This window comes from Mycobacterium sp. IDUB_36 (genome assembly GCF_055419225.1).
Map to the genome: position 1 here is coordinate 2893683 of NZ_JBVAXH010000001.1, position 111900 is coordinate 3005582.

Here is a 111900-nt window from a genome sequence, read left to right on the forward strand (position 1 = left end):
CACAGACCGCGATAGCGCTCGGCGACTTCGTCAAGATGGGCTTCGAACAGGACGTCGCGATCTGGAAGAACAAAACGCGGATCGACAATCCGCTGCTGTGCGAGGAAGACGGCCCGGTGTATCAGCTTCGACGCTGGTACGAGCAGTTCTACGTCGACGTTGCGGATGTGACGGCGGACATGGTGGACCGTTTCGAGCATGAACTGGACACCAGTTGCCCGCGGGCCGAATGGCTGGAGATCGTCGAGAAGAACATGGCCGACCGATCGGTGGCGGGGACTGTCTGATGACGGTCCGGGTCGATGAGCGACTATCCCAGTGCCCGCTGGTACCGGTGGCCTGTCGTCGCTGTGGAAGCGATGTGCTGGTTCGAAAGAGCAGCTGGAACCAGACCAGCGTGCAATGGAACGCCGAGGCGTCGGCTCGATGCCTGGAGCGCAACAGTAGTCAGAACCTCCCCGCAGACTCGGGGCGCGGCGTGTTCATGGCCTGCTCGGCGTTGACCGAGTCGATTGTCGAAGCAGTACGCGACGGCGACCTGTCCGTGGTCGATGAGACCTTTGACTCGGCAACGTAACTGAGTCACACGCGATCAGGTCAACTGGAAGGAGCTGATCGGTGCCTCGGCCGGATACGTCGACGGTCCGCCGATGTCGTAGGCGGAATTGAGCGCGGCGATGAACACCGGATCGTGCAGCGGCTCACTCGGAATGTCGAGCTTCATCCCCTGAGAGTTGACGTCGTCGACCATGATGTCTATCGCCTTGTCGACGGTCAGGTCGTCGGAGTTCTCCATGTTCCTCTTCAGCTCGTCGAAGTCGGCGAAGACGTCCGCTGACCAGTGCACCAGGAACCGCAGCTGGTCGGTGTGGTGGCGGGCGATGACCTCGTCGCCGGTGGTCAAAAGCCAGTGGTCGCGGTCGCTGGGGTCGCCGGCGAATACCGTGTCGAATCCCAAATTGACTGGAATCTGTTGCTCCAGAGGCCCATTGGCCTCACCGCGGTGCACCATCATCTCGTTCTGCACTACGACGCCGCGGTTGTTGATCGGCGGAAGGACACGTTCGGGAGCCTCGAGCGGTCCGCACGGCCAGTAGGTGAATCCGCTGCCGGCGTCGAGGGAGAACCAGGTGATCACCTGGGCCATTTTGACCAGGTAGTCGTTGAACAAACCGGACTTGCCCATCACACTGGTCAGCCAGGTCGGGGCGTTCTCATGCCGTACGCCGCGGAAGCTCGGCGAATCCAGATGACCTGGATCACGATTCGCACACGGCCCGTTGATGTTGAACAACATCATCTGCGGCTTGGCATACTCGGCGCCCCAATAGCTCTTGGCCATCTCCACGAACCGTGCGTTGTAGAAGCAGTCGTGCAGTTGCGGATAGAGCACCGTGCCGTAGTTGGCGAGGTAACCGCGGAAGGTGGGGGTGAGGAACAGGTCGAGCGAAGGGGTGAACCCCTCGGGGAAGGCGCCGCTCATCGTGGCCATCAATTCATCGGCCGACGCGAAGTGCTGCGCGATGATCAATTTCCACGGGCCGTCGGTGCGCACGACATCGAGCAGACGCTCGCGCTGATCGTCGGTATAGACATTGTCGATCTCGCGTGGCGGAGCGGCCGGTCGCAGTACGTCGGAAAGTTCCGTCCGGCGTTCATCGGTGAGCATTGGCCATCTCCCTCTAGCAGTGTGGGTTGCCGTGATTGTGCGCAGACTCACCGCGCGGTGGCTGCTCCGTGTCCGGTGATCGGGACGTTGAATCGTGTTGTCCCAGCGAACCTCGCGCGAAGCTGCGCGCCGACCTCGGCGATGGCCAGTCTGCCGCGCGCGGTCGCGTCGGGCCGCATCAGAAATCCGTGGTAGACGCCGGGGTAGCGGGTGAGAGTGGTCTGCACACCGGCGTCGCGGAGGCGAAGTGCGTAGCGCTCACCCCAGTCACGAATCGGATCGCATTCCGCGGTCACCACGATCGCCGGTGGTAGGTCGCACAAGTTCTCGGCATAGGCGGGAACCAGATACGGGTCCCGTACCGGTCCGGCGTCGCCGTCCACGAGTTCGTGCATGTAGTCGATGTCGTCGCGGCCGAGCATCGGTGCGTCGGACATGGTGGTGATCGAGGGCACGGTCATATCGCGATCCAGGCCGGGGTACAGCAGCACCTGCCCGCAGATCGTGGGACCGCCCCTGTCGCGCGCGGCCAGTGCGACGCCGGCTGCCAGTGCCCCACCTGCACTGTCGCCGATCACCGCGAGACGTTCCGGGTCGACGCCGATGTCGTCGGCACTCCGCGACACCCACCCCACCGCAGCGAGGGCGTCGTCGAATTGTCCGGGCGGGGGGACCTCCGGCGCCAACCGGTACGCCACGGCGACCACCGTGGCGGCCGACGTCGACGCCAGCGCGCGGGCAAGTGGCTCGAACGAATGGTTCGAGCCCATGACGAGGCCCCCACCGTGGAAGTACACCAGTACGGGCTGCACGGAATCAGTTGTCGGACGGTAGATCCGAACATTCAGAGTGCCACCCGGCCCCGGTATTGCGGCGTCTGTGACGGCGGCCATCTCGGGCATGTCGTCGGGTAGCGGGGCGGTTTCGACAGCAGCGCGCACCGCCCCCAAGCCTCGCTGCCGCATCGGCGCAACGTCGCCGAATGACGCGACGCGTACAGCGGCATCGGGGTCCAGCGCGGGGGTGGCCATCAGATCGTCGGGGCTCGCTGGGCGGCAAGGATATTCGCCCGGTCTGCCATCGCGGCACCAACCGAATCCTGCGTCAGAAGGTAGAAGTTCCCGGCGGCGGACTGCTCGAACACGGTCTTCGCGGCAGCCAGCGGGTCCATCGCCGTGGCCTTGATGCGCAACATCGCCGAACGCTGCGCGTCCGCAGCGGCGACGTCACCGCTGTCGACCCCGCCCGCACGTTCGAAGATGTTCGACACCACAGCGCCGGGCAGCACCGCCTGGACGTGGATGTGATGGGCATGGCCCGCGGACTGGACATCCAAATGCAGGCATTCAGTCAACGCCAGCACCGCGTGCTTACTCATGATGTAAGGCGCCTGCAGTGGAATTGCCACCACCCCGCCGACGGACGACAGGTTCCAGACCCACGCCGGCGCGTCGCTGTACATCATCCTCGGCATGAAGGCCCGTACACCGTGAAATACGCCGCTGACGTTGACATCGACCACCCGTTGCCAATTGGCGATCGGCGTGTCCCACAGATATCCGAACTGTTCGATTCCGGCGTTGTTGACCAGAAGGCGTACCGCACCGAACCGGCGGTAGGTGTCCTCGGCGAGGCTTTCGACGGCGCGGGCGTCCCGGACGTCACACACGATGTGGTGCGCGGCGCCATCCGCCGCGGATATCTCGTCGCGCAGCCGCTCTATCGCTTCGGCGTCGATGTCGGCCAGCACGACCGTCATTCCGAGGTCACTCGCGTATCGGGCTATGCCCGCACCGATCCCGGCCCCTGCCCCAGTGATGACAGCGACACCGCCGGAGAATGTGTCCCGCGCGCTCACGACCCCGTAGCAGTGTCGACGGTGAGCTCAGACAGCTGAACCGAATTCCGGGTGTCCAGAACGACTTCCATGTCGGTGAAGACCAGGCCTGACGCGCCGCGCCGAACACCCACATCGACTACTCCGCTTGACACAGCGAATGGCACGAAGCCGGCAATCTGGTTCACCAGAATGTAGAACCGCGCCGTGGTGGTCACGCCGTCGCTGCCGGTGCGGTGCACATTCGTAGCGTGATGGCGCAACGGATAGGGGCTCTGCTTGCGATGGGAGATCAGCCACGTCATCACCGCGTCACGTCCGTCCAGGTCGGGAGACATGAGCTCCTCGAATGGACTGGCGCCGCTGTCACTTCGCGTCAGGTAGTGCACGTCCTCGGCGTAGGTCGCCGCCAAGTCGTCGTAGTGGGCCTCGTCGTAGTGGTACCAGAAGCCGGCGATGAATTCCTGGAGCTCCGATAATGTGATGTCGTTCGGCATGCCGTGAGTCAACTCTGGTGTCAGGTGGGTTGCTGCGCAGTTGTCCGATCAGTGGAACACTGCCTGCCGTCATCGGTGTGCCGCCTCCCACTGAGTAGACAACTCGACGCCGGATGCGGCCACCGAACTCGATACTCGACGGCATGACCTCAGCCACGGGATCACTGTCGACACCGAGCCCGACTGACGTTGACGAACTTCGAGACAACCTGCGGCAGGCCGACCCCGGGGTCCTGACCGCGGTGCTGGCTCAGCTGACCGGCGATCCCGGGGTGATCGACACCTTTGCGCCCAACATTTCACACGTCCCCGATACGCCGGAGCGTGCCGGTGTGACTGATCCCGACACCGCTGCCGCATTGATCGACGACATCGTCGATGCGCTGGGCCGGCCCCGGAACGGTGACGCGGTGCCCGCCTGCGACCGAGACTTCTTCGCACGGCTGTTGCCGATCGCGCTGGGTTCACCCGTCGATGACGAGCAGGTGGACCTGTTACTCGAGCAGGGCGGATTCCAGCGCTCACAGCCGACCCTGCCACGGTGCGTCCCGATCCCTGACAGCGTCGAGATCGCCGTTGTCGGAGCAGGTATCGCGGGAATCAGCGTCGCGGTGGCGGCCGCTGCAGAAGGTGTGCGGTTTACGCTCTTCGACCGCAACGCGGAGGTGGGTGGGACCTGGTACACGACGGTGTATCCCGGTATCGGTGTCGACACTCCGTCGGCGTATTACTCGCTGTCGTGTGAGCTGAACCCGGACTGGACCAGTTACTACCCACAGGGAGCGGAGTATCAGCGCTACCTGATCAAGCTGGCGGACAAGCACCGGCTGCGCGACCACACCCGATTCCACACCGAGGTAGAAGCGTTGTGGTGGGACGAGGGCCGCAACCAATGGCAGCTCCATACGGTCGATGCCGACGGCCGGCGTGATATCCACTACGCCACGGTGGTGGTGACCGCGGCGGGTTATCTGAACCGGCCGCGCTGGCCCGACCTCAAGGGTCGGGAAACGTTCGCGGGCAAGAGCATTCACTCGGCCCGGTGGGATTCTGCGGTGGATCTCACCGGCAAGAAGGTGGCGGTCATCGGCGCCGGCTGCACCGCGGTCCAGATCGTCGACGCCTGCGCCGACCAGGTCGATCACCTGACCGTGTTCCAGCGCCAACCACATTGGGTCGCGCCGAGAAAGCGACTCACCGACGACGTGCCGGCACACAAGCGATACCTGGGCAGGCATCTGCCGTACTACGCCAAGTGGAACCGGTTGAAATCCTATTGGGGCACAGCGGATAACAACTACCCGGTCATCTTGCAGGACCCGGACTGGGCCAAAGACCACCTGTCGATCTCGGCGGCCAACGACGTCCTGCTGCAGATGTGTCTGGATTACATCGACCGCACATTCGGGAAGGGCACCGAACTCGCGATGAAGGTGACCCCGGACTTCGCGCCTTATGGCAAGCGGATCATCCGCGATCCGGGCGGCTACTACGCGGCTTTGACGCGCGACCACGTCGACGTCGAGGCCAGCGAACCAGCCGAGGTGAACGCGAAAGGCATTGTCACCCAGTCCGGTCGGCAGGTCGACCTCGATGTCATCGTCTACGCGACCGGCTACCACCTGGACTTCCTCTCCACGATCGACATCCGCGGCCGCAACGGCAGAAAGCTGGTCGACGAATGGGGCGACAGCCCGCGGTCCTACCGAGGTGGGACGGTTCCCGGCTTCCCCAATCTGTTCACCATGTCCGCGCCGAACTACAGTCCCGGCCACGGCGCGGGCGCGAACTTCTCGATGGAGGTGCTTGCTCATTACATCCTCGAGTGCCTCCAATTGATGGCGATGCGCGGCGCCGCCACGATGGAGGTCACTCGGCGGGCGTACGAGAAATACGTCGCGGAGATCGACGAGGCGATGAGCGGCACGGTGTGGTGCCATACGCCGAGTGCTCACACCTACTACCGGTCCGGATCGGGCCGGGTCGTCGTTGCGACCCCGTATCGACTGGTCGACTTGTGGCAGCAGCATCGTGCGCCGATCGAAGAGGACTTCACCCTGCGATGAGTCAATTACTCGCCGGAAGAACAGCTTTGGTGACCGGTAGCAGCCGTGGCATCGGGCGCGCGATCGCCCAACGTCTAGCGGCAGCGGGTGCAACCGTCGCGGTCACAGCGCGGGCACACCGACCTTCACCGTCCATGCGGGCCGGTGAAGCTTCCGAAATACCGGGCACCATCGACGAAACGATCGCGTTGATCGAGAACGCCGGCGGCTCGGCATTCGGACTCGTCGCCGACCTGGAGGATGGCGGAGCGCGCAACGGGCTGATCGATGCCGCGGTGGCCGCCACCGGTCGTCTCGACATCCTGGTCAACAACGCCGGCTTCGCCGATTACTCGAGCATCGAAGACATGTCGATGGAGACCTTCGACCGGACCGTAGAGCACTATCTGCGTACCCCCTTCGCCCTCACCAAGGCCGCCCTGCCATACATGCGCGAACAGCGTGCCGGTTGGATCGTCAACATCGGATCCGTCACCGGCGTAACCCCAATTCGGCCGTACCGCACGTACAACAAGACTGCGGGCGATGTGGTCTACGCGTCGTGCAAAGCGGCGCTGCACCGCTTCACTCAGGGAGTCGCCGCCGAGTTGGTCGACGACAACATCGCGGTGAACTGTGTCGGCCCGTCGACGGCCGTCCGCACTCCCGGTGCGACGCAACTGATCCCCGACGATTTTCCCACCGAGCCGGTGGAGTACCTCGCCGAGACGGTGCTCGCGATGTGTCATCTACCGGCTGCGCAGCGCACCGGTTTGGTCGCGTTCAGCCTGCACTATCCGTGGTCGCAGCAATTGCCGGTGCACAGCCTCGACGGCGCGCTGGTGCTCGAACCGTTGCAACCGCCGGCCGGTGTAAACCCGAATGTGTTGGCCGCCGGCATGTGAAGTAACGCGGTCATGGCCGGGTCGACCCCGACTCGATCTGACAGAAGCTGTGACACAGACGATCTCGGACGATCACATCGGGGCACTCTGGATCGAACCAGCGGTCCACCACCGACCAGTGGATCGGATGCATCAGATATGGGCCGGTGAGCCCGTCGACGTCGCTGAATTCCTGTTCGAAGACATGCGTCCACTGCGAATCCCCGATCGCCTCGTCGACACGGCTGAGCTGCCATGCCCTGATCGCCGGGATATATCGGGTCATCGAGCGCAACTCGTCTTCGAAGCGCGTCACGGTGTCCACCGCGGTTTCCGGCGGAACTCGCAGCAACAGGGTGCGGTACACGATGCCGTCGCCGCGACGCGTGACGCTTCCCGGATAGCTGGCCCCGTTGATTCTGGTGATTGACGGCTCAGATAGCGCATCGGTGAAAGATCCTGCACTGGTCAGCCATTCATCTCTGGAGTCGAATCTCAGGTGAATCAGGATGTCGCCACCGTTGCGTGAGCCCGGCAGCGTCGGCTCGACGAGATGGAAGCGCGCACCGATTACCCCGGCCCTCGTTCGGACCAACGCCAACATCCGGTCACGCTCGTGGGCGGCGACGTCCAGAAGTCGGGTGACGCTATACATCGCAGAGGCTGTCGACGTCGCCGGCCGCGGCAGCGAATGAGCGGGTCCGCTCGACCACGAGTTCGTCTATCCGCGACCACCATTCGCCCAGAGTCCGGTCTGATCTGCCCTTCCACGTCATCTCCCACCATGCCTGCGGACTGGGCAGAGTCCAGGTGATCGTGACGGTGTTCGACAGTTCCTCGGACCAGATCGGCGGACTGACGAGGATGTCGCGCAACGTCATGCCGCGGTCACGGGCGCCCGGCGCGTACTCGGCGAGATAGGTGTCGACGATCGTTCTGGCACAGCCGGGCTTGGTCACCATCCTGTCGATGACGAAGATCGGTCTGTCGGTCACGATTCACCCAGCAGCCGGGACAATTCCGCGCAGGCCTGCTGTCGGGCTTGCTGCGCGATGCCGAGCGTGGGCATCGTCATGAATCCGTGAATGCCGCCGTCGAAGAAGCATCGTGCGGTGGTCACCCCCGCGGCGTCGAGAGCCTCGGCGAAAGCGATGCCTTCGTCACGCAACGGGTCGTGGCCGGCGATGACGACGACTGCGGGAGGTAGACCCGTCAAATGCGCACGGAGCGGCGACGCGTACGGGTGCTCCCGGTCGGCGGCAGCAGGTACGTACTGATCCCAATACCAGCGCATCGCCGGTTCGGGGTTGTAGAAACCCTCGCCGAACAACCGATACGACTCGGTGTCGAAGTCGGCAGCGATCACCGGGTAAAGCAGCATCTGCGCCGTGACCGGACGAGTTTCGCGGTCGCGCGCCATCAACGCGGTGACGGCGGCCAGATTCCCTCCCGCGCTGTCACCGCCCACCGCAATGCGCCGCGCGTCACCCCCGAGGTTCTCCGCCTGATCCGCCGCCCACTGCGTCGCGGCGTACACATCCTCGGCAGCCGCCGGCCACTGATGTTCCGGAGCCAGCCGGTAGTCCACTGAAACCACCACTGCCGGAACACGATTGGCGATATCGCGGCAGAGGCCGTCGTGGCTGTCCAGGTCGCAGAAAACGAAGCCGCCGCCGTGGGCGTACACGAGGATCGGCAGGTGGCCGCCGTGTGCTGGCCGGTAGACCCGCACTGGGATACCGCCGGCCGGCCCCGGAACGGTCGTGTTGCGGACATCGGCCACCGGCTCGGGTTCACGGGCCGGCACGAACCGCGACTTGATGGTCGCCCGTGCCTGGGCGCCGGTCATGGTGTGAATCGGCGGGAACCCGGCGTCCAGCGCCTCGATCAGCGGGGCGAGTTGCGGGTCGAGGCTCACGCGTATTGCAAGGCCGGTGGTGCTGCTGCGGGACGATGGGGAAGCAGTGGTCGCGCCGGCTGCAGCGTTGGCGCGACCCGCCGTGGGCCGTCCTCGACATTCCGCCAGATGTTCATCGCCATCATCCGGACCGGCGCGACGAGCCGTTGGTCGAACATCATGCGGTTCATCGGTCCGCACACCGATACCGCTGCGGCCGCCGCCTCACCAGGATGGCCGATAGGAGCTGCAACGCAACCGAATCCGAGAAGGGACTCCTCGCGCTCGAATGCGACACCGTGCGCTCGTACCTTGGTCAGTTCGGCGTCCAGCTGCGAACTGCCGGATATCGAATATCTCGTCATCCGGGCGCGCAGATCCACCCCGGAATCGTCGCAGAACGCCAGCATCGCCTTGCCGACGGCAGTGCAGTGCGCAGGCTGACGGCCACCGACCCGGGTGGGGATCGCGGATGCCAGCCGATCGCCCACCTTCTCGAGATAGACGACGTCCGGCCCATCCAAGATCGCGAGATGGACGACAAGCCCAGTGGCACGGTGTAACTCACCCAACAGCGGCCGGGCCGCCCGCGCCAGACGATCCTGGTGCACAGCGAGCGAGCCCAACTCCACCAACCGCATCCCAAGTTCATAGTCCCGTCCGCTGCGACGCAACCAGCGTAGTTGGACCAGACGCTCGAGCATGCGATGCGCCGACGAACGTGGCAGCCCGGTGCGGCGTACGAGTTGGGCCAAGGTGAGGCGTCCGGGGCCGTCGAAGGCATCGAGGACCAGCGAGATCCGGTCGATGACGGCGCTCGGAGTGGCTGTCTCGGTGGCTGCACCACCGCTGACGATCTCGGGCATGGAGTCTCCGACCCTCGTATGACTACAAAGCATATGACTATTAGTCATATAAGTTGTAGCACGGCAGTGTGGCCGCTGTCACTAAAGACGGGCGGTGTTGACAGCAACGGCGACGTCGTCCCAGGTCAGCCTTTGGCTGCGGACCGCCCTGCGCGACGGCCATAGAAGCTGCCGTCTCCCAGCGATACGCCACTGGCGTAACCCCAGGCGGCGAGCCCGGCGGTCGAACGCCCCGCGGCGAACAACCCGGGAATGGGATCTCCGCTGACGTGCAGTACCTCGGCATCCAACGTGGTTGCCAGCCCGCCCAGGGTGAAACCGCCGGTGTTTTCCCGCAAATCGATGGCGCCGACCGGTGAGCCGATCGGTTTGATCCACTGAGACTTCTTGTGCAGCAACGGGTCTTCGCCCCGCTCGGCACCCTCGTTATAGGCGGCCACGGTCGCTTGCAGCGAACCCGGCGCCAAACCGATCTCGCGTTCCAGGTCGGCGATCGTGTCAGCGACCCACGTCGCTTCGCGCAGCATCAGTTTCGGCGACCACGAGGCCAGGGCTTGGTCTTGGGCGTCGCTGTCGATGATCAGGTAGGCGGTGTTGTCCTGGTGATACAGCGTGAGTTGCCCGATTCGGCCGGGGTAGGTGTCTTCCGCGACGTAGCGCTGGCCGCGGCCGTTGACCAGGATGCCGCGCACCAGTTGTTGGGGGTCGACGAAGATCGCGACCTCGGTGGCGTCCATGTGGGCCAGATCGGCTCCAAGTGCCTGCGCCATCCGGATCGCCTGCCCGTCGTGCTGCTCGATGGATGCCGCCGGACGTCCGGCGATGCGCGGGGCGAACCGCGCGACCATCGCGTCGTTGTAGGCGAAGCTGCCCGTCGCCAGTACCACGCCGGTGCGGGCCCGCACGGTCATCTCGACTCCGTACCGGCGTGCTCGCAGTCCGACGACCCGGCCGTCGGCTTCGACAATCAACGCTTGCACCCGAACGTCGTAGAGTGCGCGGGTTCCGGCTGCCGTCGCCGTCTCGACGAGCGGCTTCATCAACATGAACCCCGCACTGGCCTCGCCCTGCTTTTTGTTCTGCATCTGTGGCACGTGCCCGCGTGGGGCCGGAGTCGCAATTGTGTTGAACGGATAGGAGTTTTCGCCGCCGCTGTACATCAGCCCCTGGTCGCCCATCGGCTCCCAACCCGGCTCGGCGAAGAACTCGGGCTTGAACGGCACGCCGCATCCGACCAGCCAATCGAAGTGCGCGACGCTGCCGGTGCAGTAGTCGGCAATTCGTTGCTCGTCGGCGCCAGGTCCCATTGCGACGTTCAGGAATGCCGCCATGTTGTCGACGGAATCAGTGAAGCCGCAGGCGGTTTGCAGCGCAGTGCCGCCACCCAGATAGATGAAGCCGCCCGCCATCGATGCCGCCCCACCCCATGACCCGGTGCGCTCCAGCACCAGAACGTCGGCACCGGATCGCGCCGCCTCGACGGCCGCCGCTGCCCCGGCCACGCCGAACCCCGCGATGACGACGTCGGCCTCGTGGTCCCAGGAACTGATCGACGAGACCGGGATCGGCGTGACGTCGGTGTCGACATTCATGGCCGCATGGCTGCCGGCATCTCGCCGACCCACTGATGGCCCCAGTAGCTATCGACGGTGATTTCCTCTGCGGTGTAGAAGGTTTCGTCGACACGCAGGCCATCGGTACCGAATTCGATGTCCCAGTCGCCTGGTGCACGGACGTAGAACGACACCATCTTGTCGTTGGTGTGGCGTCCGAGTGTGGACGACAACTGGAACCCCTCGGCATTGACGCGATCCAATGCCTGACCCACCGCGTCCAGAGCATCCACCTCGACCATGATGTGGACCAGGCGGGGGTCGCGTTGATGGGCGGCGGGCACAATGGCGAGGCTGTGATGACGTTCGTTGATCCCGAGGAAGCGCACCCGCACCGGGCCGTATTCCTTGGGCAGCGGAACGCGAAATGCGCCACGTGACCGGAAACCCAGCACGTCGGTGTAGAACTCGAAGACGCCGTCGGGATCGGTCGCGGGTAGGACGACATGACCCAGGCCCTGAGCGCCGGTCACAAATGATGCGCCGAACGGCGTGACGATCGGGCTGTGATCGAGCACGGCACCGTGAAACACCTCCAGCGCCGTGCCGGCCGGGTCTTCGAAGGCGATCACCTCTTCGACGCGACGGGACTCGGCCTCGTCGGCCGACAGTTTCTTGAAGGGCACCCCGGCGCCGTCCAAGGCTGCGACGACCCGGTGCAGTGCGGGTCGATCGCGCACCTCCCAACCAACGGTGAGTACCCGGTCGGTGTCGCCCGGCACCACGATCATCCGCGCGGCCCGTTCATCCATTCGCAGATACAGCGCCGACGAATCAGGTCCTTTGCCTTCGGCGAAACCGAGCACGCCGAAGGCGAACTGACGCCACCGATCGATGTCGTTGGTGGAGATGGTGACGTAGCCGAGGCTCTTCAGATCGCTCACGATCAGTTTTCCTAGATCAGCGCCCGCAGCGGGCCCTCGGGTGGTTCGACACCGAGCGAACTGAGCGCTGCCGCGTGATAGGTGGTGCCCGGCACGTGAATTGCGTGCATCTGGCCGACATGCACGTCCCGCCAGTAACGCTGCAGCGGCTTGTCCATCCGCGCGGCGTTGCCACCGGACCGCGCAAAGATCTCGTCGACGGCGGACACCGCGCGCCATACGGCGCGGACCTGGGTGCGCCGGCCGGCGGCGCGATCGGCGAAGGACACCTCTTTGCCCGCGGCCACCATGTCGTAAATCCGGTCGGCGTTGGCGAGTAGTTCCTGGCGGGCCGCGTTGATATCGGCCGCGGCCTCGCCGACCGCGTGCATGACGTAGGGGTCGTCCTTGATGGCGGTGCCGGTGGCACCCACCCGTGCCCGCTGATAGTCCAGATGCGCGGCGAGCGCGCCCTCGGCGATGCCGATGGTCGCCGCGGAAATCCCGAGTGGGAACATCGTCGACCACGGCATCAGGTACAGCGGCTCGGTCATGCCGGCCTCGCGTTGTGCGGTGCCGTCCATCACCTTCGACGCATCCATCGTCCGGTAGGCGGGTACGAACGCATCTTTGACGGCGACATCCTTGGACCCGGTGCCGCGCAGCCCCACCACATTCCAGGAGTCGTCGATGATCTCGTAGTCCTTGCGCGGCAGGATCATGTGCAGCATCTGCGGGGGCATCAGCGGGACGCCCTTCTCGTCGCCGAGCATCGCGCCCAAGATGATCCAGTCGCAGTGATCGGTGCCGGAGCTGAATTGCCAGCGGCCGTTGAAGACATAGCCGCCGTCGACGGGCCGCGCAACACCTTGCGGCGCGTAGGGCGAGGCCATCCAGGTGTCGACGTCGTCCGCCCAGATCTCGGCGGAGACTTTCGGATCGGCGTAGGCCAGCTGATAGGGATGCACACCCACGACACCGACGATCCAACCGGCAGCTGGATCGAGTGCCGCGGTGGCCATCGTCGTCTCGGCGAATTCTCGCGGGTGGACCTCGAAGCCTTGGTATTGCTTGGTTTGCAGCAACCGGATCACACCCGCCGACTTCATCATCTTGACGGTGTCGTCGGTGAGTCGTCCGATCTGCTCGGCATTGGCGCCCTGTTCGCGCATCTGGTCGGCCAAGTCCATCACTCGGTCGAGTACACGTTCGCTCATGTTGTCGTCCTCCGGTACGTAGGCTTACTGATGGTCTACCGCAGTGCGCGCCTTGTTCGCGGCCAATCCCGATGAGCGGGCGCAAACCTCTGCCGTCGAATGCGGTGTCCAATGACCGGGAAACCACGGTGGCCTCAGTAGTGCCTTACCTACAGTGCTCCTTGTGACGGTTGACGAACCTCTGGACGCAGCGGTGGTGGGCGCCGGGTTCGCCGGTCTGTACGCGCTGCACAAACTCCGCTCGCAAGGGTTGTCGGTCCGGTTACTCGAGGCCGCGCCCGATCTCGGCGGCACCTGGTACTACAACCGTTATCCGGGGGCGCGCTGCGATGTGGAGAGCGTGGACTATTCGTATTCGTTCTCCGACGAGCTCCAGCAGGAATGGAATTGGACGGAGAAATACGCCGGCCAGGCAGAGATCCTGCGCTACCTGAACTGGGTTGCCGACAAGCTGGACCTCCGCCGCGACATCACGGTGAACGCCCGGGTGGTGTCGGCGGTATTCGACGAGTCGGCGATGCGGTGGACAGTGACCACCGCCGACGGGGACGTGCTGACGGCACGCTTCTGTGTGATGGCGACCGGCTCGCTGTCGGCTGCGCTGACCCCGGACTTTCCGGGGCTGGCGGAGTTCAGCGGCGAGATCTACCACACGGCGCACTGGCCGCACGAACCTGTCGACTTCACCGGTAAGCGGGTCGCCGTCATCGGAACGGGATCGTCTGGCATTCAATCGATTCCGATCATCGCCGAACAGGCGGCCCAGCTCTACGTCTTTCAGCGGACCGCGAACTACAGTGTCCCGGCCGGCAACCGTCCGCTGTCGGCCGAGGATCTGGACGCGGTCAAGGCGACTTACCCCGAACGACGGCGATTGTCCTGGCGCAGCGGCGGTGGCTCACCGCACGTCACGGCGCCCCGCGCAACGCTCGAATACGACATGCGGGAGCGCCGTGCCGCCTTCGAAAAGCGTTGGCAGCTCGGCGGTGTGCTGTACTCAAAGACCTTCCCCGATCAGTTGACCGACCTGGCGGCCAACGAGGAAGCGCGCCGGTTCTACGAGGAGAAGGTCCGCTCGGTCATCGAGGATCCGGCCCTGGCCGACCTGTTGATCCCGACCGATCATCCGATTGGCACCAAGCGTATTTGCACCGACAGCAACTACTTTCAGACCTTCAACCGGCCCAATGTCAGTCTGGTGAGCGTCCGCGCCACGCCCATCGAACGCATCGATGCGGCCGGTATTCGCACCGCCGATGCACACTACGACGTCGATTCCATTGTCCTGGCCACCGGTTTCGACGCGATGACCGGCGCACTGGCCCAAATTGACATCGTCGGTCGTGGCGGCTCGACACTGCGGGCCGACTGGGAACATGGCCCACGCACCTATCTCGGACTGGGCGTCGACCGATTCCCCAACCTCTTCGTGATCTCCGGGCCCGGTGCGCCGGCCGTGTTGGCCAATATGGTGCTGCACGCCGAGGCGCAGGTGAATTGGATCGCCGGTGCCATCCAGTACCTCAAGGACCACGACTACGTCGCGATGGAACCGACCACAGACGCGGTAGACGGTTGGGCCGCGGAACTTGCGCGCCGGGCCGAGGAATCGTTGTTCACCAAAGCCAATTCGTGGTACATGGGAGCTAACGTTCCGGGTAAGCCGAGAGTGTTCATGTTGTTCATCGGTGGCTTCGCCGCGTACAACGACATCTGCGCCGAGGTCGCGGACTCCGGCTACAAAGGATTCGCCCTGGTCAAGCCTGATGGCAGAAAGTGATTGCGATGCAGAGTAATTCAGGTCAGCTGGCCGGCAAGGTCACGCTGATCAGCGGCGGGGCGGGCGGGCTGGGCGCCGCGTTCGCCCGGCTGATCCTCGAGCGCGGCGGCAGCGTGGTGCTTGCCGACCTGCTCGACGACGAGGGCGCCGCACTGGCCGCCGAACTCGGCCCTCAGGCCCGCTACATCCACCTCGATGTCACCGACGCCGAGCACTGGGAGGCGGCCGTGCGATTCACCCTCGAGGAGTTCGGTTCGCTGACCGGGTTGGTCAACAACGCCGGAGTATCGACCGGGCAACTGCTGGAGTTCGAGCCGCTCGCACACTTCCGCAAGGTGGTGGACATCAACCTGACGGGGGTGTTCAACGGCCTGCAGTCGGTCATCAAGCCGATGCGCGACGGTGGTGGCGGATCGGTCGTCAACATCTCCTCTGCGGCAGGCATGTTCGGCCTGGCCTTCACCGCGGGCTACGGCGCGTCGAAATGGGGTGTACGTGGATTGTCGAAGATCGCCGCTGTCGAATTGGCGCCGGACCGCATCCGGGTGAACTCCGTACACCCCGGCATGGTGTACACCCCGATGACCGTCGACATCGGCATCCAACCCGGCGAGGGTAACTACCCCAACACCCCGATGGGACGGATCGCGGAACCAGGCGACATCACCGGCGCCGTCGGCTTCCTGCTGTCGGATGACGCCGCCTACGTGACCGGCGCCGAGATCGCCGTCGACGGTGGTTGGACCACTGGTCCGACGATGAAATATGTCATGGGACAGTGACCTTGGACAGGAGTGCTCAGATGAATCGACTATCGGGTAACCGGATCCTGGTGACCGGCGCGGCCTCGGGAATCGGTCAGGCGACCGCGCTGCGTCTGCTGGACGAAGGTGCCGCGGTCGTCGGCGCTGACGTTGCCGCCGACGGCCTGGAGAAGACCCGCGCCCGAGCCGCGGAGGCCGGTACCGAAGAGCGGCTGACCACGCTCGAGATGAACATCAGCGACGAGGGTTCGGTGGTCGAGGGTGTGCGCTCGGCGGTCGGCACACTGGGAGGTCTGGACTCGGTGGTGAACGCCGCCGGCATCCTGCGCGCCGTGCACACCGAACAGATGGCGCTGGAGCAGTGGAACCAGATCATCGGGATCAATCTGACCGGAACCTTTCTGGTGGTCCGGGAGGCCATCCCGAGCCTGCTGCAGAACTCGCGCAGCGCGATCGTCAACTTCAGTTCCACGTCTGCGTCGTTTGCCCACCCCTACATGGCGGCCTACGCGGCTAGCAAGGGTGGCGTCCAATCCTTCACGCACGCACTGGCACTGGAGTATGCGAGCAAAGGGCTCCGCGCGGTCTGCGTGTGCCCGGGGAGTATCAAGTCCGGAATCACCGATGCCACCGGCGGATACATCCCCAAGGATGCGGATTGGGGTCTTTTCACCCGGTTGATGCCGATTCTGCCGACCACGGAGGAATCCAGTGGCACCGGCATGGCTGCCCCGTCCGCGGTGGCCGGGGTGATCGCGATGCTGGTGTCCGACGACGGTGCGTTCATCACCGGCACCGAAATCCGCATCGACGGTGGAACCCACGCGTGAGCCTGACGTACGAGGACACCCTTCGCGAGATCAGCACCGGCGCCGGCGTTCTGCGCTATCACGAGGCCGGCCCGAGTGAGGGTCCAACGTTGTTGCTGTTGCACGGCTCGGGCCCGGGTGTCACGGGCTGGCGGAATTTTCGCGGCGTGCTGGACACCTTCGCCCGGTCCTTCCGCTGTCTGATTCTGGAATTCCCCGGCTTCGGTGTCAGCGACGACTTCGGCGGTCACCCGATGATCACCGCGCTGGATGCCGTGGTGCGGTTCGTCGATGCACTTGGATTGAAAACCGTTGACATCGTGGGTAACTCGATGGGTGGTGGCGTTGGGATCAACTATGCGATCGCCTACCCGGAGCGGGTGCGCCGGCTGGTCACCATCGGCGGTATCGGCCGCAACATCCTGACCCCTGGTCCCGCCGAAGGCATTCGGTTACTGCAGGAGTTCACCGACAACCCCAGTCGTGAGGGGCTAATTCGCTGGTTGCATTCGATGGTCCATGACCCGGCGATCGTGACCGAGGAGCTCATCGAGGAGCGGTGGACTCACGCCACCGACCCGGCGACGTTGGCCGGCGCGCGCCGGATGTACGGCAAGAAGGCGTTCGCGCAGATGATGGAGGCTATGGAGTCGTCCAAAGGTCCGCAACCGTGGGCCGTGATGCACCGGGTCCAGGCGCCGACGCTGATTACCTGGGGCCGGGACGACCGAGTCAGTCCGCTGGACATGGCGCTGCTACCGATGCGGACCATCCCCAACGCCGAGTTGCACGTCTTTCCCAACTGCGGTCACTGGGCGATGATCGAGGCCAAAGAGGCTTTCGAAAGCACGGTGTCGGCGTTTCTGCTGCGAGAAAGCGTCAGTTGACGCAGGGGACTCCACCACCACCGATCGGCACGCCTCGATCGGGTGTCGGATCAGTGGTGGTAGTGGTGGTCGCGGACTTCCACCCGTAGTTGCCGTAAATCGATGCCGGCGTGGTGGGTTCGGTCGTGGACTCGTCCTGGCTGGGAAGCGAGAAGCTGTCGTCGACGACCACTTGGACGTGCCCGAATTGCAGTGTGCGATTTGGCTTGTCGGGTGCATCGATGCCGAGCATAGTGGCCAGTTCGTGTGCGTCTGTGTCCGCGCCCGGCGCGTATTCGATTGTGGTCGTAGTGGGTTCACCACGCACCCGGTCGCGTACCGAGCCGGTGTTGTAGCCGTCGTGCTTGAGCGTGCGCGCCAGCTTGCTGGCCAGGCCACCGACGCTGCTGGCGTTCACCACGTCGACGACGGTCGATGGATCAGGCATGCCGCCGACGGTCGTCGACGCCGTCGATGATGTCCCGAAGGCCGATGCCACTTCCGCTTTGATCGCGGCGGGATCGACGATGTTGACGTCCTGGCCGTTGATGTTGTCGTAACGCACCACCGGCAGCGTCCGGTACTCGACTGATCCACCGGCGAGCGCGCCCATTTTGCGGAACATGTCCTCGTCCCAACCGGCCGACAGCACAACGTCTTTGCGTGCCACCGCCATCAAGCCTTTCAGCTTGCCGAGGTTGGTGAAGGTGCCGGTGTCCTGGAGTTGGTGCATGACCGAGGAGAGGAAGGCCTGCTGGCGGTGTGTCCGATCGAGGTCGCCGTTCTCCAGGCCGTGGCGCTGCCGGACGAACGCCAGCGCCTGTGCGGCATCCAGAGTCTGCGGACCGGCCGGGAAGTCGGCGCCGGAGTACTCGTCGTACACAGCGTGTTTCAGGCAGACGTCCACTCCGCCGAGGCTGCTGGCCAGGTCGTAGAAGCCGGCCAGGTTGACTTCGGCGAAGTAGTCGATCGGTGCGCCGGTCAACTGCCGCACTGCCTTCAGCGTCGCCGTGCGGGCGGCCTCGCGGCCCTTGGTCTCCAGCTGCTTCTGGTCGCCGATGCCCTTGTTGATCATTTTCTGTTCGACGTACTGCTTGGTGAGCCCGTACGCCTCTTTGATCTTGATGTGGTTGTAGCCGGGGACTCCGCTGAAGGACACCCAGTCGTCGCGGGGGATGGAGAACGCGGACACTTTGTTGTCGGGTCCGATGTGCGCCAGGATCAGCGTGTTGGTGTTGTAGCCGCCGTCGTCGGAATCACCGGCGTGCAGATGCTTGAGCAGACTCCAGGGCAGGTCGTCACCGTTCTGGTCTTTGCGGGAGTCGAGTCCGATCAAAAGGATGTTCATTCCGTCGCCGCTGGACTTCGGATCCTCGGGGCTCAGCGCCTGCGACACGGTGATGCCGCTGAGCACCCCGTGCGCCATCCAGTAGCCGGACCCGGTTGCCAGCAGGGCCGCGGCAGCGACCACCGCGCCGACCGCATGGACCAGCGTGCGGCGCCGGGATCTCGGCGTCGCAAGCTGGCGATGCTTGGGGTTGGACTGCTGCAGTGCTCCCACCAGAATCTCGACTGTCTCAGGGGCCGCGCCGGACCGGGATGAGTGTGCTCAGGCGCTGATTGGTACTTAGCGTCTAGTATGCGGCAGCTTGCTGAGGATCATCCTGTGAGCCAGGTAACCGCAGACGACTCACAGCAGCGTCAAAAAGCCGCTGATCAGCGGCGATAGCTGGAAATAGCATTGCTGGGCAACCGTACCAATTGTGGCCAAATCGTGCCGTCAGAGCTCGAGAATGACCCCATCGGCGGCCGGCAGGGTGGCGTCGAAGTGGGCCTGAGCCGCTTCGGCGGTGCGTTCGGCCACCCCGGGCAGGGGATGGTTATGGGTGATCAGCAGGCGTTCCACACCGGCCTGAGCAGCGATCGTCCCCGCCTCCTCGCCAGAGGTGTGACCCCGCTCAGCCGCAGTGGGCTCCCACGCCTCGTGCAGCAGTGTTGCCACACCCGTCACATGCCGAACGGTCGCTGGGTCGAACTCGGTGTCGGTGCAGTAGGCGAAGCGGTCACCGACCCGCAACCCGGCCGATGGCAGTGGATGGCGGGTCTGCTCCCACGTCTGGATTTCATGTCCGGCGAAACTCAGCGTGTCCCAACCCAACTCAGCCCAGCGGGCTGAGGCGAGCGGGGACGTGGTCTGGAACGGAGAGGCCAGAAGCTGCCCCTCCACGATCGAGCGGGTGGGCCGGCCGTAGGCCATCGAACCCGGGCCGGCAATGGTGAGGTCGCGGCCGCCCAGCGACCGTGCGCTGACGAAACCCAGCCCGGTCACGTGGTCGAGATGAAAGTGGCTCAGCACCACCGTCACCGACTCGATGCCGTTGAGCAGAGACGGGTTGATGTGCAAGGCGCCGAAACCGGTTCCGGCGTCGAGGATCAAAGCCTCGGTTCCAGAGGTGATCAGGTAGCAGCTGGTCTGGCGGGAGCTGGTGGGAATCCAGCCACCGCTGCAGAGCACCGTCATCCGCATGACGAGAAATCTACGTCGCCAGCGATTGCCTCAGAGCGGCGACGGTCCCCAAGTCGGCCAGCGCGGCCACTCCGCGCCGAACTCCTTCCAGGGCAATGCCTTCGTCCTGCATGCCACCCATTCCGGCGGTGATCACCGGCGCCACGTAGGCGTACAGCGCGCCCTGTCGGTAGCGCAGCCAGAGTTCGTCCGCGTCGAGCTCCGGGCCGTCGGCGGCGGCCAGCGCGGACCGGTAGACGGCGAGCAACTCGCGTTCGCAGGATTGCCGCTCGGCGGTGGTCATGCCCGTGACCAGCGTGTAGGACAGCTCGCGGCCGGGGTGTCCGCGCCGCATCGCCTGCCAGTCGAGCAGTCCGGCTGCACCGTTGCGGAAGTAGACGTTGCCCGGGTGTGCGTCGCCGTGCATTACGGTATTCGGTTGCCCGTCAATCAGTTTCGCAACACTTCGGTAGTTGTCGATGATGAACCGACCGCCTTCGACCGCAATGTCGGTTCGCGCCGACAGCCGACGTGCCGAAGTGTTCAGCAGCGGCGCCGTCAGCAACGAGGTGTGATCGCCGGACGCGGAATACAACCATCGACTTGCGTTGGCAGGCAGGCGTTCCCAGAACTTCGCGTGCAACGCGGCCAGCAATTCGACGATCCCGGCCGCCTGGTCCTTGTCGAGGGGATGCAGCGTGTCGGGAAAGACGCAAGGGTCGACCGCGAGGTCTTCCAGCACCAGGACGAAGCGACCGGTCAGCGGGTCGAAGGCCGATCCGTACGACGCGGGCAGGCCGGTGAGTTGGGGCGCGAGTTCGCGATAGAACATCACCTCGGTCGCGGGCCAGCCGGCCGAGTTCGCCCATCAGCCGGGTGGCAACGGTCTCGGCGGGCATCTTGACGAACACCGAGTCCGGAACGCCGTCGCCGGTCAGTGCCAGCCTGGCGCGCGACGACGTGCCGGCGTCGCCGTCGATGACGGACACCGAGTCGACCCGTCGCCCCATGATCGCGGAGAGTGCCCGGGCGTCGAGTTCGTCGATCGATCGCGGCAGCGGGCGCAGCCCGCCGACGACGGCGTCTGTCGTGACGCGCTGCACGCCGCGGGCCAGATGTGTTGCCAGACCCAGGACCGACGCGACGTTGCTCACCGCTGCATCGTTACAAAAAGCGGGACTTCTGTAAAGTTATCGCGGAGTGCCCGGATTCAGATGATCGGTGCCCGGACCCGGTGTCGGGCTGGACCCGGCAGGCGCGGGACTCACCGGCTTGGTCGGACTGGTCGGGCTGGTCGGACTTGTGGGGCTGGTCGGACTTGTAGGGCTGGTCGGACTGGTCGGACTTGTGGGGCTGGTCGGGCCGGCGGCTCCCGGCGCCGGTTCGGCGCCCGGTGGGGTGGCTCCCAGTCCAGGGCCTACGCCACACCAGTCCTGTACATCCTGTGTGTACTGCTCGAGCGGCGGCGGGCAACGGTAACCGAACGGGAAGTTGGCGCCGGCGTTGAGCAGATCGCAGGGAATCAGGACCTGCTTGCCCTTCTTCGTGTTCGACACGCACTTCACCGGTTGGCCCGGCGGCACCGATGGATCGGCGAGAGCCGGGACCGGAAGTGTCGCCGCTGCCAACACAGTGCCGAGCGCCAAGGCGAGACGGCGGTAGATCATGAGTACTCCTCTTGCGCCTTCGACTCGCGCCTCGGGCGGTTTCAACGAGGGCCCACTGCGGTGGCGTCACCCCATCGTAGAATTGCCGTGGCTCGTCGAGCCAAGCGCCGCCGCGTTAGCTCAGTTGGTAGAGCATCGCTCTTGTAAAGCGAGGGTCGAGAGTTCGAGTCTCTCACGCGGCTCCACTGTGTCCGTACCGACGAATGCGTCATCACACGTCCACTCGCTGTCCCGGTGCGGAGTTGCTTTCGCAGGCGGGCCGCCCGAACAGGGCGAGAAATCGCGGCAGCGGCCGCTACTACCGGCGGCAGCGATACGCGCAAGGCCAGTCGTACTGACGCTCCCGCCGCCCGGCGGGCCTAACGGCTCACTCGTCTTGGGCTGAGGGGTCGTGGTCGATTACCCGCTGCGACCGCACCGTTCGCGACGTGCCCGGCCGCCGCGGGCGCCGGCCGGGTAACGGAATCCGGTCGGCGATGTTGCTCAGCGGATTGACCACCAAGGTCAGCGACATCACCGCATCCTGCAGTGTCGCGATAGCCGGTTCGAGGGCTTCCATCCCGGGCGCGAGACGAGCCAGCGTGTCGGCAACGTCGGCCAGCTGCTCGAGCGGTCCGTTGCGCGCGGTCAGCTTGTCGATCAGACCGCCTTCGGACAGCAAGCGATCCGCCAGCCCGTCTTCGGCGAGCACGCGGTCGATCAGCCCGTCGTTGGCGGTCAGCTGATCGACCAAACCGCCGGGCTTCAGCGCCCGCTCGAGCCCGCCACCTTCGGCGGTCAGCCGGTCGAGCAGTCCGCCGTCCGCTGTCAGCATGTCGACCACCCCGCCGGGACGAAGTAGTCGATCGATCGGGCCGTCGTTGGCGATCGCCCGTCCGAGTGGTGCATCGTCGTCCAACAGGCGGGCCAGTCGGTTGGCCCGCGCCATCGCATCGTCGATACCGAGCAGGTGCGCGAACTGGTTGCCCCCGCCGGTCGGGCCGGTGTCGCCCAGGCTGCGGTGGGCCATTCCGAGCGCGGTGGTCGCAATGCCCACCCCGGCATCGGCGGCGGCGAGTCCGACCCGCACGGGCGCGGTGGCGAGGCTGATCAGACTCTTGCCGACGTTCATCCCCAGAGTGTATTCAGCCGGGGTCGAATCCCGTGGTCGTTGGCCGTGATCAGGCTTACAACGAACTCACAGCTTGGGCACAGCCGGTTTGCAGACATTCTTCAGCTACATGAGAGGAAATTGACTTCATGTCAGCAGCGATGCAAGAAGCAGCACCGGAGGCACGTGTCCTCGTCGTCGACGACGAGGACAATATCGTCGAGCTACTGTCGGTCAGCCTCAAATTCCAGGGCTTCGAAGTCCACACCGCCACCGACGGAGCGTCGGCTCTGGATCTGGCGCGTGACGTCAAACCTGACGCGGTGATCCTCGACGTGATGATGCCCGGCATGGACGGCTTCGGCGTGCTGCGCCGTCTGCGCGCCGACGGTATCGACGCGCCGGCGTTGTTCCTCACCGCCCGAGACTCCTTGCAGGACAAAATCGCCGGTCTGACCCTGGGCGGCGACGACTACGTCACAAAGCCGTTCAGCCTGGAAGAGGTGGTCGCACGACTGCGGGTTATTTTGCGGCGCACCGGAAAAGGCGTGAACGACAACCACAACGCGCGACTCACCTTCGCCGACATCGAGATCGACGAGGACACCCACGAAGTGTGGAAAGCCGGTGAAGCGGTCTCGTTGTCGCCGACAGAGTTCACCCTGCTGCGTTATTTCGTGATCAACGCCGGCACCGTTCTGAGCAAGCCGAAGATCCTGGATCACGTGTGGCGCTACGACTTCGGCGGCGACGTCAACGTGGTCGAGTCCTACGTGTCTTACCTGCGCCGCAAGATCGACACCGGCGAGAAGAGGCTGCTGCACACCCTGCGCGGCGTCGGCTACGTCCTGCGGGAGCCTCGCTAATCGCATGGCACGCCATTTCCGGATCGAGTTGCCGCTGCGCGTTGCGCTGGTGGCCGCCACCTTGTTGTTGGTCGCCTGCGGCCTGACCGCGTCCGGCATCGCGGTGACCTCGATCCTGCGCCAGCACCTGATCCAACGGGCCGACCAGACGCTGGAGGAGGCGTCGCGCGGCTGGGCGCAGGCGCCGAAGGGCGCGCTGAAGGTGCCGCACGACGCCAACCTCGACCGCCCGCCGTCGAACTTCTACGTCCGCAGCCTCACCGCGGATGGGCGCGGCCGAACGATCATCAACGACCGCCACGCCGAACCTGTGCTGCCGGCCAGCAACGACGTCGGACCCGAGCCGACGACGGTCGGATCCGTGGACAACTCCGGCGTGCAATGGCGGGTGGTGTCGATGCGCGGCCCCAACCGACTGGTCACCGTCGCCTATGACCTCTCCGAGATCCAGCACATCGTCCGGTCGTTGGCCTGGTTGCAGCTCGGCATCGGGGTGGCGGTGCTGCTGGTACTCGGTCTGGCCGGATCGTGGGTGGTCACCCGAAGCTTGCGACCACTGATGGAAGTCGAGCAGACGGCAGCGGCCATCGCCGCGGGTCAGCTGGATCGTCGTGTGCCCGAGCGTGATTCACGTACTGAAGTCGGACGGCTCTCGGCGGCGCTGAACGGCATGCTCGCCCAGATCCAACGGGCGGTGGCCGCGTCGGAGGCGTCGGCGGAGAAGGCGGTCAACTCCGAAGACCGCATGCGCCGGTTCATCACCGACGCCAGCCACGAATTGCGGACCCCGTTGACCACGATGCGTGGGTTCGCCGAGTTGTACCGGCAGGGTGCCGCGCGCGACATGGAGATGGTGATGTCGCGGATCGAGAGCGAGTCGCGCCGGATGGGTCTGCTCATCGACGACCTGCTGTTGCTGGCCCGACTCGACGCCCAACGGCCCATCGAGCGCAAACGGGTGGACCTGCTGGCGCTGGCCACCGATGCCGTGCATGACGCGAAGGCCGTCTCGCCCGGCCGGGTGATCGCCATCGACGTGATGGACGGGCCCGGTACCCCGCAGGTGCTCGGCGACGAAGCCCGGCTGCGCCAGGTGGTCGGCAACCTGATGACCAACGCCCTGCAGCACACGCCGGACACCGCCGAGATCACCGTGCGGGTAGGCACCACCCCCGAGGACGCCATCCTCGAGGTCGTCGACAAAGGACCCGGGATGAGCAAGGAGGACGCGCTGCGGGTCTTCGAGCGGTTCTATCGCACCGACTCCTCGCGCACCCGAAGCAGCGGCGGCACCGGGCTGGGGCTGTCGATCGTGGACTCGCTGGTGCACGCCCACGGCGGGACGGTGAACGTCACCACGGCGCCCGGACAGGGCTGCCGATTCTTCGTCAGTTTGCCGCGGGTAGCGGAAGTACCCGCCGTGGCCGCCGCGGCCAGGACGTAGATGACGACGCCCGGCGGAGAAGACTCGGTACCCGCGATCGCGGCGCTGTTCGAGGCCGAACGCACTGAGGTGCAAAGCATTCTGGGCCATGCCTTGTCGCTGATCAGCATTCTGGTGGCCTATTCGACCGTGGTCGGCGCCGCCTGGGTGACCAGGCCGGACACCGTCCCGCATGCTTTGGTTCCGGTGGTCCCGAAACCGGTGTGGCTGGTGATCGCTTGGCAGTCGCAGCTCAACAGTCGGCTCTTCGCTCACAATCAAGCGGTCGTGGTGCTCGAACAGCGGCTGCTCGATCACGTACCGAGCATCACCTACCCGACCAGGCTGTGGCTCGGCCATACCAGCGGACGGCTGGTGACTGAGGTCCCAATACTGTTGCGCGGAAAGCGATATGCGATGGCCGCGGCGTCCGTCATCACCTATGGAGGGCTGCTCTGCATCGTGCTGGCTTTGACGGTGGCGAGCGTGGTGGTGCCGATCTTCGTCAACCACGACTGGCAGCAACTCGCCGCGGCCATGGCCGTCGTCTACGCGGTCGTCCTACTCCTGCTGGCGGCCTCGTACAAAGCGACGTTCGGGATCTCCATCGACACGATGGACGAGGGGGCGAGTTCCGCCCACCGGTCGTTTCCTGATCTGTTCAAGACCCGGCATGGTCACCGGGGCACCAACTGATCAGCCCGTCGTCAACTCGACCAGCGCTTGGGTGATTTTCGACTGCGCTTCGTCGAGTGACTCCGGGGATGGGTTGCGGTCGACATTGGCAAACCCGAAGTCGCTGAGGCTCTTTGCCGGGAAGACGTGGACGTGCAGGTGCGGCACCTCGAGGCCGGCAATGATCACCCCGGCGCGTTCGGCGTCGAACGCCCTGGTGACCGCCTTGCCGATCAACTGAGCGACCGACATGACGTGGCCGAAGGTGGCTGGGTCGATGTTCTGCCACTGGTCGATCTCTGCCCGCGGCACCACCAGCGTGTGTCCCTGGGTCATCGGCTCGATGGTCAGGAAGGCGACGACCTCGTCGTCTTCGTACACGAACCGCCCGGGAATGTCGCCGTTGATGATCTTGGTGAAAACTGTGCTCATGGCTCCAGCATATGAGCCGTCGGCTGCTGCTCAGCCGGCTCCACCGTCGAACATCGCGGAGATCTCGTTCACGGTCCACGGCGGCGAGTCGTGATGATCGCGGTAGCCGACCAGTGTCGCGGTCGATTTCGGGAATTGGCCGATGAAACCGCCTGATGCAGCGAGTATTTCGCCGGTGAGATGCTCGGACAGGTCGCTGGCGAGATACACATAGGTCGGCGCGGCGTAGTCGGGTGCCGCGACATCGAGCGATCCGTGCATGGACACGTCGTCCAGCAGCCCCCGCCGGTTCAGCGCGGTGATGTGAGCGACGTAGTCCGCCCCGGTGGACAATCGCGTCCTGGCGCCGGGGCACACCACGTTGGCGCGCACCCGGTGCTCTTTCAACTCGGCGGCGATCGCCAGGGTGAGGCTGTTGACCGCGCCCTTGCCGGCCGGGTAACCGGTGCCGCCGTAGTCGCCGAGGAACGCGAACGAACTGCTGTTGACGATGCTTCCGCCACCCTGTGCCACCATTCGTGGTGCCGCGGCGCGGCAGGTCGCGAACACCGTGCCCAGGTGCGCGTCCATCAGGTCGGCGAACTGCACCGCGTCGATGTCGAGGATGGACGAGCCCGGTGGTTCGGCGATGCCGGCGCAGTTGATCAGGATGTGGATGCCGCCGAACTCGTCAATGCAGTTGTCCACCAACGACTCCGCGGCCTGCGGATCCGATGGCGAGCCGGGATGTGCGACGGCCAGGCCACCCGCGGCCGTGATCGCGCCGGCGGTGGATTCTGCAGCGTCGGCGTCCCGGCCGTTGACCACCACTCCGGCGCCATGCTGCGCGAGCAAGGCCGCGACGGCCGCGCCGATGCCCCGCGACCCGCCGACCACGACCGCGCCGCGGCCGGCGAGCAGAGGGTTCACTACTCCTGACCGAAGGTCATCATCTCGAGGTTCCAGTAGCCGCGCATGTTGGCGATCAGACCCGCGTCGTCGACGCGGTAGGTGAACACGCCTCGCACGCTGCTGGTGATCCCGTTGTCGAACTTGCTGTCCAGCACCAAGATATGCGCGACTTCGTTGGGGTCGCTGGACGGGAACGTCTCTTCGCAGGTGATCCGCAGATTGTTGGCGGCGATGTTGGTGTCGTAGAACTCCGCGACGCCGTCCTTGCCCCGCACACCGGTGCCCTCGGGGTTGGTCACCGACTTGCCGATCGGGTCTTCGACCACTACGTCGTCGGCCATCAACGCCAGCCAGCCCTCCCGGTCGTGGGCCTGCACGCAGCGCCACGACGATTGGGAAGCGGCCAGTGCGGGAGACTTCTCCGCAGTTTCGGCGGACATGACGGTTACCGGTCGGCGTCGGTGAAGCGGATGACGCCGCGAATGTTCTTGCCCTCCAACATGTCCTTGTACCCGTCGTTGATCTGCTCCAGCTTGTACTGGCGGGTGATCATGTCGTCGAGGTTCAGCTTGCCTGCCTTGTACATCGCCAGCAGCTGCGGGATGTCGAACTGCGGGTTACCGCCACCGAAGATGGTGCCCTGCAGGTTCTTCTGCATCAGAGTCAGCATCGCCAGGTTCAGGTTGACGTTGTTGTCCACCAGGCTGCCGATGGCGGTCAGCACGCAGGTGCCGCCCTTCTGCGTCAGGATCAGGTAGTTGTCGACATCGGCGCCGTGCAGTTCGCCGACCGTGACGATCACCTTGTGGGCCATCAGGCCGTAGGTCACTTCCATGATTCCGCCCATGGCGGCGAAGATGTCGGGGTAGACGTGCGTCGCGCCGAACTTCAGAGCCTGGTCACGCTTCCACTCGACCGGGTCGATCGCGAAGATGTAGCGCGCACCGGCTGTGACGGCGCCTTGCAGTGCCGCCATGCCGACACCACCGACGCCGACGATCGCGACGTCCTGGCCCGGGCGAATGTCAGCGGTGCGAACCGCCGAGCCGTAGCCGGTGGTGACACCGCAGCCGACCAGGGCGGCAACCTCGAACGGCACCGTCGGGTCGATCTTCACCACGGAACTCTTGTGTACGACCATCCAGGGCGAGAAGGTGCCCAGCAGGGTCATCGGGAAGACGTCTTTGCCCTTGGCCTGAATGCGGAAGGTGCCGTCGGATACCGCGGCACCGTTGAGCAGACCGGCGCCCAGGTCGCACAGGTTGCGCATGCCGGCCTGGCAGGTCGGACAGTGACCACACGACGGGATGAACGACAGCACGACGTGATCGCCGACGGCGATGTCCTCGACGCCCGGGCCCACCTCGGTCACGATGCCGGCGCCTTCGTGACCACCGAGAACCGGGAAGCCGCCCATCGGGATGCCGCCGGTGACCAGGTGGTGGTCGGAGTGGCACATGCCCGCCGCTTCCATCTGGATTTTGACTTCATCCTTCTGCGGGTCGCCGATCTCAATTTCCTCGATCGACCAGGGCTGATTGAACTCCCAGATCAGCGCGCCTTTGGTCTTCATCGTGAACCTGCTTTCGTCGTTGAAACGTCGGTTGAGAACGGCCCAGCTCCACGCAAGCAACCGCTTGGTTGAGTGTAGGTCAGCGGGTGATCCTGGTCACCAGGGGAGCCGAGTGTGGCTCACCAGATGGGGACCGGTGCCTGGCCCAGCGGGTAATAACCAGGCAATTTCTCGCCGGCAACGCTGCGTTCGATCCGTTTCTGCATGCCGTCGCTGAGGTCGCCGGACTCGATCAGGTTGCCGAACATCTTCGCGACGTGGCCGAAGTCGAAGAAGTCGCGTTGCCATTCGATGAGCCCGTCGTCGTCGAGCCGGAACCAGCTGCCCCCGATGCCGTAGATCTCGTCCTGGCTGCCGTCGGTCTTGTTGACGATCTGCTTCCAGAAGCCGACGATCTCGCCCTGCTTCTCGTCGATGAGCACCTTCTGGTACTCGTACACCCAGTTCTCCAGACCTTCCATTTCCAGGCCCAGCGCGATGTCGCGGATCTCGTCGACTCCGACGCACATCACGTCTTCCTTGGGTCCGATGTTCCAGCCGTAGGTGGCCTCAGGGGCGTAGAAGTCACCGAGCGGCCGCCAGTCGCCGGCTTTTTCGCAGTCCTTGTTGGCCTGCAGCCAGCTGTCGACCCAGGCTTCGAGTTTCTCCCGTGAGTGTGACGTCGTGGACATAGTGAGCCGTCTCCTTAATCTTCTTTGATCAAAAGGGCTTGAGTGGGGCACATATCGACCGCTCGCTCGACTTCATCGCGGGCGTCGTCACCGGGTTCGGCCTCCAGGACCTCGACCTTGCCGCGTTTGGGCACCCGGAAGTGATCGGGTGCCTCCAGTTCGCACATCGCATGGCCCTGGCACAGATCCAGGTCGACTTCGACGCGAAAACCCATCGGACGCCTTACGCCTGACGCCTGCGGTAACGAACCTTGGCCGGGCTCGCCAGCTGCACGACCATCTTGGAGTGGTCGTTGTGGTAACTGTCGGCGGGCTGCGCCATCTCGAAATCGTATTCCCGCAGCAGCACCGAGAAGATCGCTTTGATCTGCATCTGCGCGAAAGCCGCACCCACGCAACGATGCCGGCCGGCGCCGAACGGAATCCAGGTCCACCGGTTGACGGTGTCGGCCTGCTCGGGCTTGTTGTAGCGGTCCGGCTTGAACGCATCGGGGTCCGGGAAGTCCTCGGCGATCCGGTTGGAGATCGCCGGCGATGCGGCCACGAAGTCACCGTCGTGGATCGGGAAGCCGGCGACCTCGAACTCGCCCTTGGCGACCCGCATCAAGATGATCAGCGGCGGGTGTAGTCGCAAGGTCTCCTTGACCACGTTGTCCAGCTTCGGAATCGACCGCAGCGCATGGAAACTCACCTCTTGGCCGTCGGCGTACAGCTCCTCGAGTTCGGCGAGCACCTCGGCGTAGACGTCGGTGTGGCGGATCAACTCGATCAGCGTCCACGCCGACGTGCCGGAGCTGGTGTGGTGGCCGGCGAACATCAGCGAGATGAACATGCCGGTGACCTCGTCGGCCGAGAAACGCGGTTCGCCCTGCTCGTCTTTGATCGACACCAACACGTCGAGCATGTCGCGGTCGGCCTTGTCGGCCGGCGGGTTCGCGATGCGGTGATTCATGATCTCCTGCACCAGTGCAACAAGTTTCACCCGCGCCTCGTCGCGACGCTGGAAGCTTTCGATGGGCAGGTACGGATCGACGTAGCACAGCGGATCGGTGCCGCGCTCCAATTCGTGGTAGTACTCGGCGAACCGGTGATCGAGTTGCTCGCGGAACTTCAGGCCGATCAGGCAGGCCGTCGAGGTGTAGATGGTCAACTCGGAGAAGAAGTCGAGCAGTTCGATCTCGCCCTCGTCACCCCAGTCGGCGATCATCTTCCGGACTTCACCCTCGATGGTGGCGGCGTGGCCCTTCATCTGCTCGCCGCGCAGCGCGGAGTTGTGCAACATCTCCTTGCGCCGTTCGGGACTGGCGTCGAACACCACGCCCTCACCGAAAATCGGTGTCATGAACGGGTATGCCTCGGCCTGGTCGAGATCTTCGTCGGCGGCCCGGAAGAAGAACTCGTTGGCCTCGGCTCCGGACAGCAGGATGACGTGCTTGTCGACGAGCTGGAACCACCCGACGTCGCCGCACTCGTCGCGGATCCGCTGCATCAACCCGATCGGGTCGGTCCGGAACTCCTCGAGGTGCCCGTGTTCTTCCTCGCCGCCGGACACCCGTGGCACGAGCGTGGTTGACGTCATTGTGCTGGCATCCCTTCGTCGCCGAGGGCGAGTTTCTGCCGGTCGGTTTTATCGGCCAACGGAGCCTCGGGCTGGAGTTCCATGTTTGCGATGAAGCCGCCGCGTGGTGTCTCGGCGACAAACGTGATGGCGCGCCCCAAATCTGCTGCGCGCAGGAAGTAGTCGTGGCGGGCCTGGCCCCACTTCGCCCAATCATCGAGTGCCGGGCCGATCTTCTCGGCGGGCAGGCTCCAGCCCATCGAGGTCTTGGTCGGGCCGGGGTGCACGATCGACGCCCGCACACCGGTGCCCTCGAGTTCCATCTGGAAGTTGTTGACCATCGCCAACAGGGCGGCCTTGGCAGCGCCGTAGGCGCCCATGTGCGGCCGCTGGCGCAGCGCCACGTCGGAGCCGACGAAGATCAGGTCGCCCCGCTGCCGATCGATCATTCCCGGTAGCACCGCCGCGGCCATCCGGTTGGCGCCGACGAGATGAATCTGCAGCTGCGATTCGAACTCGTCGGTGCTGATCTCGGCGAGCTTTCCGAAGTAGGTGTCACCGGCACCGGCCACCAGCACCTCGATGTCGCCCAGCGCTTCGACCGACTGCGCGACAAAGGTTTTCACCGAGTTCGGGTCGGTCACGTCGAGGTGGAAGCCGACCGCCTCGCCGCCGTCGGCGTTGATCTTGCCGACGATGTCGTCGAGCTTCTCGACCCGGCGGGCGCCGAGGGCGACCGGGAAGCCGTGGGCCGCGAGCTCGATGGCGGTGGCCTCGCCGATGCCGGAGGAGGCGCCTGCCACGATTGCTGGGCGGCGTTCGGGCAGTGGTTCAAAGCGGGGCATTCAGCGGACCTCCACGGTCATGGGTAGGTGGGCGAAGCCGCGGACGTTGCTGGAGTGGACGCGGACCGAGTTGGCCTCGTCGACTTCGTAACCGCGGATGCGGGTGAACAATTCGGTGAGAGCGACTCTGGCTTCCATTCGGGCCAGGTGGGCGCCGAGGCAGAAGTGCGCACCGCTGCCGAAACTCAACAACTTCGAACCGATGTCGCGCCCGATGATGAAGTCGTCGGGTTTGTCGAAAACGCGTTCGTCGCGGTGCCCCGATCCGGGCAGCAGCAGCAGAACGTCGCCGTCGGGAATGGTGGTGTCGTACAGGGTGAGCTCACCGGCGACCGAGCGGGCCAAGATCTGGCTGGAGGTGTCGTAACGCAGGGTCTCCTCGACCCACAGCGGTACCCGCGACAAGTCGTCGTAGACCGGTTTCAACTGATCCGGATTGTGGTGACCCCAAAATGCGGCGTTGGCAAGCAATTTGGTGGTGGTCTCGTTGCCGGCGATCACCATCAGGAACATGAAGCCCAGCACCTCGTCATCGGTCAGCCGGTCGCCGTCGATCTCGGCTTCCAGCAGGGCCGAGGTCAGATCGTCGGTCAGCTTCGTGCGCCGCTCGGCCACCATCGTCTGGTAGTAGACAATCAGATTCAGCGAGGCTTCGATGGCTTCCGGCGGGACGTCGGTGACACCGTCCGCCCGGTGCATCACGCCGTCGGCCCAGGCCCGAACCTGATCGCGGTCCGCGTCGGGAACACCCATCAACTCGGAGATCACGTCCATCGGCAGCTTGCCGGCGAACTCGTCGACGTAGTCCACCGCGACACCGGAAGCGGCCTTTTCCAACATGACGTCGAGGTGCTGGACCGCGATCTCGGTGACACGCGGCTCGAGTTCGCGAATACGCCTGGGCGTGAAGCCTTTTGACACCAGGGTCCGCAGCCGCAGGTGCGACGGGTCGTCCATGGCCAGGAACGACATGGTTTTGGAAGCGTGCGGCCCGCGCGACGCCGGGTCGAGCGAGACGCCGTATTTGTTGGACAGCGTGGTGCTGTTGCGGAAGCCCTGGTGCACGTCGGTGTGTCGGGACAGCGCCCAGAAGCCGAGTTCCTCGTTGCGATACAGCGGCGCCTCGTCGCGCAGTTGCTGGTAGTACGGATATGGATCTTCGTGGAAGTCGTAGTCGTACGGGTCGAGCAGTGGCTTGTCGATCTGAGCGGTCATCGGGCTTCCGTCTTGAGGAGGAGTCCGACCGCGTAGGCGAGATGGTCGGCGATCTGGTGGTAGGTGTAGGCGCCGCTGGCGGCGTTGACCAGCGCGCCGAAGAACGTCATCTCGAGCACCGACACGATGCGGGGCTCGGAGTCGGGCCCGATGGCCGAGGTGATGCGCCGGTGGATTTCGGCGCCGATGCGGTCACGCACGGCCCGCACGGCCGGGTCGCCACCGCCGCCGAGCAGTGCGGTGGTGCACGCGGCCGCCACTTCGGGTTCGTCCGCGACGACCAGGGCCAGGGCGCGCAGGGCTTTGTCGACCCGGGTCGGCATCGGCTCGTTCACATCGGTGAAGAACGGCACCTGGCGAACCAGATCGAGGTAGACCTCGGCGATCAGGTGGTTCTTCGAGGAGAAGTAGGTGTACGCCGTTGCCGGTGCGACCTTGGCGCGGGCTGCGACCGCCCGCACGGTCAGGTCTGCGTAAGAGGTCTCTCGCAGGACCTCGACCCCCGCCGTCAGCACTCTGCGGAAGGTCTCTTCTTGTCGACGGTTGCGTGGCGCGTCACTGGCCGGCGCGCTATTCGGTGGAGTGATGGTGACCACTGGGTCGCTGGACACTTGTCCAAGTTAGCCGATGGTCGCGACATCGTGCAAGACCCGGTCGCAAAATACCTGTTGAAGTGCGGTATTTTGCCGGTTGTGGGTGCAGGGTCTTGCGGACATCGGGGCGCGAGAGCTATGTTCGACGAGATTATTCCGGACATGTGTCCACTCAACGAGGCGCGGAGGCAGAGATGGCATTGTTGGCCGACGGCGTGAGCTCGCTACTCATCGACGGCAAGCTGAGGAGTGGCAGTCAGGGCACCTTCTCCACGATCAACCCGGCCACCGAGGAAGTCCTGGGTGCCGCGGCCGACGCCGGCACCGATGACATGGACAGCGCCATCGAGGCCGCCCGGCGTGCCTTCGACGACACGGACTGGTCGCGCAACACCGAGTTGCGGGTCCGCTGCGTGCGCCAGTTGCAGGCGGCCATGCAGCAGCACCTCGAGGAACTGCGCGACCTGACCATCGCCGAAGTCGGCGCTCCCCGGATGCTCACCGGTATCGCGCAGCTCGAAATTCCGGTGAACGACCTGTCGTTCGCGGCCGATACCGCCGAGTCCTACCAGTACACACAGGATCTCGGCGAGGCGAAGCCGATGGGTATCCCCACCCGCCGCACCATTGCCCGCGAGGCGGTCGGCGTGGTCGGCGCGATCACGCCGTGGAACTTTCCCCACCAGATCAACCTCGCCAAGATCGGGCCCGCACTGGCCGCCGGAAACACTGTCGTGCTCAAGCCCGCACCCGACACCCCTTGGGCCGCAGCGGTGCTCGGCGAGCTCATCACCGAGCACACCGACTTCCCGGCCGGCGTGATCAACATCGTCACGTCGAGTGACCACGGCGTCGGCGCGCTGTTGGCCAAAGATCAACGGGTTGATATGGTTTCGTTCACCGGATCGACTGCGACCGGTCGGGCTGTGATGGCCGACGGTGCCGCGACCATCAAGAGGGTCTTCCTCGAACTCGGCGGAAAGTCCGCGTTCATCGTGCTCGAAGATGCCGACCTGGGCGGCGCGGTGAGCATGGCCGGGTTCTCGGTGTGCATGCACGCCGGGCAGGGCTGCGCCATCACCACCCGGTTGCTGGTGCCGCGGGCTCAGTACGACGAAGCTGTCTCGATAGCGGCGGCGACCGTGGGCGGCATCAAGGCCGGCGACCCTACCGATGCCGGAACCATTTGCGGTCCGGTGATTTCGGCGCGTCAGCGCGATCGGATTCAGGGCTACCTCGACTCGGCCGTCGCCGAGGGCGGGACGTTCGCCTGCGGCGGAGGGCGGCCGGCCGACCGTGACGTCGGGTTCTTCATCGAGCCGACCGTGATCGCCGGTCTGGACAATGACGCGCGCTGCGCGCAAGAGGAGATCTTCGGTCCCGTGCTGACGGTGATCCCCTACGACGGCGACGACGAAGCGGTGCGTATCGCAAACGATTCACCATATGGCTTGTCGGGCACCGTGTTTGGTACCGACCCGGATCGGGCGGCCGGAGTCGCCGCGCGGATCCGGGCAGGCACGATCAACGTCAACGGAGGCGTCTGGTACTCCGCTGATCTGCCCTTCGGTGGCTACAAGCAGTCCGGCAATGGCCGTGAGATGGGCCTGGCCGGCTTCGAGGAATACCTGGAAACCAAAACCATTGCGACAGCGGTCTAGCCGGAGGAGTCAGCGAGCATGCGATTCGAAAACAAGGTCGCCATCGTCACCGGATCGGGTGGCGGCATCGGCCAGGCGTACGCCGAGGCGCTGGCCCGGGAAGGTGCGGCCGTCGTCGTGGCCGACATCAATACCGAGGGAGCCGAGAAGGTCGCCGACGGAATCAAGGGCGAGGGCGGCACCGCGCTCGCCCTGCCCGTCGACGTGTCAGACCCGGTGTCCGCCAAGGAGATGGCCGACCGCACGCTGGCCGAATTCGGCGGCATCGACTATCTGGTCAACAACGCCGCGATTTTCGGCGGCATGAAACTCGACTTTCTGATCACCGTCGATCCCGAGTACTACAAGAAGTTCATGAGCGTGAACCTCGATGGCGCGCTGTGGTGTACCCGCGCGGTCTACAAGAAGATGGCCAAGCGGGGCGGCGGCGCGATCGTCAACCAATCCTCTACGGCGGCATGGCTGTATTCGAACTTCTACGGTCTGGCCAAGGTCGGCGTCAACGGCCTCACCCAGCAGCTGGCCACCGAGCTCGGCGGCCAGAACATCCGCATCAACGCGATCGCGCCGGGCCCGATCGACACCGAGGCCAACCGCACCACCACTCCGCAGGAGATGGTCGCCGACATCGTCAAGGGGATCCCGTTGTCGCGGATGGGGCAGCCGGAGGATCTCGTCGGCATGTGCCTGTTCCTGCTGTCGGACGAGGCGTCCTGGATCACCGGTCAGATCTTCAACGTCGACGGCGGACAGATCTTCCGGTCATGAGTGAGGGCATCAAGCTCGGCTACATCGGCCTGGGCAACATGGGCGCGCCGATGGCCACCAGAATGACCGAATGGGCCGGCGGCATCACGGTTTACGACATTCGGGCGGAGGCGATGACGTCACTGGCCGAAAAAGGTGCGAGGCTGGCCGACAGTGTGGCCGACGTGGCAGCTGCCGACATCATCCATGTCACCGTGCTCGACGACGCCCAGGTGCGCGAGGTCGTCGGCGAATTGGCCGAGCATGCCAAGCCTGAGACGGTCATCGCGATCCACTCGACCATCAAAGACACCACCGCCGCCGAACTGGCCGGCGAGCTGAAGCAACAGGGCATCCACATCGTCGACGCTCCGGTCAGTGGTGGCGCAGCGGCGGCGGCGGAAGGCAAGCTCGCCACCATGGTGGGCGCCGACCGGGAAGTCTACGAGCGGATCAAGCCGGCCTTCAAGCATTGGGCGGCGATGGTGGTCCACGCCGGCGAGCCGGGTGCGGGTACTCGAATGAAGTTGGCCCGCAACATGTTGACGTTCACGTCCTACGTCGCGGCATGTGAGGCGATGAAGCTCGCCGAGGCGGCCGGCCTGGACCTGCAGGCGCTGGGCCGGGTCGTGCGGCACACCGACGCGCTGACCAGTGGACCGGGCGCGATCATGGTGCGCGACAACATGAAAGACCTCGATCCGGACAACTTCCTGTACCAATCCTTCACCCACGCCCGCGGGCTGGGAGAGAAGGATCTGAGCCTGGCGCTGGCCCTGGGTGAATCAGTCTCGGTCGACCTGCCGCTCGCTCAGTTGGCCCATCAGGGGCTGGCGGCGGGACTCGGGGTGCCGCACACAGAGAAAGAGGCCTGATGGACGAGTTGCGTAGCAAGGGCCTGGCGAAGATGAACGAGGTCTACGGCTGGGAGATGCCCAACATCGAGGGCGACGCCTACTTCGACCTGACCGTCGACCACCTGTTCGGCAGCATCTGGACCCGACCGGGATTGTCGATGCGCGACAAGCGGATCATGACGCTCACCGCCGTCACCGCGGTCGGCAACCGCGACCTCGCCGAGATCCAGATCAACGCGGCGCTGCTCAACGAAGAGCTCAACGAGACCGAGCTCAAGGAGATGGCGGTCTTCCTGACCCACTACCTCGGCTTCCCGTTGGGCTCCGCGCTCAACGGCGCCGTCGACAGCGTGGTGGCCAAGCGCAAGAAGGCCGCCGCCAAAGGTGCGGGCGAGGACAAGAAGGCCAATGTCGAGGGCGCTCTGAAGATGCACTCCGGCGAGTAGCCCGTCGATCTCAGTACGGCTGAACGCCTTCGGGTATCACGTAGTCCGAAATCGGTGCCGTAACCCCGTTGACGGTCGTACCGCCGTTGAGAATGCCCGGGGCCATCTCCAGCATGTTGTTCGGAAATCCGAATTCCGGTTTGGTGAGTGCGTCCAGCCGGGCGAGTTCTTCCGCGGTGAGGTGGACGTCCACGGCGCGAATGTTGTCCTCGAGCTGTGAGAGGCGGCGCGCTCCGATGATCACCGACGACACGCCGGCCTGCGCCCGCACCCACGCCAAGGCCACGCTGGCGACATTGGTGTCGTGCGCCCGGGCGATGACGTCCAATTCGTCGATCACCGCGTAGGTCTCGTCGTTGAGGAAGGCGTCGACCATTGCGCCGCGGTCAGCGCTGTGTTCGCCGCGGTTGGCTCGGGTGTACTTGCCGCTGAGCACCCCGCTCTTCAGCGGCGACCACGGCGTGATGCCGAGGCCGAATTCATTCGCCATCGGAACCAGCTCCTGTTCGATGGTGCGCTCCAGCAACGAGTACTCGACCTGCAGGCCGATAAAGCTGGACCAGCCGTGAAAACGCGCAATCAGGTTGGCCTGCACGATCTTCCACGCCGGGGTGTCCGATACGCCGATGTAGCGTACTTTGCCCGACGCGACGAGGTGGTCGAGCGCGGCCATCGTTTCCTCGATGGGGGTGTTGACGTCCCAGATGTGCAGCCAGTACAGGTCGATGTAGTCGGTCTGCAACCGGCGTAACGAGTTCTCGCAGGCGTTGATCAATGACTTGCGGCCCGAGCCGCCACCGTTCGGGTCGCCCGGATAGAGGTTGCCGCTGAACTTCGTCGCCAAGACCATGCGGTCGCGGCGCGCGGCGTGGCGGCCGATGTGATCGCCGACGATTTTCTCGGAATGGCTCCGGGTGTAGAAGTTGGCGGTGTCGATGAAGTTTCCACCGAGTTCGGTGTACCGGTCGATGATCTGTTGGGACTCCTCGACACTGGTGCCCCAGCCGAGGTCTTCGCCGAAAGTCATCGCGCCCAGAGACAGCGGGCTGACGCGCAGGCCAGAACGTCCAAGAGTGGTGTATTGATCCAGAGGCATGACGGAGGCTTTCTGGTAAGTTGTTCGACTATGCGTTTGTTCAATTTCAAACTAGTTTATATCTGAATGATCTGGCAAGTCGATGTCTGACGCGGTCAAGATCTGGTCCCTCAATTACCGGCTGCTGTTGTCGGTGATCTCCTGCGCGGAGGCGAAGATCTGCGCGTTGGGTCTGGAGGCCAAAGAGCTTTTCCTGCTGGCCGAGATCGACGAGCATCGGTATCCGGCTGAACTGGCGGTGACGCTGAGCATGCCCAAGGCGACCGTCACGTCATACCTCAAGCGACTGGAGGCGGCTGGTTTCGTGCGCCGCGAGATCGATCCCTGCGACCTTCGGCGTCACCGCCTGCTGCTCACCCCCGACGGGAGCCGGGTCGCGGCGGACGGGCTGGCGCTGCTGTCGGGTGAGTTCGAGAAACGCCTCACGCGGCTCACCGTCGCGCAGCGCAAAGAATTCAGAAGCCTGCTGGAACGAATTGTCTGAACACCTCTACTAGAGTGACTTTCCGTGCGCGTTCTGGTGATCGGTTCCGGTGCCCGCGAACATGCTCTGCTGCTCGCATTGCGGGCTGACCCGCAGGTCGAGGCGTTGGCCATCGCCCCCGGTAACGCCGGCACCGCTGCCATAGCCGACCAGCACGACGTCGACGTCTCCTCCGGTGCCGACGTCGTTGCACTGGCCCGGAAGACCCGCGCCGATCTTGTGGTGATCGGTCCTGAGGTCCCGTTGGTCCTCGGCGTGGCCGACGCGGTGCGCGCCGCCGGGATCGCCTGCTTCGGGCCCAGTAAGGAAGCGGCGCAGATCGAGGGATCGAAAGCCTTCGCCAAGGATGTGATGGCGGCCGCCGGGGTCCGCACCGCGTCCAGTGAGATCGTCGACAGCCCAGCGGGTTTGGATGCGGCTCTGGACCGGTTCGGTCCGGGCGCCGGCGACCCGGCCTGGGTGGTGAAGGACGACAGACTGGCTGCGGGCAAGGGGGTGGTGGTCACGGCGGACCGTGACACCGCGCGTGCTCATGCCGCGGGCCTGCTCGAATCCGGCCACCCGGTGCTGCTCGAATCGTTCCTGGACGGCCCGGAGGTGTCGCTGTTCTGCGTCGTCGACGGCGAGACCGTGGTGCCGCTCCTGCCGGCCCAAGACTTCAAAAGGGTCGGCGACGGCGACGCCGGCGCCAACACCGGCGGCATGGGTGCCTACGCCCCCCTGGCGTGGCTGCCGGACGACACCTATCGTGCGATCGTCAGCACGATCGTGGAACCCGTTGCGGCCGAACTGGTGCGGCGCGGCAGCTCGTTCTCGGGTCTGCTGTATGCCGGACTGGCGATCACGTCCAAGGGGCCTGCGGTCATCGAATTCAATTGCCGCTTCGGCGATCCGGAGACGCAGTCGGTGCTGGCCTTGCTCGAGTCGCCGCTCGGGCAGCTGCTCAACGCGGCGGCCACCGGCACGCTGGCGAGCCTCGGTGCGTTGCAGTGGCGGGACGGCGCGGCGGTGACGGTGGTGGTGGCGGCCGAAAACTACCCGGGCAAGCCGCGAGTGGGCGACGTGATCGTCGGCTCGGAGGCCGCCGGCGTCTTGCACGCTGGGACTGCCCACAACGACGACGGCGCGATCGTGTCGGCGGGTGGCCGGGTGCTCTCCGTGGTCGGCACCGGCCCGGATCTATCCTCCGCGCGCGCGGCGGCATACGGTATCGTCGACTCGATTCGATTGCCCGGCAGCCATTTTCGCACCGACATCGGCTTGGCCGCCGCCGAAGACAAGATTCGCGTCTAGATGCCGGCGGCCTGGCCGTCGCGCCGGGGGTCGCTGACCGCAAGGTAGCCGTCGTCGAGTCGCCAGATCGCCTGGCAACTGCCGAACTGGTTGTAGTCGTCGGTGGTGATCAGTTCATGGCCGCGCTGCCGCAGCCCGTCCAGGGTCGACGGCGGAAAGCCCGCCTCGCAGCACACCTGAAGACCCTGTGCCCAGCGGAACCGTGGACCGTCACACGCCGCCTGTGGGTTCTGACCGTGGTCGACGACCCGCGCCACCACCTGTACGTGACCCTGTGGCTGCATCGGGCCACCCATCACCCCGAAGCTCATCACCGGAGCGCCGTCCCTGGCCAGAAAGCCAGGAATGATGGTGTGATACGGGCGTTTGTTAGGGCCTACCCGGTTCGGATGATCCTGTTGGACAACGAAATCCGCGCCGCGATTCTGCAGCGCGATTCCGGTGCCGGGCACCACCACGCCCGAGCCGAATCCCATGTAGTTCGACTGAATCATCGACACCATGACGCCCGAGGCGTCCGCGGCGGTGAGGTAGACCGTGCCCCCGCGTGGCGTCCCGGCGGACGCCGGCCTGGCGCGGTCCGGATCGATCAACGCGGCGCGCTCGCCCAGGTAGTCCTTGTCGAGCAGGGCGTCCGGATCGACTGCCATGTGATCGAGGTCCGCGACGTAGGCTTGCGCGTCGGCGAACGCGAGCTTCACCGCCTCGATCTGTAGATGTACGCTTTCGGCGGAATCGACTGTCCGCGAAGCCATGTCGAATTGCTCCAGGATTCCGAGCGCGATCAGCGCGACGATGCCCTGACCGTTGGGCGGTATCTCGTGCACGGTGTAGTCGCGGTAGTCGCCGGCGATGGTGCCCACCCAGTCGGCGCGGTGCGCGGCGAGGTCGTCGGCCCGCATCGCCCCGCCATTGGCGGTCGAGTGGGCCTCGATTCGGGCTGCGAGCTCGCCACGGTAGAACGACTCGCCGCTGGTCGCGGCGATCATCTCGAGCGTGCCGGCGTGCCCGGGCAGTCGGACCAGTTCGCCGGGACGCGGTGCCCGGCCCGCGGGCATGAATGTCTCGGCGAACCCGGGCTGCGACTCGAACAGGGGCACCTGAGCCGCCCACTGTTGCGCGATCGTCGGTGAAAGCAGAAAACCGTTGCGAGCGTAGGAGATCGCCGGCTCGAACAGCCGCTCGAAAGGCAGCTTGCCGAATTTGGCGTGCAGCTCGACCCAGGCTGACACCGCGCCGGGGACGGTGACGGAGTTCCATCCGAACGGGGGCACGCCGTCGCCGCCGAAGTACTCCGGCGTCCAGGCCGCGGGGGAGCGGCCCGACGCATTCAGCCCGTGCAACTGACGTCCGTCCCACACAATCGCGAAGGCATCCGAGCCGATGCCGTTGGAGACCGGCTCGACCACCGTCAAGGCGATCGCGGTCGCGATGGCCGCGTCGACCGCGCTACCGCCCTCGGCGAGCATCCGTAGGCCGGCCTGTGCGGCGAGCGGCTGCGAGGTACAGACCGCGCTGCCCGCCAGGACCGGTTTTCGCGGCCAGGCGTAGGGAAGCTCCCACCCGAACGGCTGCACCCGAACAGTGTTTCAGCGCGAACGGAGGTCGGCAAACCACCCGATATCGTCGGAGCAACGGTAGCTGATACGATTTACGCTTTGAGTCATATTTGTAACCCCCGCACGCAGCCGAACCGAAGGTTGATTCCATGCCCAAGCCCGTCATCGTCAGCGCAGTACGGACCGCCATCGGGACGTCGTTCAAGGGCTCGCTGGTCAACACCACACCCGAGTTCCTGGCGACCACGATCCTGCAGGAGGCGGTCCGCCGGTCCGGCGTCGAGGTCGCGGACATCGACGACGTGATCTTCGCTGAATCGCACTACGGCGGAGGCGACATGGCCCGCTACGCCGCCGTGGCGTCGGGTATGACCTCGGTTCCCGGGCAGGCCGTCAACCGGCACTGCGCGGGCAGCCTCACCGCAGTCGCCAACGCGGCCGCGCAGATCGGCGCCGGCGCGGAGAAGGTCGTCGTCGGCGGCGGTGTGCAGTCGTTGTCGATGACGCCGCTGATGAACTGGCGCATTCCCGGTCCGACGCTGGAGTTCGAGGAGCGGTGGATTCCGCCGACCCACGTGGAGACGCCGGACGCGCCGGGTCGCGACATGTCGATCACCGTCGGCTGGAACACCGCGCAAGCGGTCGGGATCACCCGTGAGGAAATGGACGCCTGGGCCTACCGGTCGCACCAGCGCGCGATCGGCGCCATCGACAGCGGCGCGTTCGTCGACGAGATCGTCCCGCTGAAAATCAAGGGACTCGACGACGCCCTGGTCGAATTCAGCGTCGACGAGCATCCACGCCGCGGAACCAGCTTGGAGAAGCTTGCATCGCTGAAGGTGCTGCACCCGGAGATCGAGGGATTCTCGATCACCGCCGGTAACAGCAGCGGCACCAATGATGCCGCCGCCGCACTGACGCTGGCCGATGACGGCTACGCCGGTTCGCACGGGCTGAAGGTGCTGGGCTCGGTCAAGGCTTGGGCGTCGGCCGCCGTCGAACCGCGGGACACCGGCCTGGGTGCGGTGAAGGTGATCGGCAAGGTGCTGGAGCGGGCCGGCCTGTCGCCCGGTGACGTGACCCTGTGGGAGATCAACGAAGCGTTCGCGTCAGTGCCGATCGCCGCGTGCCGTGAATACGGTCTCGACGAAGAGCGGGTCAACTTCTACGGCAGCGGCTGCAGCCTCGGTCACCCGATCGCGGCCAGCGGCGCCCGGATGCTGACCACACTGGTCCACGAACTGGGCCGGCGCGGTGGCGGCATCGGCGTGGCGGCGATGTGCGCGGGCGGCGGCCAGGGTGGCGCCGTCGTCATCGAGGTCTAGCGCGGGAATCAGCCCGGACGACGGTGCGGGCCGCTGAGAAAACCAGTGGTCAGCGTGCCTCGAGCAGCCGACTGGCGTGATCGAGGATGCAATTCAGGCCGAACTCGAAGTTGATGTCGTTGGTGGCCCCCATGTGGTGACCGTCCTGCGTCAGCTGCGAGATCAGCGGCATGGTCTCCGGGTTGATCGCCAGATCTCTTCTGCGCTGGTCGCTTTCGGCACCGCCGGACTTCTCCCGCAGCCGTTCCAGGACCGCGGCACCCTGGGTGTGAATGGCGATGCTGGCGTAGGTGTCGAAAGCGTCTTCCGGAGACAGACCCGCCTCCACCATCGTGGCGATGACCTTCTCCAGCTTTTCGTAGGCTGCCAGCGTGGCCTCTCGGCCGAAGGTGCCGCGGATCAGGATCAGATCGCACAGGATCGGGTTGTCGCGGAAGGTCTGGCGAACTTTGCGCGCGTGGTCGCGCAACGAATCCCGCCAATTTCGGCTTTCCACGAACGGTGTGGCGAAGTCGTACTGACCCAGCGCGCGGTCCGTCATCGCGTCCAGCAGGTCGTCCTTTTTCCGGAAATACCAGTAGATGCTGGTCACACCGACGTCGAGGTGCTTGGCCAACAGCGGCATGCTCAAACCGTCGACGGAGACTTCGCCGGCCACCTTGAACGCGCCTCTGATGATCTCGTCGACGCTGATGGATCCGCGTTCACGCCGCTGTCGCTTGTCCGCGATGGCCTGCCTCGCCAATTCGGGTTACCTCCATGAGCTGTGGCCATGCATTTACGGCCGGTTATCGTAACAAATATCGTAAGGCTTTTGGTAGGCCCCGCGGTCGCGCACGGTGGGTGAGCTACGCCGTCAGCAGCGGTGCCATCCAGGTCAGTTCGGCAGGCAGTTGCGAGCTCCAGAACGACGGGTCGTGACCGCCGGCTGAGAAACCGCCCGCCGGTGGACGCGGTAGTTGGGCGACGAACTGCTTGGTCGCGCTGTAGAACGGATCGCTGTTTCCGCAGTCGACCCGTACCGGGATGGAGCCCAGGGCGGGCATTCCGAAGACCGAATTGGCCGCGAAATCCTCGGGACCGTCGAACGCACCCGGGGCGGCCGCTCCCGACGACATCCACAACGCCGGGCTCACCGCGCAGATCGCCGCCGTCCGGCCCGGACCGAGCCGGCCGCCGAGCAGCAGCGCGCCGTAGCCGCCCATCGACCAGCCGAGAAAGCCGAGCCGGGAGGTGTCCAGCCCTTGTCCGGCCAGCAGCGGGATGAGCTCGTTGATCACCATCGCGCCGGAGTCTTCACCGGAAGCTCGCTTGTGCCAATAACTTCCGCCACCGTCGACCGCGACGACGGCGAACGGCGGCAGCCCGGCGGCGACCGCCTGAGCCAGTCCTTGCTCGACGCCGCCCTCCATCACGGTGGCAGCGCTACTTCCCTTGCCGTGCAGCGCGATCACCGGTCGCAGTGGCTTGGTCTGGCCCGGTGGGCGGGCGATCGCCCAGTTGGTGGATACGCCACCGCGCGCGGCCGACACGAACGAACCGGTCGCCATCGTCGGCGCCGCGGCCGGCTCGAGCGGGGGCCGCGGGGCCAGCGGAACTCCCGTGCCGGTCATCACGACCGGTGTCGCGACCGGAGTGCGGACGGGCAGCAACCTGTCCACCGCGTACGCCCCGAGCGCTCCCGCGGCGGCGCCGGTGCCCAGACGCAGCACAGCGCGACGACTCATCTCCGGCATGCCGGCCATCATAAAGCGACGCCCGTGCGTCCCCGGCCTGCAGCGCGACAGGGGTGGTTTGGCCGAAAGCCCGATGCGGCACCATTCCGGCTGGCACCATGACCAAGGTGACAGCAGCAGTGGCTCCCGAGGGGGCTTACGCTCCCGGGGTAGCCGTCGCTGCCGCGCCGAACGTCGCCGCCGCGCCGGCTGTCGCGGCCGCGACCAACGTCGCCGCCTCCGCATCGGTCGCACCGCGGACGATCGTCGCTCCCAAAGGTGCGGTCACCCCCAAGGGGGAACGCCGTCGGCATGCGCTGGTCAGTGCTGCGGCCGAGTTGCTGTGCGAGGGCGGATTCGAAGCGGTCCGGCACCGCGCAGTGGCCCGCCGCGCCGGGCTGCCCCTGGCCTCGACCACGTACTACTTCTCCAGCCTGGACGATCTGATCGCCAGCGCCGTCGCGCACATCGGGATGCTGGAGGTCGCACAACTGCGGGCTCAGGTGGCCCCGTTGTCGCGCCGCCGTCGCAGCGCCGAGACGACCGCCGACCTGTTGGTCGAACTGCTCGTCGGCAGCGAATCCGAGCCGCAGCTGACCGAGCAATTGATATCGCGCTACGAGCGACACATCGCCTGTGCCCGGTTGCCCGGGTTGCGCGAGATCCAGCGCCGGAACATGCGTCAGCGGGTCGACGCGGTCGCCGACGTCATCGATCGCTGCGGACGATCGGTGCGCCCGGAGGTGGTCTCTGCGCTGATCTGCACGGTCGACGGGGCAGTGGTGTCGGCGTTGGTCGACGAGCTGCAAGACCCGCGCGCGGTTGCGCGGGCCACCGTGATCGACGTCATCGATTCGGTGGCGCCGTTCGACCGCCGGCCCGTGCAGATCTGACCTGTCGGAATTGAATAGCCTGTAGCACAGCAGGTTTCAGTGCTGCGGTTGTTACCCGTCCAGCTGTCGTCGGATTTCGTCCAGACCGCGCTGGGCTTGGTCGAGCAGCGTGGCAACCTGGGCGACGCGGGCGCGTAGGTCTTCGGCGTCGGTCCGTGGTGCGGGCCGCCGGCGGCGGGCGGGGGTGGCGTCGGGCGGCAGCGTCGGTGTGACGATGTAGCCGCTCGCATAGTCGCCGTAGATGGTCACGTCCTCGGGACGGTGATACCAGTACAGCCCCACGTAGGCGCAGAGCACGGCATCGACGGGATCCTCGTCGCGGTCGAGCTGGACCAAGCGGGTCGCGGCCTCGACCCGCTTGCGCAGCTCCACCCAGGACATGCTGTGGTTCACCCGCAACCGTGGCGTCGCGTTGTCGAGCCCCTCGATCAGGGTCATCAACCGCAGCAGCTCGTGCTGACGTGTCTCGAAAGATCCCTTCTTGTACTTCAGGGTCTTGTCCAGACCGAACAACGCGATGGTGGCCGGATGCGGATACACCTCGATCGCCCGGCGCGACGAACTCGACGCCGGGTTCATGTCGAGCGTCAACGCGGTCGCGATCCGGGCGGCACGCGGACGGGCCAGGGCTGGGTTCGTGGTGTTGGCAGGATGGGCGCCCGCCTCGAAGGCGTGGAAGTCGCGGTTGAGCGCCGCCTCGCACGGCCGCGACCCAGTCGGGTTGTTCACCACCAACGGCGCGTCGATGGAGACCAGGCAGTCGTCGCTGACGTACGGCTCGATCGCGGCCTCGATGCCGGCATCGTCGTGGGCAGCGCCGACGTGCAGCAGCCGGCCGTCGGCGCCGACGACCGCGACACCGGTGTTGTTCTTCTCGCCCCACGCGAGGTCGAGCCCGACAAAGTGCATGACGTCACTGTGCCCGATCTTCGCGCCATTAAGCTGTGTGTTTGTGACAATCCCGAACGTGCTGGCCAACCGCTACGCCAGCGCCGAGATGGTGGCGATCTGGTCGCCGGAGGCCAAGATCGTGGCCGAGCGGCGGCTGTGGCTCGCCGTGCTGCGCGCGCAGGCCGAGCTGGGGGTGCAGGTTCCCGAAGCGGCCATCGCCGACTACGAGCGGGTGCTCGATGACGTCGACCTGGCGTCGATTGCGGCCCGGGAGCGGGTGACGCGCCACGACGTGAAGGCCCGCATCGAAGAGTTCAACGCGCTGGCCGGTCACGAGCACGTGCACAAGGGCATGACCAGTCGCGACCTGACCGAGAACGTCGAGCAGCTGCAGGTGCGCCGTTCCATGGAGCTGGTGTTCGCCCACGGGGTGGCGGTCGTCGCCCGACTGGCCGAGCGGGCCGCGACCTACCGCGATCTGGTGATGGCCGGTCGCAGCCACAACGTAGCTGCGCAGGCCACCACGCTGGGCAAGCGGTTCGCCTCGGCGGCGCAGGAGACGCTGGTTGCGCTGACCAGGCTGCGCGAGCTGATCGACCGCTACCCGCTGCGCGGCATCAAGGGCCCGATGGGCACCGCACAGGACATGCTCGACCTGCTCGGCGGTGACGCGGCGAAGCTGGCCCGGTTGGAGGGCCGCATCGCCGAATTCCTGGGATTCGCGACAGTTTTGACCAGCGTCGGGCAGGTGTACCCGCGGTCCCTCGACCACGACGTCGTGTCGGCGCTGGTGCAGTTGGGCGCGGGGCCGTCGTCGCTGGCGCACACCATCCGGCTGATGGCGGGCCACGACCTGGTCACCGAGGGCTTCGCGCCGGGGCAGGTCGGCTCGTCGGCGATGCCGCACAAGATGAACACCCGCAGTTGCGAGCGGGTCAACGGGCTGCAGGTCATCCTGCGCGGCTATGGGTCGATGGCCGCAGAACTGGCCGGTGCGCAGTGGAACGAGGGCGACGTGTTCTGCTCGGTGGTGCGCCGAGTGACGTTGCCGGACAGCTTCTTTGCCATCGATGGACAGATCGAGACGATGCTGACCGTGCTCGACGAGTTCGGCGCCTACCCCGCGGTGATCCAGCGCGAGCTGGATCGCTACCTGCCGTTCCTGGCCACCACCAAGGTGTTGATGGCCGCGGTGCGCGCCGGTGTGGGCCGGGAGACCGCGCACGAGGTGATCAAGGAACACGCGGTCGCCGCGGCGCTGGCCATGCGCGAGCAGGGTGTCGACCCGAACCTGCTGGGCCGGCTGGCCGACGATCCGCGACTCCCGTTGGACCGCAACGCGATCGACGCCGCGCTGGCCGACCGCAACGCGTTCATCGGCGCGGCCGGCGATCAGGTCGACGCCGTGATCGCGGAGGTCGACGAGTTGGTGGCCCGTTATCCCGATGCGGCGAAATACACACCGGACGCCATTCTGTGACGCTCGCGGAGGTCGACTTCACCGATCTGGACAATTTCGCCAGCGGCTTCCCCCACGACCTTTTCGCGATCCATCGGCGCGACGCGCCCGTGTACTGGCATCACCCGACCGAACACACCCCCGACGGCGAGGGCTTCTGGTCTATTGCGTCCTACGCGGAAACGCTTGCAGTGCTGAAAGATCCGGTGACATTCTCGTCGGTCACCGGAGGTACGCGGCCCTTCGGCGGGACGCTGCTGCAAGACCTTTCGATCGCGGGCCAGGTGCTCAACATGATGGACGATCCGCGGCACTCGCAGATACGGCGGCTGGTCAGTTCAGGCCTGACGCCGCGAATGATCTCCGTTGTCGAAGACGACCTGCGGTTGCGGACCCGTCGCCTCCTGGACGCGGTGGTGGCCGGCGAGCCGTTCGATTTTCTGGTCGACATCGCCGCCGAGCTGCCGATGCAGATGATCTGCATCCTGCTGGGAGTCCCTGAATCCGAACGGCATTGGCTGTTCGAGGCGATCGAGCCGCAGTTCGACTTCGGCGGAGCGCGCACAGCGGCACTGTCGCAGTTGTCGGCCGAGGAGGCCGGCTCGCGGATGTACAACTACGGCCAGGAGTTGATTGCCGCGAAGCGCGCGGAGCCGACCGACGACATGTTGTCCGTGGTCGCCAATGCCACCATCGACGACGTGGACGGGCCGGCCATGTCCGACCTGGAGCTCTACCTGTTCTTCAGCCTGCTGTTCAGCGCCGGTGCCGAGACGACCCGCAACGCGGTCGCCGGCGGGTTGCTGGCGCTTGCTCAGCACCCGGAGCAATTGCGTTCGCTGCGTGCAGATTTGGCGGCTTTGCCGACTGCCGTTGAGGAGATGGTTCGCTGGACGTCACCGTCGCCGTCCAAGCGACGAACGGCGACGCGGGACGTCGCGCTCGGTGGGGTGGGTATCGCCGCGGGCCAGAAGGTGCAGATCTGGGAGGGCTCAGCCAACCGCGACGCGAGCGTGTTCGACGACGCCGATACCTTCGACGTCACGCGAAAGCCCAACCCGCACCTCGGTTTCGGGCAGGGAGTGCATTACTGCCTGGGTGCCAACCTGGCTCGGCTGGAACTGCGGGTGCTCTTCGAAGAACTGCTGACCCGCTTCGGTGACGTGCAGGTGGTGCGCGACGTCGAATGGACGCGCAGCAACCGGCACACCGGTATCCGGCACCTCGTCGTCGAACTGCGCTAGCGCATCCGGACGGCCATTCCCGCCGAACGTAATTCGATGGCGGCCAACCCGTGGATGGCGTGCGGGTCTCCGGCTCGCCACGCCCCGACCGGGTCGGGGCTCACGGCGGTGAGTCGGTTGAGCGGCCGGTTGGCCAACGCGCGCAACGCCAACAATTGGGCACCGGCCGGGGTGGCGGCCAGCGCGCCCACCGTCAACTTGCGCCGGACGAAGCGGATCCGGAGCACCAACCACGGCACGACCACTCCCAGCGTCGGCGGCGCCGCGACCGCCAGCCCCAGCACGACGGCCAGCCAGGACGCGGTGGTGTCCAGGCTGTGGCCGGCGCCGGCGATGTCGAGCGCGGCCCTGCTGGCCGCGGTCAGCGGCTCACTGACCGCCCTGCCGACCAACGGGATGTGGTCGGCGCTGTGGCCGGCCGACTTCAGGCTGTCGGCGACACCGTCGGCGCCACCCTGGACCTGCCGGCCCACCTCGGCGATCGTCGAGACCGCGGTGTGCACGGCGAGGCCGACGAACACCCACACGAAACTCCAGATCACGACAATGGTGTCGAAGAAGAGTTGCGCCGCGAGCCGGCCCGGAGTGTTGGCGTAGGGGACAAACCGCGATTTCATATCCCGATCGTGCCCGCTTGAGGCCGTTGCGGTCGAGGCGCACGAAGCGTGTCACGTCGCTTTGCGGCGGCCCAGGCCCTTGGTCGCTCCTATCGCACTAGTGAGGATCAGCCTTGGAAGTCTTGCGCACGGCCGCGACCAGAATCCCGAGAACACCGATCACCGGGATGGTGATCTTCCAGACCGTCAGCACGAGCATCGGTCCCCAGAGCGTCAGATCCAGAATGAAGAGGCGGACGTAATCACCTGCTGGGGTGGGCTCGGTATCGGCATGAGTGGCGATGGCACCGGTGTAGAGCCCTAATCCTGTCGGCACCGATACCGCCGCAGCGACAGCCAGTGTGGCCCAGAAGACCCGCCAGACGGAGGGCTTGACGAAATAGAGTCGATTCATCGCCCCGTTCCTACGGTCGGGATGCCGCCTTGGAACGGGTCGCTCAGTCGGGTTGTATGACTGACAAACGGGTCGTCGAAGAACGGTAAGGCGTTGTAGGGCAAAGCGTTCTCCAGCTCCCTTCCAGCCAGGAACATCAGGACGGACGGCCGGAATTGTGGCGTCGCCAACCCAATGGTGACGCATAAGGTTGGTGGCCGGCCCCCACTCACCGCCAGTGCTCGCGGGGTTCCATTGCAGCTGTGCGGTTGGCGCCCCGTCACGGTATTGATAGCTCTCCATGCTGGGGTAGACAGTCGCATTCCCTCCGAGGGCTACCGTTCCGTCAGCTTGCGGGCTGAGGGTAATGCGCCCATTAACCGTCATTCGCGAATCTGTAGCTAATGGCATCTCGGCCACGTCTGCAACTCGTTCAACCGCGATCAGGTGATCGAGGTTTGCAGCCAACTAGTTAGGCTGTCCCGATGGGTCGTCCCGCGCTGTCCGACTACCAGCACCTGGCCAGTGGCAAAGTTCGCGAGCTGTACCGCATCGACGACGACCACCTGTTGTTCGTCGCAACCGATCGGATTTCGGCATTCGACTACGTGCTCGACAGCCTGATTCCCGACAAGGGCCGGATCCTGACCGCGATGAGCGTCTTCTTCTTCGGGCTCGTCGATGCACCCAACCACCTGGCCGGGCCACCCGACGACCCGCGCATCCCCGACGACGTGCTGGGCCGGGCGCTGGTGGTCCAACAGCTCGAGATGGTTCCGGTCGAATGTGTGGCCCGGGGATACCTGACCGGCTCGGGACTGCTCGACTACCAGGCTAGCGGCTCGGTAGGCGGCATCACGCTGCCGCCTGGACTCGTGGAGGCCAGCAGGTTCGCCACACCGTTGTTCACTCCGGCGACGAAAGCCGAACTGGGAGAACACGATGAGAACATCGCATTTGCTCAGGTGATCGAACTGGTCGGCGGAGTCCGTGCCAATCAACTACGTGACCGGACGCTGCAGACTTACGTACAGGCTGCCGATCACGCGCTGACCAAAGGAATCATCATCGCCGACACCAAATTCGAGTTCGGCGCCGACGCCAACGGCAATCTCGTGCTGGCCGACGAGGTCTTCACCCCGGACTCATCTCGGTACTGGCCGGCGGCCGAATACAAGGTCGGCGAGGTGCAGAACAGCTTCGACAAGCAGTTCGTCCGTAACTGGCTGATCGGCCCCGAGTCGGGTTGGGATCGCCACGGATCCAAGCCGCCGCCACCGCTGCCGGACGGCATCATCGACGCCACCCGTGCCCGTTACGTCGAGGCTTACGAACGCATTTCCGGACTGAGCTTCAACGACTGGATCGGTCCGGCCGCATGAGTTCTCGCAACGAACCGCCGGTCGCCAAACGAGTCGACTCGCGGCGGGAATTTCACGGTGACGTGTTCATCGATCCTTACGAATGGCTGCGGGACAAGTCCAGCCCCGAAGTCCTAGGGTACTTGGAGGCCGAGAACGACTACGCCGAACAGTCGACCGCTGCCCTCGAACCGTTGCGGCAGAAGATCTTCGACGAGATCAAAGCCCGCACCAAGGAAACCGACCTGTCCGTGCCGGTCCGGCGCGGCGAGTGGTGGTATTACGCCCGCAGCTTCGAAGGCAAACAATACGGCGTCCAATGCCGCTGTGCGGTAGCCGATCCGACCGACTGGAACCCGCCGGTTCTCGACGAGAACACCGAGATTCCCGGTGAGCAGGTCCTGCTGGACGAGAACGTCGAGTCCGAAGGGCACGACTTCTTCTCGCTCGGCGCGGCCAGCATCAGCCCAGACGGAAACGTGCTCGCCTACTCGGTCGATGTGGTCGGTGACGAGCGATATACATTGCGGTTCAGGGACCTTCGCACCGGTGAGCAGTATCCCGATGAGATCGTCGGCATCAGCGCGGGAGCCACCTGGGGCACCGACAACAGGACCATCTACTACACCACTGTCGACGAAGCGTGGCGCCCAGATACGGTGTGGCGCCACCGGCTGGCGTCGGGCCTTCCGGCCGAGAAGGTCTACCACGAAGCCGACGAGAAATACTGGCTCGGTGTGGGGCGGACCCGCAGCGACAAGTACGTACTGATCGCGTCGGGCTCGGCGATCACCTCGGAAGTCCGCTACGGCGACGCCGCCGATCCGGACGCCGAGTTCGTCAGCGTGTTGCCCCGACGGGAAGGCATCGAGTATTCGGTGGAGCATGCCGTCGTCGGCGGGCAGGACCGATTCCTGATTCTGCACAACGACGACGCGGTGAACTTCACCCTGGTGGATGCACCGGTCGACAACCCGACCGATCAGCGCACCCTGATCGAACACCGTGACGATGTGCGGCTGGACGGCGTCGACGCGTTCGCCGGCCACCTGGTGGTCAGCTATCGCGGGGAAGCTCTACCCCGAATCCAGTTGTGGCCCATCGGTGATGGCGATTACGGCCAACCCAGCGAGATCGCGTTCGACTCCGAACTGATGTCGGCCGGATTGGGGGCCAACCCGAACTGGGACTCACCCCGGTTGCGCATCGGTGCCGGGTCGTTCGTCATTCCGGTCCGGATCTACGACCTCGACCTCGGGACCGGTGAGCGCACTCTGCTGCGTGAGCAGCCGGTGCTGGGTGACTACCGCCCTGAGGATTACGTCGAGCGCCGTGAATGGGCGAACGCTGCGGACGGAACCAAAATCCCGATTTCGGTGGTGCACCGGGCCGGTATCGAATTTCCGGCGCCGGCACTGGTTTACGGCTACGGGGCTTACGAAATCTGCGAGGATCCCCGCTTCTCCATCGCACGGCTGTCGTTGCTCGACCGAGGCATGATCTTCGCCGTCGCCCATGTGCGTGGCGGCGGCGAGATGGGCCGACTCTGGTATGAGCACGGCAAGCTTTTCGAGAAGATCAACACCTTCACCGACTTCATCGCCGTCGGGCAGCATCTCGTCGACACCGGACAGACCCGACCAGAACAACTGGTGGCCTTGGGCGGAAGCGCCGGCGGCCTGCTGATGGGCGCGGTAGCCAACATGGCGCCTGACCTCTTCGCCGGCATCCTTGCGCAAGTACCGTTCGTCGATCCGCTGACGACGATCCTGGACCCGTCGCTGCCGCTGACCGTGACCGAATGGGACGAGTGGGGAAATCCGCTGAGCAACCGGGACGTCTACCAGTACATGAAGTCGTATTCGCCGTACGAAAATGTCGCCGAGCAGAAGTATCCGGCGATTCTGGCGATGACGTCATTGCACGACACCAGGGTCTACTACGTCGAGCCCGCCAAATGGGTTGCCGCACTGCGGCGCGCGAACACAGGCGGCAGCCCGGTGCTGCTGAAGACGCAGATGACTGCGGGCCACGGTGGTATCAGTGGACGTTACGAGCGTTGGAAAGAGACCGCCTACCAATACGCCTGGCTCTTGGCGGCCGCCGATCGCGAGCATTACGGCCGCGGCGAGGTCGGCGATCTCCTCAGCGGCGCGCCGGGGTAGCCGGGTCGTCGTCGACGCCGGCGGGTCGGGCTCCGGCATCGAATGTGCAGCTTAGGTATGCGGAAGCTGCGAGTCGACCGCGACAACCCGCACAGTGGGAGTTCGACGAGTGACGCGTTACACCGGCACCGTCGATTGCGCGCGGCCGGCCGGTGGCGGTTTGTTCGGCAGAAACGCCACCGGCACGAGCGTCAGCGCGACGATCACGATCGACACCATCAGGACGAGGGTGTAGGAGTGGGTGAGGTCGTGCATCAGCCGGGCGGTGAACTCGGCCGAGACCTCGTGGTGCGACGGAATCGGCACGCCGTGCTTGGCGAACTTGCCCCGTAGGATTCCGAGTTTCTCTGCAGCGCCGATGGTTTCGCTGCGGTTGAACTGGCTCGTCAGGATCACCGAGATCAGCGCCGTGCCGATCGCGACGGCGACATGCTGGTTGACGCTGAGCAACGTCGAGCCGCGCGCCACCTCGCGCGGCGCCAGCGTCTGTACCGCCGCCCCGGACAGCGGGGTCAACGTGCACCCGAGGCCGATGCCGGTCGTCACCAGTCCCACCATCAGAATCGGTAGGTAGTCGGCCTGTTGCCATGCGCCGTAAGTGAATACGCTCAATCCGAGCGTGATCAACGCGATCCCGACCAGCAGCACATTGCGAGGTCCGCGCTTGTCCATCAAGGTGCCGGCCAGCGGCATGGTGAGCATCGCACCGAACCCTTGCGGGATCAGCTGCAGGCCGGATTGCAGGGGCGTCTCGTGCAGCAGTTGTTGAAGGTAACTCGGGATGACGAGAAAGGCGCCGAAAAACCCTACCGAGAACGCCATCATCGCGGTGTTGGACAACGTCACCGCACGATTTTTGAACAGTGCGAGGTCGATCAGCGGATGCTCGGTGCCGCGCAGCGCATGCAGGACGAACGCTGCGATCAACAGCGCGCCGATCAACCCGGGTATCCACACCTGGCTGTCGGTGAAGCTGTCGTGCCGCGGCACCGACGAGATCCCGAACAGCAGGGCCGCCAATCCCGGTGACAGCAGCAGCATTCCGACGAAGTCGAATGCCTCTGACGGTTGCGGCCGATCCTTCGGGAATATTGATGCCGCGAGCACCAGCAGCAGGGCGCCGACCGGCAGATTGATGCGGAAGATCCATTCCCAGCTGTAGGCGCTGATCAGCCAACCGCCCAGCACCGGGCCGCCCATCGGAGCCAGCAGCATCGGAATCCCCAACACGGCCATCAGCCTGCCGAGGCGCCGTGGGCCGGCTTCGCGAGTCAGGATGATCAGTGTCAGCGGCACCAGCATTCCGCCGCCGAGTCCTTGAATGACACGAAATGCGATGAGCTGGCTGATATTCGATGCCATCGAGCACAGCAGCGATGCCAGGGTGAACCACAACGCCGCACCCATGAACAGCCGCTTGGTGCCGAATCGGTCGGCCGCCCAGCCCGCCAGCGGGATCACGGTGGCCTGGCCGAGCGTGTAGCCGGTGATCGTCCACGCGACGACCGCCTGGGTCGACCCGAACTCCGCGATGAAGGTCCGCTGGGCGACGCTGACAACGGTTCCGTCCAAGATCGCCATCACCGAGGCGAGAATGCAGACCGCGGCTATCCGCAACAGTCTCGCGTCGAGGGAGTTGGGGTAGTCGACCTCGGCTGCGGAGTCCGTCGGCAGTGCCGCGCTTGAAACCATGACCGCCAGCGTAGCGAGATAAAAGCTAGCTGATCAAATAAACTTCCCGCGGTGCGATGCAGGTAGCCTCCGACTATGACTGTGACCGACATCGCTCTGACCGGGCTCGACGGCGAATCTCTGTCGTTGGCCGACTACAGCGACCGTGCTGTGCTGGTCGTCAACGTGGCATCGAAATGCGGCCTGACGCCCCAGTACGCCGCCCTGGAGCAACTGGCCCGTGACTACGCGGAACGCGGGCTCACCGTGGTTGGGGTTCCGTGCAACCAGTTCATGGGCCAGGAGCCCGGCACCGCCGAGGAGATTCAGACGTTCTGCTCCACCACGTACGGGGTGACGTTTCCGCTGTTGGAGAAATCCGAGGTCAACGGGCCTGGCCGGCATCCGCTGTACGCCGAACTGACCAAGACGCCCGACGCTGCCGCTGAGGCCGGCGACGTGCAGTGGAACTTCGAGAAATTCCTGATCGCGCCCGGTGGAGCGGTGGTCAACCGGTTTCGGCCGCAGACCGTTCCCGACGCACCCGAGGTGATCGAGGCCGTCGAGGCGGTCCTGCCGAACTAGCTGGTCGCGGCGTCGAACTGACGCTTGCTGTCCGCGTGTACGTCACTGTCTGGACACCTGTGATCGTCAAACTCGTGGTGTGTCTGGGAAGTTGATCGTCTCGGTCTCCGGGATCAGCGATCGCACGTTGGACGACGTCGCCGAGTTCTGCAAGAAGATGGACGCCCGCGCGGTGCCGGTGTCGCTGCTCGTCGCACCGCGGCTGAAGGGCGGCTACCGGCTCGATCAGGATCCGGCGACAGTGGAGTGGCTCTCCGGCCGGCGATCCGCCGGCGACGCCATCGTGCTGAACGGCTACGACGACGCCGCCACCAAGAAGCGCCGCGGTGAATTCGCCACGCTCCCCGCGCACGAGGCCAATCTGCGGCTGATGGCCGCCGACCGGGTGCTCGAACACCTCGGTCTGCGAACCCGGCTGTTCGCCGCCCCACGGTGGATCGCGTCGCCTGGAACGGTGACCGCTCTGCCGCGCAACGGATTCCGGCTACTCGCCGACTTGCACGAGATCACCGACCTGGTTCGTCACACGTCCGCGCGGGCACGGGTGCTGGGCATCGGCGAGGGTTTCCTGTCCGAGCCGTGGTGGTGCCGGATGCTGGTGCTGTCGGCCGAGCGGGTGGCGCGCCGCGACGGTGTCGTCCGGGTCGCGGTGGGTGCCGGTCATCTCCGCAAACCAGGCCCGCTGCAGGCGATGCTGGACGCGGTCGACATCGCGCGGCTGCAGGGCTGCGAACCCGCCGTCTACCAATGGCTGGCCGATCAGGCGATTCTCGACGCCGCCTGACCGTCGTGGTCGCTACTGTGTAGCGCCATGAGCGATACCCAAGCTGATGTCATCGTCGTCGGGGCGGGCCTGGCCGGCCTGGTAGCCGCCTGCGAGGTGGCCGAGCGTGGCAAGCGGGTATTGATCGTCGACCAGGAGAACCGCGCCAACCTCGGCGGTCAGGCGTTCTGGTCGTTCGGCGGACTGTTCTTCGTCGACAGTCCCGAACAGCGTCGGCTCGGTGTCCGCGACAGCCACGAACTCGCGCTGCAGGACTGGCTCGGCACGGCAGCGTTCGATCGCCAAGAAGACTATTGGCCCAGGCAATGGGCGCATGCCTACGTCGATTTCGCGGCCGGCGAGAAGCGGAGCTGGCTACGCGACCGCGGCCTGAAGATCTTCCCGTTGGTGGGCTGGGCCGAGCGCGGCGGTTATGGCGCTCAGGGACACGGCAATTCGGTGCCGCGCTTCCACATCACCTGGGGAACCGGGCCGGCCATCGTCGACATCTTCGCCCGCCGACTGGTCGACCACCCGAACGTGCGGTTCGCCTACCGGCACCAGGTCGACGAGCTCATCGTCGACGGCGCTACGGTGACCGGAGTGCGCGGCAGTGTGCTCGAGCCGTCGTCCGAGCCGCGCGGCGTCACGTCGTCACGAAAAGCGGTTGCCGAGTTCGAGTTTCACGCCCAAGCCGTGATCGTGACCAGCGGGGGCATCGGCGGTAACCACGACATGGTGCGAGCCAACTGGCCCACCCGGATGGGTCGGGTGCCCGAGCGGATGCTCGCCGGTGTACCCGCCCACGTCGACGGCCGGATGATCGCGATCACCGAGAAGGCCGGCGCCCGGGTGATAAATCCGGACCGGATGTGGCACTACACCGAAGGCATCACCAACTATGACCCGATCTGGCCGATGCACGGCATCCGGATCATTCCGGGCCCGTCGTCGCTGTGGCTGGACGCCACCGGCAAGCGGCTGCCGGTGCCGCTGTATCCCGGTTTCGACACCCTGGGAACGCTGGAGTACATCGCGAAATCTGGGCACGACTACACCTGGTTTGTGTTGAACGCCAGAATCATCGGCAAGGAGTTCGGGCTGTCCGGGCAGGAGCAGAATCCCGACCTGACCAGTCGCAGCGTGCGTCAACTGGTGAAATCGCGGGCCGGATCGGGTGCGCCGGGGCCGGTGCAGGCGTTCATGGATCGCGGTGTCGACTTCGTGACCGGAAAGTCGTTGCGCGAGTTGGTTTCTGCCATGAATGCGGTGCCAGATGTAGCACCGCTGGAGTACGCGACCGTTGCCGACGAGGTCACCGCCCGCGATCGCGAAGTGGTGAACAAGTTCACCAAGGACGGTCAGATCACCGCGATCCGGGCGGCCCGCGAATTCCTGGGCGACAAGCTGGGCCGGGTGGTCGCGCCGCACCCTCTGCTGGATCCCAAGGCCGGTCCGCTGATCGCGGTGAAGTTGCACATCCTGACCCGAAAGACGTTGGGCGGACTGGAGACTGATCTGGACTCTCGCGTGCTCGGCACCGACGGTACCCCGCTGAACGGGTTGTACGCGGCCGGCGAGGTGGCCGGCTTCGGCGGCGGCGGAGTGCACGGCTATCGCGCGCTGGAGGGCACCTTCCTGGGCGGCTGCATCTTCTCCGGGCGCGCGGCCGGCCGCGGCGCCGTCGGCGACATCGGCTGACTGCCGCTCGAGACCGCGCCCAGCGCAGCCTCGCCGCACGAGCCTAGAAGGCGACGCCGGTCTCCTCCGGCAGGACCTGGAAGTCGGTGTCCGTCATCTCAGTGAGCCGGCCGTAGTAGATGCCGCGTGCCTCGGGCGCGACGACAGCTTGGTGGATGGGAATCGCGCGGGCCGGCGCAACCGCCCGCAGATAGTCGACGGCCTCGGAGATCTTCATCCAGGGCGCCGCGGCCGGGGTGGCCAGCACGTCGATCGGCTCGCCCGGAACGAACAGTGCATCGCCGGGATGCATGAAACGTCCTGATTGCCCGCCCTCGTCGATCACGTACGAAATGTTGTCGATCACAGGGATTTCCGGGTGGATGACGGCATGCTTGCCGCCGAGTGCGCGGATGGTCAGCTCACCGACCGACAGCTCGTCGCCGACGTGCACGGCCTGGCACGGCGCGGACAACTGCGCGGTGGTCTGCGGGTCGGCGTAGAGCGCGACACCTGGGTTGCCGTCGAGCAGAGCAGGCAGCCGCTCCTCGTCCACATGGTCGGGGTGCTGATGGGTGATCACGATCGCGGAGAGGCCGGTGATGCCCTCGAAGCCGTGCGAGAAGCTTCCCGGGTCGAACAGCACGGTGGTGTGACCGAAGTCGGCAAGAACGCAGGAATGACCGAAATGCGTGAGTTGCATGTCTACGATTGTGCGCTCATGGGGTGCACGCGCATGCGCCTAGTCTTCGCGACGGTGCTGATCGCAGGCGGCCTACTGGTCACATGGGTGTCGTGGGCCCCGGCGCGGGCGGACCCGGAGAGCTGCCCACCGACCTGCGATCAGATTCCCGCCACCGCCTGGATCGCGCGGGAGGCGATACCGCTCTACTCGACCTACCACTGGCCGGCGCCGGCCGGGCCGGGCGCGCCCGCGATGGTCATGACGGGCGCGGCGACGCCCCGGTTCCGATTCGAGGACGTGTGCGCGACGCCGTCCTTTCCGCAGGACACCCGTAACTCCGCGGTCGCCGGCCGGGTGATCGTCGACAAGCCGGCAGGTCAATGGCAGTTACGAGCCGAAATCCTGCATTGGCGCGGGGACACCGCCCGCGGCGGTCCGGTGGCGATGTCGGTATTCGACCTCGTCGCACCCGCGCTGCGCGCCTGCCAACTGGGCGCGGCCACCGAATCGCCGTCGTTGACCGTCGACGAGCCGACTCGGTTGGCGGCCGTGATCAGCGGACCGGTGATCCTGCATACCTACTTCGTGGCGCATCCGGAAAGCAGCACGATCAGCGAGCTGACCCTGTGGGGCGCGGATCCAGTCCAGCCGCCCTGGCCGATCATCTCGGACGCCCAGGTGCTGGACGCCATGACATCGCCGGTCTGCGCGGCCTATATCGGCTCGTGCTAGCACGACGGTCGCGGTCCCGACCGGTACAGTTGGCGCCGAGCAGCCAAGACAGTCGTGAGGAGTGCCGGTGGCCCGGGTGGTTGTGCACGTAATGCCGAAGGGCGAGATTCTCGACCCGCAGGGTCAGGCAATCGTCGGCGCACTCGGCCGGCTCGGCCATGGCGGTATCTCAAACGTCCGGCAGGGCAAGCGCTTTGAGCTCGAGGTCGATGACAGCGTCGACGACTCGGCACTGGCCGAGATCGCCGAGTCGCTGTTGGCCAACACGGTGATCGAGGACTGGACAGTCAGCCGGGAGTCGCAGTGACCCCGCGCGTCGGCGTCATCACCTTCCCCGGGACGCTCGACGACGTGGACGCGGCCCGCGCGGCGCGCGCCGTCGGCGCCGAATCGGTCAATCTGTGGCACGCCGACGCCGACCTCAAGGGCGTCGACGCAGTGGTGGTGCCCGGCGGCTTCTCCTACGGCGACTACCTGCGCTGCGGCGCGATCGCGAAGTTCGCTCCGGTGATGGGCGAGGTCATCGCCGCGGCCGGCCGGGGATTGCCGGTTCTGGGTATCTGCAACGGTTTTCAGGTGCTCTGCGAGGCCGGCCTGCTACCCGGAGCGTTGACCCGCAACGCCGGTCTTCATTTCATCTGCCGCGACGTGTGGCTGCGGGTCGAATCGACGTCGACGGCCTGGACCTCGCGTTACGAGCCCGGTGCAGAACTGCTGATTCCGCTGAAGTCCGGCGAGGGCCGATACGTGGCCTCCGACGCGGTGCTCGACGAACTGGAAGGCGAGGGTCGTGTGGTGTTTCGCTACCACGACAACGCCAACGGTTCGCTGCGCGACATCGCCGGAATCAGTTCGGCCGACGGCCGCGTCGTCGGGTTGATGCCGCACCCCGAGCACGCCACCGAGGCGTTGACCGGACCGTCCGACGATGGTCTGGGCTTGTTCTACTCGGCGCTCGACGCCGTTCTGACCGCCTAGCGAAGCGCGTGTTCGGCCAGCAGGCCGGCGGCCTCGTCGCGGGTGGAAAGACCTGCGACGCGGTGTAATTCGGTGAAAGCCTCGCCCAGTGCCTCGGTGGCCTCGTGCGGGTCGTCGAAGGTCGCGTCGTCGGTCAGCACCGCGATACCGAGCTGGTCGACATAGCTCCACACGGTGATGTTCACCGGGGCGCCCGGGGACAGCACACCGGTCGAGTAGATCTCGCTGACCGGCGCGCCGGCAAAGTGACCCCGTTCCCGGGGCCCCGGCACGCTGGAGACGGCGACGTTCATCATCTTGTTGGGCGCATCGCGGTGGCCGAGCCACCGGAATGCCGCGGGGGCGATCGCGGTCGGAAGGTAGCCCATCAGCTGTCCGTAGAGCCGTGGGCCGAGGATCTCGTGGTCTTCCTTGGCGATCTTGGTGGCCAGCGCCACCAGTTGGGCCCGCTCTGCCGGGTCGGCGACGTGCACCGGGAGCGAGATCGACAGGCCGCTGATCTCGTTGCCGGTGACGCGACCGGACTTGTCGGTCGCGGTGGGCACCGATGCGATGATCGGCCGGTCGGCCTCGCCGTCGTAGCGCAGCAGCAGCTGCCGCAAGCCACCCGCAGCGGTCGCCAGTACGACGTCGTTGAGCGTGATACCCAAACTCTTCGCGGTCGCCTTGACGTCGGCCAGCCGCAACGCCGTGGTGGCGAACCGGCGTTGCGGTGTCACCACGTGGTTGAGGAACGTCGGCGGTGCGTCGAACGCGTCGGCGAGGTCGGGATGATCGCCGCGTTCCCGGGTGCGGCGGCGCACGCGACTGAAACCTTTCGCGGCGTCGCCGATCAGTCCGGGCAGATCGACGATCTGCCGGACGTGGTCTCGGCCGGCGGCCAGCAGCAGACCGGCGGTCGTCGGGCTGACGCCGGCTTCGTCGTTGTCGCGTTCGTCAGTCGGTGCGTCCTTGAGGTCCATCGCGCGGGCGAGCAGGTTGACCGACGCGACACCGTCGGCCAGGGCGTGGTGGATCTTGCCGATCAGTGCGAACCGGCCGCCGGCCAGTCCTTCGGCGACATGGAACTCCCACAGCGGCCGGCTGCGATCCAGGGGTGTGGAGGCCACCTCGCCGATGACCGCGTCGAGCTCGCGGCGGCCTCCGGGTGCGGGCACCTGCACCCGGTGCAGATGGTAGTCGAGGTCGACGTCGCAGTTCTCCAGCCACATCGGGTGGTGCAGCCGCCAGGGAATGTCAATCAGCTTGTAGCGCAATGGTTCCAGCAGGTGCAGGCGCCGCAGTAGATGGCGCCGGAAGGCCTCGAAGCTGAAGTCTGTGTCGCCGCTCGCGGGGTCGACGATCGCCACCTTCAGCGTGTGCGTGTGAAGGTTGGGCGTCTCGCTGTAGAGCAGCATGGCGTCCATGCCGTTGAGTCTTCTCACGCCCACCTCCGTGTCGACGTGTTCATGCAAGCACCTGAACCGGTGCCGTTGATCGGAATGGTCGATTCAGCCCAGGATGGGGAACCGGCGCTGCTTGGCCAGCCGGTCCAAGGCGCTCTGCATGACCGAGCGGACGTACTCGTCCACCTCGCCGATGTCAGGGTCCGTGCCGAACTGCTCGGTGATGTCGATCGGCTCGAGGACCTCGGTGACGATTTTCGACGGCAGCGGAAGGTTGGGCGGAAAGATCATGCTCAGACCGAACGGGAAGCCGATGCTGAACGGCAGAATGTCGACCCGCGCCTTGGTGATTCCCAGCTTCTTGGCCAGCCAATTGCCGCGGGTCAAAAACAGCTGGGTCTCCTGGGCGCCGATCGACACGGTCGGCACGATCGGCACGCCGGCCTCGATCGCAGTGCGGACGTAACCGGTTCGACCGTTGAAGTCGATGGTGTTCTCGAATGTCGGCCGGTAGGAGTCGTAGTCTCCGCCTGGGAACACCAGCACCACCGCACCCGAATGCAGTGCTACCGAGGCATTTTCGCGGCTGGCCTCGATGACGCCGAGCCGCCGGAGCACGCCGTCCAACGGGCCGATGAAGATCCCGTAATGGCCGAGCGTGTAGACGGGGCGGTCGTAGCCGAACTCCTTGTAGAAAGCCGGCGAGAACACGAAGACGTCGGGGGTCAGCATCCCGCCGGAGTGATTGGACACCACCAGCGCCCCGCCCGTCGCCGGGATGTTGTCGATGTTGCGCACTTCGGCGCGGTGGTACTGCTTGATCAGCGGACCGACGGTGTTGGCGACCTGCTTGGTGAACTCCGGGTCCCACTTGGCCGTCTCGCGGTTTTTCGGCGCCTTTGCCATGTGAGAACCTCTGGGTTGCAGATCGACGTTACGAGCATGTTACTCTTGCTTTTGGAGAATGTCATATCCGTTTGCTGTGGCCAACGCCGATCCGAGGGACGATGACCGAGAAGGTACTTGTCACAGGGGGTTTCGGTCTGGTCGGATCGCAGACCGTGCGGCGACTCGTCGCTGATGGCCATCAGGTGGTCACGACCGATCTCGGTACGCCCGAGCAGCGCGAGGCGGCCACAGCACTGCCGGCGGGCGCCGAAGCGTACTGGGCCAACCTGACAGATCAGGGCGAGGTCGAACGGCTCATCTCCGACGTGGCACCGACGGCGATCGTGCACTTGGCCGCGCTGATCATTCCGGCGATCTTTCGCAACCGCGAACTCGGCCGCAAGGTGAACGTCGATGCCACCGCTGCACTGATACGCGCCGCGCGGTCGCATGCCAGTCCGCCGCGCTTCGTGCTGGCCTCCAGCAACGCGGTGTACGGGTCGCGCAATCCGCATCGACACCCCGAACGACTGACGTCCGAGTCGCCATTGCGGGCGTCTGATATTTACGGCGCCCACAAGATCGAGGCCGAAAACCTGCTCTGTGCTTCGGGTTTGGAGTGGGTGATCCTGCGTCTCGGCGGGGTGATCAGTATCGAGCCCGGCGCGATGCCGTTCAGCACCGATGCGCTGTTCTTCGAGAGCGCGCTGCCGGCCGACGGGCGCATCCACACCGTCGACGTCCGGGACGTGGCGTCCGCATTCGCGGCGGCAACCACCGCCGACGTCGTCGGCGAGACACTGCTGGTCGCCGGTGACGACTCACACCTGCTTCGGCAGAAAGACATCGGCCCGGCGCTGGCCGCGGCGCGCGGGCTGTCGAATGTCCTGCCCGCCGGCCGCCCCGGCGATCCCGACAGTGACGAAAACTGGTTCGCCACAGACTGGTTGGACACCACCCGTGCCCAGCAGGCGTTGTCGTTCCAGAGTCACTCGTGGCCCGAGATGCTTGCCGAGGCGCGCGCATCCATCGGGTGGCAGCGTTACCCGATGGCCTTGATTTCACCGATCGCGCGGCTGGTCCTCAAGCGCCGAGCCGCCTACCGCGACGCGCCGGGCCGCTACGCCGACCCGTGGGGCGCGATAAGGTCCCGATTGGGCGAACCCGGACCCGACTAAGTCCCCGTCGAATCCCGATAGGCTTCAAGGAGTCTCAGCCACACTTCGCTGATCGTCGGGAAGCACGGCACCGCGTGCCAGAGTCGCTCGACCGGCACTTGGCCGGCAATGGCGATTGTGGCTGAATGCAACAACTCCGAGACTCCGGGGCCGACGAATGTAGCGCCCAGCACGTGGCCGCGGTCGGCGTCGACCACCATCCGGGCCCGCCCTACGTATCCGTCCGCATAGAGTTCGGCTCCCTTCACGGCATCGCCGATTTCCACGTCCGCGGTGCGCACGCGGTACCCGGCCTCTTCAGCGTCCTGTCTGGTGAAACCGACCGCTGCCGCTTCAGGGTCGGTGAAGAACACCTGCGGGACGGCGTAGTGGTCGGCCGTCGTCGCGTGCGTCCCCCACGGGCCGGTCTGCAGTGGCCTGCCCGCTGCTCGCGCCGCAATCGCCGACCCGGCGATCCGCGCCTGGTACTTGCCTTCGTGGGTCAGCAGTGCCCGATGATTGGCGTCACCGGCCGCATACAACCAGCCGTCCTCGACGCCGCGGACCCGGCAGGTGTCGTCGACATCGAGCCAACTGCCCGGGGTGAGACCGACTGTCTCCAAACCGATGTCCACGCTCCGCGGTGCGCGGCCGGTGGCGAAGAGCACTTCGTCGACGTCGAGTGAGCTGCCGTCGTCCAGCTTCACGGTCACCGGCCCGTCTGCAGAGGGGCGGCGGAGTCCGGTCACCGAGACGTTCTTACGTACATCGACTCCCGACTTGCGCAACCCGGCCTCGACGAGCTCTCCGACGAACGGTTCCATCCGGGGTAGCAGGGCCGAACCTCGAACCAGCAAGGTCACCGAGGAGCCCAATCCATGCCAAGCAGTTGCCAATTCGACGCCGACTCCGCCGGCACCGACAACGGCGAGACGGCGCGGAACAGACCCGCTGTCGGTGCCCTCGCGGTTGGTCCACGGCCGTGCCTCGGCGATACCGGGCAGGTCCGGAAGGGCAGCGCCGCTGCCCGTGCAGATCACGACGGCGTGCCGGGCGACGAGCACGGATGATTCGCCGTTCTCAGTCGTCACCACGATGCGGCGAGGTCCGTCCAGCCGGCCGTGACCGCGCACCAGGGTCGCGCCGATCCCGGTAATCCATTCGGCCTGGCCCGCGTCATCCCAGTTGCTGACGTAACGATCACGGCGACCGAAGACGCCTGACGCGTCGATCGAACCTGTGACCGCCTCGCGCGCGCCATCGATGCGAGCTGCATCGGCCAAGGCGATCACCGGACGCAACAGCGCTTTGCTCGGGACGCATCCCCAGTAGGAGCATTCACCGCCGACCAGCTCGCGTTCGACCAGCACGACGCTGAGGCCACCCGCTCGGGCGCGCTCGGCAGCGTTCTGCCCAACCGGCCCGGCGCCCAGCACGACGACGTCGTAAATCTGCTCCGCGCTCATGTGGCCCTCTCTCTCGGTACTGCAACAGGGTACGCTAAATGGGTTACACAACCCATAATTTTCGGTGCCACCGGCGTCACCCGGCTTCCTCGAGATCGAGCAACGCACGTTTGGCGGCCGGGCCGCCACGGTAATTGCCCGTCGTGCCGTCGGAGCGGATCACCCGGTGGCACGGCACCACGACAGGGATGGGGTTCGTCGCACAGGTCGTCCCGACGGCACGAACTGCTCTGGGAGAACCGGAAAGTCGAGCAAGCGTGCCGTAGCTGGCGGTGCTGCCGTAGCCGATGTCGTGAGCCAGGTGCTCCAGGACGATGCGGCGGAAACCCGTGGAAAGCTGCCAATCCAGTGGCACCTCGAAGGTGCGCCGGCGTCCCGCAAAATACTCGTCCAGTTGTTGCGCAACGGAATCGAGGCGCGCGGGCGCGTGTAACAACCGGGAGCTGATCCGGTCGGACAGGTTCTGCAGCACACCGTCGTGACCTTCGTTGCTGAACGCCACGCGAACCAGCCCGGCCGGTGTCGCGGCGATCAGCAGCGCGCCGACAGGGGAGTCGACGGTTCGGTATGCGACGTCGAGTGCGCCGTCGCGCTCGGCTGCCGCTGCCAGGCGGGAGTGCAGGCGGGCGAGGTCGTTGTCGTCGACCGGGTAATGCCCGACGAGGTCAATGTTGTTCACGCTCAACCTCCGTGGTGCGCGGGTAGGTGCGTCGCAGGGTCGCGATGCCGTCGGCGGCCGCGCGGCGGGTGGCGGCCGCGGTGCTGTCGACGATCGTGGCGATCTCGGCGTAAGGCAGGCCGGCCAGGTAGTGGTAGGCCACCGCTTGGCGCTGCTTGGGCGGCAGCTCGGCCACCGCCTCATTCAGGTCGGCATGCCGGTCGTCGGCATGATCCGGCGTCGGCAGGTCGGGAGTCTCCGGGACCGGTAGCGCCCGGCGCGCGGTGGCGCGCATGATGTCGATGGCCTTGCGATGAGCAATCGTGACCAGCCACGCCTCGACATTCGCGTCGTCGGGCAGCGTGGGATAGGCCTTCATCGCCGCCAGAAAGGTTTCAGACCAGGCGTCGTCGGCGTCGGCGTGACCGAGGACCGCGCGTGCCACTCGCAGCACGGTGGCACCGTTTCGGGCCACAATGCTCTCGAATGGCGGCTTCACCGATCGCTACCAGAGTGCCCGCGGTGCAACGGGTATCGCCTTCTCCAACTCGAGCAGGTACTGCTTACGCTCGAGGCCCCCGGCGTATCCGGTGAGCTTGCCGGTGGATCCGACGACGCGGTGACACGGGACGAAGATCGACAACGGGTTGTGGCCGACGAATCCGCCGATGGCGCGCGGGCTGATGCCGTTTCCGATCGCGCGGGCCAGGGCACCGTAGGTGGTGGTGCTGCCATACGGGATCTCGATCAGCAGCTGCCAGAGCCGTCTGGCCCGTTCGCTGCCAACGGGATTGAGTGCGATGTCGAAATTTCGGCGCGCGCCGGCGAAGTATTCCTCCAGCTGGATGATGGCGTCATCGAATCCGCGATCGACCGTCGGCTCGACCTGTGGCCCGAAGCCGGCCTGATCCGGATTTGTCCAGTGCCCCGGGTAGTACAGCCCGGTCAACCCGTCGTCGTCGCGCACCAGCGTCAGGGGTCCGATCGGTGAGTCGATGACGGCATGGCGCGTCGACGTGGTGATAGTGGACATCTGAGCCTCCGGTGGTCGGTCGATTTGCGTTCTATCCGGTAGACGTCCCGGGCGCGCCGGTTGTGAGGTGAGCCGCCAGATCGCGCAGATCGGTCGCGACAATCGTCGGCTGCGGCAAGCCGGGCACCGGCAGCGCGGCATTGCCGGGCCGGGTGATCAGCGCACCGTCGAACCCCACGGATTGCGCTCCGATCGTGTCCCAGACATGTGCCGCGACCATCATGCACTCCGATGGGGCCACGGCCAGCTGCTCGCACACGTAGCGGTACGTCGCCGGCGCGGGCTTGAAAGCGCGGCAAGCATCCACACTGAACTGCCGTTCGAACAGATGACTCAATCCGGCATGCTCCAACGGACTGGGACGGGTTGGATCAGGCGGCGAGTTGGTCAAGGTGACGAGCCGAAAGCCGTTGTCACGCAGAGCGGTCAGCCCCACTTCGGCGTCGGCGTGCGCGGGCATGGTGAGCATTGCATGCTTCAGCTCATCGGCGTCATCCGCCGAGACGTCGATGCCGCGGGTGGCTGCGACCATTCGCAAGACACCCTGACCCAGCGTGAAGAAGTCGATGTAATGCCCTGACGACGTCATCGTCATCGAGTACATGACCAGTTGGCCGAACCACTGTCGCATCGTTGCCGGATCGCCCAACACCCGCGCGAAAATCGGCGTCAGAGAGTCGATGTCGATGAGCGTCTCGTTGACGTCGAGGACAAGAACCGGTGGAGCGTCGGTCATGGCTGCCATCATCGATCGCTCATTCGACGATGACAACCAGCTTTCCGCCGGCGTCGCCCGTCTCCATGGTCCGATGCGCTTCGTGGATCTCGTCGAAGGAGAACACCTGGGACGGTGCCGCCTCCAGTTCGCCGGCGGCCACCTGGGCGGCGATGTCCTGCAACGGTACGTCGGAGAGCGGGAACCCTGGGTTGCCGAAGACGAAGCTACCGAAGAACGACCAATTCACGCCGCTCGCCATCCGCAGCAGGGGATTGAAATCACCGATCGGGTCCAGCCCGCCGAGCCAGCCGGCCAGGCAGGCAGTGCCGTCACGCCGAAGCATGTCCAGCGAGTCGAGAATCGTGCTGTTGCCGACCAGGTCGAGGACCGCGTCGACCTTCTTGGCCTCCGCTATCTCGGCGGCCAGCGTCGGTGACTCCAACTCGACCCGGGTGGTGCCGAGTTGTTCGAGCAGCGGGAATCTCTTTCGACTGCGCGTCGTCGCGATGACCCGCGCGCCCGCTGCAACAGCCATCTTCACCGCGGCCTGGCCGAACGACGACGTCGCTCCCCGCACGACAAGAGTTTGGCCGGAGGTGAGCTTGAGATTGCGAAAGAGACACGTCCAGGCGGTGGCGTAGGTCTCCGGCAGCGCCGCCAGTTGGGACCACGGCAGGTCGGATTCGACGCCCGTGACGTTGGCCGCGCGAACCCGGGTGTACTCCGCGTAACTACCGTTGACGGTTCGGCCGAGACCACCCATCAGCGCCGCGACTTTGGCTCCGACGGGGAACTCACCACCCGGACACGAGTCAACGGTGCCGACGCATTCGATGCCGCTGACCTCTGCGGCTTCGGCCCATTCGCCGCGACGCATATGCATTTCGGCGTGGTTGATGCCGAATCCTCGAACTCTGATGACGACCTCGCCGTGCTTCGGCAGCGGCTTGGGTATCTCGGTGTAGACGAGTCGGTCGAGCCCGCCGAAACCGGCCAGGACGATCGCGCGCATAGTCTCACCGCCGGGTTGTTCACGGACAACGGCGGGCGCTGTGGGCAGGACGTCGGCGTCGGACATGACGTGTCTCCCGGTCATATAAATGGGTTGTGCAACCCATATTATGACGAGGAGAACCAGGCCTGTCTACCGAGCAACCGGGTCATACCTCAGGGCCGACTCCTCGGCACCTGTCGGGCGAATGAGCGGACGTAGGCGACTGCCGCGTCGAGGGCGGCCTGCAGCGGCTCCGCGTCTTGGGTGATGTGCGTGAGCATCGCCCCGCCCTGATGCGCGACGACGAGCGATGTCCCCAGGTGTCGCGGGTCGGCCTCGTCTTGCAACTCTCCGCGGCGCCGCATCACGCTGAGACCAGCCTCGAACAAGGCGAGCCACTGGTCATATCCGGCCGCGACATCGTCCTTGACCTCGTCGTCGGAGTCGATCAATTCGCCCGCAAGCGAACCGTAGACGCATCCCCCGAGGCGATACACACCGTCGATATCGGCGGTGCAAGCGTCGGCCCATGCCTCTAGATCGTCGAGCGTGTCCAGCGAGCCGAGACTCGGCTGAGTGTGAAAGGCGACCACGTCCGCGCGCCGGGCCGCAATGACCTGTCGGGTCAGATCGCGTCTGTCGCGAAAGTAATGGGAGATCTGTGAACCACTGACTCCGGCGGCGACGCGCACCTCGTCGATGCTGGTGTTCGCCGCGCCACGCTCGAAGATCAGACGCTTGGCTGCGGTCACAATGCGTGCCCGGGTGGCCAATCCTTTGCGTGTCAGGCGAAGTCCCTCAGCCTCTCGAATGGCGGACTTTCGCCGATCGCGCGGACGCCGCACCGAACGGGCGCGGCGTTCGGCCGGATCGGTCGCGAACATGCGCAGATAGTTGACCGCGAAGCGAGTGGCATCCGCGTGTGGCCACGGTGCCCGGTAGATGAAGGCCAGCGTGCCGCCCCCCTGATGCGCCCCGACTATGACCAACGCGATCCGCCGCGGATCGGCCTCGGCGACGAGCAGGTCGCGTACCTTCATCTGCTGGACCGCTGCCTCCAGCAGTTCCACCCACCGCAGATATGCCGCCGCGAGCGTTTCGCGCGAGGCGGCATCGGATTTCGCCAGTTGTGCGGCCAGGGCGTGGAAAGTCGTTGTGCTACCGGATGTTCCGATTCTTCTCAGATAGCGCATGTTCAGGTCGATCCATTGTTCGAAGTCGTCGAAGGATTCGAGATCCCTCAGTCTGGGCTGCCGGTGAAAATCGAGGACCACGTCGATTTGATGCAGGACGACCGCGCGAATCAGCGCATTTTTGTCGGCGAAGTAATGAGCAAGTTGAGAGCCGCTGACTGACGCGGCTTTCCGGATGCCATCCAGGTTCGTCCCCGCGAGGCCTCCGGTGACGATGAGCTGGGCGGCTGTGTGGACGATCCGAGATCGGGTGGCCCGGCCCTTGGCGGTGAGCCGTAATTCGTCCCCGTCGTCGGGATTGGCCATCGAGTCAGGTTACCCGCGAGCGCGAGTCGATCTGGGATGTTCAGCCCAGTTGATCGGGTGGCGCGGGTAGACGGTGGTGCCACGCTGGTGTACACAATCAGCAGGGGGCCACTCGAGGAGTCGTCGTGGGCAGACTTGAATCAGTCAACGTCGGAATGCCCAAAAACGTTCAGTGGAACGACAAGACGGTCTACACCGGGGTCTGGAAGAGTCCGGTCGCCGGACCGGTGATGGCCAGACGCCTCAACCTCGACGGCGACGGTCAGGGCGACCTTGCCGGCCACGGCGGCGAACACCGCGCCGTCATGGTTTACCAGACCGAGTCGTACGAATTCTGGAGAGCCCACCTGAACCGCCAGGACATCGAACCGGGACATTTCGGCGAGAATTTCACCGTCACCGGCTTGGCGGACGATGCGGTGTGCATCGGCGACCGCTACCGAATCGGGGCCGCGGAATTCGAAGTCACGCAGCCCCGGGTGACCTGCTATCGGGTCGGCCTCCGGTTGAATGAACCTGACATGCCGAAACTTCTTGTTTCGCAACATCGCCCGGGGTTTTACTTACGGGTTATCCGGGAAGGATCGGTTCAAGCCGGCGACGACATCGTCCTGACGCGGCGGGGACGACACGAATTGAGTGTCGCCGACGTGGACGCCTTGCTGTACCTACCCGATCGCGATATCGAACAGCTGCGCAAGGTCGTCGACATCCCAGCGCTGAGCCCGGGCTGGGTGCAGTCATTCCACGATCTGCTCGCGCAACACGAAGCCGGCAGTGAACAGACGGCACCGGCCGTCGGAGTCGAGCCGGGGTGGAGCGGCTTTCGCCGACTACGGGTCAGTGCCGTGCATCCGGAAAGCCCTCGCGTGACCTCGATCTCGCTGACCGCCGAGGGTCACGCGGCGCTGCCGCGTCCACGGCCCGGCCAGTATCTGACGGTGCGTATCCCCGGTGATCCAGCACCGATGCGCAGTTACTCGCTGTCCGGTGACCCCGCCGCGGGCGACTACCGGATCAGCGTCAAGCGCGAAGAACAGGGACAGGTCAGCAACTGGCTGCACGACCACATCGAACCCGGTTCGGTGCTGGATGTGGCGGCCCCGCGAGGCGACTTCTGCTTGACCGAAGCCGATACCGCCGTCGTCCTGATCTCAGCGGGTATCGGTGTCACGCCGGTGCTCGCGATGTTGCACGCCTTGTCCCGGTCGCACACCGGTCGAGAGGTCTGGTGGTTGCACACCGTCCGCGATCCGCGTTCTCAGGCTTTCACGGACGAGGTCAACGCCCTGATCGAGTCCCTGCCCCGCGGCCGGCAAGGGGTGTTCTACACGGGGTCCCAGGACCGGATCGACCGTCACTCGGTGGGCGCACTGGGATTACCTGGTGACGCAACCGTATACCTGTGTGGCCCAAACCAATTCATGACGGAGATACGTGGCGCGTTGACCGCGGCGGGAATCGACCCGGCGCGGGTCCACAGTGAACTGTTCGGTGCCCTGCCGGCGATCAACCCCGGCGTCGTCGACGACGCACCACGGACGCCACCACACCAGCCGCCCGGTCGGCCCGGGACGGGGCCGTCGATCACCTTTGCCCGCAGTGGACTGACCGTCAGGTGGCCGTCCGGTGTCGGCAGTATCCTCGACCTCGCCGAAGCGTGTGATGTGCCAACCCGTTTCGCCTGCCGCAGCGGCGTCTGCCACGTCTGCGAGACCGACATCGTCGATGGATCGATCAACTACGTTCAGGCGCCGCTGGAGCCACCCGGACCAGGCTCGGTACTGATCTGCTCAGCGGCGCCCGCCGGCGACCTGGTACTGGACCTGTGAGTCGGCCACCGGCGCGCACGCCTGTTCCTACACGCTGAGCGCAACCGAGGCTTCGGCGGTGTAGTTCAGGAAGGTGAGGGTCTCCTGCAGGTAGAGATCCACCGTGTCGGCGTTGTGCGACAGGTAGCCGATGGACACGTCGGTGCCGAGCTGAAGATCGAAATCCCCACCGCGGGTGGTCAACACGAATGCACCGTCGATCGCGGGCGCCCAGATGATGTCCCCGTTGACCAGCCTGTTGATGTGCTCCAGGATCGGGTATCCGTGCTCGGTGGTCTCGCTCACCTTGGTGTAGACATCGGCGGACAGCAGCACCGAGTAGGGGCCGTCGACACCGGCAAGCCGCAGTCCCGACAACGCCTGGGTGATGATGTCGGGGATCGCGCGGGGGTCCTCGGGCAACTTCAGCGGCGGGTTGCTGCTGGCGCTGCGAACGCCTTCGATGGATGCGGCCGGGTAGCCCTCGAAAATGGCCCGGTCTTCGGCGAACGCCAGCTTCTTGGCGGCCTCCTTCACCGGATCCCAGTCGGAATCCTGCGAACCACGCTCCACGTCGTCGATCTCCGAACGCGACAGCGTGAACGGAACCCGAAGCCGCACAAGCGGTTTACTGGCACGCAGATGGCTTATCACGCCGTCGGAGGGCGCGGTGACGTCGACCAGGCGCCCGGTGCTGATGGCCGCGGCGGCCGGTCCGGCCGGCTCGCTGACGTCGACGACCCGGCGACCGGCGATGTGACGCTTGAACGTCCGCCTCGCCTCGACCTCGATTTCATCCCACGCTTCTTCGGTGATCGGTGCGAGATCGCGGTACAGGTTGTTCATTGCGGGGTTCCTTTCAAACTGCCGATCGCCAACGAGCCGTCCGCGGACGTTGTAAGTATCGCCGGAGTGGCTGCCGTGGAGATCGGCAGTGGCGGCGGGTCGTCGAGAAAGTCGACGGTGGGGGAGAAGAAGAGCCCGCCGGTGACGGCGGTGGAGAAGTCGAGGATCCGGTCGGTGTTGCCGGGCGGATCGCCGAGAAACATATTGTGCAGCATCCGCTCGGTGACGCGGGGGGTGCGCGAGTAGCCGATGAAGTAGGTGCCGAATTCGCCCTTGCCGAGTTCGCCGAAGGGCATGTTGTGCCGCACGATCTTGAGCTCGGTGCCGTCGTCGTCGGTGATGACGTTGAGCGCGATGTGCGCGTTCGCCGGCTTGTCGTCGTCGTCGAGTTCGAGATCCTCCAGCTTGGTCCGGCCGATCACGTGCTCCTGCTCACCGACCGACAGTGAGTCCCACGACGACATGTCGTGCAGGTACTTCTGCACGTGCACATAGCAGGATCCGGCGAAAGCAGCGTCTTCGTCACCGATGGCCGTCGCCGAAACCGCCAGTGCACCATCAGGATTCTCGGTCCCGTCGACGAAGCCGAGCAGGTCACGATTGTCGAAGAACCGGAAGCCGTGCACCTCGTCGACCACGGTCACCGCACCGGCCATCGAACGCAAGATGTTGTTGGCCAACTCGAAGCACACATCCAGTGTTTCGGCCCGCAGATGGAACAACAGGTCACCGGCGGTGGCCGGGGCGGTGTGGCCGGGGCCTTCCAGGGCGACGAACGGGTGCAGCTCGGCGGGCCGCGGACCGTCGAACAACCGGTCCCAGGCGTGTGAACCGATCGAGGTGATGACCGACAGATGCTTCGCGGGATCGCGAAAACCGGTCGAGCGCACCAGCCCCGAGATCCCCGGGAGCGCCTCGTGCACGACCTCTTCACCGCCCGGCTCGATGGTGACCACCAGGAATATCGCGGCCGGCGTCAGCGGCGCGAGCACCTGCTGCGGTTGCGGGGTGGGCACGCCAATGACCCTAACGTTTCGGGTGAGGTCGTGATGAAAAGATGGGTCCCATGGCGGCCACCGCGACAGGGCTCTGCGAATTCATCGACGCGTCCCCGTCGCCGTTCCACGTCTGTGCCACCGTGGCGGCTCGGTTGCGCGCGGCCGGCTTCGCCGAACTCGCCGAGGCCGACGAGTGGCCGCAGGCAGGCAAGTTCTACACGGTGCGGGCCGGGTCGCTGGTGGCCTGGGACAGCACCGGCTCCGGCGCCCGGCCGTTCCGAGTGGTCGGCGGTCACACCGACAGCCCCAACCTGCGGCTCAAGCAGCATCCCGACCGCGCGGTGGCGGGGTGGCACGTCGTTGCGCTGGAGCCTTACGGCGGCGCCTGGCTGAACTCGTGGCTGGACCGCGATCTGGGCATCAGCGGTCGGCTGTCGGTGCGCGAGGGGGCCGGGATCGCGCACCGGTTGGTCCGGATCGACCGGCCGATCCTGCGGGTGCCGCAACTGGCGATCCACCTGGCCGAGGATCGGAAATCGCTCACCCTCGACCCGCAGCGGCACGTCAACGCGGTGTGGTCGGCCGGCATCGGAATCCGCTCGTTCTTCGGCTACGTCGCCGACGAGGCCGGAGTCGATCCCGGCGACGTGCTGGGGGCCGACCTGATGACCCACGACCTCACGCCGTCGCGACTGATCGGGGTCGAGGACGACTTCGTCAGCGCCCCGCGGCTGGACAACCAGGCGTCGTGCTACGCCGGGCTGGAAGCCCTGCTGGACGCCGGGTCCGACGAATACCTGCCGGTGCTGGCGCTGTTCGACCACGAAGAGGTCGGGTCCACCTCGGATCACGGCGCCGACTCGGAGCTGCTGCTGACCACGCTGGAGCGCATCGTGCTGGCCGGCGGCGGTGGGCGCGAGGACTTCCTGCGGCGGGTCTCCGGCTCGATGGTGGCGTCGGCCGACATGGCCCACGCCACCCATCCCAACTACCCCGAGCGGCACGAGCCGGGGCACTTGATCGCGATCAACGGCGGCCCGGTGCTCAAAGTGCATCCCAATCTGCGGTATGCCACCGACGGTCGCACCGCGGCGGCGTTCGCGCTGGCCTGCCGGCAAGCCGGGGTGCCGCTACAACGCTACGAGCACCGCGCCGACCTGCCGTGCGGCTCGACGATCGGCCCGATGACCGCGGCCCGGACCGGGATCGCGACCGTCGATGTCGGCGCCCCCCAACTCGCGATGCACTCCGCACGAGAGTTGATGGGCGCCAACGACGTTCCCGCCTACGCCGCGGCGCTGCGGGCGTTCTTGTCACCCGCCTAGACGAACACCGGGTCGTAGCGGATCACGTTCTCCACCACGATGCCGTCGCGGGTGCGCACCCGGTCCAGTCCGCGAATCGTGATGGGCCCGTTCGGGCCGGTCGCGTTTCCGACGTAGTGCAGGAAGAACAGTTCCTCACCCGGCGTCGCCCCGGGCGCCGACGCGCTGTCGACGAGCTCGAGTTTCAGGTCCGGCGCGACGGCGAGCAGGTCCGCGATCTTCTGGGTGTAGGGCGTGAATCCCCGCACCGGCTCGCTGTCGCCGGGCCAGTAGCCGATGATGTCATCGGCCAGGATGTCCATGCTCTGCGACATGCTGGGCGCGGCCCAGAACGCGGCGAAAAACTCCGGGCTGAATCGCGCTGCGGGAGAATCGGTTTGAGTGTCGGTCATCATTCCTCCTGGATTTCGATGGTTCGGATCGAAGTCTGTCCGCCGCGACGCCGCCGCACAATTACCTCCGAGGTCATCGCCGCCGGACTGGAGATGATGCGCCACCGGGGTCCGCCGGCACAGCATCGGCGACAGCTTCCGCTGGGTGGTGCTGGCCGACCCGGCCGGCAACGCCTTCTGCGTCGCCGGAGCGGGTTGGCCGCCGGGCACCCTAGACTGTGTGCGTGACGTCAGGGCTCACCCACGCGACCGATACCGTCGAGCGGGCCGCGGCCACCCCTGACCAGCCACAACCGTTCCGCGAACTGGGTCTCAAGGACGACGAGTACCAGCGGATTCGCGACATCCTCGGCCGCCGCCCGACCGACGCCGAGCTGGCGATGTACTCGGTGATGTGGAGCGAGCACTGCTCGTACAAGTCGTCCAAAGTGCACCTGCGGTACTTCGGCGAGACCACCACCGACGAGATGCGGGCCGGGATGCTGGCCGGCATCGGTGAGAATGCCGGCGTCGTCGACATCGGCGACGGCTGGGCCGTCACCTTCAAAGTCGAGTCGCACAACCACCCGTCCTACGTGGAGCCCTACCAGGGTGCGGCCACCGGCGTCGGCGGCATCGTCCGCGACATCATGGCAATGGGTGCCCGTCCGGTCGCGGTGATGGACCAGTTGCGCTTCGGCGCTGCTGACGCCCCCGACACCCGGCGCGTGCTCGACGGCGTGGTGCGCGGCATCGGCGGCTACGGCAACTCACTCGGCCTGCCCAACATCGGCGGCGAGACCGTCTTCGACGCCTGCTACGCCGGCAACCCGTTGGTGAACGCGTTGTGCGTCGGGGTGCTGCGCAAGGAAGACCTGCATCTGGCCTTCGCCTCGGGCGCGGGCAACAAGATCATCCTGTTCGGCGCCCGGACCGGCCTGGACGGCATCGGCGGTGTGTCGGTGCTGGCTTCGGAAACCTTCGGCGGCGACGAGTCGGGCTCGGGGCGAAAGAAGCTCCCCTCGGTGCAGGTCGGCGACCCGTTCACCGAGAAGGTGCTGATCGAGTGCTGCCTGGAGTTGTACGCCGCGGGGCTGGTGATCGGCATCCAGGACCTCGGCGGGGCCGGATTGTCGTGTGCCACCTCCGAACTCGCATCGGCCGGTGACGGCGGCATGGCGATCGAGCTCGACACCGTACCGTTGCGCGCGAAGGACATGACGCCTGCTGAGATCCTCTCCAGCGAGTCGCAGGAGCGGATGTGCGCGGTGGTATCGCCGGAGAACGTCGACGCCTTCATGGCGGTCTGCCGCAAGTGGGAAGTGCTGGCCACCACGATCGGCGAGGTCACCGAAGGCGACCGGTTGCTGATCACCTGGCACGGCGAGACGGTGGTGGACGTGCCGCCGCGCACCGTCGCCCACGAAGGACCGGTGTATCAGCGTCCCGTCGCGCGGCCCGAGTCGCAGGACGCGCTGATCGCCGATACATCGGCGGGGCTCGCACGTCCGACTGCCGGTGAGGAGTTGCGCGCGACTTTGCTTGCGCTGCTGGGCAGTCCGCATCTGTGCAGCCGCGCGTTCATCACCGAGCAGTACGACCGCTACGTGCGCGGCAACACGGTGCTGGCCGAGCATGCCGACGGTGGTGTGTTGCGCGTCGACGAGTCGACCGGCCGCGGCATCGCGCTGTCGACCGACGCGTCCGGCCGCTACACGCTGCTCGATCCCTACGTGGGGGCGCAGCTCGCGTTGGCCGAGGCCTACCGCAACGTCGCCGTCACCGGTGCCAAGCCGGTCGCGGTGACCAACTGCCTGAACTTCGGCTCACCCGAAGACCCCGGGGTGATGTGGCAGTTCTCCCAGGCGGTTCGCGGCTTGGCGGATGGTTGTGCGGCACTTGGTATTCCGGTCACCGGAGGCAACGTCAGCTTCTACAATCAGACCGGGACCACGGCGATCATGCCCACCCCCGTCGTCGGAGTTCTCGGCGTGATCGACGACGTGACCCGGCGTATCCCGACCGCGATGGGTACCGAGCCGGGCGAGACACTCATCCTGCTCGGCGACACCCGCGACGAACTCGACGGCTCGATCTGGGCGCAGGTCACCGCCGATCATCTGGGCGGCCGCCCGCCCGCTGTGGATCTGGCGCGCGAGCGACTGCTGGGCGAGGTGCTGAGCGCGGCATCGCGCGACGGGCTGGTGTCCGCCGCGCACGACCTGTCCGAGGGCGGGCTGGCCCAGGCGATCGTCGAATCCGCCTTGGCCGGCGAAACAGGTTGTCGCATTGTTCTTCCCGAGGACGCCGACCCATTCGTCGCGCTGTTCTCCGAATCGTCCGGCCGGGTGCTGGTGGCGGTGCCGCGTACCGAGGAAAGCCGCTTCACTTCGATGTGCGAAGCGCGCGGGCTGCCCGCCACCCGGATCGGCGTCGTCGACCAAGGTTCGGACGCGGTCGAGTTCCAAGACTTGTTCACGGTGTCACTGGCCGAGTTGCGCAGCACGTCCGAAGGGGTGCTGGCCGCCCTGCTGCGATGAGCATCGAGTCCAGCGGACCCCATCCGCTCCTGCTGTGGGGATGGAGCCTGCTCCGACTGAAATTCGTCGGGGTGGCGTTCGGCGCGCTGTTCTTCTGCCTGTCGATGACGCCGTCACTGGTTCCGCGAGAGTGGTTGTTCCAGGGGTTGATTGGCGGGGTGAACGCCGCCTTCGGCTACGGGCTCGGTGTGCTGATCGGCCGGATCGTCTACCGCCTGCTGCTGCGCGGAGCCCGCTGGTGGCCACCGTCGCCGCGGGTGTTGTGGTGGATGAAGGCGGCGGTCGTCGTGATCGCACCGACCGCATGCGTCCTGATGCTCATCCCGGCCGCGTCCTGGCAGCGGCAGCTGTCGGCGCTGATGGGCATCGAGGGGCCGACGAGTCCGGGCTATCTGCGCACTCTCGCCGTCGCGGCAGCCGTCAGCGCACTGCTGGTGTCGACGTTCCGGGTGCTGATCGACGTCGTCAAATTGTTGGCGCGCAGACTGATTCGCCGCTGGCATCTGCACGACGAGGTGGCGCTGTTCATCGGCACCGCGATCGTGGTGGTGCTGCTGGTCACGTTGTTCGACGGTGTGCTGGTCCGCGGTTTCTTCGCCGGCGCCAACGCGATCTTCCAGCCGCAGGACAGCGCGACCCCCACGGGTGTATCGCAGCCGCAGTTGCCGGAAAAGTCAGGCAGCCCAACATCATTGGCCGCCTGGGACACGCTGGGATACCAGGGCCGCGACTTCGTCGGAACCGGGCCGCACGCCGCCGACCTTGCCAAGATCAATGGCAAGCCCGCCAAGGAGCCGATCCGGGTGTACGCCGGACTGCACACCGCTCCCGACGACCACGGCCGGCTCGACGTCCTTGTCGACGAGCTCGAACGCACCGGCGCGTTCACCCGCAAGGTCCTGATCATCGCGCCGACCACCGGGACCGGCTGGATCAACCCGGTCGCGGCCCGCTCGGTCGAGACGATGTACAACGGCGACACCGCGATCGTGGGTCTGCAGTATTCCTATCTGCCGAGCTGGATTTCCTTCCTTGCAGACAAACAGAAGTCGATGGACTCCGGCCGGATGCTGATCACCGCCGTTCACGACCGCTGGACGCAACTCCCACCCGAGCGACGACCGAAGCTGATGCTCTACGGCGAGAGCCTGGGGTCGCTGGCCGGCCAGGCCGCGTTCGGGTGGCTGCCCGACATCCGGCGGATGGGGTTCGATGCGGTGCTCTGGGTCGGGCCGCCGCAGGAGAGCACGCTGTGGCGCGCGCTGATCGACCGCCGTGACCCTGGCACCACCGAAGTGCAACCGCATTACGACAACGGGCGTACCGTCCGGTTCTCCCAGGCCAACGACCCGCCGGATGTCACCAAGGTCCTCGGGCCGCCGTGGACCGGCACCCGGGTGCTGTTCCTGCAGCACCCGTCCGACCCCGTGGTGTGGTGGTCGCCCGACCTGCTGTTCAGCCGGCCCGCCTGGCTCACCGAGCCGCCGGGCCACGATCGCAGCGCGGCGATGCAGTGGAGTCCGGTGGTGACGTTCTGGCAGGTCAGCGCCGACCTGACCAACGCCGAAGGGGTTCCCGGCGGGCACGGGCACAACTACAGCAACGACATCCTGGACGGCTGGGCCGCGGTGGCCCCGCCGGACGGCTGGACCGCCGCGGACACCGAGCGCGTGCGCGCCGCGCTCGAAGGCTGAGCCGTGCCGCCCCCTCGGAACGCCGACCCGGCGCAGACCCGCGCCGCCGTCCACACACTCGAAGACTGGCTGCGCGACGAGACCAACCCGGCGCCGAGCCGTGCCGACCTGGCCGCGGCGGTGCGACTCACCGCGCGCACCCTCGCCGCCGAAGCCCCGGGAGCCAGCGTCGAGGTGCGCATTCCGCCGATGGTTGCAGTGCAGTGCATCGCCGGGCCGCGGCACACCCGCGGTACCCCACCCAACGTCGTCGAGACCGATCCCCGGACCTGGCTGCTGCTGGCGACCGGACTGCTACAGGTGGCCGACGCGACGGGCGCCGGTGCGCTGCGACTCTCCGGTTCGCGCGCTGCGGAGATCGGGGCATGGCTGCCGGTCGTGAGACTGGGCGATCCCCGTCACACCTGACGGTGACTCCTGTGGCGCATGCGACATTTGCAGGCTAATGGGGCTTTTGAACTGGGAAAATCGATCGTGACACGCCGCAACACGCGCGCACAATTCGCGTCCGCGCCCCGCATTTCCGTAGACTCCTTCCCGTCACCATCCGTTCCCTGGGGAGCCGCCGCACCGTGACCTTCAAAGCAGCTGACATCTCTGAGTCACTGGAGAACCCACCCGGCGAAGAATGCGGTGTATTCGGGGTCTGGGCCCCCGGCGAAGAAGTCGCCAAGATGACCTACTACGGCCTCTACGCGCTGCAACACCGCGGCCAGGAGGCGGCCGGCATCGCCGTCGCCGATGGATCGCAAGTCCTGGTGTTCAAGGATCTCGGCCTGGTCAGTCAGGTTTTCGACGAGCAGACCCTGGCCGCGATGGAAGGCCACGTCGCCGTCGGGCACTGCCGATACTCCACCAGCGGTCAGCCGACGTGGGAAAACGCTCAGCCGGTCTTCCGAAACACCGCGGCTGGCACCGGAGTTGCGTTGGGGCACAACGGCAATCTGGTGAACAGCGCCGAGCTCGTCACCCGTTGTCGCGAGGCGGGGCTGCTGAACTCACGCGTCCCCGGCGCGGCCACCACCGACTCCGACATGCTGGGCGCGCTGTTGGCGCACGGCGCCGCCGACTCCAGCCTGGAGCAGGCCGCACTCGAACTGCTGCCGACGGTGCGCGGCGCGTTCTGCCTGACCTTCATGGACGAGAACACCTTGTACGCCGCGCGCGACCCGTTCGGCGTCCGGCCGCTGTGCCTGGGGCGGCTGGACCGCGGCTGGGTCGTGGCGTCGGAGACCGCCGCCCTCGACATCGTCGGCGCATCGTTCGTCCGCGAGATCGAACCCGGCGAGCTGCTGGCGATCGATGCCGACGGCGTCCGGTCGGCCCGGTTCGCCAACCCCGAGCCCAAGGGCTGCATCTTCGAGTACGTCTACCTGGCACGACCCGACAGCACAATCTCCGGCCGGTCGGTTCACGGCGCCCGCCTCGAGATCGGCCGTCGGCTGGCGCGTGAACACCAGATCGACGCCGACCTGGTGATCGGTGTGCCGGAATCCGGCATACCCGCCGCGGTCGGCTACGCGCAGGAGTCCGGCATTCCCTATGGCCAGGGTCTGATGAAGAACGCCTACGTCGGACGGACCTTCATCCAGCCGTCGCAGACCATCCGTCAGCTCGGAATCCGGCTGAAGTTAAATCCGCTCAAGGAAGTCATCCGGGGCAAGCGGCTGATCGTCGTCGACGACTCGATCGTGCGGGGCAACACCCAGCGCGCCCTGGTCAGGATGCTGCGCGAAGCGGGCGCCGTCGAGGTACACGTGCGGATCGCGTCACCGCCGGTGAAGTGGCCGTGCTTCTACGGCATCGACTTCCCGTCGCCGGCCGAGCTGATCGCCAACGCCGTCGAAGACGAGGACGAGATGCTGGAAGCGGTCCGGCATGCCATCAACGCCGACACGCTCGGCTACATCTCGCTGCGAGGACTGGTCGCCGCGACCGAGCAGCCCACGTCGCGGCTGTGCTCGGCCTGCTTCGACGGTCGATACCCGATCGAATTGCCAAGCGAGACAGCGCTTGGCAAGAACGTCATCGAGCAGATGCTCGCCAACGCCGCCAAGGGTGCCGGGCATTCGGACATCTCCGTCGGCCTGTCCCCGGAGGCCGAACAGGCTTCCGTTCTGCAGCATCCCTGAGCTCGCCGGGCGATCCAGCGAGTGGGAGATACCCGCGACGGTCGTCGACCGGTAGCCTTTAGCGCGATGACCGCCCGCGGAAAAGACCCGGCCACGCCGGGCGCCACCTATGCATCGGCCGGAGTCGACATCGAAGCCGGTGACCGCGCCGTCGAGTTGTTCAAGCCGTTGGCGTCCAAAGCCACCCGTCCTGAGGTGATCGGCAAGCTCGGCGGCTTCGCCGGGCTGTTCGCGTTACGCGGTGACTACCGTGAACCGCTACTGGCCGCATCCACCGACGGGGTCGGCACCAAACTCGCGGTGGCCCAGGCGATGGACAAACACGACACCGTCGGCCTGGACCTGGTGGCGATGGTCGTCGACGACCTGGTGGTCTGCGGCGCCGAACCGCTGTTCCTGCTCGACTACATCGCGCTGGGCCGGATCGTGCCCGAGCGCCTCAATGCGATCGTCGGCGGCATCGCCGAAGGATGCATGCGGGCCGGCTGCGCCCTGCTCGGCGGCGAGACCGCCGAGCACCCCGGGCTGATCGAGCCGGACCACTACGACATCTCGGCAACCGGTGTCGGCGTGGTCGAAGCCGAGGACGTGCTGGGACCCGAACGGGTCAAGCCGGGTGACGTGCTGATCGCGATGGGATCGTCCGGCCTGCACTCCAACGGGTACTCGCTGGCGCGCAAGGTCCTGCTGGAGATCGACCGGGGCAACCTGGAAGGTTACGTCGAAGAATTCGGCCGCACACTGGGCGAGGAGTTGCTGGAGCCGACCATCATCTACGCCAAGGACTGCCTGGCGCTGTCCGCCGAGACGCAGGTCCGCACTTTCTGCCACGTCACCGGCGGTGGGCTGGCCGGCAATCTGGAACGTGTGATCCCCAACGGCCTGCTCGCGGAGGTGGATCGAGGCACGTGGACCCCGGCTCCGGTGTTCGCGATGATCGCTCAGCGCGGCCGCGTCTCGCGGAGCGAGATGGAGAAGACCTTCAACATGGGCGTCGGCATGATCGCGGTCGTCGCGCCGGAGGACACCGATCGCGCGCTGGCGATTCTGACGGCCCGGCACCTGAACAGCTGGGTCCTGGGCACGATCAACAAGGGGGGAAAAGGCGGTCCCCGAGCCAAATTGGTCGGGCAGCACCCGAGGTTCTAGAGGACGGCCCGCCGCCGGGGCGGGCCCGCGTCACGCCTCAGCGGTGCTCGTCAGCCCAGGGGTCGTCGCCCTCCGACTGGTCAGCATCCTGATCGCCCGACCCGGACAACTCCTGCCGGAGCCGATCGAAATCGGTCTGCGGTGAGCTGTACTTGAGGTCTCGAGCGACCTTGGTCTGCTTCGCCTTAGCCCGGCCACGGCCCATTGGGGGAGCCCCCTTACGCAATAACGGAGCGGCCTAACGAGAAGGCGGCTCCGATCTTTTGTCTTTATTGTCCTGTCGAGAGTCTACCGTGCCCGCTGGCTGTGTGCTGTTGCGCCCCGCACGCCGCAAACAACGTCATCGGACCGTTCCACGCAACCGCTCGACGGCCACCCGCCCGGCGCCCGGCCCGTCCACGGCCGGCAGGGAACCAGCGTCGATCATCGCCGCGACTCCCGCGTCGGCGCCGGTGCTCAACGCGGTGTCGGCCGGTATCGCACGTTTCACCAGAGCCAGTGCCACCGGCCCGTAATCGACATGGTCGGCGACCGTCCCGAGCCGACCTACCGCGCGGCCGCCGGCCAGCACCGGATCACCGGTGACCGGTCGGTCGACCGACCCGTCCAGATGCAGCAACACCAGCATCCGAGGCGGTTTGCCCAGGTTGTGCACCCGAGCCACGGTCTCCTGGCCGCGGTAGCAGCCCTTGTCCAGGTGCACCGCACCCCCGATCCAGCCCACCTCGTGAGGGATGGTGCGCTCGTCGGTGTCGACGCCGAGACGCGGACGCACGGCCGCGACCCGGAGAGCTTCGTAAGCCCACACCCCGGCCGGGCGCACCCCGGCGTCGGTCAGGTGTCGGAGCACGTCCTGGGACTGCGCGCGGTCCACGAGGACGTCGAGCTCGATCTGACCCGGGTCGGCTGCCCGCATCCGACGCGCAAAACCGCCGCCGGGCAACGGCGTCGCGGCCGATTCCGCGGGCAACGCGTCGAGGCCGAGCGCGTCGAGCACTGCCGGGTCGTCGAGTCGCGGGCCCAGCAGCGACAGCACCGCCAGGTCGGCCGCGGCCGGCGTCACCTGCGACCAGAACACCGTCTTCGTCAGGTAGGCGAGCAGCGGGTCGGAGCGCCACGGCTCGGTGTCGAGATAGGTGACGCCGTCGAGCTCGGTCTGGATCCAGTGGTCTTCGACCCGGCCCTGCCCGTCGAGGCTGAGGTTCTGGGTGGTCGCGCCGTCCGGCAGTTCGCTGACGTGCTGCGTGGAAATGCTGTGCAGCCAGCTCTTGCGGTCGGCGCCGGTGAGCGTGAGGACGCCGCGATGTGACCGATCGACCACGACGGCGCCGGTTTCGGCCGAGCGTTGCTCGCCGAGCGGGTCGCCGTAGTGCCAGATGGCGCCGGCGTCGGGACCGGATTCGGGTGCGGGAACTGCGGACACATGTCAACTCTACGGGTCCACAGGGCTACTCTTTTCGTCCATGACTGGCCACCCCGGCGTCGTCGTCACGCTCGACGGCGAGCTGCACCCGCCGGGGACACCGCTGCTGTTCGCCGACGACCTCGCGGCCGTCCGCGGCGACGGCGTCTTCGAGACACTGCTGATCCGCGACGGTCGCGCCTGCCTGGTCGAGGCGCATCTGGGCCGGCTGGTCCACTCGGCCAAGCTGCTCGAGTTGCCCGAACCGGACATGACGGCGTGGCGGCGGGCGATCGAGGTGGCGACGCGGCAGTGGGTCGGCGACACCACCGACGAGGCGGCGATGCGGCTGGTCTACAGCCGCGGACGTGAGCGGGGTTCGGCGCCGACCGCCTATGTCACCGTCACTCCGGTCGCCGACCGGATCGCGGCCACTCGCCGCGACGGCATCGCCGCGATCACCTTGCCGCGGGAGCTGCCGTCAGCCGGCGTCGAGAACATGCCCTGGCTGGTGGCCGGCGCCAAGACGTTGTCGTACGCGATCAACATGGCCGCGCTGCGACATGCCGACCGCCACGGCGCCGGCGACGTCATCTTCGTCAGCACCGACGGTTACATCCTGGAAGGTCCACGTTCGACTGTCGTGATCGCCACCCCCGGCGACGACGGCAACGTGTGTCTGCTGACGCCGCCGCCCTGGTATCCGATCCTGCGTGGCACCACCCAGCAGGCTTTGTTCAGCGTTGCGCGCGCCAACGGGTACGACTGCGACTACCGGGCCCTTCGGGTCGCTGATCTGCATGCCGCGCAAGGAATTTGGCTGGTATCGAGCATGACTCTGGCCGCCCGCGTGCACACCCTCGACGGGCAGGCGTTAGCGCGGGCTCCGCTGACAGCTGAATTCGCCGAGTTGGTGGACGCCGCCATTGTCAGCGATCGCTGAAATCAGTTGTCGGACTGGCCCGCAGCGGGTACCTTCGCCAGTACACAGGAGAGGAGGTGGTCCGGGAATTGATAGCTTATTGGACTTGTGAGGTGGCTGCCCGCTAGCTGCACCAGGGGAGGATTCACCTGCGCGCGCTGGCGAATTCCCCGCAGTCACCCAGCCCCCGAGCCTCCGGTTCGTCCAACCGGGAAGTACGGCTCGGGGGCTGCCCCATCTCTGGGGTCAGCCCGCAAACCTGTTGCGCATCAAACGGTGTCGAGTCAGCCGATGAACCGCGACAGCCGTGCGGACAGATGCGGAATCAGTCCGCCGTCCGCGTCCACCCGCTCCTCGACGTAGGCCAGGTCGCCGCCCTCGACGATGCCGTAGAGCCGTTTGGCCCCGCCGACCAGCACACCCGACCGGCTCCGGGCCAACGCGTCGGTGGCCAGCTCCCACGACGACTGGTTGAGCGGACGGCCGTAGAACAGCTCGACGTAGCCCGCGGAGTGTGCCAGCAGCAATTCGATGGCCTGCGACTCCGAGGGGTCGTCGGGCTCGTCGACGAAGCGCCAATACCCGGTTTCGCGGAGGTCCGGCGCCTCGTACTCGCCGCTCTCCCCGATCCGCCATGATCGCGACTCCCAGTTCAGATAGTCGCCACCGTCATGGGAAACCACGATCTGCTGTCCGAACCGGTAATCGCCGTCGGCGCCGCGGCCTTCTCCTTCGCCCCGCCACACCCCGACGAGGGGGAGCAACGCCAGCAGCGCGTCGTTCAGGTTGGCGCCCTCGCGCAGATTCGCGGTGTCCGCCGGGACGGGCAGATCGTCGAAGTCCGAGATATTGCGGCTGGCTGTCGCCTTCGCACGCTCGGCCGCCGCGGCTACCGCGCGGTCCGCGGAGCCGGGAATGCGGGCGGGACCGCTGTCGGGGCCGCCGTCGTCGGGCTCGGGGCTGCTCACGATTCGTCGGTGATCAGCCGGTACAGCGTGTACAGCGCGAACCACGAGATGAACACGACGGCCGCGATGAGCAAGATCTCGAAGAACAGAACCACAGCGACGAGTCTAGTTCGGCGGAGCGGTCAGGCGATCTTGACGTCGACCTCGTGGATGCCGGCGCCCGTCGGCTCGATGATCGCGTCGCCGTTGCCCGCGGCTGACAGCGCACGCAGCGTCCACGACCCAGGCGCCGCGAAGAACCGGAAGTCACCGGTGGCCGACGCGACGACCTCAGCGGTGAACTCACCGGAGGAATCCAGCAGTCGCACGAACGAACCGCCCACAGCCTGACCGGAGCCATCCACCACGCGTCCGGTGATGACTGTTTCCTTCTCCAGGTCGACGCTGGCCGGCAGAGTCTGTCCTTGCTTCGGCGCAGAGCACATAATCAGCTTCCCAATTCGATCGGGGCCCCAACCAGGGAGCCGTATTCGGTCCAACTGCCGTCGTAGTTCTTGACGTTCTCGTGGCCCAGTAATTCCTGTAAGACGAACCAGGTGTGCGACGAACGTTCCCCGATCCGACAGTAGGCAATCGTCTCCTTCGACCCGTCCAGCCCGGCCTCGGCGTAGATCTTGGCCAGCTCGTCATCGGACTTGAAGGTGCCGTCGTCGTTCGCGGCTTTGCTCCAGGGCACGTTGATCGCGGTCGGAATGTGGCCAGGCCGCTGGCTCTGCTCCTGCGGCAGGTGCGCCGGCGCCAGGATCTTGCCGGAGAACTCGTCGGGCGAACGCACGTCGACCAGGTTCTTCTCGTTGATCGCGGCCAGCACCTCGTCGCGGAAGGCCCGGATCGAGTTGTCCGCGGCCTTGGCGGTGTAGCTGGTGGCCGACCGGTTCACCGCGTCGGTGGAGAACTCGCGGCCGTCGAGCTGCCACTTCTTGCGGCCGCCGTCGAGCAGCTTGACGTCCTCGTGGCCGTAGAGCTTGAAGTACCAGTACGCGTAGGCGGCGAACCAGTTGTTGTTGCCGCCGTAGAGGACGACGGTGTCGCCGTTGGCGATGCCGCGGTCGCTGAGCAGCTTGGAGAACTGCTCGGCGTCGACGAAGTCACGCCGGACCGGGTCCTGCAGGTCGGTGCGCCAGTCCAGCTTGATCGCGCCGGCGATGTGACCGTCGTCGTAGGCGCTGGTGTCCTCGTCGACCTCGACGAAGACAACGTGATCGGCATCGAGATTGCTCTGGGCCCAGTCGGCGGAGACCAGGACGTCGGAGCGTGCCATAGGGGGGATCCTTTCGATCGCTAGGAAGTGCTGTGGGCTGGCTTCAGGCGCGCCACGAGCGGGTAGAGCTGGCAGCCCAGGCAGATGCCGAAGGCCGCGTTGAGGAAGGCGGCGACCAGTGCCGCGCCGGTGAGTACGACGCCGAACAGTGAAGCGCCGGTGGCAAACCCGATCGTGGCCGGGGCGGCGAAGAGCAACCCGACCAGCTGAGCGAACTTCAGCGGGGCGACGGGCTCACGCTCGCGAACCGGGCTCAGCCGCGGCGCGACCAGCTTCGCGAACACCAGGCCGTAGGGGTGGCGGCGCGGTCCGGCGATCGCGCCGATCGCGAAGACGACGCTCTGCAGGCCCAGGATGACGGCGGCGGCCAGTGGGTTGACGCCGGACACCAGCAGGGTGACTACCAGCACCGCGGTGGTGATCCACGCCGCAAAACGCGGACCTCGGACGTCCACCTGATCGGGGGTCTTGGTGTTCGACATGACGGGTGCTCCTGAACTGCTCTATGCACGACTGTGTGGCGGCGCGCCACGGGGATTCTGGCTGCTCCGAGCGCGGCGCGAAAAGGCGCGGCTACTCAGCAGCTACAACAACAGCAGCAGCCCGCGACGCGGCACAGGTCAACTGCGCGGCGACTGGTGAGCATGAGCTCGGCGCGGGCGGACACGTCAAGCAGCTTACCCAATGGCGACGTCATGGGGCCAATAGCGGTGTCAGGGCCGAGCGCAGGTCATCGGCTTTCGGCACACCCGACGTCCGGTAACGCTGCTTGCCGTCGGCGTCGAAGATGAAGGTGGTCGGCAGCGACAGCACCGAAAGACGGCGTGCCGCGCCGGGATTGGCGTCCATATCGATCTCGACGTGGGCAACCCGGTCGAGGTCGGCGCACACCTGATCGACCACCCGGCGAACGTGACTGCACGGTCCACACCACGATGCGCTGAAATGCAGCACGGTCGGACCGTCGGCGGACAAACCAAGATCAGAAGTGTCGATGACGTCGGATGTTGCCGGATCGGTGGCTTGGACGCGGCCGGCCCGACGGGTCATCAGCCAGCCGACCAGTCCCGCTACCAGCAGGGCCCCCGCGACTGCCACCAGAGCCGTTGTCATGCCCTGTTGAACCCGTCGAGAGTGATCGTTAATCCCGTCGTGATGCCCTCGACGATCACGTCCGAGCCGCGGGCGCCCTGGGTGGTCGGCTTCACCCCGAACGGCAGTCGCTGGTCTGGTAACCGTCCGGCGAAAGCGGCCAGCACCGCGTCCCGCTTGTCGTCGGGAACGGGTTCGTCGGCGGTGTTGGGTCCGGTGAGCACGCGGGTGGGGGTGAAGACCAGCGTCGTCTGCTCGTCGCCGGCCGTCGAGAGGTCGACGGCGACACTGACCCGTTTGTCGAAGCCGGCGGATCGCGGGGTGCCGGTGAAGACCAGGTCGTGGCTGCCGGAGATGCCGGACTCGGTGGTGCCGCCGGTGGCGTTGTTGGTGTCTTTGGAGGGTGCCTCGACGATGAGGTCGCGCATGCCCAGGAACTGGCCGAGGTACCTCGAGCCGATGATGATCCGGCTCTCCAGCTTGCCGACGGGCAGCTTGGCGTTCGGCCTGAACAGCCAGGACGAGTCGGTCAGGTCGACGGAGTGCATGGTGGCTTCCAGCGTGGCTTTCCCGATCACCGGCCGGTCGACCGCCGTGGCCTTGATTTCGACGTCCTCGTAGCGATGTCGCATCGCCTGCGGGATGAGGGGAAACGCGATGATCGCCACGAACGGATCGAAGCCCAGATGAGCGGTGTCGCGGACGGCCCGCGCCAGCCGGTATTCGGCGTAGATGCTGGTTCCGAAGTCGGCGCCGACCGCCGCAAGCAGCACAGCCGCCACAGCCGACAGCACCGCCGCCGCCCCGACCAGTGCCTTCCGCATCCGCATATTGTGGCCTACCCCCGAGTTCGGGAGCGCATCCTCGCCGTTCCCGTGGGTGAGCGCGGTTCCTCCTCGGACCGTTGCGGTCCGCATCGTCACCGCACCTGTTGGGTGGGCGCGGTTCCTCCTCGGACCGTTGCGGTCCGCATCGTCACCGCGCGAAAGACCAGGTTGCAAGCTATCGTTTAGTGTCCTGGCCGTTAAACTTCGTATCTCGCCGTGAATTTTGGGAGACGCCTTTCCCACGAAAGCTGGGCTTGCTTGGACCTGCTACTGCTGACTCCTGAACCTAATCCGGATGTGGTCCTGCCGTCCTTGTCGCTGCTCGCCCACACCCTGCGCACCGCCCCGCCCGACGTTTCGTCGCTGCTGGAGGCGGGCAGCGCCGACATCCTGATCGTCGACGCGCGCCACGACCTGCCCGCTGCGCGCGGGCTGTGCCGGCTGCTGGGTTCCACCGGCCGATCCATCCCAGTGGTGGTCGTGGTCAACGAGGGCGGGTTGGTGGCTGTCAACGCCGACTGGGGGCTGGACGAAATCATGCTGCCCGGCACCGGACCGGCGGAGGTCGACGCCCGGCTGCGATTGCTGATCGGTCGGCGCGGCAACCTGGAGGACCAGGAGGGGGTCGGCAAGATCAGCCTCGGCGAGCTCGTCATCGACGAAGGCACCTACACCGCTCGTCTGCGCGGCAGGCCGCTCGATCTCACCTACAAAGAGTTCGAGCTGCTGAAGTACCTGGCTCAGCATGCCGGCCGGGTGTTCACCCGGGCGCAGTTGCTGCATGAGGTGTGGGGCTACGACTTCTTCGGGGGCACGCGCACAGTCGACGTCCACGTCCGCCGACTGCGAGCCAAGCTGGGGCCGGAATACGAGGCGCTGATCGGCACCGTCCGCAACGTGGGCTACAAAGCAGTCCGCCCCAGCCGGGGCCGCCCGCCGAGTGGCGAGGCCGTCGCCGACGATGACGACGACGCGGACGCCGACAGCGGCCCGGAGTCGTTGGCCGATCCGCTTCGCAGCCAGTGACAGCGCCGCAATGGCGCGAAACGCTGACCGTCGACGAGCAGCGCCTTATTCGTGAACTTGTCTCTGCCGCAACACAATCGGACGCCGTAGCGCCGGTGGGCGAGCAGGTGCTGCGCGAGTTGCCGCACGATCGGAGCGGCCACCTACTCGTCACCGGTGAGAGCGACGAGCGCGTTCTCGGGTATCTGAACCTGTCCGAAGAGCCCGACGACGGGTCGGCGATGGCGGAGCTGGTGGTGCACCCGGAAGCGCGCAGACGCGGCACCGGCTCGGCGCTGATTGAGGCTGCATTGTCGAAAACCAATGGCAAGAACAGATTTTGGGCCCACGGCACACTCGACGCCGCACGTGCGACGGCATCGGCCCTGGACCTGTCGCCGGTCCGCGAACTCGTGCAGATGCGTCGCGACCTGAACGACATCACCGAGCCGACGGTGCCCGACGGTGTGCGCATCCGTACCTATGGCGGACCGGCGGATGATGCAGAGTTGTTGCGCGTCAACAACTCTGCCTTCGTGACACATCCTGAGCAGGGCGGCTGGACCGATGCCGATCTCGCGGAGCGGCGGGCCGAACCCTGGTTCGACCCCGACGGACTGTTCCTCGCCTTCAGTCAGCAGACCGACGCGCTGCAAGGGTTCCATTGGACGAAGGTGCACTCCGAGGAGGCCGGGCTCGGCGAGGTCTACGTCGTCGGGGTGGACCCGGCCGCGCAGGGCAGCGGACTGGGCGGTGTGTTGACCGCCGTGGGCATCGCCTTCCTGGCGCGCCGGCTGAAGGGTGCTGCTGAACCGACCGTGATGCTCTACGTCGAGTCGGACAACGGCGCGGCGCTCAAGACGTACCGACGTCTGGGATTCACCCAGTACAGCGTGGACACCGCGTACGCCCGACGCTGACCTGTTCACCGACCGTTCATCCTTGCGGCGTACGCCGTCCACGCCCGGCGCATAGTTTCGCCGGTGGCCCGTCGCCGTCGCGGGCGGGGTCGATGACGGACAAATCCTCGAGGAAGCGAGACCGGTGAAGCTCCACGCGGTGCGTGCAGCGCTGGTGGCCGCCACGATCGCGGGCGTGATGTCCACCGGTTGCGGCAGTGACAGCAACCTGCACGGTATGAAGGCCCCGACCGGGCCGGTGAACTGCGACGGAAGGCAAGACCTGACCGCCGAGGGATCCACTGCGCAGCAGAACGCCATCGCCCTGTTCAACATGGACTGGTCGCAGCTGTGCCCCGGCAAGCAGTTGGCCTACAACCCGACCGGATCCGGTGCCGGACGCGAGCAGTTCATCGCCAGGCATGTCGACTTCGCCGGCTCGGATTCGCCGTTGAGCAAGGATCAGGTCGAACAGGCCGCCGCCCGCTGCAACGGCAATCCGGCCTGGCATCTGCCGATGGTGTTCGGACCCATCGCCATCGTCTTCCACCTCGACGGGGTCAAGCAGCTCGTCGTCAACGCCGACGTATTGGCCAAGATATTCAGCGGCTGGATCACCAACTGGGACGACCCGGCCATCGCGAAACTCAACCCGGGCACCAAGCTGCCGAACACCAGGATCTCGCCGATCTACCGCTCGGACTCCTCGGGCACGACCGACAACTTCCAGAAGTATCTGGCTGCCGCCGCGCCGGACAGCTGGAACCGCAACACCGGCAGCGAGTTCCAGGGCGGCGTGGGCGAGGGAGCGCAGAAGTCGGCCGGCGTCATCCAGGCCGTGCACTCCGCTGTCGGCGCTATCGGCTACGTCGAGAAAGGTTTCGCCGACCAGAGTGGCGTGCCCTACGCGCAGATCAACGACGGCAGCGGTGCGGTCGCCCTCACCGACGACGCCGCCCGCAAGGCCATCGACGGGGCCACCTTCGCGGGGCAGGGCAACGATCTGGAGCTCAACCTGAAGTCGATCTACCGCTCCCGGGAAGCGGGCGCCTATCCGTTGGTGCTGGCCACCTACGAGATCGTCTGCTCGAAGGGCTACGACCCGGCGACCAGTGCGGCGCTCAGATCCCTGCTGACCGTCGCCGCCGAGGATGCGCAAGACGGCCTGTCGGCCGCGGGCTACATTCCGCTCCCGGAAAAGTTCAAAAAGCGCCTGATCACTGCGATCAACACGATCCGCTGACCCGACGAATTACCCTTGGGCGCAGATCACCCGAGGAGAAGTGGACACAGTGACGACGCCGAATCCCGCCGATACCGGTTCGGGTCAGGTCGTCGCAACGTCACCGCGCGGGCCGGCCGCGACGCCGCTCAGCTGGGGCGACATCACACACAGCCGCGGCGATTCGCTGTTTCGCAACCTGGCCACGGGTTCGGGTGCCCTGATCGTGGCGCTGGTCGCGGCGATCGGGCTGTTTCTCGTGATACGCGCGGTGCCGGCACTGACCCGCGACCGGGTCAATTTCTTCACCTACGGCGGCAACTGGGACACCACCAACACCGAGGCGATGCGGTTCGGCGTGCTCGACCTGGTCCAGGTGACGGTGATGGTGGCGCTGTTCGCCCTGACCCTGGCGATGCCGGTGGCACTGGGGATCGCGATCTTCCTCGCCCAGTATTCGCCCCGGCGGGTGACCGGGCCACTGGCCTATCTGGTCGACTTGCTGGCGGCGGTGCCGTCGATCATCTACGGAGTCTGGGGCCTGTTCGTGCTGGCGCCGCGGCTGCAACCGGTGGCGGTATGGCTCAACGACCACCTGGGTGGGGTGTTCTTGTTCGCGACCGGCAATGCATCGGTATCCGGCGGCGGAACGATCTTCACCGCCGGGATCGTGCTGGCGGTGATGATTCTGCCGATCATCACCGCGGTCACCCGCGAGGTGTTCATGAAGACGCCGCAGGGCCACATCGAGGCCGCACTCGCGCTCGGCGCCACCCGCTGGGAGGTGGTCAAGACCGCGGTGCTGCCGTTCGGGCGTTCCGGCTACATCAGCGGCGCGATGCTGGGTCTGGGTCGGGCGCTGGGCGAGACCGTCGCGCTGCTGATCATCCTGCGTGGCACCCAGGCGGCGTTCGGGTGGTCGTTGTTCGACGGCGGCTACACCTTTGCGACCAAGATCGCCGCCACCGCATACGAATTCAACAACCAATACCGGGCGGGCGCGTACATCGCCGCGGGCCTGGTGCTGTTCCTGCTCACCCTTGTGGTGAATGCCGTAGCGCGCGAGGCTGTTTCGGCCAGGGGCACCCGATGACGTCGATGCTGGACCGCCCACTCAAGGCGCGAACCTTCACCGGTGTGAGCGTGCGTCGGCGGCTCTCCGATGCCGTCGCCACCGTATTGACGACGGTGTCGGTCGGGGTGGCGCTGGTGCCGTTGACCTGGGTGCTGTACTCAGTGCTGACCAAAGGCTTCGCCGCGGTGAAATCGACGGTGTGGTGGACGCATTCGCAGGCCGGCATGACCGCCTTTCTGGCGGGCGGCGGCGTGTATCACGCCATCGTCGGCACGGTGCTGCAAGGTCTGGTGTGTGCGCTGATCTCCATACCGATCGGCGTTTTCGTCGCGATCTATCTGGTCGAATACGCCGGAGGCAGCAGGCTGGGCAGGGTGACCACGTTCATGGTCGACGTCTTGACCGGTGTGCCGTCGATCGTCGCCGCGCTGTTCATCTACGCGCTGTGCATCGCCACCCTCGGGCTTCCGAGATCCGGCTTTGCGGTGTCGCTGGCTCTCGTGTTGCTGATGATCCCGGTGATCGTGCGCACCACCGAGGAGATGTTGCAGATCTTCCCGGTGGAACTGAGGGAGGCCAGTTACGCGCTGGGCGTGCCACACTGGCGGACGATTACCAAGATCGTGTTGCCGGCCGGCCTGTCCGGAATCAGCACCGGGATCCTGCTGGCCCTGGCCCGGGTGATGGGGGAGACTTCGCCGCTGCTGATCCTGGTGGGTTACTCGCAGGCGATGAATTTCGATGTCTTCGGTGGCTTCATGGGCTCGCTGCCCGGCATGATGTACGACCAGACCTCGGCCGGGGCCGGCACCAGTCCGATTCCCACGGATCGGTTGTGGGGTGCGGGCCTGACACTGATCTTGGTCATCGCCGTCATTAACCTGGTGGCCAAGGTCGTCTCGCACGTTTTTGCATCCGAAAGGACAGGCAGGAGCTCCAGTGGCTAAGAGGTTGGACCTGAAGGACGTCAACATCTTTTACGGCGCGTTCCAGGCCGTCGCCGATGTCTCGCTCTCGGTTCTGCCGAGGAGCGTCACGGCGTTCATCGGGCCGTCCGGTTGCGGCAAGACGACGGTGCTGCGGACGCTCAACCGGATGCACGAGGTGACGCCCGGCGCCCGCATGCAGGGCACCGTGCTGCTCGACGATGACGACATCTACGGCTCCGGTATCGACCCGGTGGGTGTTCGGCGGGCGATCGGAATGGTCTTCCAGCGTCCAAACCCGTTTCCCACCATGTCGATTCGCGACAACGTGGTGGCCGGGCTGAAGCTGCAGGGTGTGCGCAACCGCAAGCTACTCGACGACACCGCCGAGCACGCGCTCCGCGGCGCCAACCTGTGGGACGAGGTCAAGGATCGGCTCGAGCGCCCCGGCGGCGGACTGTCCGGTGGTCAGCAGCAACGGCTGTGTATCGCCCGAGCCATCGCCGTGCAACCCGACGTGCTGCTGATGGACGAGCCGTGCTCGTCGCTGGACCCCATCTCCACGATGGCCATCGAGGACCTGATCGCCGAGTTGAAGCAGGAATACACCATCGTCATCGTCACCCACAACATGCAGCAGGCCGCCCGGGTGAGCGACCACACCGCATTCTTCAACCTCGAAGCCGTCGGCAAGCCGGGCCGGTTGATCGAGATCGACGACACCGAGAAAATCTTCTCCAACCCGACGCAGAAGGCCACCGAGGACTACATCTCCGGCCGCTTCGGCTAGCCGGACTGCGCGACCGCCGTCTCCTCGGGGAAGTGGCCGGTCGCCTGGAAGATGACCCGGCGCGCCACCTCGACGGCGTGATCGGCGAAGCGTTCGTAGAAGCGGCCGAGCAGCGTCACGTCGACCGCGGCGGCCACCCCGTGCTTCCACTCCCGGTCCATCAGCACGGTGAACAGGTGCCGGTGCAGGTCGTCCATGGCGTCGTCTTCTTCGCGGATCCGGGCGGCCTTCTCCGGGTCGCGCGAGGACAGCACTTCCTGCGCGCTGTTGCCCAATTCGACTGCCAGCCTGCCCATTTCGGCGAAGTATCCGTTGACTTCCTCGGGCAGTGTGTGCTGCGGATGACGCCGGCGGGCGATCTTGGCGACGTGCAGAGCCAGCGCACCCATCCGGTCGATGTCGGCGACCATCTGAATGGCGCTCACGATCGAACGCAGGTCGCCGGCGACGGGCGCCTGCAGAGCCAGCAGCACGAAGGCGCTCTCCTCGGCCTGGGCGCTGAGTTCGGCGATCTTTTCGTGATCGGAAATGACTTGCTCGGCGAGGACCAGGTCGGCCTGCAACAACGACTGGGTGGCCCGCTCCATCGCGGCGCCGGCCAGCCCGCACATTGCGCCGAGCTGTTCAGAGAGCTCAGAGAGCTGCTCGTGATAGGCGGTGCGCATGAAACCAGCGTACTTTCCCTACCGCGCAACGGGCAGGAACCCGCGCGAAGTGGAGCTGAACTCGCGGTGAATGCCGGTTCGCCCGCTACTCGCAGTGCGTGTCGGCGGCGTTGGTGACCGTCAGGTCTTCCGGAAGTTTGGTCGACGGGCTGCTGGTGTTGCGCTCGACCTGCAGGTTGACCTGGGAGCCGGCCGGCGGAGGTGTGCCGACGGAAGCGAAGTCCGAGCCGAGCACCACCTGAATAACTGGTCCTGTGCCGGTGATCCGCTCAACTTTGGCGTTCGCGAAGGAGCCCGCGACCGTGGCGGCGGCTTGTTCGTTGCCCGGCGAGTACAGCACCTTGGTGGACTTAAGCGGGTTCGGGTAATCGTCAGGCGACTTGACCCGAAACCCTTTGCGCTTCAGCTGGTTGCTGGCGGTGGTGGCCAACCCTGACTTCGAGGTCGAGTTCGAGACCTGCACGGTGACGTTCTGCGGGGCGGCGGCGACGGCCTGCAGATGCTCGGGGTGCTGTTCGGCGAGCTGGCCGGTCTGAGATCCCTTGGAGGACAGGGCATTCGCCGGTGTGGTCGGCGGGCTCGACGTCGCGTTCATGTCGTTTTCACCGGGCAGCGCGTCGTCACTGATGATCGCGTCGAACAGCGCCCGCATGTCGGAGGTGCGGGGCGGTTCATCACCGTTCTCGTCGGTGACGCCGGTCGGTACGGTCACGAAGGAGACGTGGCCGGCGTTCATGCCCTGCACCGACTGGCCGAGCTGGACGAGGTCGCGGGTCCGGATGTTGTCGACGTAGCTGTTGCTGATGAACATGTTGACGACGCTGTTGAGCTTGCTCATCGAGAAGAAGGTCTCCTTGGAGATCAGCGACCGCAGCAACGACGACAGGAACAGCTGCTGCCGCTTGATCCGGCCGTAGTCGCCGTTGTTCTCGGTGGTGATGTTGCGGGCCCGAACGTAGTTCAGCGCGGTTTTGGAGTCGATCAGCTGACGACCGGAATGCGACAACACGGTGCCTAGTTCGTAGTCCTTGAGCGGCGTGGTGCTGCACACCTCCACACCGCCGAGCGCGTCCACCATCTTCGCGAAGCCGGCGAAGTCGACCGCGATGAAGCGGTTGATGCTCAATCCGGACAGCTTCTGGATCTCCTTCACCAGACATTTCGGCCCGCCGAACGAGAACGTCGAGTTCAGCTTCGTCTCGGTGTAGACGTTCTTCGGGCCCCACTTCTTGGTGTCGGTGTCATACAGCGGGCCGTACTCGCCGGTGTCGGGGTTCCACGCCTCGCACTGAATGGGAGTAATGGCCAGGTCACGCGGAAACGACACGGCGACAACACGTTTGCGGTTGGCCGGGATGTTGACCAGCATGATGGTGTCCGAACGGGCACCGCCCGCATCGTCGGTGGTGCCGACGTCCATGTTGCTGTTGGCCCCGGCGCGAGAGTCCATCCCGACGATCAGGAAGTCCTCGTCGCCGTATTGCGCGTTCGGGTCGACGATGTCGCGCGATCCCAGGTCCAATGCGCTGATGGTGTTGAGTCGGTGGTTCTTCGAGGTGCTCCACTGGTAGGCCCCACCGGTCATGGCCAGGGCGGCCGCCGCGATGGTCGCCACCACCAGCCGGCCGACGACGAGCAGCGCCCCGTGCCGGTGCCGCTTGCGGGGGGCGACGGCGTCATCGGTCTCCGGCTCGGTGTCCGGCGCCTCCAAGAGGCCGACCCGCGTCTTCGGCAGCACCGTGGTCTGCTCGGTGTCGGCGTCGGCGTCACCGAGCACGGCGGTGCGGCGGATTTTGTCCAGGTCGGGCAGCTCGTCGGCATAATCCGCCGGGCTCAGCAATTCGTAGGCGTCGTAGTCCGCACTCGCTTCGGTCGACCGCGGGGCTTCGGTCTCGGAGGTTTCGGGGTCCGGCGCCGCGCGGTGGTGACGCGGGCGGTCGGCGACCGAGCCGCCCATCTTGGCGATCAGGTCCGCGACGGTGAGCCCGCCCTCGGTGTGGTGTCCGGCGGAGTCGTCGTCGGCGTCGCGCGCGGGTTCGTCCGGCTCGATCGGCGCGGTGGAATCCGGCTTGGCCGATGGCCCGACCCAGCGGTGCGCGATGGTCGCGGTCTGCGTGGTGGCTCCGAACCGTTCCCACGGCGCGGCGCCTCGCGATCCGGGCGGACTTCCGGTAAGTCTCGAGTCATCGGCGTCGGGGCCGTGAGTGGCTGAATCGCCGTCACTCATGTCCTACCGGCCTCCGAATCAACGAATGATGCTCGCGTGCGCAACGCAACGTATCCGCGCGACCTCATTGTCGCGTCATCCATGTACAGCCGTACCGCGATGATGGCACTCGCTTCGGCCATCGGTGCAAGATGCAACAAGATCCATATCGTATAGAGACAGCACCGTTAACGCGATCTCGGGAGGGTCTCGACAGTGTTACTACGTCGGGGTCTTACCGACCAGCTTCGTCGCCGGACGCTAGCCGCCGGAGTGCATGACGTCGGCTCCGCTGGGAACCGCGCAGTCGTCGCGATCTGCCAGCCAGCCATCGGGCAGCGCCACCTTCGCCGGTGACCCTTGGCGGCCACGCGGTCCGCCGGCCGCGGTCGGGAACGGGGTGTCGCCGTCGAGCTGATCCAGCAGCCGATCCAGCTCGTCGCGGGTCTTGACCAGCGCGAGTGCCCGCCGCAGGTCCGACCCGGCCGGAAAGCCGTGCAGGTACCAGGCGATGTGTTTGCGCATGTCACGCATGCCTTTGTTCTCGCCGAAGTGCTCGGTGAGCAGCTCGCCGTGCCGCCTGATGATGTTCGCCACCTCGCCGAGGTTCGGCGGTGTCGGTGCCGCGGTCCCGGTGAAGGCCGCCGAGAGCTCGGCGAAGAGCCACGGTCGGCCCAGGCAACCGCGACCGATGACGACCCCGTCGCAGCCGGTCACGGCCATCATGGTCAGTGCGTCGTTGGCTTCGAAAATGTCGCCGTTGCCGAGCACCGGAATCGACTGGACGTGTTGTTTGAGCCGGGCGATCTGCTCCCAGTCGGCCGTTCCGGAGTAGCGCTGGGCGGCGGTGCGGGCGTGCAGCGCGACGGCTGCCGCGCCCTCGGACTCGGCGATCTTGCCGGCCTCGAGATGGGTGTGGTGCTCGTCGTCGATGCCGATCCGGTATTTGACGGTCACCGGGATGTCGGTGCCTTCGGTGCCGCGCACGGCAGCGTTGACGATCTGGCCGAACAGCTGCCGCTTGTACGGCAGCGCTGCGCCGCCACCGCGACGGGTGACCTTGGGCACCGGGCAGCCGAAGTTCATGTCCACGTGATCGGCGAGGCCTTCGTCGGCGATCATCTTCACCGCCGCGTAGGTGGTGGCCGGGTCGACGGTGTAGAGCTGCAGCGACCGCGGCGACTCGTCGGCGGAGAACGTCGTCATGTGCATCGTGACGGGATGGCGTTCGACGAGGGCGCGCGCGGTCACCATCTCGCAGACGTACAGTCCGCTGACCGTGCCGACGCGCTCACGCTCGAGTTCCCGGCACAACGTGCGGAAGGCGACGTTCGTCACGCCCGCCATGGGTGCCAGCACCACCGGGCTGGCCAACGTGATGGGACCGATGCGCAAGGCCGGTTACCGCCGGCTCAGGGACAGGGTGCCTTCGGTGCGATGCAACTCGGATGCGGTGACCTTCTTGCCCGTGCGGGCTTCGCGCTCCAATTGGCGGCGCTTGGAGATCTCGAACTTGTCGCAGGACATCTCGAGCTCTTTGATCAGCAGCGCCAGGTCTTCCTGCATCGCGGCGGCCTCGCCGGTGAAGTCGTCGCGCTCGAAGATGCGCCATTTCTTCAGCACCGGCATCACCACATCGTCGAGGTGGATACGTGGGTCATACACGCCGCCGACGGCGATCATCACGGCTTTGCGGCGGAACTCGGGCACCTGGTAGCCGGGCATCTGGAAGTTGCGCAGCACCTTGTGCAGCGACCTCATCGCCTGGTTGGGCGCAATCTCGAACCCGGCCTCGGAGACGTCGCGGTAGAAGATCATGTGCAGGTTCTCGTCGGCGGAAATCTTGGCCAGCAGTTGATCGGCGATCGTCTCGTTGCAGGCTTTGCCGGTGTTGCGGTGCGAGATGCGGGTCGCCAACTCCTGGAAGGTCACGTAGATGACCGAGTCGAACAGACTCTCGGCGAACAGGTCTTCTCGAATCTGCTGGTTCTGTCCCGGGCTGAAGCCGCGGTTGACCACCTCCATGCGCAGCTTCTCCAGCTCGATGGGGTCGACGGCGCGGGTCACGATGAGGTAGTCGCGCAGCGCGATGCCGTGCCGGTTCTCCTCGGCGGTCCAGCGGTTGACCCACTGGCCCCAGGCGCCGTCCATGCCGAAGTTCATCGCGATCTCGCGGTGATAGGACGGCAGGTTGTCCTCGGTCATCAGGTTCTGCACCATGGCGACCTGCGCGACGTCGGACAGCTTGGACTGTCCGGGCTCCCAGTCCTGGCCGCCGAGGGCGTAGTAGTTCTTGCCATCCGACCATGGGATGTAGTCATGCGGGTTCCACGGCTTGTGCATGCTCAGGTGCCGGTTCATGTTTTTCTCGACCACCGGCTCGAGTTCACGCAACAAGTCCAGGTCTGAAGAATCCGGCACAACGCCTCCCAGATATCTGTGTCTGTCGGTTTCAGTAAATATATCTGTTCATGCCGGTGACATTCAAGTTCCGTCGCGCGAGTTTCTGCAGCGACATCGGGCGGTCCGGTCAGCCCGAGGCGGCCCTGCTGAGCAGCATGTCGACGCAGTAGTCGATGAACTGCTCGCGACTGGCGGCCAGACGGCCGTCCAGGTAGGCGGTGAACAACGCGGTCAGGCCGCCGATCAGGCCGGTGGCCACCATCTTCTGGCGGACCGGGTTGCCGATCTGGGTGAGTTTGCCCTGCAGCAGGTCGATGAAGTTCGGCATCCATTCAGCGCCAGAGCGGACCAGCACCGGCTCCACCGCCGGAGCCAGCAACAGCACCCGGCCGCGCACCGGGTCGTCGACCATCAGTGCAACGAACCGCTCGACCGCTTCACGGGGCGTGGTCGCCGACATCAAAGTCGACATCGCCCGGGCGCAGACGTCGTCGTACACGGCCCGGATGAACTCGTCGCGCTCGGCGAAGCTCTCGTAGAAGTAGCGCTCGGTCAGCTCGGCCTGCCGGCACACCGCCCGCACGGTCACCGCGGGACCGCTCGCCTGGCCGAGCAGTTGCACACCGGCGGTGACGAGTTCTTCGCGGCGCAGGGCCTGGCGGTCTTCCAGCGGAACACCGGACCAGCGGCGCGCACGTTGACCGGACGGCACGGGCCTCCTAGACTCTTGTTGACAACGCATGTAGTCATTCTGCCGAATTGATACAGGAAACTTAACCAGTGACTCAAGATACGTCTGAGGTGTCCCCGGTCGCGTCGGGTTGCCCAGTTTCCCCGCTGGGATACGAGGCCCCGCCGCAGCCGCTCGGTCCCGACTCGCTGACCTGGCGTTACTTCGGTGACTGGCGCGGAATGCTGCAGGGCCCGTGGGCCGGATCGATGCAGAACATGCACCCGCAACTCGGCGCCGCCGTCGAGGAGCACTCGACGTTCTTCCGTGAGCGCTGGCCGCGGTTGCTGCGATCGTTGTATCCGATCGGCGGGGTGGTCTTCGACGGCGACCGCGCACCGACCACCGGGGCAGAGGTCCGCGACTACCACATCGAGATCAAAGGCACCGACGATCAGGGGCGCCGCTACCACGCGCTCAATCCCGACGTCTTCTACTGGGCGCACTCGACGTTCTTCGTCGGCACCCTGCACGTGGCCGAACGCTTCTGTGGGGGGCTGACCGAAGCGCAGAAGCGTCAGCTGTTCGACGAACACGTCGAGTGGTACCGGATGTACGGCATGAGCATGCGACCGGTTCCCAAGAGCTGGGAGGATTTTCAGGTCTACTGGGACCACATGTGCAGTGAGGTCCTGGAGAACAACTTCGCCGCCCGCGAGGTGCTCAACCTGACGGAGTTGCCCCAACCGCCGTTCGCGGAATGGATTCCGAATCGACTGTGGGCGCTGCAGCGCAAATTGATCTCACCGTTCTTCGTCTGGGTCACCGTGGGCCTTTACGATCCGCCCGTGCGAAAGCTGATGGGCTACAGCTGGTCTCGGCGCGACGAGTGGTTGCACCGCCGATTCGGCGATCTGGTTCGGCTGATCTTCGCGGTGGTGCCGCCCCGGTATCGCAAGCACCCGCGAGCCAGGGCCGGTTTCGACCGGGCCGGCGGCCGGATCCCGGCCGATACTCCGCTGATTCAGACCCCGGCCCGCAACCTGCCGCCGCTCGACGAGCGCGGCGATCCAAAGCACTACTGCCCCAACGTCTGAGGCCGCCTGCCGCCATTGCGCTCGTTCCACAACCGGTACACCTCGACCGCGTCGTCACAGGGGTCGTAGCGCATCGGCAATCGGCGCCGCTGCCAGTCTTTGCCGAACTCGTCATAGAACGTGGCCAGCTCGAAGTACTTGCGGTCGTCGACGTAGTACGGCTCGTATTGGTCGCGCTGGGTCAAGAAGACCACCTGGTCGGGTGAGCAGTAGTACAGCGACCCCAGGCACATGGGGCACGGGTGGGCCAGCACGTAGATCGTGGTGCCGGTCAAGTGCTCGGTGCCCAACCTCACGCAGGCCGCGCGGATGGCGAGTATCTCGGCATGGGCGGTCGGATCATTGCTCTGCGCAACCTGATTGGCGCTCTCGGCCAAGATCTCGCCGTCCTTGACGATCACCGTCGCGAACGGCCGGCCGCCGTCGATGACGTTCTGCCGAGCCAGATCGACAGTCCGTTGCGCAAAGTCCATCGCGGGTCCTCCATCCGAAAGCCGAGCAAATAAATAGCTGGTCTATATTAATTTGTACATCGAAAGGGGAGTTCTGGTGTCTGTACGCAGCGAAAGCGACAGTTGGGATCTTGCGACGAGTGTGGGTGCGACGGCGACCATGGTCGCCGCCCAGCGGGCGCTGTCGTCCGACGCCGGTCTGATCGACGATCCGTTCGCCGCGCCGTTGGTCCGCGCGGTCGGCATCGACGTCTACACCCGTCTGGTCAACGGCGAGATCCCGGTCACCGACGGCAAGGATTTCGATCCGGCGCGGATGGCCCGGGGGATGGCGGTCCGGACGCGGTTCTACGACAGGTTCTTCGTCGACGCGACGCGCGCCGGAATCCGGCAGGCGGTGATCCTGGCCGCGGGCCTGGACGCTCGGGCGTATCGCTTGCCGTGGCCGCAGGGCACCGTGCTCTACGAGGTGGACCTGCCCGAGGTGATCGAGTTCAAGACGTCGACGCTTCGGGACCTCGGGGCCGAACCGACGGTGGAGCGGCGCACTGTCGCGGTCGATTTGCGTGACGACTGGCCCGCGGCACTGCGGGCCGCCGGCTTCGACCCGCAGGCCCCGTCGGCGTGGAGCGCCGAGGGTCTGGTGGTGTACCTGCCGCCCGAGGCGCAGGACGCGTTGTTCGGCAACGTCACCGAACTGAGTGCGACGGGGAGCCAGCTGGCTTCTGAATTCGTCCCCGACACAACAATTTTCAAGGACCCGCGGTGGCGCAGCCACCACGATCGGATGCGCGAGCTGGGCTTCGAGGTCGACTTCGACGAGCTGGTCTACCACTACGAGCGCAGCCACATCATCGAAGACCTCACCACGCGGGGCTGGCAGGTGGCGCACCGCGCGGTCGCCGAGATGCATGCGGCCAACGGCTTCGCCTACGCCGACGACGAGCTCGCCCAGGCGTTCGGCGACATCACCTATCTCAACGCCGTGCGGGACTGATCCGGCTTGGTGCCCCCACTAGGACTCGAACCTAGGACCTGCGGATTAAAAGTCCGTAGCTCTACCAACTGAGCTATAGGGGCGGCGACGCACAAGGATACTGGGTCCTCGTTTGAGGATTCGGTCCCCGGTGCCCTAAGCTGACGTGGCTCCAGCGAACCACGTTGTGAGTACCCCCGAAGAGATTCGGTTCTGGCCCCCATCGTCTAGTGGCCTAGGACGCCGCCCTTTCACGGCGGTAGCACGGGTTCGAATCCCGTTGGGGGTACGCGCGGCGGCGGCGACGCCGGAGCGAGCAGTACAGCAAGGCCCTGTGGCGCAGTTGGTTAGCGCGCCGCCCTGTCACGGCGGAGGTCGCGGGTTCGAGTCCCGTCAGGGTCGCCAGCACGGCGAGGCATCTCTTGCCTACCGGCCAGGTAGCTCAGTTGGTACGAGCGTCCGCCTGAAAAGCGGAAGGTCGCCGGTTCGATCCCGGCCCTGGCCACTCACTACCCCGGAGCTCGATGCCTCTGTCGGCGGAGGACCGTCCCATCGTTCGCGACAGAGATGCGAGGCACTGGTGTACGACCTCGAAGACGCCATCGTCAGCCGCCACTCGACCAGAATGTTCCTCGCCGATAAACCGGTGCCTCAGGAATTGGTCACTGAGGCACTTGAATTGGCGATCCGCGCGCCGTCGAACTCGAACATCCAGCCGTGGCATGTGGTCTTCGCCTCGGGAGCGGCGCGCGATCGCCTCGTCGCTGCACTTTTGGCCGAGGCGGACATCGCCACACCTGTCGTGCCGCCGCTGCCTGAGCACTTCGCCGACTACCGACGCGAACTCGGAACGCTTGTCTACGGCGCGATGGGTGTCGCGCGACACGATGCAGAAGCGCGTCGCCGCGCCGTGCTGCGTAATTGGGAGTTCTTCCGTGCACCGCTGGCCAGTGTCGTGTGTATGCATCGCGACCTCGACTACGTCGACGCGGTCGCGGTCGGCATGTTCGTGCAAACGTTCCTTCTCGCGCTCACCGCCCGCGGCTTAGGTACCTGCGTCCAGGTGTCCATCGCCGGCTACCCGGACGTCGTGCGAGCACAGCTGCAGATAGGCGACGAATACCGGATTCTCTGCGGGATAGCTATTGGATTTACCGATACCTCGTTCCCGGCCAACAACCTCAACGTGCCCCGTAACCCGCTCGACTCGAACGTCACTTTTCTGGAACAGTGACCGGCCCGCTCGCCTGGCCGTCGATGGTGGGTCCGTGCGCGCCGGTAAAATACAGGCTTGTAATTCGCGGGGGACGCGGCTCGGCTTCGATGGGGGACAGGGATGGACCAGCTCAAGATCTGCAGCGTCGAATTCGACGACCGGGATCCTTTTCTGGCGACGTTCAACGTCCACCTGTCGCGCGATATGACGGACTTCGAGCGGCAGATGCTGCCGCCGCTGCTCACGTCTGGATTCTCCCCGGCCGAGGCCCGCGGCTCCGCGGTGGTGGCGATCCGGAACTCGACCATCACGATGATCGAGGACCATCGTGACCTGCTCAAGCAGATCGTGGCGGAAGCCGAAAACCTGGCCGGCACATTGGAACACGAGCAGCGCGCGGTGGCCTCCCAGTCCGCCGACAGAATTCGACACGTCCGGGAGCGGGCCGCGGCGATCGACTGGGGCTGAGCCATCGGTCGCATACTGAACCCATGGTTCGATTCCTGTTCGCCCTGCTCCTGCTCACTTCCCTGAGCTGCGGCGCCATTGCCGGCGCCGACGTGCCGCCGCTGAGCCCCCAGGCGCGGGCCGCCGGATTCGTCGATGTCCGTTCCGTCGTGCCCAACGCGCTGATCGACCTGCGCTACGCGACCCCGAACAACTTCACCCATACCCAGCTGTATCCGGCCGGTGCCCGTTGCCTGGTGCACGAATCTCTGGCGGCCGGACTCGCCTCGGCGGCCAAGGCGCTTGCGGCGACCGGCGACCGGTTGGTCTTCTGGGACTGCTATCGCCCGCACGACGTACAGGTCAAGATGTTCGACATCGTGCCGAACCCGGCGTGGGTGGCCAAACCCGGCAATTTCGCCAAGAGCCATGAGTCGGGCCGCTCGGTCGACGTGACACTGGCCAACATGACCGAGCAGTGTCCACACTGCCTGGTCGACATGGGCACCGACTTTGACGACTTTTCGCCACGCGCAACGGCTTTCGCCACCGACGGCGTCAGCATCGGGCAGCAGGCGAACCGGCGCAGATTGCGTGACGCCATGGGTGCTGTCGGACTGTCGGTGTACTCCGGCGAATGGTGGCATTTCGACGGAGCGGGCGCAGGCGTCCAACGGCCGATTCTCGACGTGCCGGTTGTGTAGCGTCTCAATATATGAGACAGGCGTTTCGTATAATGGAATTCGCGACGGTACCCTTGGCGCCGAACGAGATTCAAGGGAGGTCGTGCCGTGTCCAGTGAATACCGGGCCGTCTACACCCACGGGCATCACGAGTCGGTGTTGCGCGGGCATCGGGTGCGTACCGCAGAGAATTCGTCGGCGTATCTGCTGCCGCATCTGCGACCCGGAATGTCGCTGCTGGACGTTGGCTGTGGCCCCGGGACGATCACCGTCGATCTCGCTGCCCGAGTCGCACCGGGAACGCTGACCGCTGTCGAAATGACCGACGCCGCCCTCGATTTGGCGCGCGTCGAGGCGCAGCGCCAGGGCCGGTCGAATATCGAGTTGGTGACCTCCGACGTTCACGCGCTTGACTTCGCGAACGACACCTTCGACGTGGTGCACGCCCATCAGGTGTTGCAGCATGTCGCCGACCCGGTCCAGGCGCTGCGCGAGATGCGGCGGGTGTGCAAGCCCGGCGGTGTCGTTGCCGTCCGCGATGCCGACTACGCGGGATTCACCTGGTTTCCCGAGCTGCCGGCGCTCGATCACTGGAGGACGCTGTACTCCGCGGCCGCGCGGGCCAACGGCGGTGAACCCGACGCGGGGCGGCGCCTGCTGTCGTGGGCCCAACACGCCGGATTCAAGGACATCACGCCCAGCGGTGATCTCTGGTGTTTTGCGACGCCCGAGACCCGCGACTGGTGGGGCGGAATGTGGTCCGACCGGATCGTCGAGTCGGCCCTGGCCCGACAGCTCGTCGACTCCGGGATGGCCACCGCGGCTGAACTCGGTGAGATCGCGGCAGCGTGGCGGCAGTGGGCCGCTGCCCCCGACGGCTGGCTGGCCATTCCGCACGGCGAGATTCTCTGCCGCGGCTGACTCCGTCGCCGCATCACGCCTGATCAGACGCGTGATATTGGCATTCTCTTTTTTTGCAAGTACGTTATCGTCAGAAAGATAACGATACTTTGGAGGACACGTGCGTCTCGGAGTAATGATCGGCGCCGAGCGTGGCGATTCGGCGCGCAAAGTCAGCAAGCTGCTCGCCGACATCGAGTGGGCCGAATCCGCGGGCATGGACACCGCATGGATTCCCCAGGTACCGAACGACTTCGACGCGCTGCTGGCCGTCGCACTGATGGGCACTCGCACCACCCGCATCGAGCTGGGCACCGCGGTCGTGCCGCTACAGGCGCAGCATCCGATTGCGTTGGCGCGCCAGGCGTTGTCGACGCACGCCGCAACCGGCGGCCGGCTGGCGCTGGGCGTCGGGCCGTCGCATCACTGGATCATCCAGGACATGCTGGGCCTGCCCTACGAGAAGCCGGCCGCCTATACCCGCGACTACCTCGAGGTGTTGCACGCGGCGTTCGCCGGCCCGGGTTCGATCGACGTCGAGAACGACCACTTCACTGTGCACAATCCGAACGATCTCGCGCCGGTCGCGCCGCTACCGGTGTTCGTCGCGGCGCTGGGCCCGGTGATGCTCCAGCTGGCCGGCGAACACGCCGACGGCACGGTGCTGTGGATGGCCGACGAGCGATCGGTCGCCGAGCACGTTGTCCCGCGGATCACCAAGGCCGCCGCCAACGCCGGACGTCCGGCACCCCGCATCGTTGCTGGAATTCCGGTATGCCTCTGCGCCGCAAGTGAAGTCGATGCGGCCAAAGAGCGGGCCAACCGGATCCTCGGCGAAGCCGAAGTGTCGCCGAACTATCAGCGGCTGCTGGACCACGGCAACGCCCGCGATGTCGGCGACATCTGCGCGGCCGGCGACGAGGAAGCCATCCTGGCGCGGATGCGGCGTTTCGCCGACGCAGGAGTGACCGACCTGTCGGTGCGACTGCTGCCGATCGGCGACAACCGCGACGAGCTGATCGCCTCGAAGCGGCGGACCCGCGAGGTCATCGCCGAATTGGGCGCTCAGCTTCGCTAGCCCCGCGACGGGTTGGTGTAGACCCGGTCCGGCGTGATCAGAACCGCGGTTCGACGCTCTTCGCGCATCACCCGGTCGTAGGTGTCCCAGTCGTCGTGGTCGCCGCCCGCCGCGGTGAAGACCTCGCGCAGGATCACCCGCAGCCGCTCGTCGTCGACATCGGGATGCGGGTCGTCGGGTCCGATGAGTTGGGCGGTTCCCTCGACGGTGGCCCATCGCCAGCCGGCCCTCGCCGTGACAGTGGTGCGGGGATCGGCCCGCAGGTGGCCGAGTTTGCGGGCACTGCCGATGGCGACCAGCGCCACGACCGGGTCGTTGGTCAGCGGATGGGGAAGCACTCCCGCGTTGACGACGGATGCCTGGGCGCTGCCGTCGCGCCGGAGCGTGGTGAAGACGACAAGCCCCTGGTCGGCGGCGGCGACGTCAGCGAAGGCGGGAAGGTCGGTCATGGGTGGCTGGTCCTTTCGGGTGCGGTCCCCGGGTTCAGCCCCGCGACGCCGCATTCCATTCCGGGCCTATTCGTACTCCACCGTGATCGACGCGGTGTCCGGAACGGCCTGGCAGGTCAAGATGTAGCCGTCCTCGATCTCATCCTCTTCGAGCACGTCGTTGGTACGCATGGTGGCTTCGCCCTCGACGAGCTTGGCGATGCACGTTCCGCAGTTGCCGGCCTCGCAGCTGAACGGCGGTGACAGACCGGCCCGTCGCGCGCTCTCCAGCAGCGTCTCACCGGGCACCCGCGGCACCGACACCTTCTTGCGGTTCAGCCGGATGTTCACCGAGCCGCCCGAATCGACGTCGCCTGCGGCTTCCGATACCTCCGGCGCCGGAGACTTGGCCGGCGGTGTGGCATCGAAATCTTCGATCAGGACATTCGCCGTGTCGGGCAGCGCGGAGCGGACCACGGCCATGAAGCCTTCCGGGCCGCAGACGTAGCAGTCGGCACCGGTGTCCGCGCCGACGAACGTCTCGACGCCGGCCGCATCCAGGAGGCCCTGCTCGTCATCGAGGTGACGTTCGACCGTCAGCCGCCCGGGAAACCGCGCTACCAGCTCGTCGAGCACTGCGTCGAAGATCGCCGAACCCCGGTCGCGATCGGCGCACAGAATCCGCACCGCACGATCGGTCCCGGCCAGCGCGCTCTTGGCGAGCGACAGAATCGGGGTGACCCCGCTGCCGCCGGCGAATGCCAGCAGCGGCGCTGTGGACGGGCTCAGCACGAAGGTTCCTGCGGCTCGGGTCATGGTCAGCACATCGCCTTCGACCACGTTGTCCACCAGCCAGTTCGACACTCGGCCACCGGCGACCCGTTTGACCGTGGTCATCAACTCGGCATCGGTCTCGGGGGCGCTCGACATCGAATACGACCGGTAGAGGTCCTCGCCGTCGACGGTCACCTTGAAGGTGCTGAACTGCCCGGCACGGTAGGAGAACGGTTGCTCGTCCGGGGCGAGAACATAGGTGCGGCTGTCGGCGGTCTCCTTGACGATCCGGGTCACCGTCGCCCGCTGGAACACGTGGCGTTCCACCATCCGTACACCATCCCCACTTTGCGTTCTTCGCCTGAGAGAATACTATTCTCTCAAAACGATAGGATCTTCTCAATGTCCCCGACCGCGCTGGTCTTCGAGGAGCGGCATTACACGTTGCCGCAGCTCGAGGCGTTGGCGGACGGCCTCGCCGCCACCTTGCGAGCCCGGGGTGTGACGGCGGGCCAGCGGGTCGCAGTGATGACGTCCAATCGTCCCGAATTCGTCGTCGCGCTGCAGGCGATCTGGCGGCTGGCCGCAGTCGTGGTGCTGATCAGTCCGGCGTGGAAGCGGCACGAGGTCGAGCATGCCCTGGCGCTGACCAACCCGCCGCACGCCGTCGGCGACCACGAGGTGCTGTCGGGTCTGATGCCGATGCTGCACCTCGACGAGCCGATCCTCGCCGGCGATTCGACACCCGCACCATCTCCTGCGCCCGATGCCGACGCGGTGCTGGCATTCAGCTCGGGAACCACAGGCTTGCCGAAAGCCGTTCGCCACACCCACCATTCGCTGCAGGTCGCGGTGGGCCACTGGCGTGACGCGATGGGCGTGACCGCGCGCGACCGGATCCAGATCGCCACGCCCCCGTCGCACATCCTCGGCTTGCTGAACATCATGACGGCCCTGCAGACCGGTATGTGGATGCGTCTTCATCGCCGATTCGACATCGACCGCATGCTGCAGTGCATCCAGGACGACCGCATCACTGTCGAGATGGCAGTCGCACCAATCGCTTTGGCCATCGCCGCGCACGCGCGGCTGGAGTCCTACGATCTGTCCTCGCTGCGATTCATCATGTGGGGCGCGACACCGGTCAGCGCCAGTGTGGCCGAGACCGTCACTCGACGTACCGGAGTGGGCTGGGTTCCGGCATACGGCACCACCGAGTTACCGGTGATCGCGTGCAACCCGGTCGACGGCGCGCGACTCGACTCCGTCGGCCGGCCGGTGCCGGGTGTCGAGGTTCGGGTGACGTCGTCGCAGACCGACGAGCCGGTCGGCCCCGGCGAGATCGGTGAGATCCAGGCCCGTGCCGAGTCGCTGATGGCCGGCTATCTGCCCTGCGAGGCGACACGAGAGGTGTTGTGCGACGGGTGGTATCGCACCGGTGACGTCGGCTACCTGGACGCTGAGGGCTGGTTGCGGATCACCGATCGGTCCAAGGAGATGATCAAGGTTCGCGGCTTTCAGGTCGCGCCCGCCGAAATCGAGACCGTACTGCACGAGCACCCCGCCGTCGACGACTGCGCGGTGTTCGGCATCCCGGACGGCGCCGACGGTGAATTGGTCGTCGCCGCGGTTGCCGCCAATGAGCCGGTTGACGCCGACGAGCTCACCGCGCGGGTCGGTGAGCGCCTGGCGTCCTACAAACGTCTGAGCCGTGTCGTGTTCGTGCCGGAAATACCTCGGCTGCCTTCGGGGAAGGTGTTGCGCCGAGTTCTCAAGGAGCGCTATGGATGTACGTCTGACAGCTGAACAACAACAGCTACGTGATGCGGCTGCGAAACTGGCCGACGATCTCGGTCCGGGCTCGGTGCAGGATCTCGGTGATGCCGAGCGAATCGCCAGGCTCGACAAGCAGATTCAGCAGGCTGGCTGGCGATCGTTACGTTCCGACGAGGCTTCCGCG

General features: G+C 66.0%; 116 protein-coding genes, 5 tRNA genes and 2 pseudogenes (2 of these 123 running past the window's edge). 58 read left to right on the forward strand and 65 right to left on the reverse strand.

Annotated elements, in window-relative coordinates; translation table 11 throughout:
* Both ACZYW1_RS14295 and ACZYW1_RS14300 read left to right on the forward strand, forming a co-directional pair.
* Positions 1–287, forward strand: the end of a protein-coding gene (locus ACZYW1_RS14295) for a Rieske 2Fe-2S domain-containing protein (RefSeq protein ID WP_463786724.1). Its footprint begins 853 nt before the window's first position; 287 of the gene's 1140 nt are visible here — the last part of the coding sequence; its start codon lies off the left edge, out of view; it ends in the stop codon at positions 285–287.
* On the forward strand, positions 287–577 hold the full coding sequence (locus ACZYW1_RS14300; protein WP_463786726.1) for a ferredoxin: 291 nt from the start codon (positions 287–289) through the stop codon (positions 575–577). Before ACZYW1_RS14295 ends, ACZYW1_RS14300 begins: the two co-directional genes overlap by 1 nt.
* A 15-nt stretch (positions 578–592) precedes the next feature.
* Here the strand turns inward: ACZYW1_RS14300 and ACZYW1_RS14305 are convergent, their stop codons facing one another.
* From ACZYW1_RS14305 to ACZYW1_RS14320, 4 genes are read right to left on the reverse strand one after another with little or no spacing between them, the layout of a single operon-like run.
* The gene (locus tag ACZYW1_RS14305; RefSeq protein WP_463786728.1) at positions 593–1669 is read right to left on the reverse strand and encodes a hypothetical protein; all 1077 of its coding nucleotides are present in this window, start codon (positions 1667–1669) and stop codon (positions 593–595) included.
* A 47-nt stretch (positions 1670–1716) separates the two neighbouring features.
* Positions 1717–2700: an alpha/beta hydrolase gene (locus ACZYW1_RS14310; RefSeq protein ID WP_463786729.1), complete on the reverse strand. Its 984-nt coding sequence runs from the start codon at positions 2698–2700 to the stop codon at positions 1717–1719.
* Positions 2700–3527 (reverse strand): SDR family NAD(P)-dependent oxidoreductase, encoded by an 828-nt coding sequence (locus ACZYW1_RS14315; RefSeq protein WP_463786730.1) that lies wholly within the window; start codon positions 3525–3527, stop codon positions 2700–2702. The genes ACZYW1_RS14310 and ACZYW1_RS14315 overlap by 1 nt, the downstream gene beginning before the upstream one ends.
* Complete coding sequence (locus ACZYW1_RS14320; RefSeq protein WP_463786732.1) at positions 3524–4003, reverse strand: nuclear transport factor 2 family protein; 480 nt, start codon at positions 4001–4003, stop codon at positions 3524–3526. Before ACZYW1_RS14320 ends, ACZYW1_RS14315 begins: the two co-directional genes overlap by 4 nt.
* Before the next feature lie 143 nt (positions 4004–4146).
* On the opposite strand from ACZYW1_RS14320, the gene ACZYW1_RS14325 reads away from it, so the two are divergent.
* Both ACZYW1_RS14325 and ACZYW1_RS14330 read left to right on the forward strand, forming a co-directional pair.
* Positions 4147–6069 carry a flavin-containing monooxygenase gene (locus ACZYW1_RS14325; RefSeq protein ID WP_463786733.1) on the forward strand — a complete coding sequence of 641 codons (1923 nt, stop codon included), beginning with the start codon at positions 4147–4149 and terminating at the stop codon, positions 6067–6069.
* Entirely contained in the window at positions 6066–6953 is an 888-nt protein-coding gene (locus ACZYW1_RS14330) for an SDR family NAD(P)-dependent oxidoreductase (protein WP_463786735.1), read from the forward strand. Before ACZYW1_RS14325 ends, ACZYW1_RS14330 begins: the two co-directional genes overlap by 4 nt.
* 10 nt (positions 6954–6963) lie before the next feature.
* Here the strand turns inward: ACZYW1_RS14330 and ACZYW1_RS14335 are convergent, their stop codons facing one another.
* The 7 genes from ACZYW1_RS14335 to ACZYW1_RS14365 form a co-directional block, all read right to left on the reverse strand.
* Positions 6964–7587 carry a Dabb family protein gene (locus tag ACZYW1_RS14335; protein ID WP_463786738.1) on the reverse strand — a complete coding sequence of 208 codons (624 nt, stop codon included), beginning with the start codon at positions 7585–7587 and terminating at the stop codon, positions 6964–6966.
* The gene (locus ACZYW1_RS14340; RefSeq protein ID WP_463787834.1) at positions 7580–7894 is read right to left on the reverse strand and encodes a hypothetical protein; all 315 of its coding nucleotides are present in this window, start codon (positions 7892–7894) and stop codon (positions 7580–7582) included. Before ACZYW1_RS14340 ends, ACZYW1_RS14335 begins: the two co-directional genes overlap by 8 nt.
* A gap of 29 nt (positions 7895–7923) precedes the next feature.
* Positions 7924–8850 (reverse strand): alpha/beta hydrolase, encoded by a 927-nt coding sequence (locus tag ACZYW1_RS14345; RefSeq protein WP_463786740.1) that lies wholly within the window; start codon positions 8848–8850, stop codon positions 7924–7926.
* The gene (locus tag ACZYW1_RS14350) at positions 8847–9695 is read right to left on the reverse strand and encodes an IclR family transcriptional regulator (protein WP_463786742.1); all 849 of its coding nucleotides are present in this window, start codon (positions 9693–9695) and stop codon (positions 8847–8849) included. Before ACZYW1_RS14350 ends, ACZYW1_RS14345 begins: the two co-directional genes overlap by 4 nt.
* 125 nt (positions 9696–9820) lie before the next feature.
* A complete protein-coding gene (locus ACZYW1_RS14355; protein ID WP_463786743.1) occupies positions 9821–11287 on the reverse strand; it encodes an FAD-dependent oxidoreductase in 1467 nt (488 codons plus the stop codon).
* On the reverse strand, positions 11284–12192 hold the full coding sequence (bphC, locus tag ACZYW1_RS14360; RefSeq protein WP_463786745.1) for a biphenyl-2,3-diol 1,2-dioxygenase: 909 nt from the start codon (positions 12190–12192) through the stop codon (positions 11284–11286). The genes ACZYW1_RS14355 and bphC overlap by 4 nt, the downstream gene beginning before the upstream one ends.
* A gap of 11 nt (positions 12193–12203) precedes the next feature.
* The gene (locus ACZYW1_RS14365) at positions 12204–13388 is read right to left on the reverse strand and encodes an acyl-CoA dehydrogenase family protein (RefSeq protein WP_463786746.1); all 1185 of its coding nucleotides are present in this window, start codon (positions 13386–13388) and stop codon (positions 12204–12206) included.
* A 163-nt stretch (positions 13389–13551) separates the two neighbouring features.
* Between ACZYW1_RS14365 and ACZYW1_RS14370 the strand changes: the two genes are divergently transcribed.
* From ACZYW1_RS14370 to ACZYW1_RS14385, 4 genes are read left to right on the forward strand one after another with little or no spacing between them, the layout of a single operon-like run.
* Positions 13552–15168, forward strand: coding sequence for a flavin-containing monooxygenase (locus ACZYW1_RS14370; protein ID WP_463786747.1), 1617 nt, complete (start codon positions 13552–13554; stop codon positions 15166–15168).
* A 5-nt stretch (positions 15169–15173) separates the two neighbouring features.
* Positions 15174–15950 carry a glucose 1-dehydrogenase gene (locus tag ACZYW1_RS14375; RefSeq protein WP_463786749.1) on the forward strand — a complete coding sequence of 259 codons (777 nt, stop codon included), beginning with the start codon at positions 15174–15176 and terminating at the stop codon, positions 15948–15950.
* A gap of 20 nt (positions 15951–15970) precedes the next feature.
* Positions 15971–16762 (forward strand): SDR family NAD(P)-dependent oxidoreductase, encoded by a 792-nt coding sequence (locus tag ACZYW1_RS14380; RefSeq protein WP_463786751.1) that lies wholly within the window; start codon positions 15971–15973, stop codon positions 16760–16762.
* On the forward strand, positions 16759–17628 hold the full coding sequence (locus ACZYW1_RS14385; protein WP_463786753.1) for an alpha/beta fold hydrolase: 870 nt from the start codon (positions 16759–16761) through the stop codon (positions 17626–17628). Before ACZYW1_RS14380 ends, ACZYW1_RS14385 begins: the two co-directional genes overlap by 4 nt.
* Here ACZYW1_RS14385 and ACZYW1_RS14390 read toward each other — a convergent pair.
* The 4 genes and pseudogenes from ACZYW1_RS14390 to ACZYW1_RS14405 form a co-directional block, all read right to left on the reverse strand.
* Complete coding sequence (locus ACZYW1_RS14390) at positions 17621–19168, reverse strand: LCP family protein (RefSeq protein WP_463786755.1); 1548 nt, start codon at positions 19166–19168, stop codon at positions 17621–17623. The genes ACZYW1_RS14385 and ACZYW1_RS14390 overlap by 8 nt on opposite strands.
* A 219-nt stretch (positions 19169–19387) precedes the next feature.
* On the reverse strand, positions 19388–20134 hold the full coding sequence (locus ACZYW1_RS14395; RefSeq protein WP_463786757.1) for an MBL fold metallo-hydrolase: 747 nt from the start codon (positions 20132–20134) through the stop codon (positions 19388–19390).
* A gap of 10 nt (positions 20135–20144) precedes the next feature.
* A pseudogene (locus ACZYW1_RS14400) lies at positions 20145–21267 on the reverse strand (phosphotransferase).
* A gap of 36 nt (positions 21268–21303) precedes the next feature.
* The gene (locus ACZYW1_RS14405) at positions 21304–21780 is read right to left on the reverse strand and encodes a hypothetical protein (protein WP_463786759.1); all 477 of its coding nucleotides are present in this window, start codon (positions 21778–21780) and stop codon (positions 21304–21306) included.
* Positions 21781–21889: 109 nt separating this feature from the next.
* Here ACZYW1_RS14405 and ACZYW1_RS14410 point away from each other — a divergent pair.
* Positions 21890–21965 (forward strand) — tRNA-Thr (locus ACZYW1_RS14410).
* A 182-nt stretch (positions 21966–22147) separates the two neighbouring features.
* Here ACZYW1_RS14410 and ACZYW1_RS14415 read toward each other — a convergent pair.
* Positions 22148–22891, reverse strand: a complete 744-nt coding sequence (locus ACZYW1_RS14415) for a hypothetical protein (RefSeq protein WP_463786761.1) — start codon at positions 22889–22891, stop codon at positions 22148–22150.
* Between the two features lie 128 nt (positions 22892–23019).
* Here ACZYW1_RS14415 and ACZYW1_RS14420 point away from each other — a divergent pair, with 128 nt between their 5' ends.
* The 3 genes from ACZYW1_RS14420 to ACZYW1_RS14430 are packed head-to-tail and all read left to right on the forward strand — an operon-like array spanning position 23020 to position 25855.
* A complete protein-coding gene (locus ACZYW1_RS14420) occupies positions 23020–23736 on the forward strand; it encodes a response regulator transcription factor (protein WP_463786762.1) in 717 nt (238 codons plus the stop codon).
* A gap of 4 nt (positions 23737–23740) precedes the next feature.
* Positions 23741–25180: a sensor histidine kinase gene (locus ACZYW1_RS14425; protein WP_463786763.1), complete on the forward strand. Its 1440-nt coding sequence runs from the start codon at positions 23741–23743 to the stop codon at positions 25178–25180.
* Positions 25181–25855, forward strand: coding sequence for a hypothetical protein (locus ACZYW1_RS14430; protein ID WP_463786765.1), 675 nt, complete (start codon positions 25181–25183; stop codon positions 25853–25855).
* Here ACZYW1_RS14430 and ACZYW1_RS14435 read toward each other — a convergent pair whose 3' ends face one another.
* The 10 genes from ACZYW1_RS14435 to ACZYW1_RS14480 form a co-directional block, all read right to left on the reverse strand.
* Positions 25856–26266, reverse strand: coding sequence for an HIT family protein (locus ACZYW1_RS14435; RefSeq protein ID WP_463786767.1), 411 nt, complete (start codon positions 26264–26266; stop codon positions 25856–25858).
* Positions 26267–26296: 30 nt separating this feature from the next.
* Positions 26297–27175, reverse strand: coding sequence for an SDR family NAD(P)-dependent oxidoreductase (locus tag ACZYW1_RS14440; RefSeq protein WP_463786768.1), 879 nt, complete (start codon positions 27173–27175; stop codon positions 26297–26299).
* Positions 27175–27597 (reverse strand): nuclear transport factor 2 family protein, encoded by a 423-nt coding sequence (locus tag ACZYW1_RS14445; protein WP_463786770.1) that lies wholly within the window; start codon positions 27595–27597, stop codon positions 27175–27177. Before ACZYW1_RS14445 ends, ACZYW1_RS14440 begins: the two co-directional genes overlap by 1 nt.
* Positions 27598–27602: 5 nt before the next feature.
* Positions 27603–28730, reverse strand: a complete 1128-nt coding sequence (locus ACZYW1_RS14450) for an NDMA-dependent alcohol dehydrogenase (protein WP_463786772.1) — start codon at positions 28728–28730, stop codon at positions 27603–27605.
* A gap of 119 nt (positions 28731–28849) precedes the next feature.
* Positions 28850–29401, reverse strand: coding sequence for a nuclear transport factor 2-like protein (locus tag ACZYW1_RS14455; protein WP_463786774.1), 552 nt, complete (start codon positions 29399–29401; stop codon positions 28850–28852).
* Between the two features lie 14 nt (positions 29402–29415).
* On the reverse strand, positions 29416–29616 hold the full coding sequence (locus tag ACZYW1_RS14460; protein ID WP_463786776.1) for a ferredoxin: 201 nt from the start codon (positions 29614–29616) through the stop codon (positions 29416–29418).
* Between the two features lie 8 nt (positions 29617–29624).
* Positions 29625–30980 (reverse strand): cytochrome P450, encoded by a 1356-nt coding sequence (locus ACZYW1_RS14465; RefSeq protein ID WP_463786778.1) that lies wholly within the window; start codon positions 30978–30980, stop codon positions 29625–29627.
* Positions 30977–31804, reverse strand: a complete 828-nt coding sequence (locus tag ACZYW1_RS14470; protein WP_463786779.1) for an SDR family oxidoreductase — start codon at positions 31802–31804, stop codon at positions 30977–30979. Before ACZYW1_RS14470 ends, ACZYW1_RS14465 begins: the two co-directional genes overlap by 4 nt.
* Positions 31805–33019 (reverse strand): cytochrome P450, encoded by a 1215-nt coding sequence (locus ACZYW1_RS14475; protein ID WP_463786781.1) that lies wholly within the window; start codon positions 33017–33019, stop codon positions 31805–31807.
* Positions 33016–33630, reverse strand: a complete 615-nt coding sequence (locus ACZYW1_RS14480) for a TetR family transcriptional regulator (RefSeq protein ID WP_463786783.1) — start codon at positions 33628–33630, stop codon at positions 33016–33018. The genes ACZYW1_RS14475 and ACZYW1_RS14480 overlap by 4 nt, the downstream gene beginning before the upstream one ends.
* A 176-nt stretch (positions 33631–33806) precedes the next feature.
* Here ACZYW1_RS14480 and ACZYW1_RS14485 point away from each other — a divergent pair, with 176 nt between their 5' ends.
* The 4 genes from ACZYW1_RS14485 to ACZYW1_RS14500 are packed head-to-tail and all read left to right on the forward strand — an operon-like array spanning position 33807 to position 37323.
* Positions 33807–35273: an aldehyde dehydrogenase gene (locus ACZYW1_RS14485; RefSeq protein ID WP_463786784.1), complete on the forward strand. Its 1467-nt coding sequence runs from the start codon at positions 33807–33809 to the stop codon at positions 35271–35273.
* An 18-nt stretch (positions 35274–35291) separates the two neighbouring features.
* A complete protein-coding gene (locus ACZYW1_RS14490; RefSeq protein ID WP_463786786.1) occupies positions 35292–36041 on the forward strand; it encodes an SDR family oxidoreductase in 750 nt (249 codons plus the stop codon).
* The gene (locus ACZYW1_RS14495) at positions 36038–36895 is read left to right on the forward strand and encodes an NAD(P)-dependent oxidoreductase (RefSeq protein ID WP_463786788.1); all 858 of its coding nucleotides are present in this window, start codon (positions 36038–36040) and stop codon (positions 36893–36895) included. The genes ACZYW1_RS14490 and ACZYW1_RS14495 overlap by 4 nt, the downstream gene beginning before the upstream one ends.
* Entirely contained in the window at positions 36895–37323 is a 429-nt protein-coding gene (locus tag ACZYW1_RS14500) for a carboxymuconolactone decarboxylase family protein (RefSeq protein ID WP_463786789.1), read from the forward strand. The genes ACZYW1_RS14495 and ACZYW1_RS14500 overlap by 1 nt, the downstream gene beginning before the upstream one ends.
* 10 nt (positions 37324–37333) lie before the next feature.
* On the opposite strand, the gene ACZYW1_RS14505 is transcribed toward ACZYW1_RS14500, so the two are convergent.
* Positions 37334–38419, reverse strand: a complete 1086-nt coding sequence (locus ACZYW1_RS14505; protein WP_463786791.1) for an aldo/keto reductase — start codon at positions 38417–38419, stop codon at positions 37334–37336.
* Positions 38420–38501: 82 nt separating this feature from the next.
* Between ACZYW1_RS14505 and ACZYW1_RS14510 the strand changes: the two genes are divergently transcribed.
* The gene (locus ACZYW1_RS14510) at positions 38502–38903 is read left to right on the forward strand and encodes a MarR family winged helix-turn-helix transcriptional regulator (protein ID WP_463786793.1); all 402 of its coding nucleotides are present in this window, start codon (positions 38502–38504) and stop codon (positions 38901–38903) included.
* A gap of 24 nt (positions 38904–38927) precedes the next feature.
* Positions 38928–40196: a phosphoribosylamine--glycine ligase gene (purD, locus tag ACZYW1_RS14515; RefSeq protein WP_463786794.1), complete on the forward strand. Its 1269-nt coding sequence runs from the start codon at positions 38928–38930 to the stop codon at positions 40194–40196.
* Here the strand turns inward: purD and ACZYW1_RS14520 are convergent.
* Entirely contained in the window at positions 40193–41773 is a 1581-nt protein-coding gene (locus ACZYW1_RS14520; RefSeq protein ID WP_463786796.1) for a gamma-glutamyltransferase family protein, read from the reverse strand. The two genes, purD and ACZYW1_RS14520, sit on opposite strands and share 4 nt — an antisense overlap.
* Positions 41774–41904: 131 nt before the next feature.
* On the opposite strand from ACZYW1_RS14520, the gene ACZYW1_RS14525 reads away from it, so the two are divergent.
* Complete coding sequence (locus ACZYW1_RS14525; protein WP_463786798.1) at positions 41905–43080, forward strand: thiolase family protein; 1176 nt, start codon at positions 41905–41907, stop codon at positions 43078–43080.
* A gap of 49 nt (positions 43081–43129) precedes the next feature.
* Here the strand turns inward: ACZYW1_RS14525 and ACZYW1_RS14530 are convergent, their stop codons facing one another.
* Positions 43130–43825, reverse strand: a complete 696-nt coding sequence (locus ACZYW1_RS14530) for a TetR/AcrR family transcriptional regulator C-terminal domain-containing protein (RefSeq protein WP_463786800.1) — start codon at positions 43823–43825, stop codon at positions 43130–43132.
* Positions 43826–43928: 103 nt separating this feature from the next.
* Complete coding sequence (locus tag ACZYW1_RS14535) at positions 43929–44828, reverse strand: alpha/beta hydrolase-fold protein (protein ID WP_463786802.1); 900 nt, start codon at positions 44826–44828, stop codon at positions 43929–43931.
* A gap of 230 nt (positions 44829–45058) precedes the next feature.
* On the opposite strand from ACZYW1_RS14535, the gene ACZYW1_RS14540 reads away from it, so the two are divergent.
* Entirely contained in the window at positions 45059–45688 is a 630-nt protein-coding gene (locus tag ACZYW1_RS14540) for a TetR/AcrR family transcriptional regulator (protein ID WP_463787835.1), read from the forward strand.
* Between the two features lie 51 nt (positions 45689–45739).
* Here ACZYW1_RS14540 and ACZYW1_RS14545 read toward each other — a convergent pair whose 3' ends face one another.
* On the reverse strand, positions 45740–46597 hold the full coding sequence (locus ACZYW1_RS14545) for a DUF429 domain-containing protein (RefSeq protein ID WP_463786803.1): 858 nt from the start codon (positions 46595–46597) through the stop codon (positions 45740–45742).
* A 43-nt stretch (positions 46598–46640) separates the two neighbouring features.
* Between ACZYW1_RS14545 and purB the strand changes: the two genes are divergently transcribed.
* Positions 46641–48059: an adenylosuccinate lyase gene (gene purB / locus ACZYW1_RS14550; RefSeq protein ID WP_463786805.1), complete on the forward strand. Its 1419-nt coding sequence runs from the start codon at positions 46641–46643 to the stop codon at positions 48057–48059.
* On the forward strand, positions 48056–49282 hold the full coding sequence (locus ACZYW1_RS14555; RefSeq protein ID WP_463786806.1) for a cytochrome P450: 1227 nt from the start codon (positions 48056–48058) through the stop codon (positions 49280–49282). The genes purB and ACZYW1_RS14555 overlap by 4 nt, the downstream gene beginning before the upstream one ends.
* Here the strand turns inward: ACZYW1_RS14555 and ACZYW1_RS14560 are convergent.
* Both ACZYW1_RS14560 and ACZYW1_RS14565 read right to left on the reverse strand, forming a co-directional pair.
* Positions 49279–49899: a hypothetical protein gene (locus ACZYW1_RS14560; protein ID WP_463786808.1), complete on the reverse strand. Its 621-nt coding sequence runs from the start codon at positions 49897–49899 to the stop codon at positions 49279–49281. The genes ACZYW1_RS14555 and ACZYW1_RS14560 overlap by 4 nt on opposite strands.
* Positions 49900–49996: 97 nt before the next feature.
* Positions 49997–50293, reverse strand: a complete 297-nt coding sequence (locus ACZYW1_RS14565) for a hypothetical protein (RefSeq protein WP_463786809.1) — start codon at positions 50291–50293, stop codon at positions 49997–49999.
* A 464-nt stretch (positions 50294–50757) separates the two neighbouring features.
* Between ACZYW1_RS14565 and ACZYW1_RS14570 the strand changes: the two genes are divergently transcribed.
* On the forward strand, positions 50758–51654 hold the full coding sequence (locus ACZYW1_RS14570; protein ID WP_463786811.1) for a phosphoribosylaminoimidazolesuccinocarboxamide synthase: 897 nt from the start codon (positions 50758–50760) through the stop codon (positions 51652–51654).
* Positions 51651–53798 (forward strand): S9 family peptidase, encoded by a 2148-nt coding sequence (locus ACZYW1_RS14575; RefSeq protein WP_463786813.1) that lies wholly within the window; start codon positions 51651–51653, stop codon positions 53796–53798. The genes ACZYW1_RS14570 and ACZYW1_RS14575 overlap by 4 nt, the downstream gene beginning before the upstream one ends.
* Before the next feature lie 117 nt (positions 53799–53915).
* Here the strand turns inward: ACZYW1_RS14575 and ACZYW1_RS14580 are convergent, their stop codons facing one another.
* On the reverse strand, positions 53916–55490 hold the full coding sequence (locus tag ACZYW1_RS14580; protein ID WP_463786814.1) for a DHA2 family efflux MFS transporter permease subunit: 1575 nt from the start codon (positions 55488–55490) through the stop codon (positions 53916–53918).
* Positions 55491–55565: 75 nt separating this feature from the next.
* Here ACZYW1_RS14580 and ACZYW1_RS14585 point away from each other — a divergent pair, with 75 nt between their 5' ends.
* The 3 genes from ACZYW1_RS14585 to ACZYW1_RS14595 all read left to right on the forward strand — a co-directional run bounded on the left by ACZYW1_RS14585 (position 55566) and on the right by ACZYW1_RS14595 (position 58518).
* Positions 55566–56054: a glutathione peroxidase gene (locus ACZYW1_RS14585; RefSeq protein WP_463786816.1), complete on the forward strand. Its 489-nt coding sequence runs from the start codon at positions 55566–55568 to the stop codon at positions 56052–56054.
* Positions 56055–56133: 79 nt separating this feature from the next.
* Positions 56134–56838: a DUF2334 domain-containing protein gene (locus tag ACZYW1_RS14590; RefSeq protein ID WP_463786817.1), complete on the forward strand. Its 705-nt coding sequence runs from the start codon at positions 56134–56136 to the stop codon at positions 56836–56838.
* A 27-nt stretch (positions 56839–56865) separates the two neighbouring features.
* The gene (locus ACZYW1_RS14595) at positions 56866–58518 is read left to right on the forward strand and encodes an FAD-binding dehydrogenase (protein WP_463786818.1); all 1653 of its coding nucleotides are present in this window, start codon (positions 56866–56868) and stop codon (positions 58516–58518) included.
* 43 nt (positions 58519–58561) lie between these two features.
* Here the strand turns inward: ACZYW1_RS14595 and ACZYW1_RS14600 are convergent, their stop codons facing one another.
* A complete protein-coding gene (locus ACZYW1_RS14600; protein WP_463786820.1) occupies positions 58562–59200 on the reverse strand; it encodes an MBL fold metallo-hydrolase in 639 nt (212 codons plus the stop codon).
* On the opposite strand from ACZYW1_RS14600, the gene ACZYW1_RS14605 reads away from it, so the two are divergent.
* The 3 genes from ACZYW1_RS14605 to purQ all read left to right on the forward strand — a co-directional run bounded on the left by ACZYW1_RS14605 (position 59177) and on the right by purQ (position 60892).
* On the forward strand, positions 59177–59914 hold the full coding sequence (locus ACZYW1_RS14605; protein WP_463786821.1) for an ATPase: 738 nt from the start codon (positions 59177–59179) through the stop codon (positions 59912–59914). The genes ACZYW1_RS14600 and ACZYW1_RS14605 overlap by 24 nt on opposite strands.
* Before the next feature lie 67 nt (positions 59915–59981).
* Positions 59982–60221, forward strand: coding sequence for a phosphoribosylformylglycinamidine synthase subunit PurS (purS, locus tag ACZYW1_RS14610; protein WP_463786822.1), 240 nt, complete (start codon positions 59982–59984; stop codon positions 60219–60221).
* Complete coding sequence (purQ, locus tag ACZYW1_RS14615) at positions 60218–60892, forward strand: phosphoribosylformylglycinamidine synthase subunit PurQ (protein WP_463786824.1); 675 nt, start codon at positions 60218–60220, stop codon at positions 60890–60892. The genes purS and purQ overlap by 4 nt, the downstream gene beginning before the upstream one ends.
* Here purQ and ACZYW1_RS14620 read toward each other — a convergent pair.
* Positions 60889–62316, reverse strand: coding sequence for a WS/DGAT/MGAT family O-acyltransferase (locus ACZYW1_RS14620; protein WP_463786825.1), 1428 nt, complete (start codon positions 62314–62316; stop codon positions 60889–60891). The genes purQ and ACZYW1_RS14620 overlap by 4 nt on opposite strands.
* 66 nt (positions 62317–62382) lie before the next feature.
* The gene (locus ACZYW1_RS14625; RefSeq protein ID WP_463786828.1) at positions 62383–63183 is read right to left on the reverse strand and encodes a lysophospholipid acyltransferase family protein; all 801 of its coding nucleotides are present in this window, start codon (positions 63181–63183) and stop codon (positions 62383–62385) included.
* A gap of 101 nt (positions 63184–63284) precedes the next feature.
* Between ACZYW1_RS14625 and ACZYW1_RS14630 the strand changes: the two genes are divergently transcribed.
* Entirely contained in the window at positions 63285–64343 is a 1059-nt protein-coding gene (locus tag ACZYW1_RS14630) for an NAD-dependent epimerase/dehydratase family protein (RefSeq protein WP_463786829.1), read from the forward strand.
* On the opposite strand, the gene ACZYW1_RS14635 is transcribed toward ACZYW1_RS14630, so the two are convergent.
* The 7 genes from ACZYW1_RS14635 to ACZYW1_RS14665 form a co-directional block, all read right to left on the reverse strand.
* Entirely contained in the window at positions 64340–65788 is a 1449-nt protein-coding gene (locus ACZYW1_RS14635) for a dihydrolipoyl dehydrogenase family protein (RefSeq protein WP_463786831.1), read from the reverse strand. The two genes, ACZYW1_RS14630 and ACZYW1_RS14635, sit on opposite strands and share 4 nt — an antisense overlap.
* 76 nt (positions 65789–65864) lie before the next feature.
* Positions 65865–66473, reverse strand: a complete 609-nt coding sequence (locus ACZYW1_RS14640) for a methylated-DNA--[protein]-cysteine S-methyltransferase (protein WP_463786833.1) — start codon at positions 66471–66473, stop codon at positions 65865–65867.
* Complete coding sequence (locus ACZYW1_RS14645; protein ID WP_463786835.1) at positions 66454–66945, reverse strand: RNA polymerase sigma factor; 492 nt, start codon at positions 66943–66945, stop codon at positions 66454–66456. Before ACZYW1_RS14645 ends, ACZYW1_RS14640 begins: the two co-directional genes overlap by 20 nt.
* Positions 66946–66951: 6 nt before the next feature.
* Positions 66952–67479 carry a methylated-DNA--[protein]-cysteine S-methyltransferase gene (locus ACZYW1_RS14650; protein WP_463786836.1) on the reverse strand — a complete coding sequence of 176 codons (528 nt, stop codon included), beginning with the start codon at positions 67477–67479 and terminating at the stop codon, positions 66952–66954.
* Positions 67480–67510: 31 nt separating this feature from the next.
* Positions 67511–68215 (reverse strand): haloacid dehalogenase type II, encoded by a 705-nt coding sequence (locus ACZYW1_RS14655; RefSeq protein ID WP_463786838.1) that lies wholly within the window; start codon positions 68213–68215, stop codon positions 67511–67513.
* A 19-nt stretch (positions 68216–68234) separates the two neighbouring features.
* Positions 68235–69275 carry a zinc-binding dehydrogenase gene (locus ACZYW1_RS14660; protein WP_463786840.1) on the reverse strand — a complete coding sequence of 347 codons (1041 nt, stop codon included), beginning with the start codon at positions 69273–69275 and terminating at the stop codon, positions 68235–68237.
* An 89-nt stretch (positions 69276–69364) separates the two neighbouring features.
* On the reverse strand, positions 69365–70690 hold the full coding sequence (locus ACZYW1_RS14665) for a TetR/AcrR family transcriptional regulator (protein WP_463786842.1): 1326 nt from the start codon (positions 70688–70690) through the stop codon (positions 69365–69367).
* A 125-nt stretch (positions 70691–70815) separates the two neighbouring features.
* Here ACZYW1_RS14665 and ACZYW1_RS14670 point away from each other — a divergent pair, with 125 nt between their 5' ends.
* Positions 70816–72522 (forward strand): MOSC domain-containing protein, encoded by a 1707-nt coding sequence (locus tag ACZYW1_RS14670; RefSeq protein ID WP_463786844.1) that lies wholly within the window; start codon positions 70816–70818, stop codon positions 72520–72522.
* A 27-nt stretch (positions 72523–72549) separates the two neighbouring features.
* On the opposite strand, the gene ACZYW1_RS14675 is transcribed toward ACZYW1_RS14670, so the two are convergent.
* Together ACZYW1_RS14675 and ACZYW1_RS14680 are read right to left on the reverse strand one after the other, a co-directional pair.
* Positions 72550–73347 carry a family 1 encapsulin nanocompartment shell protein gene (locus tag ACZYW1_RS14675; RefSeq protein WP_463786846.1) on the reverse strand — a complete coding sequence of 266 codons (798 nt, stop codon included), beginning with the start codon at positions 73345–73347 and terminating at the stop codon, positions 72550–72552.
* Positions 73344–74363 (reverse strand): Dyp-type peroxidase, encoded by a 1020-nt coding sequence (locus tag ACZYW1_RS14680; protein ID WP_463786847.1) that lies wholly within the window; start codon positions 74361–74363, stop codon positions 73344–73346. Before ACZYW1_RS14680 ends, ACZYW1_RS14675 begins: the two co-directional genes overlap by 4 nt.
* 50 nt (positions 74364–74413) lie before the next feature.
* Here ACZYW1_RS14680 and ACZYW1_RS14685 point away from each other — a divergent pair, with 50 nt between their 5' ends.
* Entirely contained in the window at positions 74414–75670 is a 1257-nt protein-coding gene (locus tag ACZYW1_RS14685) for a M18 family aminopeptidase (RefSeq protein ID WP_463786848.1), read from the forward strand.
* On the opposite strand, the gene ACZYW1_RS14690 is transcribed toward ACZYW1_RS14685, so the two are convergent.
* Positions 75667–76062 carry a nuclear transport factor 2 family protein gene (locus tag ACZYW1_RS14690; RefSeq protein WP_463786850.1) on the reverse strand — a complete coding sequence of 132 codons (396 nt, stop codon included), beginning with the start codon at positions 76060–76062 and terminating at the stop codon, positions 75667–75669. The genes ACZYW1_RS14685 and ACZYW1_RS14690 overlap by 4 nt on opposite strands.
* 100 nt (positions 76063–76162) lie before the next feature.
* Between ACZYW1_RS14690 and ACZYW1_RS14695 the strand changes: the two are divergent.
* From ACZYW1_RS14695 to purM, 6 genes and pseudogenes are all read left to right on the forward strand, one after another.
* Positions 76163–76252 (forward strand): annotated as a pseudogene (locus ACZYW1_RS14695) (VOC family protein); the annotation flags it as partial.
* Between the two features lie 34 nt (positions 76253–76286).
* Complete coding sequence (gene purL, locus ACZYW1_RS14700; protein ID WP_463786851.1) at positions 76287–78581, forward strand: phosphoribosylformylglycinamidine synthase subunit PurL; 2295 nt, start codon at positions 76287–76289, stop codon at positions 78579–78581.
* A complete protein-coding gene (locus ACZYW1_RS14705) occupies positions 78578–80275 on the forward strand; it encodes an alpha/beta hydrolase (protein ID WP_463786853.1) in 1698 nt (565 codons plus the stop codon). The genes purL and ACZYW1_RS14705 overlap by 4 nt, the downstream gene beginning before the upstream one ends.
* A 3-nt stretch (positions 80276–80278) precedes the next feature.
* Entirely contained in the window at positions 80279–80683 is a 405-nt protein-coding gene (locus tag ACZYW1_RS14710) for a sterol carrier family protein (protein WP_463786854.1), read from the forward strand.
* Between the two features lie 164 nt (positions 80684–80847).
* On the forward strand, positions 80848–82407 hold the full coding sequence (gene purF / locus ACZYW1_RS14715; RefSeq protein ID WP_463786856.1) for an amidophosphoribosyltransferase: 1560 nt from the start codon (positions 80848–80850) through the stop codon (positions 82405–82407).
* A 66-nt stretch (positions 82408–82473) separates the two neighbouring features.
* Entirely contained in the window at positions 82474–83556 is a 1083-nt protein-coding gene (gene purM, locus ACZYW1_RS14720; RefSeq protein ID WP_463786857.1) for a phosphoribosylformylglycinamidine cyclo-ligase, read from the forward strand.
* A 37-nt stretch (positions 83557–83593) separates the two neighbouring features.
* Here purM and ACZYW1_RS14725 read toward each other — a convergent pair whose 3' ends face one another.
* A complete protein-coding gene (locus ACZYW1_RS14725) occupies positions 83594–83761 on the reverse strand; it encodes a DUF3073 domain-containing protein (protein ID WP_463786859.1) in 168 nt (55 codons plus the stop codon).
* A 135-nt stretch (positions 83762–83896) separates the two neighbouring features.
* Positions 83897–84979 (reverse strand): CAF17-like 4Fe-4S cluster assembly/insertion protein YgfZ, encoded by a 1083-nt coding sequence (ygfZ, locus tag ACZYW1_RS14730; protein WP_463786861.1) that lies wholly within the window; start codon positions 84977–84979, stop codon positions 83897–83899.
* 40 nt (positions 84980–85019) lie between these two features.
* Between ygfZ and ACZYW1_RS14735 the strand changes: the two genes are divergently transcribed.
* Positions 85020–85901, forward strand: a complete 882-nt coding sequence (locus ACZYW1_RS14735) for an aminodeoxychorismate lyase (protein ID WP_463786863.1) — start codon at positions 85020–85022, stop codon at positions 85899–85901.
* Between the two features lie 263 nt (positions 85902–86164).
* Here ACZYW1_RS14735 and ACZYW1_RS14740 read toward each other — a convergent pair whose 3' ends face one another.
* The 7 genes from ACZYW1_RS14740 to lmeA form a co-directional block, all read right to left on the reverse strand.
* Positions 86165–86797 (reverse strand): heme-binding beta-barrel domain-containing protein, encoded by a 633-nt coding sequence (locus ACZYW1_RS14740; protein ID WP_463787836.1) that lies wholly within the window; start codon positions 86795–86797, stop codon positions 86165–86167.
* A gap of 173 nt (positions 86798–86970) precedes the next feature.
* The gene (locus tag ACZYW1_RS14745; protein WP_463786866.1) at positions 86971–87273 is read right to left on the reverse strand and encodes a DUF1416 domain-containing protein; all 303 of its coding nucleotides are present in this window, start codon (positions 87271–87273) and stop codon (positions 86971–86973) included.
* Between the two features lie 2 nt (positions 87274–87275).
* A complete protein-coding gene (locus ACZYW1_RS14750; RefSeq protein ID WP_463786867.1) occupies positions 87276–88109 on the reverse strand; it encodes a sulfurtransferase in 834 nt (277 codons plus the stop codon).
* A gap of 20 nt (positions 88110–88129) precedes the next feature.
* Positions 88130–88591, reverse strand: a complete 462-nt coding sequence (locus ACZYW1_RS14755) for a DUF4395 domain-containing protein (protein ID WP_463786869.1) — start codon at positions 88589–88591, stop codon at positions 88130–88132.
* Positions 88592–88686: 95 nt separating this feature from the next.
* Positions 88687–88806 (reverse strand): Ms5788A family Cys-rich leader peptide, encoded by a 120-nt coding sequence (locus tag ACZYW1_RS14760; protein WP_463786871.1) that lies wholly within the window; start codon positions 88804–88806, stop codon positions 88687–88689.
* Positions 88803–89222, reverse strand: coding sequence for a thioredoxin family protein (locus ACZYW1_RS14765; RefSeq protein ID WP_463786872.1), 420 nt, complete (start codon positions 89220–89222; stop codon positions 88803–88805). Before ACZYW1_RS14765 ends, ACZYW1_RS14760 begins: the two co-directional genes overlap by 4 nt.
* The gene (lmeA, locus tag ACZYW1_RS14770) at positions 89219–90031 is read right to left on the reverse strand and encodes a mannan chain length control protein LmeA (protein WP_463786875.1); all 813 of its coding nucleotides are present in this window, start codon (positions 90029–90031) and stop codon (positions 89219–89221) included. The genes ACZYW1_RS14765 and lmeA overlap by 4 nt, the downstream gene beginning before the upstream one ends.
* 255 nt (positions 90032–90286) lie before the next feature.
* Between lmeA and ACZYW1_RS14775 the strand changes: the two genes are divergently transcribed.
* From ACZYW1_RS14775 to pstB, 6 genes are all read left to right on the forward strand, one after another.
* Complete coding sequence (locus ACZYW1_RS14775) at positions 90287–91054, forward strand: winged helix-turn-helix transcriptional regulator (RefSeq protein ID WP_463786876.1); 768 nt, start codon at positions 90287–90289, stop codon at positions 91052–91054.
* Complete coding sequence (mshD, locus tag ACZYW1_RS14780) at positions 91051–91953, forward strand: mycothiol synthase (protein ID WP_463786878.1); 903 nt, start codon at positions 91051–91053, stop codon at positions 91951–91953. The genes ACZYW1_RS14775 and mshD overlap by 4 nt, the downstream gene beginning before the upstream one ends.
* A gap of 124 nt (positions 91954–92077) precedes the next feature.
* Entirely contained in the window at positions 92078–93175 is a 1098-nt protein-coding gene (gene pstS / locus ACZYW1_RS14785; RefSeq protein WP_463786880.1) for a phosphate ABC transporter substrate-binding protein PstS, read from the forward strand.
* 49 nt (positions 93176–93224) lie between these two features.
* Complete coding sequence (pstC, locus tag ACZYW1_RS14790; RefSeq protein ID WP_463786882.1) at positions 93225–94247, forward strand: phosphate ABC transporter permease subunit PstC; 1023 nt, start codon at positions 93225–93227, stop codon at positions 94245–94247.
* Positions 94244–95176: a phosphate ABC transporter permease PstA gene (pstA, locus tag ACZYW1_RS14795; protein ID WP_463786884.1), complete on the forward strand. Its 933-nt coding sequence runs from the start codon at positions 94244–94246 to the stop codon at positions 95174–95176. Before pstC ends, pstA begins: the two co-directional genes overlap by 4 nt.
* Positions 95169–95945: a phosphate ABC transporter ATP-binding protein PstB gene (gene pstB / locus ACZYW1_RS14800; protein WP_463786886.1), complete on the forward strand. Its 777-nt coding sequence runs from the start codon at positions 95169–95171 to the stop codon at positions 95943–95945. Before pstA ends, pstB begins: the two co-directional genes overlap by 8 nt.
* Here pstB and phoU read toward each other — a convergent pair.
* The 5 genes from phoU to ACZYW1_RS14825 all read right to left on the reverse strand — a co-directional run bounded on the left by phoU (position 95942) and on the right by ACZYW1_RS14825 (position 101931).
* Positions 95942–96610: a phosphate signaling complex protein PhoU gene (phoU, locus tag ACZYW1_RS14805; protein ID WP_463786888.1), complete on the reverse strand. Its 669-nt coding sequence runs from the start codon at positions 96608–96610 to the stop codon at positions 95942–95944. The two genes, pstB and phoU, sit on opposite strands and share 4 nt — an antisense overlap.
* An 85-nt stretch (positions 96611–96695) precedes the next feature.
* A complete protein-coding gene (locus ACZYW1_RS14810) occupies positions 96696–98837 on the reverse strand; it encodes an LCP family protein (RefSeq protein WP_463786890.1) in 2142 nt (713 codons plus the stop codon).
* Between the two features lie 240 nt (positions 98838–99077).
* Positions 99078–100211 carry a tRNA dihydrouridine synthase DusB gene (gene dusB, locus ACZYW1_RS14815; protein ID WP_463786892.1) on the reverse strand — a complete coding sequence of 378 codons (1134 nt, stop codon included), beginning with the start codon at positions 100209–100211 and terminating at the stop codon, positions 99078–99080.
* Between the two features lie 6 nt (positions 100212–100217).
* Positions 100218–101237: an acyl-ACP desaturase gene (locus ACZYW1_RS14820; protein WP_463786893.1), complete on the reverse strand. Its 1020-nt coding sequence runs from the start codon at positions 101235–101237 to the stop codon at positions 100218–100220.
* 109 nt (positions 101238–101346) lie between these two features.
* On the reverse strand, positions 101347–101931 hold the full coding sequence (locus ACZYW1_RS14825) for a TetR/AcrR family transcriptional regulator (RefSeq protein ID WP_463786895.1): 585 nt from the start codon (positions 101929–101931) through the stop codon (positions 101347–101349).
* A gap of 68 nt (positions 101932–101999) precedes the next feature.
* Between ACZYW1_RS14825 and ACZYW1_RS14830 the strand changes: the two genes are divergently transcribed.
* Entirely contained in the window at positions 102000–102986 is a 987-nt protein-coding gene (locus ACZYW1_RS14830; RefSeq protein WP_463786896.1) for an oxygenase MpaB family protein, read from the forward strand.
* On the opposite strand, the gene ACZYW1_RS14835 is transcribed toward ACZYW1_RS14830, so the two are convergent.
* Positions 102968–103459 carry a nucleoside deaminase gene (locus tag ACZYW1_RS14835; RefSeq protein WP_463786898.1) on the reverse strand — a complete coding sequence of 164 codons (492 nt, stop codon included), beginning with the start codon at positions 103457–103459 and terminating at the stop codon, positions 102968–102970. The genes ACZYW1_RS14830 and ACZYW1_RS14835 overlap by 19 nt on opposite strands.
* A gap of 139 nt (positions 103460–103598) precedes the next feature.
* Here ACZYW1_RS14835 and ACZYW1_RS14840 point away from each other — a divergent pair, with 139 nt between their 5' ends.
* Positions 103599–104435: an SAM-dependent methyltransferase gene (locus tag ACZYW1_RS14840; RefSeq protein WP_463787837.1), complete on the forward strand. Its 837-nt coding sequence runs from the start codon at positions 103599–103601 to the stop codon at positions 104433–104435.
* 7 nt (positions 104436–104442) lie between these two features.
* Here ACZYW1_RS14840 and ACZYW1_RS14845 read toward each other — a convergent pair.
* A tRNA-Lys gene (locus ACZYW1_RS14845) sits at positions 104443–104518 on the reverse strand.
* Positions 104519–104630: 112 nt separating this feature from the next.
* On the opposite strand from ACZYW1_RS14845, the gene ACZYW1_RS14850 reads away from it, so the two are divergent.
* The 8 genes from ACZYW1_RS14850 to ACZYW1_RS14885 all read left to right on the forward strand — a co-directional run bounded on the left by ACZYW1_RS14850 (position 104631) and on the right by ACZYW1_RS14885 (position 108738).
* A tRNA-Glu gene (locus ACZYW1_RS14850) sits at positions 104631–104703 on the forward strand.
* 39 nt (positions 104704–104742) lie between these two features.
* A tRNA-Asp gene (locus ACZYW1_RS14855) sits at positions 104743–104819 on the forward strand.
* A 26-nt stretch (positions 104820–104845) separates the two neighbouring features.
* Positions 104846–104919, forward strand: a tRNA-Phe gene (locus ACZYW1_RS14860).
* A 75-nt stretch (positions 104920–104994) separates the two neighbouring features.
* Positions 104995–105648, forward strand: a complete 654-nt coding sequence (locus ACZYW1_RS14865) for a nitroreductase (protein ID WP_463786900.1) — start codon at positions 104995–104997, stop codon at positions 105646–105648.
* A 102-nt stretch (positions 105649–105750) separates the two neighbouring features.
* Positions 105751–106098 (forward strand): hypothetical protein, encoded by a 348-nt coding sequence (locus ACZYW1_RS14870; RefSeq protein WP_463786902.1) that lies wholly within the window; start codon positions 105751–105753, stop codon positions 106096–106098.
* 23 nt (positions 106099–106121) lie between these two features.
* Positions 106122–106781 carry a M15 family metallopeptidase gene (locus ACZYW1_RS14875; RefSeq protein ID WP_463786904.1) on the forward strand — a complete coding sequence of 220 codons (660 nt, stop codon included), beginning with the start codon at positions 106122–106124 and terminating at the stop codon, positions 106779–106781.
* Between the two features lie 87 nt (positions 106782–106868).
* Positions 106869–107681 carry a class I SAM-dependent methyltransferase gene (locus tag ACZYW1_RS14880; protein ID WP_463786905.1) on the forward strand — a complete coding sequence of 271 codons (813 nt, stop codon included), beginning with the start codon at positions 106869–106871 and terminating at the stop codon, positions 107679–107681.
* A gap of 100 nt (positions 107682–107781) precedes the next feature.
* Positions 107782–108738 (forward strand): LLM class F420-dependent oxidoreductase, encoded by a 957-nt coding sequence (locus tag ACZYW1_RS14885; protein ID WP_463786907.1) that lies wholly within the window; start codon positions 107782–107784, stop codon positions 108736–108738.
* Here the strand turns inward: ACZYW1_RS14885 and ACZYW1_RS14890 are convergent.
* Both ACZYW1_RS14890 and ACZYW1_RS14895 read right to left on the reverse strand, forming a co-directional pair.
* Complete coding sequence (locus ACZYW1_RS14890) at positions 108735–109187, reverse strand: TIGR03618 family F420-dependent PPOX class oxidoreductase (RefSeq protein WP_463786908.1); 453 nt, start codon at positions 109185–109187, stop codon at positions 108735–108737. The two genes, ACZYW1_RS14885 and ACZYW1_RS14890, sit on opposite strands and share 4 nt — an antisense overlap.
* 66 nt (positions 109188–109253) lie before the next feature.
* Positions 109254–110270 carry a 2Fe-2S iron-sulfur cluster-binding protein gene (locus tag ACZYW1_RS14895; RefSeq protein ID WP_463786910.1) on the reverse strand — a complete coding sequence of 339 codons (1017 nt, stop codon included), beginning with the start codon at positions 110268–110270 and terminating at the stop codon, positions 109254–109256.
* Positions 110271–110342: 72 nt separating this feature from the next.
* On the opposite strand from ACZYW1_RS14895, the gene ACZYW1_RS14900 reads away from it, so the two are divergent.
* Both ACZYW1_RS14900 and ACZYW1_RS14905 read left to right on the forward strand, forming a co-directional pair.
* The gene (locus ACZYW1_RS14900; protein WP_463786911.1) at positions 110343–111746 is read left to right on the forward strand and encodes a class I adenylate-forming enzyme family protein; all 1404 of its coding nucleotides are present in this window, start codon (positions 110343–110345) and stop codon (positions 111744–111746) included.
* Positions 111724–111900, forward strand: partial view of an acyl-CoA dehydrogenase family protein gene (locus ACZYW1_RS14905; protein WP_463786912.1) — the beginning only. It continues 729 nt past the right edge of the window; 177 of the gene's 906 nt are visible here — the first part of the coding sequence; its start codon is at positions 111724–111726; the stop codon falls past the right edge of the window. Before ACZYW1_RS14900 ends, ACZYW1_RS14905 begins: the two co-directional genes overlap by 23 nt.

Bases quoted from the DNA above. Each gene is read 5' to 3' on its own strand.
- ACZYW1_RS14635 (WP_463786831.1), bottom strand. From the start codon at position 65,788: ATGAGCGCGGAGCAGATTTACGACGTCGTCGTGCTGGGCGCCGGGCCG.
- ACZYW1_RS14405 (WP_463786759.1), bottom strand. From the start codon at position 21,780: ATGATCTACCGCCGTCTCGCCTTGGCGCTCGGCACTGTGTTGGCAGCG.
- ACZYW1_RS14725 (WP_463786859.1), bottom strand. From the start codon at position 83,761: ATGGGCCGTGGCCGGGCTAAGGCGAAGCAGACCAAGGTCGCTCGAGAC.
- ACZYW1_RS14320 (WP_463786732.1), bottom strand. From the start codon at position 4,003: ATGCCGAACGACATCACATTATCGGAGCTCCAGGAATTCATCGCCGGC.
- ACZYW1_RS14600 (WP_463786820.1), bottom strand. From the start codon at position 59,200: ATGCAACTCACGCATTTCGGTCATTCCTGCGTTCTTGCCGACTTCGGT.
- ACZYW1_RS14425 (WP_463786763.1), top strand. From the start codon at position 23,741: ATGGCACGCCATTTCCGGATCGAGTTGCCGCTGCGCGTTGCGCTGGTG.
- ACZYW1_RS14435 (WP_463786767.1), bottom strand. From the start codon at position 26,266: ATGAGCACAGTTTTCACCAAGATCATCAACGGCGACATTCCCGGGCGG.
- ACZYW1_RS14415 (WP_463786761.1), bottom strand. From the start codon at position 22,891: ATGAACGTCGGCAAGAGTCTGATCAGCCTCGCCACCGCGCCCGTGCGG.
- ACZYW1_RS14510 (WP_463786793.1), top strand. From the start codon at position 38,502: ATGTCTGACGCGGTCAAGATCTGGTCCCTCAATTACCGGCTGCTGTTG.
- lmeA (WP_463786875.1), bottom strand. From the start codon at position 90,031: ATGCGGATGCGGAAGGCACTGGTCGGGGCGGCGGCGGTGCTGTCGGCT.
- ACZYW1_RS14890 (WP_463786908.1), bottom strand. From the start codon at position 109,187: ATGACCGACCTTCCCGCCTTCGCTGACGTCGCCGCCGCCGACCAGGGG.
- ACZYW1_RS14460 (WP_463786776.1), bottom strand. From the start codon at position 29,616: ATGGGTTTTCGCGTCGAAGTCGACCTGGATCTGTGCCAGGGCCATGCG.
- ACZYW1_RS14900 (WP_463786911.1), top strand. From the start codon at position 110,343: ATGTCCCCGACCGCGCTGGTCTTCGAGGAGCGGCATTACACGTTGCCG.
- ACZYW1_RS14470 (WP_463786779.1), bottom strand. From the start codon at position 31,804: ATGCCCCGCTTTGAACCACTGCCCGAACGCCGCCCAGCAATCGTGGCA.
- ACZYW1_RS14300 (WP_463786726.1), top strand. From the start codon at position 287: ATGACGGTCCGGGTCGATGAGCGACTATCCCAGTGCCCGCTGGTACCG.
- ACZYW1_RS14760 (WP_463786871.1), bottom strand. From the start codon at position 88,806: ATGACGTCGCCATTGGGTAAGCTGCTTGACGTGTCCGCCCGCGCCGAG.
- ACZYW1_RS14565 (WP_463786809.1), bottom strand. From the start codon at position 50,293: ATGAATCGACTCTATTTCGTCAAGCCCTCCGTCTGGCGGGTCTTCTGG.
- ACZYW1_RS14675 (WP_463786846.1), bottom strand. From the start codon at position 73,347: ATGAACAACCTGTACCGCGATCTCGCACCGATCACCGAAGAAGCGTGG.
- pstA (WP_463786884.1), top strand. From the start codon at position 94,244: ATGACGTCGATGCTGGACCGCCCACTCAAGGCGCGAACCTTCACCGGT.
- ACZYW1_RS14495 (WP_463786788.1), top strand. From the start codon at position 36,038: ATGAGTGAGGGCATCAAGCTCGGCTACATCGGCCTGGGCAACATGGGC.
- ACZYW1_RS14705 (WP_463786853.1), top strand. From the start codon at position 78,578: ATGAGCATCGAGTCCAGCGGACCCCATCCGCTCCTGCTGTGGGGATGG.
- ACZYW1_RS14350 (WP_463786742.1), bottom strand. From the start codon at position 9,695: ATGCCCGAGATCGTCAGCGGTGGTGCAGCCACCGAGACAGCCACTCCG.
- ACZYW1_RS14755 (WP_463786869.1), bottom strand. From the start codon at position 88,591: ATGTCGAACACCAAGACCCCCGATCAGGTGGACGTCCGAGGTCCGCGT.
- ACZYW1_RS14450 (WP_463786772.1), bottom strand. From the start codon at position 28,730: ATGAAGACCAAAGGCGCGCTGATCTGGGAGTTCAATCAGCCCTGGTCG.
- ACZYW1_RS14870 (WP_463786902.1), top strand. From the start codon at position 105,751: ATGGACCAGCTCAAGATCTGCAGCGTCGAATTCGACGACCGGGATCCT.
- ACZYW1_RS14325 (WP_463786733.1), top strand. From the start codon at position 4,147: ATGACCTCAGCCACGGGATCACTGTCGACACCGAGCCCGACTGACGTT.
- ACZYW1_RS14420 (WP_463786762.1), top strand. From the start codon at position 23,020: ATGTCAGCAGCGATGCAAGAAGCAGCACCGGAGGCACGTGTCCTCGTC.
- ACZYW1_RS14310 (WP_463786729.1), bottom strand. From the start codon at position 2,700: ATGGCCACCCCCGCGCTGGACCCCGATGCCGCTGTACGCGTCGCGTCA.
- ACZYW1_RS14505 (WP_463786791.1), bottom strand. From the start codon at position 38,419: ATGCCTCTGGATCAATACACCACTCTTGGACGTTCTGGCCTGCGCGTC.
- ACZYW1_RS14840 (WP_463787837.1), top strand. From the start codon at position 103,599: ATGGTCGCCGCCCAGCGGGCGCTGTCGTCCGACGCCGGTCTGATCGAC.
- ACZYW1_RS14655 (WP_463786838.1), bottom strand. From the start codon at position 68,215: ATGACCGACGCTCCACCGGTTCTTGTCCTCGACGTCAACGAGACGCTC.
- ACZYW1_RS14430 (WP_463786765.1), top strand. From the start codon at position 25,181: ATGACGACGCCCGGCGGAGAAGACTCGGTACCCGCGATCGCGGCGCTG.
- ACZYW1_RS14650 (WP_463786836.1), bottom strand. From the start codon at position 67,479: ATGTCCACTATCACCACGTCGACGCGCCATGCCGTCATCGACTCACCG.
- ACZYW1_RS14455 (WP_463786774.1), bottom strand. From the start codon at position 29,401: ATGTCCACGACGTCACACTCACGGGAGAAACTCGAAGCCTGGGTCGAC.
- ACZYW1_RS14445 (WP_463786770.1), bottom strand. From the start codon at position 27,597: ATGTCCGCCGAAACTGCGGAGAAGTCTCCCGCACTGGCCGCTTCCCAA.
- ACZYW1_RS14605 (WP_463786821.1), top strand. From the start codon at position 59,177: ATGACCGAAATGCGTGAGTTGCATGTCTACGATTGTGCGCTCATGGGG.
- ACZYW1_RS14745 (WP_463786866.1), bottom strand. From the start codon at position 87,273: ATGTGCTCTGCGCCGAAGCAAGGACAGACTCTGCCGGCCAGCGTCGAC.
- ACZYW1_RS14560 (WP_463786808.1), bottom strand. From the start codon at position 49,899: ATGAAATCGCGGTTTGTCCCCTACGCCAACACTCCGGGCCGGCTCGCG.
- ACZYW1_RS14660 (WP_463786840.1), bottom strand. From the start codon at position 69,275: ATGTCCGACGCCGACGTCCTGCCCACAGCGCCCGCCGTTGTCCGTGAA.
- ACZYW1_RS14835 (WP_463786898.1), bottom strand. From the start codon at position 103,459: ATGGACTTTGCGCAACGGACTGTCGATCTGGCTCGGCAGAACGTCATC.
- ACZYW1_RS14375 (WP_463786749.1), top strand. From the start codon at position 15,174: ATGCAGAGTAATTCAGGTCAGCTGGCCGGCAAGGTCACGCTGATCAGC.
- ACZYW1_RS14580 (WP_463786814.1), bottom strand. From the start codon at position 55,490: ATGGTTTCAAGCGCGGCACTGCCGACGGACTCCGCAGCCGAGGTCGAC.
- ACZYW1_RS14665 (WP_463786842.1), bottom strand. From the start codon at position 70,690: ATGGCCAATCCCGACGACGGGGACGAATTACGGCTCACCGCCAAGGGC.
- ACZYW1_RS14380 (WP_463786751.1), top strand. From the start codon at position 15,971: ATGAATCGACTATCGGGTAACCGGATCCTGGTGACCGGCGCGGCCTCG.
- ACZYW1_RS14395 (WP_463786757.1), bottom strand. From the start codon at position 20,134: ATGCGGATGACGGTGCTCTGCAGCGGTGGCTGGATTCCCACCAGCTCC.
- purM (WP_463786857.1), top strand. From the start codon at position 82,474: ATGACCGCCCGCGGAAAAGACCCGGCCACGCCGGGCGCCACCTATGCA.
- ACZYW1_RS14735 (WP_463786863.1), top strand. From the start codon at position 85,020: ATGACTGGCCACCCCGGCGTCGTCGTCACGCTCGACGGCGAGCTGCAC.
- ACZYW1_RS14340 (WP_463787834.1), bottom strand. From the start codon at position 7,894: ATGGTGACCAAGCCCGGCTGTGCCAGAACGATCGTCGACACCTATCTC.
- ACZYW1_RS14330 (WP_463786735.1), top strand. From the start codon at position 6,066: ATGAGTCAATTACTCGCCGGAAGAACAGCTTTGGTGACCGGTAGCAGC.
- ACZYW1_RS14595 (WP_463786818.1), top strand. From the start codon at position 56,866: ATGAGCGATACCCAAGCTGATGTCATCGTCGTCGGGGCGGGCCTGGCC.
- ACZYW1_RS14625 (WP_463786828.1), bottom strand. From the start codon at position 63,183: ATGGCAAAGGCGCCGAAAAACCGCGAGACGGCCAAGTGGGACCCGGAG.
- phoU (WP_463786888.1), bottom strand. From the start codon at position 96,610: ATGCGCACCGCCTATCACGAGCAGCTCTCTGAGCTCTCTGAACAGCTC.
- ACZYW1_RS14525 (WP_463786798.1), top strand. From the start codon at position 41,905: ATGCCCAAGCCCGTCATCGTCAGCGCAGTACGGACCGCCATCGGGACG.
- ACZYW1_RS14485 (WP_463786784.1), top strand. From the start codon at position 33,807: ATGGCATTGTTGGCCGACGGCGTGAGCTCGCTACTCATCGACGGCAAG.
- ACZYW1_RS14305 (WP_463786728.1), bottom strand. From the start codon at position 1,669: ATGCTCACCGATGAACGCCGGACGGAACTTTCCGACGTACTGCGACCG.
- ACZYW1_RS14335 (WP_463786738.1), bottom strand. From the start codon at position 7,587: ATGTATAGCGTCACCCGACTTCTGGACGTCGCCGCCCACGAGCGTGAC.
- ACZYW1_RS14465 (WP_463786778.1), bottom strand. From the start codon at position 30,980: ATGACGTCAACCACGCTCGTGCCACGGGTGTCCGGCGGCGAGGAAGAA.
- ACZYW1_RS14575 (WP_463786813.1), top strand. From the start codon at position 51,651: ATGAGTTCTCGCAACGAACCGCCGGTCGCCAAACGAGTCGACTCGCGG.
- ACZYW1_RS14750 (WP_463786867.1), bottom strand. From the start codon at position 88,109: ATGGCACGCTCCGACGTCCTGGTCTCCGCCGACTGGGCCCAGAGCAAT.
- ACZYW1_RS14765 (WP_463786872.1), bottom strand. From the start codon at position 89,222: ATGACAACGGCTCTGGTGGCAGTCGCGGGGGCCCTGCTGGTAGCGGGA.
- ACZYW1_RS14365 (WP_463786746.1), bottom strand. From the start codon at position 13,388: ATGAGCGAACGTGTACTCGACCGAGTGATGGACTTGGCCGACCAGATG.
- ACZYW1_RS14500 (WP_463786789.1), top strand. From the start codon at position 36,895: ATGGACGAGTTGCGTAGCAAGGGCCTGGCGAAGATGAACGAGGTCTAC.
- ACZYW1_RS14585 (WP_463786816.1), top strand. From the start codon at position 55,566: ATGACTGTGACCGACATCGCTCTGACCGGGCTCGACGGCGAATCTCTG.
- ACZYW1_RS14630 (WP_463786829.1), top strand. From the start codon at position 63,285: ATGACCGAGAAGGTACTTGTCACAGGGGGTTTCGGTCTGGTCGGATCG.
- ACZYW1_RS14875 (WP_463786904.1), top strand. From the start codon at position 106,122: ATGGTTCGATTCCTGTTCGCCCTGCTCCTGCTCACTTCCCTGAGCTGC.
- ACZYW1_RS14690 (WP_463786850.1), bottom strand. From the start codon at position 76,062: ATGACCGACACTCAAACCGATTCTCCCGCAGCGCGATTCAGCCCGGAG.
- ACZYW1_RS14490 (WP_463786786.1), top strand. From the start codon at position 35,292: ATGCGATTCGAAAACAAGGTCGCCATCGTCACCGGATCGGGTGGCGGC.
- ACZYW1_RS14810 (WP_463786890.1), bottom strand. From the start codon at position 98,837: ATGAGTGACGGCGATTCAGCCACTCACGGCCCCGACGCCGATGACTCG.
- ACZYW1_RS14685 (WP_463786848.1), top strand. From the start codon at position 74,414: ATGGCGGCCACCGCGACAGGGCTCTGCGAATTCATCGACGCGTCCCCG.
- ACZYW1_RS14535 (WP_463786802.1), bottom strand. From the start codon at position 44,828: ATGATGGCCGGCATGCCGGAGATGAGTCGTCGCGCTGTGCTGCGTCTG.
- ACZYW1_RS14355 (WP_463786743.1), bottom strand. From the start codon at position 11,287: ATGAATGTCGACACCGACGTCACGCCGATCCCGGTCTCGTCGATCAGT.
- ACZYW1_RS14545 (WP_463786803.1), bottom strand. From the start codon at position 46,597: ATGCACTTTGTCGGGCTCGACCTCGCGTGGGGCGAGAAGAACAACACC.
- ACZYW1_RS14570 (WP_463786811.1), top strand. From the start codon at position 50,758: ATGGGTCGTCCCGCGCTGTCCGACTACCAGCACCTGGCCAGTGGCAAA.
- ACZYW1_RS14475 (WP_463786781.1), bottom strand. From the start codon at position 33,019: ATGACCGCTCAGATCGACAAGCCACTGCTCGACCCGTACGACTACGAC.
- ACZYW1_RS14895 (WP_463786910.1), bottom strand. From the start codon at position 110,270: ATGGTGGAACGCCACGTGTTCCAGCGGGCGACGGTGACCCGGATCGTC.